The 115343-nt window shown below is 64.7% G+C and carries 104 protein-coding genes and 2 tRNA genes (2 of these 106 running past the window's edge); 67 read left to right on the forward strand and 39 right to left on the reverse strand.

Annotation, left to right across the window (positions count from 1 at the left end):
- From lon to BTHE68_RS06225, 5 genes are all read left to right on the forward strand, one after another.
- Positions 1-1491, forward strand: partial view of an endopeptidase La gene (gene lon / locus BTHE68_RS06205; protein WP_162065591.1) — the 3' portion only. The gene continues 933 nt to the left of window position 1, outside the view; the window shows 1491 of its 2424 coding nt (coding positions 934-2424); its start codon lies off the left edge, out of view; it ends in the stop codon at positions 1489-1491.
- Between the two features lie 217 nt (positions 1492-1708).
- Positions 1709-2035: an HU family DNA-binding protein gene (locus tag BTHE68_RS06210; RefSeq protein WP_225936243.1), complete on the forward strand. Its 327-nt coding sequence runs from the start codon at positions 1709-1711 to the stop codon at positions 2033-2035.
- A gap of 75 nt (positions 2036-2110) precedes the next feature.
- Positions 2111-2186, forward strand: a tRNA-Val gene (locus BTHE68_RS06215).
- Between the two features lie 26 nt (positions 2187-2212).
- Positions 2213-2289 (forward strand) — tRNA-Asp (locus tag BTHE68_RS06220).
- A gap of 295 nt (positions 2290-2584) precedes the next feature.
- Entirely contained in the window at positions 2585-4507 is a 1923-nt protein-coding gene (locus BTHE68_RS06225) for a SurA N-terminal domain-containing protein (RefSeq protein WP_162065592.1), read from the forward strand.
- A gap of 105 nt (positions 4508-4612) precedes the next feature.
- On the opposite strand, the gene BTHE68_RS06230 is transcribed toward BTHE68_RS06225, so the two are convergent.
- Positions 4613-4954: a hypothetical protein gene (locus BTHE68_RS06230; RefSeq protein WP_061176137.1), complete on the reverse strand. Its 342-nt coding sequence runs from the start codon at positions 4952-4954 to the stop codon at positions 4613-4615.
- A 128-nt stretch (positions 4955-5082) separates the two neighbouring features.
- Positions 5083-5754: an arylesterase gene (locus tag BTHE68_RS06235; RefSeq protein ID WP_232077912.1), complete on the reverse strand. Its 672-nt coding sequence runs from the start codon at positions 5752-5754 to the stop codon at positions 5083-5085.
- Between BTHE68_RS06235 and BTHE68_RS06240 the strand changes: the two genes are divergently transcribed.
- On the forward strand, positions 5753-6454 hold the full coding sequence (locus BTHE68_RS06240) for an ABC transporter ATP-binding protein (protein WP_162065594.1): 702 nt from the start codon (positions 5753-5755) through the stop codon (positions 6452-6454). The two genes, BTHE68_RS06235 and BTHE68_RS06240, sit on opposite strands and share 2 nt — an antisense overlap.
- A gap of 53 nt (positions 6455-6507) precedes the next feature.
- Here BTHE68_RS06240 and pgi read toward each other — a convergent pair whose 3' ends face one another.
- The 3 genes from pgi to BTHE68_RS06255 form a co-directional block, all read right to left on the reverse strand.
- Positions 6508-8142, reverse strand: coding sequence for a glucose-6-phosphate isomerase (gene pgi / locus BTHE68_RS06245; RefSeq protein ID WP_162065595.1), 1635 nt, complete (start codon positions 8140-8142; stop codon positions 6508-6510).
- 190 nt (positions 8143-8332) lie between these two features.
- On the reverse strand, positions 8333-9895 hold the full coding sequence (locus BTHE68_RS06250) for an NAD(P)H-hydrate dehydratase (protein ID WP_162065596.1): 1563 nt from the start codon (positions 9893-9895) through the stop codon (positions 8333-8335).
- A gap of 72 nt (positions 9896-9967) precedes the next feature.
- Entirely contained in the window at positions 9968-11260 is a 1293-nt protein-coding gene (locus tag BTHE68_RS06255) for an FAD-dependent oxidoreductase (protein ID WP_162065597.1), read from the reverse strand.
- Between the two features lie 464 nt (positions 11261-11724).
- On the opposite strand from BTHE68_RS06255, the gene purL reads away from it, so the two are divergent.
- Both purL and BTHE68_RS06265 read left to right on the forward strand, forming a co-directional pair.
- Positions 11725-15762: a phosphoribosylformylglycinamidine synthase gene (purL, locus tag BTHE68_RS06260; protein ID WP_162065598.1), complete on the forward strand. Its 4038-nt coding sequence runs from the start codon at positions 11725-11727 to the stop codon at positions 15760-15762.
- Between the two features lie 832 nt (positions 15763-16594).
- On the forward strand, positions 16595-19072 hold the full coding sequence (locus BTHE68_RS06265; protein ID WP_502710572.1) for a family 20 glycosylhydrolase: 2478 nt from the start codon (positions 16595-16597) through the stop codon (positions 19070-19072).
- 81 nt (positions 19073-19153) lie between these two features.
- On the opposite strand, the gene BTHE68_RS06270 is transcribed toward BTHE68_RS06265, so the two are convergent.
- From BTHE68_RS06270 to BTHE68_RS06290, 5 genes are all read right to left on the reverse strand, one after another.
- Entirely contained in the window at positions 19154-19936 is a 783-nt protein-coding gene (locus tag BTHE68_RS06270) for a peptidylprolyl isomerase (RefSeq protein WP_162065600.1), read from the reverse strand.
- A gap of 82 nt (positions 19937-20018) precedes the next feature.
- Positions 20019-20333: a BolA family protein gene (locus tag BTHE68_RS06275; protein ID WP_061176128.1), complete on the reverse strand. Its 315-nt coding sequence runs from the start codon at positions 20331-20333 to the stop codon at positions 20019-20021.
- Positions 20330-20866, reverse strand: a complete 537-nt coding sequence (locus BTHE68_RS06280; RefSeq protein ID WP_061176127.1) for a septation protein A — start codon at positions 20864-20866, stop codon at positions 20330-20332. Before BTHE68_RS06280 ends, BTHE68_RS06275 begins: the two co-directional genes overlap by 4 nt.
- A gap of 131 nt (positions 20867-20997) precedes the next feature.
- Positions 20998-21414 carry a peptide-methionine (R)-S-oxide reductase MsrB gene (gene msrB / locus BTHE68_RS06285; protein WP_162065601.1) on the reverse strand — a complete coding sequence of 139 codons (417 nt, stop codon included), beginning with the start codon at positions 21412-21414 and terminating at the stop codon, positions 20998-21000.
- A 48-nt stretch (positions 21415-21462) separates the two neighbouring features.
- Complete coding sequence (locus BTHE68_RS06290) at positions 21463-23076, reverse strand: protein adenylyltransferase SelO (protein ID WP_162065602.1); 1614 nt, start codon at positions 23074-23076, stop codon at positions 21463-21465.
- Positions 23077-23164: 88 nt separating this feature from the next.
- On the opposite strand from BTHE68_RS06290, the gene BTHE68_RS06295 reads away from it, so the two are divergent.
- From BTHE68_RS06295 to BTHE68_RS06340, 10 genes are all read left to right on the forward strand, one after another.
- Positions 23165-24823 (forward strand): 3-(methylthio)propionyl-CoA ligase, encoded by a 1659-nt coding sequence (locus BTHE68_RS06295; protein WP_162065603.1) that lies wholly within the window; start codon positions 23165-23167, stop codon positions 24821-24823.
- Between the two features lie 171 nt (positions 24824-24994).
- Entirely contained in the window at positions 24995-27079 is a 2085-nt protein-coding gene (locus tag BTHE68_RS06300) for a 3-hydroxyacyl-CoA dehydrogenase NAD-binding domain-containing protein (protein WP_162065604.1), read from the forward strand.
- The gene (gene pncA / locus BTHE68_RS06305; RefSeq protein ID WP_162065605.1) at positions 27072-27722 is read left to right on the forward strand and encodes a bifunctional nicotinamidase/pyrazinamidase; all 651 of its coding nucleotides are present in this window, start codon (positions 27072-27074) and stop codon (positions 27720-27722) included. The genes BTHE68_RS06300 and pncA overlap by 8 nt, the downstream gene beginning before the upstream one ends.
- Positions 27719-28897, forward strand: coding sequence for an acetyl-CoA C-acyltransferase (locus BTHE68_RS06310; protein WP_162065606.1), 1179 nt, complete (start codon positions 27719-27721; stop codon positions 28895-28897). Before pncA ends, BTHE68_RS06310 begins: the two co-directional genes overlap by 4 nt.
- Before the next feature lie 70 nt (positions 28898-28967).
- A complete protein-coding gene (locus tag BTHE68_RS06315) occupies positions 28968-29270 on the forward strand; it encodes a Dabb family protein (protein WP_162065607.1) in 303 nt (100 codons plus the stop codon).
- A 5-nt stretch (positions 29271-29275) separates the two neighbouring features.
- Positions 29276-29755, forward strand: a complete 480-nt coding sequence (locus tag BTHE68_RS06320) for a PaaI family thioesterase (RefSeq protein WP_162065608.1) — start codon at positions 29276-29278, stop codon at positions 29753-29755.
- Between the two features lie 23 nt (positions 29756-29778).
- On the forward strand, positions 29779-30783 hold the full coding sequence (locus BTHE68_RS06325; RefSeq protein ID WP_162065609.1) for an NADP-dependent oxidoreductase: 1005 nt from the start codon (positions 29779-29781) through the stop codon (positions 30781-30783).
- Between the two features lie 17 nt (positions 30784-30800).
- On the forward strand, positions 30801-31661 hold the full coding sequence (locus BTHE68_RS06330; RefSeq protein ID WP_162065610.1) for an SDR family oxidoreductase: 861 nt from the start codon (positions 30801-30803) through the stop codon (positions 31659-31661).
- Positions 31662-31711: 50 nt separating this feature from the next.
- Positions 31712-32671, forward strand: a complete 960-nt coding sequence (locus tag BTHE68_RS06335) for an alpha/beta hydrolase (RefSeq protein ID WP_162066803.1) — start codon at positions 31712-31714, stop codon at positions 32669-32671.
- A gap of 95 nt (positions 32672-32766) precedes the next feature.
- Complete coding sequence (locus tag BTHE68_RS06340) at positions 32767-33003, forward strand: hypothetical protein (RefSeq protein WP_162065611.1); 237 nt, start codon at positions 32767-32769, stop codon at positions 33001-33003.
- Here the strand turns inward: BTHE68_RS06340 and BTHE68_RS06345 are convergent, their stop codons facing one another.
- Positions 33004-33822, reverse strand: a complete 819-nt coding sequence (locus BTHE68_RS06345) for an NRDE family protein (protein ID WP_162065612.1) — start codon at positions 33820-33822, stop codon at positions 33004-33006. It abuts the gene before it with no gap.
- 12 nt (positions 33823-33834) lie between these two features.
- Entirely contained in the window at positions 33835-34833 is a 999-nt protein-coding gene (ygfZ, locus tag BTHE68_RS06350; protein WP_162065613.1) for a CAF17-like 4Fe-4S cluster assembly/insertion protein YgfZ, read from the reverse strand.
- Positions 34834-34937: 104 nt separating this feature from the next.
- Here ygfZ and mltG point away from each other — a divergent pair, with 104 nt between their 5' ends.
- The 9 genes from mltG to BTHE68_RS06395 all read left to right on the forward strand — a co-directional run bounded on the left by mltG (position 34938) and on the right by BTHE68_RS06395 (position 43910).
- On the forward strand, positions 34938-35948 hold the full coding sequence (gene mltG / locus BTHE68_RS06355; RefSeq protein WP_162065614.1) for an endolytic transglycosylase MltG: 1011 nt from the start codon (positions 34938-34940) through the stop codon (positions 35946-35948).
- Complete coding sequence (gene tmk, locus BTHE68_RS06360) at positions 35949-36569, forward strand: dTMP kinase (protein ID WP_162065615.1); 621 nt, start codon at positions 35949-35951, stop codon at positions 36567-36569.
- Positions 36570-36587: 18 nt separating this feature from the next.
- On the forward strand, positions 36588-37625 hold the full coding sequence (locus BTHE68_RS06365) for a DNA polymerase III subunit delta' (RefSeq protein WP_162065616.1): 1038 nt from the start codon (positions 36588-36590) through the stop codon (positions 37623-37625).
- A gap of 48 nt (positions 37626-37673) precedes the next feature.
- Positions 37674-38459 (forward strand): TatD family hydrolase, encoded by a 786-nt coding sequence (locus BTHE68_RS06370; RefSeq protein WP_162065617.1) that lies wholly within the window; start codon positions 37674-37676, stop codon positions 38457-38459.
- Positions 38460-38513: 54 nt separating this feature from the next.
- A complete protein-coding gene (locus BTHE68_RS06375; RefSeq protein ID WP_225936224.1) occupies positions 38514-39290 on the forward strand; it encodes an ankyrin repeat domain-containing protein in 777 nt (258 codons plus the stop codon).
- A 122-nt stretch (positions 39291-39412) separates the two neighbouring features.
- A complete protein-coding gene (locus tag BTHE68_RS06380) occupies positions 39413-39769 on the forward strand; it encodes a Rap1a/Tai family immunity protein (RefSeq protein WP_014191314.1) in 357 nt (118 codons plus the stop codon).
- A gap of 134 nt (positions 39770-39903) precedes the next feature.
- Positions 39904-41127, forward strand: a complete 1224-nt coding sequence (locus BTHE68_RS06385) for a mechanosensitive ion channel family protein (protein WP_162065618.1) — start codon at positions 39904-39906, stop codon at positions 41125-41127.
- Between the two features lie 76 nt (positions 41128-41203).
- Positions 41204-42589, forward strand: coding sequence for an alpha,alpha-trehalose-phosphate synthase (UDP-forming) (otsA, locus tag BTHE68_RS06390; RefSeq protein WP_162065619.1), 1386 nt, complete (start codon positions 41204-41206; stop codon positions 42587-42589).
- A gap of 250 nt (positions 42590-42839) precedes the next feature.
- Entirely contained in the window at positions 42840-43910 is a 1071-nt protein-coding gene (locus BTHE68_RS06395; RefSeq protein ID WP_162065620.1) for a glycosyltransferase family 4 protein, read from the forward strand.
- A 94-nt stretch (positions 43911-44004) separates the two neighbouring features.
- On the opposite strand, the gene BTHE68_RS06400 is transcribed toward BTHE68_RS06395, so the two are convergent.
- From BTHE68_RS06400 to BTHE68_RS06410, 3 genes are all read right to left on the reverse strand, one after another.
- Positions 44005-44595 carry a BPSL1445 family SYLF domain-containing lipoprotein gene (locus BTHE68_RS06400; protein WP_162066805.1) on the reverse strand — a complete coding sequence of 197 codons (591 nt, stop codon included), beginning with the start codon at positions 44593-44595 and terminating at the stop codon, positions 44005-44007.
- Between the two features lie 402 nt (positions 44596-44997).
- Complete coding sequence (locus BTHE68_RS06405; protein ID WP_162065621.1) at positions 44998-45468, reverse strand: hypothetical protein; 471 nt, start codon at positions 45466-45468, stop codon at positions 44998-45000.
- 221 nt (positions 45469-45689) lie between these two features.
- Complete coding sequence (locus BTHE68_RS06410) at positions 45690-45986, reverse strand: PsiF family protein (protein WP_162065622.1); 297 nt, start codon at positions 45984-45986, stop codon at positions 45690-45692.
- Between the two features lie 257 nt (positions 45987-46243).
- Here BTHE68_RS06410 and BTHE68_RS06415 point away from each other — a divergent pair, with 257 nt between their 5' ends.
- The 11 genes from BTHE68_RS06415 (at position 46244) to BTHE68_RS06465 (ending at position 60850) form a co-directional block, all read left to right on the forward strand.
- Positions 46244-46525, forward strand: a complete 282-nt coding sequence (locus BTHE68_RS06415; RefSeq protein ID WP_162065623.1) for a hypothetical protein — start codon at positions 46244-46246, stop codon at positions 46523-46525.
- Positions 46526-46767: 242 nt separating this feature from the next.
- A complete protein-coding gene (locus BTHE68_RS06420; RefSeq protein WP_162065624.1) occupies positions 46768-47730 on the forward strand; it encodes a sugar ABC transporter substrate-binding protein in 963 nt (320 codons plus the stop codon).
- A gap of 98 nt (positions 47731-47828) precedes the next feature.
- On the forward strand, positions 47829-49430 hold the full coding sequence (locus tag BTHE68_RS06425) for a sugar ABC transporter ATP-binding protein (RefSeq protein WP_162065625.1): 1602 nt from the start codon (positions 47829-47831) through the stop codon (positions 49428-49430).
- Positions 49431-50420: an ABC transporter permease gene (locus BTHE68_RS06430; protein ID WP_162065626.1), complete on the forward strand. Its 990-nt coding sequence runs from the start codon at positions 49431-49433 to the stop codon at positions 50418-50420.
- 207 nt (positions 50421-50627) lie between these two features.
- Positions 50628-51653: a LacI family DNA-binding transcriptional regulator gene (locus BTHE68_RS06435; RefSeq protein ID WP_162065627.1), complete on the forward strand. Its 1026-nt coding sequence runs from the start codon at positions 50628-50630 to the stop codon at positions 51651-51653.
- Between the two features lie 24 nt (positions 51654-51677).
- Positions 51678-52610: a ribokinase gene (gene rbsK / locus BTHE68_RS06440; protein ID WP_162065628.1), complete on the forward strand. Its 933-nt coding sequence runs from the start codon at positions 51678-51680 to the stop codon at positions 52608-52610.
- Between the two features lie 260 nt (positions 52611-52870).
- Positions 52871-54595 carry a methyl-accepting chemotaxis protein gene (locus BTHE68_RS06445; RefSeq protein ID WP_162065629.1) on the forward strand — a complete coding sequence of 575 codons (1725 nt, stop codon included), beginning with the start codon at positions 52871-52873 and terminating at the stop codon, positions 54593-54595.
- A gap of 107 nt (positions 54596-54702) precedes the next feature.
- Positions 54703-55464, forward strand: coding sequence for a hydratase (locus BTHE68_RS06450; protein ID WP_162065630.1), 762 nt, complete (start codon positions 54703-54705; stop codon positions 55462-55464).
- 330 nt (positions 55465-55794) lie between these two features.
- Complete coding sequence (locus tag BTHE68_RS06455) at positions 55795-57717, forward strand: PrkA family serine protein kinase (protein WP_162065631.1); 1923 nt, start codon at positions 55795-55797, stop codon at positions 57715-57717.
- 206 nt (positions 57718-57923) lie between these two features.
- A complete protein-coding gene (locus BTHE68_RS06460) occupies positions 57924-59189 on the forward strand; it encodes a YeaH/YhbH family protein (protein ID WP_162065632.1) in 1266 nt (421 codons plus the stop codon).
- 110 nt (positions 59190-59299) lie between these two features.
- Positions 59300-60850 (forward strand): SpoVR family protein, encoded by a 1551-nt coding sequence (locus tag BTHE68_RS06465; RefSeq protein WP_502710581.1) that lies wholly within the window; start codon positions 59300-59302, stop codon positions 60848-60850.
- Between the two features lie 99 nt (positions 60851-60949).
- Here BTHE68_RS06465 and BTHE68_RS06470 read toward each other — a convergent pair whose 3' ends face one another.
- Entirely contained in the window at positions 60950-62002 is a 1053-nt protein-coding gene (locus BTHE68_RS06470) for an AI-2E family transporter (protein WP_162065634.1), read from the reverse strand.
- A 227-nt stretch (positions 62003-62229) separates the two neighbouring features.
- Between BTHE68_RS06470 and rarD the strand changes: the two genes are divergently transcribed.
- Complete coding sequence (gene rarD, locus BTHE68_RS06475) at positions 62230-63105, forward strand: EamA family transporter RarD (protein WP_162065635.1); 876 nt, start codon at positions 62230-62232, stop codon at positions 63103-63105.
- Between the two features lie 8 nt (positions 63106-63113).
- Here rarD and BTHE68_RS06480 read toward each other — a convergent pair whose 3' ends face one another.
- Both BTHE68_RS06480 and BTHE68_RS06485 read right to left on the reverse strand, forming a co-directional pair.
- Positions 63114-64109 carry an aldo/keto reductase gene (locus BTHE68_RS06480; RefSeq protein ID WP_162065636.1) on the reverse strand — a complete coding sequence of 332 codons (996 nt, stop codon included), beginning with the start codon at positions 64107-64109 and terminating at the stop codon, positions 63114-63116.
- Positions 64110-64164: 55 nt separating this feature from the next.
- Entirely contained in the window at positions 64165-65550 is a 1386-nt protein-coding gene (locus BTHE68_RS06485; protein WP_162065637.1) for a DHA2 family efflux MFS transporter permease subunit, read from the reverse strand.
- Between the two features lie 160 nt (positions 65551-65710).
- Between BTHE68_RS06485 and BTHE68_RS06490 the strand changes: the two genes are divergently transcribed.
- Together BTHE68_RS06490 and BTHE68_RS06495 are read left to right on the forward strand one after the other, a co-directional pair.
- Positions 65711-66571 (forward strand): LysR family transcriptional regulator, encoded by an 861-nt coding sequence (locus BTHE68_RS06490; protein ID WP_061176090.1) that lies wholly within the window; start codon positions 65711-65713, stop codon positions 66569-66571.
- A 191-nt stretch (positions 66572-66762) separates the two neighbouring features.
- Complete coding sequence (locus tag BTHE68_RS06495) at positions 66763-68358, forward strand: tannase/feruloyl esterase family alpha/beta hydrolase (protein WP_232077930.1); 1596 nt, start codon at positions 66763-66765, stop codon at positions 68356-68358.
- Positions 68359-68370: 12 nt separating this feature from the next.
- Here BTHE68_RS06495 and BTHE68_RS06500 read toward each other — a convergent pair whose 3' ends face one another.
- A complete protein-coding gene (locus tag BTHE68_RS06500; RefSeq protein WP_162065639.1) occupies positions 68371-68778 on the reverse strand; it encodes a DUF2917 domain-containing protein in 408 nt (135 codons plus the stop codon).
- Between the two features lie 336 nt (positions 68779-69114).
- Between BTHE68_RS06500 and BTHE68_RS06505 the strand changes: the two genes are divergently transcribed.
- The 4 genes from BTHE68_RS06505 (at position 69115) to BTHE68_RS06520 (ending at position 72969) form a co-directional block, all read left to right on the forward strand.
- Positions 69115-69468, forward strand: a complete 354-nt coding sequence (locus BTHE68_RS06505) for a YciI family protein (protein WP_162065640.1) — start codon at positions 69115-69117, stop codon at positions 69466-69468.
- A gap of 97 nt (positions 69469-69565) precedes the next feature.
- Positions 69566-69964, forward strand: coding sequence for a VOC family protein (locus BTHE68_RS06510; RefSeq protein ID WP_162065641.1), 399 nt, complete (start codon positions 69566-69568; stop codon positions 69962-69964).
- The gene (locus BTHE68_RS06515; RefSeq protein WP_162065642.1) at positions 69961-71265 is read left to right on the forward strand and encodes an RNA polymerase sigma factor; all 1305 of its coding nucleotides are present in this window, start codon (positions 69961-69963) and stop codon (positions 71263-71265) included. Before BTHE68_RS06510 ends, BTHE68_RS06515 begins: the two co-directional genes overlap by 4 nt.
- 315 nt (positions 71266-71580) lie before the next feature.
- Positions 71581-72969, forward strand: a complete 1389-nt coding sequence (locus BTHE68_RS06520; RefSeq protein ID WP_162065643.1) for a hypothetical protein — start codon at positions 71581-71583, stop codon at positions 72967-72969.
- Between the two features lie 6 nt (positions 72970-72975).
- Here the strand turns inward: BTHE68_RS06520 and BTHE68_RS06525 are convergent, their stop codons facing one another.
- Positions 72976-73482: a CBS domain-containing protein gene (locus tag BTHE68_RS06525; RefSeq protein ID WP_162065644.1), complete on the reverse strand. Its 507-nt coding sequence runs from the start codon at positions 73480-73482 to the stop codon at positions 72976-72978.
- A 93-nt stretch (positions 73483-73575) separates the two neighbouring features.
- Positions 73576-73887, reverse strand: coding sequence for a TFIIB-type zinc ribbon-containing protein (locus BTHE68_RS06530; RefSeq protein WP_162065645.1), 312 nt, complete (start codon positions 73885-73887; stop codon positions 73576-73578).
- Positions 73888-74130: 243 nt separating this feature from the next.
- On the opposite strand from BTHE68_RS06530, the gene BTHE68_RS06535 reads away from it, so the two are divergent.
- The 3 genes from BTHE68_RS06535 (at position 74131) to BTHE68_RS06545 (ending at position 75562) form a co-directional block, all read left to right on the forward strand.
- Positions 74131-74832, forward strand: a complete 702-nt coding sequence (locus BTHE68_RS06535; protein ID WP_061176228.1) for a carbonic anhydrase — start codon at positions 74131-74133, stop codon at positions 74830-74832.
- Between the two features lie 41 nt (positions 74833-74873).
- On the forward strand, positions 74874-75098 hold the full coding sequence (locus tag BTHE68_RS06540; RefSeq protein WP_162065646.1) for an FmdB family zinc ribbon protein: 225 nt from the start codon (positions 74874-74876) through the stop codon (positions 75096-75098).
- Between the two features lie 188 nt (positions 75099-75286).
- Positions 75287-75562, forward strand: a complete 276-nt coding sequence (locus tag BTHE68_RS06545) for a DUF1488 family protein (protein WP_162065647.1) — start codon at positions 75287-75289, stop codon at positions 75560-75562.
- Positions 75563-75593: 31 nt separating this feature from the next.
- Here BTHE68_RS06545 and BTHE68_RS06550 read toward each other — a convergent pair whose 3' ends face one another.
- Positions 75594-76049, reverse strand: a complete 456-nt coding sequence (locus BTHE68_RS06550) for a response regulator (protein WP_162065648.1) — start codon at positions 76047-76049, stop codon at positions 75594-75596.
- 94 nt (positions 76050-76143) lie between these two features.
- Positions 76144-76608 (reverse strand): ElaB/YgaM/YqjD family protein, encoded by a 465-nt coding sequence (locus tag BTHE68_RS06555; protein WP_162065649.1) that lies wholly within the window; start codon positions 76606-76608, stop codon positions 76144-76146.
- A gap of 332 nt (positions 76609-76940) precedes the next feature.
- Here BTHE68_RS06555 and BTHE68_RS06560 point away from each other — a divergent pair, with 332 nt between their 5' ends.
- A complete protein-coding gene (locus BTHE68_RS06560) occupies positions 76941-77876 on the forward strand; it encodes a DMT family transporter (RefSeq protein WP_162065650.1) in 936 nt (311 codons plus the stop codon).
- A 12-nt stretch (positions 77877-77888) separates the two neighbouring features.
- On the opposite strand, the gene BTHE68_RS06565 is transcribed toward BTHE68_RS06560, so the two are convergent.
- The 3 genes from BTHE68_RS06565 to BTHE68_RS06575 all read right to left on the reverse strand — a co-directional run bounded on the left by BTHE68_RS06565 (position 77889) and on the right by BTHE68_RS06575 (position 79133).
- Complete coding sequence (locus BTHE68_RS06565) at positions 77889-78422, reverse strand: cupin (RefSeq protein ID WP_162065651.1); 534 nt, start codon at positions 78420-78422, stop codon at positions 77889-77891.
- Between the two features lie 69 nt (positions 78423-78491).
- A complete protein-coding gene (locus BTHE68_RS06570; RefSeq protein ID WP_197919671.1) occupies positions 78492-78743 on the reverse strand; it encodes a hypothetical protein in 252 nt (83 codons plus the stop codon).
- 30 nt (positions 78744-78773) lie between these two features.
- A complete protein-coding gene (locus BTHE68_RS06575) occupies positions 78774-79133 on the reverse strand; it encodes a hypothetical protein (RefSeq protein ID WP_162065652.1) in 360 nt (119 codons plus the stop codon).
- A gap of 212 nt (positions 79134-79345) precedes the next feature.
- Here BTHE68_RS06575 and BTHE68_RS06580 point away from each other — a divergent pair, with 212 nt between their 5' ends.
- The 7 genes from BTHE68_RS06580 (at position 79346) to BTHE68_RS06610 (ending at position 90424) form a co-directional block, all read left to right on the forward strand.
- Complete coding sequence (locus tag BTHE68_RS06580; protein ID WP_162065653.1) at positions 79346-80299, forward strand: LysR family transcriptional regulator; 954 nt, start codon at positions 79346-79348, stop codon at positions 80297-80299.
- Positions 80300-80452: 153 nt separating this feature from the next.
- The gene (locus BTHE68_RS06585; protein WP_232077913.1) at positions 80453-82762 is read left to right on the forward strand and encodes a two-partner secretion domain-containing protein; all 2310 of its coding nucleotides are present in this window, start codon (positions 80453-80455) and stop codon (positions 82760-82762) included.
- A complete protein-coding gene (locus tag BTHE68_RS06590) occupies positions 82735-84498 on the forward strand; it encodes a ShlB/FhaC/HecB family hemolysin secretion/activation protein (RefSeq protein WP_232077914.1) in 1764 nt (587 codons plus the stop codon). Before BTHE68_RS06585 ends, BTHE68_RS06590 begins: the two co-directional genes overlap by 28 nt.
- Positions 84499-84506: 8 nt before the next feature.
- Positions 84507-85160 carry a FecR family protein gene (locus BTHE68_RS06595; protein WP_162065654.1) on the forward strand — a complete coding sequence of 218 codons (654 nt, stop codon included), beginning with the start codon at positions 84507-84509 and terminating at the stop codon, positions 85158-85160.
- Between the two features lie 11 nt (positions 85161-85171).
- Positions 85172-87394: a SulP family inorganic anion transporter gene (locus BTHE68_RS06600; protein WP_232077915.1), complete on the forward strand. Its 2223-nt coding sequence runs from the start codon at positions 85172-85174 to the stop codon at positions 87392-87394.
- The gene (locus tag BTHE68_RS06605) at positions 87391-89619 is read left to right on the forward strand and encodes a CHASE2 domain-containing protein (protein WP_162065655.1); all 2229 of its coding nucleotides are present in this window, start codon (positions 87391-87393) and stop codon (positions 89617-89619) included. Before BTHE68_RS06600 ends, BTHE68_RS06605 begins: the two co-directional genes overlap by 4 nt.
- A gap of 19 nt (positions 89620-89638) precedes the next feature.
- Positions 89639-90424 (forward strand): 3',5'-cyclic-nucleotide phosphodiesterase, encoded by a 786-nt coding sequence (locus BTHE68_RS06610; protein ID WP_162065656.1) that lies wholly within the window; start codon positions 89639-89641, stop codon positions 90422-90424.
- A 14-nt stretch (positions 90425-90438) separates the two neighbouring features.
- On the opposite strand, the gene tehA is transcribed toward BTHE68_RS06610, so the two are convergent.
- The 3 genes from tehA to BTHE68_RS06625 all read right to left on the reverse strand — a co-directional run bounded on the left by tehA (position 90439) and on the right by BTHE68_RS06625 (position 93004).
- Positions 90439-91476, reverse strand: coding sequence for a dicarboxylate transporter/tellurite-resistance protein TehA (gene tehA, locus BTHE68_RS06615; protein WP_162065657.1), 1038 nt, complete (start codon positions 91474-91476; stop codon positions 90439-90441).
- A 129-nt stretch (positions 91477-91605) separates the two neighbouring features.
- A complete protein-coding gene (locus tag BTHE68_RS06620) occupies positions 91606-91875 on the reverse strand; it encodes a hypothetical protein (RefSeq protein ID WP_162065658.1) in 270 nt (89 codons plus the stop codon).
- Between the two features lie 154 nt (positions 91876-92029).
- Complete coding sequence (locus BTHE68_RS06625) at positions 92030-93004, reverse strand: alpha/beta fold hydrolase (protein ID WP_162065659.1); 975 nt, start codon at positions 93002-93004, stop codon at positions 92030-92032.
- Between the two features lie 111 nt (positions 93005-93115).
- Here BTHE68_RS06625 and BTHE68_RS06630 point away from each other — a divergent pair, with 111 nt between their 5' ends.
- Complete coding sequence (locus BTHE68_RS06630) at positions 93116-93439, forward strand: hypothetical protein (protein ID WP_162065660.1); 324 nt, start codon at positions 93116-93118, stop codon at positions 93437-93439.
- A gap of 666 nt (positions 93440-94105) precedes the next feature.
- Here the strand turns inward: BTHE68_RS06630 and BTHE68_RS06635 are convergent.
- Positions 94106-95587: an NCS1 family nucleobase:cation symporter-1 gene (locus tag BTHE68_RS06635; RefSeq protein ID WP_174257993.1), complete on the reverse strand. Its 1482-nt coding sequence runs from the start codon at positions 95585-95587 to the stop codon at positions 94106-94108.
- Between the two features lie 122 nt (positions 95588-95709).
- On the opposite strand from BTHE68_RS06635, the gene BTHE68_RS06640 reads away from it, so the two are divergent.
- From BTHE68_RS06640 to BTHE68_RS06660, 5 genes are all read left to right on the forward strand, one after another.
- Positions 95710-95910 carry a hypothetical protein gene (locus BTHE68_RS06640; RefSeq protein ID WP_162065661.1) on the forward strand — a complete coding sequence of 67 codons (201 nt, stop codon included), beginning with the start codon at positions 95710-95712 and terminating at the stop codon, positions 95908-95910.
- Positions 95911-95992: 82 nt separating this feature from the next.
- Entirely contained in the window at positions 95993-96904 is a 912-nt protein-coding gene (locus tag BTHE68_RS06645) for a YihY/virulence factor BrkB family protein (protein WP_162065662.1), read from the forward strand.
- A gap of 67 nt (positions 96905-96971) precedes the next feature.
- A complete protein-coding gene (locus tag BTHE68_RS06650; RefSeq protein WP_162065663.1) occupies positions 96972-97862 on the forward strand; it encodes a DMT family transporter in 891 nt (296 codons plus the stop codon).
- A gap of 444 nt (positions 97863-98306) precedes the next feature.
- Positions 98307-99068 carry a hypothetical protein gene (locus BTHE68_RS06655; RefSeq protein ID WP_162065664.1) on the forward strand — a complete coding sequence of 254 codons (762 nt, stop codon included), beginning with the start codon at positions 98307-98309 and terminating at the stop codon, positions 99066-99068.
- A 46-nt stretch (positions 99069-99114) separates the two neighbouring features.
- Entirely contained in the window at positions 99115-100173 is a 1059-nt protein-coding gene (locus BTHE68_RS06660) for a GGDEF domain-containing protein (RefSeq protein WP_162065665.1), read from the forward strand.
- A gap of 9 nt (positions 100174-100182) precedes the next feature.
- Here BTHE68_RS06660 and BTHE68_RS06665 read toward each other — a convergent pair whose 3' ends face one another.
- Positions 100183-101094 (reverse strand): recombination-associated protein RdgC, encoded by a 912-nt coding sequence (locus BTHE68_RS06665; protein WP_162065666.1) that lies wholly within the window; start codon positions 101092-101094, stop codon positions 100183-100185.
- A gap of 435 nt (positions 101095-101529) precedes the next feature.
- Between BTHE68_RS06665 and BTHE68_RS06675 the strand changes: the two genes are divergently transcribed.
- A complete protein-coding gene (locus BTHE68_RS06675) occupies positions 101530-101817 on the forward strand; it encodes a helix-turn-helix domain-containing protein (RefSeq protein WP_162065667.1) in 288 nt (95 codons plus the stop codon).
- A gap of 12 nt (positions 101818-101829) precedes the next feature.
- On the opposite strand, the gene BTHE68_RS06680 is transcribed toward BTHE68_RS06675, so the two are convergent.
- On the reverse strand, positions 101830-102762 hold the full coding sequence (locus BTHE68_RS06680) for a DMT family transporter (RefSeq protein ID WP_162065668.1): 933 nt from the start codon (positions 102760-102762) through the stop codon (positions 101830-101832).
- A 112-nt stretch (positions 102763-102874) separates the two neighbouring features.
- Here BTHE68_RS06680 and BTHE68_RS06685 point away from each other — a divergent pair, with 112 nt between their 5' ends.
- Together BTHE68_RS06685 and BTHE68_RS06690 are read left to right on the forward strand one after the other, a co-directional pair.
- A complete protein-coding gene (locus tag BTHE68_RS06685; RefSeq protein WP_162065669.1) occupies positions 102875-103345 on the forward strand; it encodes an Lrp/AsnC family transcriptional regulator in 471 nt (156 codons plus the stop codon).
- 63 nt (positions 103346-103408) lie between these two features.
- A complete protein-coding gene (locus BTHE68_RS06690; RefSeq protein ID WP_162065670.1) occupies positions 103409-103729 on the forward strand; it encodes a hypothetical protein in 321 nt (106 codons plus the stop codon).
- A gap of 80 nt (positions 103730-103809) precedes the next feature.
- Here the strand turns inward: BTHE68_RS06690 and BTHE68_RS06695 are convergent, their stop codons facing one another.
- On the reverse strand, positions 103810-103965 hold the full coding sequence (locus tag BTHE68_RS06695) for a hypothetical protein (RefSeq protein WP_160147456.1): 156 nt from the start codon (positions 103963-103965) through the stop codon (positions 103810-103812).
- A 149-nt stretch (positions 103966-104114) separates the two neighbouring features.
- Here BTHE68_RS06695 and BTHE68_RS06700 point away from each other — a divergent pair, with 149 nt between their 5' ends.
- Positions 104115-105509, forward strand: a complete 1395-nt coding sequence (locus tag BTHE68_RS06700) for a selenium-binding family protein (RefSeq protein WP_162065671.1) — start codon at positions 104115-104117, stop codon at positions 105507-105509.
- Positions 105510-105529: 20 nt separating this feature from the next.
- Positions 105530-106153 (forward strand): hypothetical protein, encoded by a 624-nt coding sequence (locus tag BTHE68_RS06705; RefSeq protein ID WP_162065672.1) that lies wholly within the window; start codon positions 105530-105532, stop codon positions 106151-106153.
- 57 nt (positions 106154-106210) lie between these two features.
- Here BTHE68_RS06705 and BTHE68_RS06710 read toward each other — a convergent pair whose 3' ends face one another.
- The 6 genes from BTHE68_RS06710 to pcaF form a co-directional block, all read right to left on the reverse strand.
- Entirely contained in the window at positions 106211-107704 is a 1494-nt protein-coding gene (locus BTHE68_RS06710; protein ID WP_162066811.1) for an efflux transporter outer membrane subunit, read from the reverse strand.
- A complete protein-coding gene (locus tag BTHE68_RS06715) occupies positions 107704-108924 on the reverse strand; it encodes an efflux RND transporter periplasmic adaptor subunit (protein WP_162065673.1) in 1221 nt (406 codons plus the stop codon). Before BTHE68_RS06715 ends, BTHE68_RS06710 begins: the two co-directional genes overlap by 1 nt.
- A gap of 14 nt (positions 108925-108938) precedes the next feature.
- Entirely contained in the window at positions 108939-112139 is a 3201-nt protein-coding gene (locus BTHE68_RS06720; RefSeq protein WP_162065674.1) for an efflux RND transporter permease subunit, read from the reverse strand.
- A gap of 253 nt (positions 112140-112392) precedes the next feature.
- Positions 112393-113733, reverse strand: a complete 1341-nt coding sequence (paaK, locus tag BTHE68_RS06725) for a phenylacetate--CoA ligase PaaK (protein WP_162065675.1) — start codon at positions 113731-113733, stop codon at positions 112393-112395.
- 33 nt (positions 113734-113766) lie between these two features.
- Positions 113767-115281 carry a 3-hydroxyacyl-CoA dehydrogenase gene (locus BTHE68_RS06730; RefSeq protein ID WP_162065676.1) on the reverse strand — a complete coding sequence of 505 codons (1515 nt, stop codon included), beginning with the start codon at positions 115279-115281 and terminating at the stop codon, positions 113767-113769.
- A gap of 11 nt (positions 115282-115292) precedes the next feature.
- On the reverse strand, positions 115293-115343 hold the 3' end of the coding sequence (gene pcaF / locus BTHE68_RS06735) for a 3-oxoadipyl-CoA thiolase (protein ID WP_162065677.1). The gene runs 1152 nt beyond the window's last position; the window shows 51 of its 1203 coding nt (coding positions 1153-1203); the start codon falls outside the window, past its right edge; the stop codon is at positions 115293-115295.

The following is a 115343-nucleotide window of genomic DNA, read 5'->3' on the forward strand; positions in this document are numbered from 1 at the left end:
AACAACGACCTCTCGAACGCCGAACGCGTGCTCGACGAAGACCACTTCGGTCTCGAGAAGGTGAAGGAACGCATTCTCGAGTATCTCGCGGTTCAGCAACGCGTCGAGAAGGTGAAGGCGCCGATTCTGTGCCTCGTCGGGCCTCCGGGCGTCGGCAAGACCTCGCTCGGGCAGTCGATCGCCCGCGCGACGAATCGCAAGTTCGTACGCATGGCGCTGGGCGGCGTGCATGACGAATCGGAGATTCGCGGTCACCGCCGTACGTATATCGGCTCGATGCCCGGCAAGATTCTGCAGAGCCTGTCCAAGGTCGCGGTGCGCAATCCGCTCTTCCTGCTCGACGAAGTCGACAAGATGGGCATGGATTTCCGCGGCGACCCGGCCTCCGCGCTGCTCGAAGTGCTCGACCCGGAACAGAACCACACGTTCGCGGACCACTACATCGAAGTGGACTTCGACCTTTCGGACGTGATGTTCGTGGCGACGTCGAACTCGCTGAACATTCCGCCGCCGCTGCTCGACCGGATGGAAGTCATCCGCCTGTCGGGTTACACGGAAGACGAGAAGGTCAGCATCGCGACGCGTTACCTGTTGCCGAAGCAGAAGCGCAACAACGGCCTGAAGGACGGTGAGATCGACGTCACGGAGCAAGCCATCCGCGACATCATTCGCTACTACACGCGGGAAGCGGGCGTGCGTTCGCTCGAACGTGAAATATCGAAGATCTGCCGCAAGGTCGTGAAGATGCTGCTGTTGAAGAAGGCCGAAGGTGCGGTGAAGGTCGACGGTTCGAACCTCGACACCTTCCTCGGCGTGCGCAAGTACGACTTCGGTCTGGCCGCGAAGGAAAACCAGATCGGTCAGGTGACGGGTCTCGCGTGGACGGAAGTCGGCGGCGATCTGCTGACGATCGAAGCAGCGGTGATGCCCGGCAAGGGCGGCGTGATCCGCACCGGCTCGCTCGGCGACGTGATGAAGGAATCCGTCGAAGCGGCGCGCTCGGTGGTGCGTTCGCGTTCGCGGCGCCTGGGCATCACGGATGAATCCTTCGAGAAGAAGGATATCCACATCCACGTGCCGGAAGGCGCGACGCCGAAGGACGGTCCGTCCGCCGGTATCGCGATGACCACGGCGCTGGTGTCGGTGCTGACGGGCATTCCGGTTCGCGCGGATGTCGCGATGACGGGCGAAATCACGCTGCGCGGCGAAGTGCTGCCGATCGGCGGGTTGAAGGAGAAGCTGCTGGCGGCGCATCGCGGCGGCATCAAGCTCGTGCTGATCCCAGAGGAAAACACGAAGGATCTGGCCGACATTCCCGACAACGTGAAGAACGCCATCGAGATCGTGCCGGTTCGCTGGATCGACCGCGTGCTGGAACTGGCGCTCGAACGCGCACCGGAATCCTTGCCTGAAGAAGAGGCGAAGGCGACGCCGGTCGCAGCCGAGCAGCAAAAGGACGCGGCTGCATCGGGCGAGTTCGTGAAGCACTGACGCGCATCGGGCGGCACGGCTCTATCGCCGTGTTGCGTGATCGACGCTAAAACCCGCGGGCTCATGCTCGCGGGTTTTTCTTTTTGCGCGCGGCTTTTCGAAGATATCTTCTAAAGCACCGCAAACCCGCGCCGAATAAGGCTCAACCCCCGTTGACACGGTTCTTTCGGCTAAGTTAAATGAGCGCCGCATCCAAACTTATCGAGATGCGATTCGCATCGATGCGGGACCAGATCGATTACAACGTGCCAATACTGATTCGGGGATCACAATGAACAAGACGGAACTGATCGACCATATCGCGCAGCATGCCGATATTTCCAAGGCCGCTGCCGGCCGCGCACTCGAAGCGGTGATCGGCGGCGTGCGCGCGACGCTGAAGAAGGGCGGCACGGTGACGCTCGTCGGCTTCGGCACGTTTGCCGTAGGCAAGCGCACCGCGCGCACGGGCCGCAATCCGCGCACCGGCGATGCGATCAAGATCAAGGCCGCGAAGGTCCCGAAATTTCGCCCTGGCAAAGCGCTGAAGGATGCGCTAAACTAGCGGACTCGCTGGATACGGGCTTTGCAAAACGAAGTTCTGAATTCAGCGCTGCGCAAACCGGATGAATTGCGGACCGGGTGCTTAGCTCAGTTGGTAGAGCGGCGCCCTTACAAGGCGTAGGTCGGGAGTTCGAGCCTCTCAGCACCCACCAGGTTTCAATTCATTGCGCGCTACCCAGGAGCGGTAGTTCAGTTGGTTAGAATACCGGCCTGTCACGCCGGGGGTCGCGGGTTCGAGTCCCGTCCGCTCCGCCAGAATCGAACATGAAGTCCCGCAAGCTGCGAAGCGTGCGGGACTTTTTGCTTTTCGCCACGCAGTTGCCGTGCGTTTGCCGCTCGATCAAGAGTGCTAATCATCGCAGCGCCGCGATTGCGCAATTTGACCCAATCGCGGGTTAAATGCCTGATAGATAAAACAATTCACATCATTTCGAGGGTACGACTCCGCGCAGGTCGTCTGTCCGATGGCTCATTCGCGCACCGCCTTTCGCCTTTTCCTCTGCCACTGTTGTAATATCGAGCGTTTTGTTCTGACAACGCAGCGCTACGCATGCTCGACTTCTTCCGTAATCACCAGCGCCTGATGATGGCTCTGCTGATCCTGATCATCGTGCCCGGTCTGGGCATGGTCGGGATCCAGGGATTCAGCAACTATTTCGACGAAAGTTCTTACGTGGCCAGCGTGAACGGTCACAAGATCACGCGCGCCGAATTCGACAGCGCTTTCCGCCAGCAAGTGGACCGCGCCCGCTCGATGCTCGGTTCGCAGTTCGACGCCAAGATGTTCGATTCGCCCGAAACGCGCGCCGCGATGGTCGACAGCCTCGTGCAGCAGCGCGCCATGGCCGACGAAACCCAACGCCTGCATCTGACCGCGTCGGATGACGCCGTGCGTCGCGCGCTGCTCTCCGATCCCGTGATCTCGTCGCTGAAGAATCCTGACGGCACGATCGACCTCGAACGCTACAAGCAACTGCTCGCGATGCAGGGCATGACGCCCGCGCAATACGACGAGCGCATGCGTTATCAGATCGCGACCGACCAGATTCCGGGCAGCATCCAGGCGACATCTTTCACGTCGAAAGCGCTCGCGCAGAGCCTGACGGAACTTGCCGAGCAGAAGCGTTCGGTGCAGGGCCTGTCGCTGCGCGCGGCTGACTACGCCGCGAAAATCCAGCCGACGGACGCGCAACTCACGGCCTACTACGAAGCGCATCGCAACGACTTCGCAACGCCGGAGACAGCCACGATTCAGTACCTCGTGCTGTCGCCGTCGTCGATCGCGGCAGCGTCGAAGGCGACCGACGCCGATCTCAAGAAGTATTACGACGACAACATCCAGCGCTATCGCACGGAAGCGGAAGTGCGCGCGAGCCACATTCTCGTGAACGCACCGAAGGACGCAAGCGCGGCCGACAAGGCGAAGGCAAAACAGAAAGCCGAAGAACTGCTGGCGCAGGTCAAGGCGCATCCGGACCAGTTCGCGCAGATCGCGCAGAAGAGTTCGGACGATCCGGGCTCCGCGAGCAAGGGCGGCGATCTCGGCTACTTCGCGCGCGGGCAGATCGCCGGCGGCAAGGCCTTCGACGACGCCGCCTTCGGTCTCAAGAAGGGCGAAGTGAGCAATGTCGTCGAGTCGGACTTCGGCTATCACATCATCCAGGCGACCGACGTGAAGCCCGCCGTCACGAAGCCGTTCGATGAGGTGAAGGACGCGATCGCGAAGGACTACGCGGCTCAGCAAGGCACCAAGGGTTTCGCTGACAACGCGCAAGGCTTCACCGATCTCGTCTATGAGAAGGCGAAGACGCTGCAACCCGCGGCCGACAAATACAAGCTGACGATCCAGACCGCGACGGTCGGCCCGAAGCCGAATCCGCAACTGCCTCAGGACAATCCGCTCAACAATCCGAAGTTCCTCGCGGCCGTCTTCGCGCCGGACTCGGTGAAGGACCGCAACAACACACAGGCGATGGATGTCGGCAACAGCACGCTGATCGCCGCGCGCGTGACCGACTACAAGGCATCGAGCGTTCCCGCGTTCGACGTGGTGAAGGACGACGTGCGCAAGAAGGTCATCGCGGAAATGGCCGCCGCCATGGCGAAGAAGGAAGGCGAGGCGAAGCTCGCGGACCTGCAGAAGTCGAAGTCCACGGAGGGCTTCACATCGCCGATCACGGTATCGCGTAACGACGCGCAGGGCTTGCCGCCCGCCGCGCTGAGCGCGATCTTCAAGGCGGATGCGTCGAAGCTGCCGTCCTATGTCGGCGTGGACCTCGGCGCGGACGGTTACGCGATCTATCGCGTGAACGGCATCGAGAAGGCGGCGCCGGTCGCGGCCGATCGTCTCGCGGGCGCGCAACAGCAGGTGGCGCAGGTGTATGCACAGGCCGAGATGGAAGCGTATCTCAAGTCGTTGAAAGAGCGCTCGAAGGTCAAGCTGAGCCAGGCGCCGCCGCCGTCATCGAACTGATTGATCTGTGTTGATCATGAAAAAGCCCCGCTTCTGAAAAGATGCGGGGCTTTTGTTTGGCCTATGCCGCCCTGAAAGCGCGGCAAGCGCAAAACCGAGCGTTACTTACAGGCAAGCCTGAATGTCGCCGGTTGCCTGACTGCCGGCCGCACCCGAGGCGCGGAAACCGACCCACGAGCCCGGACCGGACCAAGCCGGATGAATGATGGCCGCCGCGCCATTCGGCGGCTGCTGGCCGGGAACGTACACATCGACGGCCTTGTCGTTCGCGAGCGTATCTTGCGACACGACCTGCTGCTGCGACTTGTCGGCCCACTTCTGGGCGACGCATTGCGCGATGACCTTCGGCTCTTTCTGGCTCGTGCCGACTTGCTGCACGCCGGCGGGCGGTTGCGCGGCGCAGGCCGAGATCGCAACGGTCAGGGCGAGAAGAGGGGCAAGTTTCACGTGACCTCCTTGTAGAGTCGCTCATATGACGAGCGGGGTTATAAGAGTGACGCGAAAGTCTCAGATGTCTGAATCGTGGCCGTGTTTCCGCGTTGTTGAAAAAAGCTGTCGCGGCCGGCGCGTCGTCTTCAATGCGCGGCGCTTGCGCCCAGCAAGGGTTTCAAGATTGGCCAGACGTTATCCAATAGCAATGGCTGGGCCTGCACTGTCGGATGGATCTGATCGGCCTGAAACATGGCGGGTTTGTCAGCAATGCCGGCAAGCAGGAAGGGCACGAGCGGCACTTTCTTTTCCTTCGCGATACGCTCGTAGACCGCGTGGAACTTTTGCGAGTAGTCGGGGCCGTAATTGGGTGGAACGTACATGCCGATGAGTAAAACCTTCGCATGTGCCGCCTGCGACGCATCGACGATACCGCGCAGATTCGTTTCCGTCGTGGCAAGCGGGACGCCGCGCAGCGCATCGTTCGCGCCGAGTTCGACTATCACGATGTCCGGCTTGATGCGTGACAGCACGGCAGTCAGGCGCGCGCGGCCGCCGCTGGTGGTGTCGCCGCTGATGCTCGAATTGGCGACGCTATAATCGAGGCGCTCCTTCGCCAGACGCTCGCGCAAGAGATTCACCCAGCCGGTGTCGCGCGGCAGGCCATATTCGGCCGACAGGCTATCGCCCAGCACGACGATCGCGGGTTTGGGTTGCGTTGCTGCCTGTGCATCGGCGGCATGCGCGGTCCCCGACCATGCCGCCATCAACGCGATTGCGGGAACGAAGCCGCGCAAGTTCTTTTTCAGAGTGTCCATGCAAAACAATATCGAGCCGGTCATCGAAGTACGGGGTTTAAGCAAGCGGGTGAAGGACGCAACGGGCGAGCTCACGATTCTCGATCAGATCGATCTGTCGATCGCGAAGGGCAGCAGTGTGGCGATCGTCGGCGCATCGGGCTCGGGCAAGTCGACACTGCTCGGCCTGCTCGCCGGGTTGGACAGCGCGAGCGAGGGCTCGGTTCGTCTGCTCGGCAAGGAACTGTCCACGTTGAACGAAGACGAGCGCGCCGCGCTGCGCAGCGGCGCCGTCGGTTTCGTGTTCCAGTCGTTCCAGTTGATGCCGCATCTGACCGCGCTCGAAAACGTGATGCTGCCGCTCGAATTGCGCGCGGAGATACCGCACGGCGAGATCGCGGCGCGCGCACGGTCGCTGCTCGAGCAAGTTGGACTGTCCCAGCGCACCGCGCATTATCCGAAGCTGCTTTCCGGCGGCGAACAGCAGCGCGTCGCGCTCGCGCGTGCCTTCGTCACGCATCCTGCCGTGCTTTTTGCCGACGAACCCACCGGCAGCCTCGACGCCACCACCGGCTACGCGATCATCGACCTGATGTTCGAGATGAACCGCCGCAACGGCGCGACGCTCGTGCTCGTCACGCATGATGCCGAGCTGGCCGAGCGTTGCGACGCCACGGTGACGATCGAAGCGGGGCGGCTCGTGAACGGCTTGAGCGTATAAAAAAGCCCGCAACGCCGAAGCACTGCGGGCCACGATCCTATCTACAGCGAGCCTTAACGCTTCAACGCCGCGCGCGCACGCGCGATCAGCGTGGACGTCGACGAGTCATGCTTGGCCGGATCGGCGCTCGCGGCGGTGATATCGGCCTCGACGACCTTGCCGAGAATCTTGCCGAGCTCCACGCCCCATTGATCGAACGAGTTGATGTCCCACACCGTGCCCTGCACGAGCACCTTGTGCTCGTAGAGCGCGATGAGCGCGCCGAGCGTTTGCGGCGTGAGCGCGTCGAGCATGATCGTCGTGGTCGGCCGGTTGCCCGGGAAGCTCAGATGCGTCGCGAGTTCTTCCTTGCCCGGACCCGCCACTTTCTTCGCTTCTTCCAGCGTGCGGCCGAGCATCAGCGCCTCGCTCTGCGCGAAGCAGTTGGCGAGCAGCTTCGCGTGATGATCGACGAGCGGATGTTCCGGCGTCAGCACCGCGATGAAGTCGATCGGAATGATCGTCGGGCCCTGATGCAGCATCTGGAAGAAAGCGTGCTGGCCGTTCGTGCCCGGCTCGCCCCAGATCACGGCGGCGGTCGGATAGTCGACCATCTTGCCGTCGAGCCGCGCGGACTTGCCGTTGCTTTCCATCTCCAGTTGCTGGAGATACGAAGGCAGATAGTGCAGCGCCTGTGAATACGGCGCGACCAGATCGCTTTGCGAGCCGAAGAAGTTGCGATACCAGATGCCGATCATGCCCATCAGCACGGGCAGGTTCTTGTCGAGCGGCGCGGTTCGGAAGTGCTCGTCCATTGCCGCCGCGCCCTGCAGGAGCGCGTCGAAATTCTGCGGACCGACCGACAGCATGATCGAAAGACCGACCGCCGACCACAGCGAGTAACGGCCGCCGACCCAGTCCCACATCTCGAAGACGTTTTCCTTGGCGATGCCGAACTTCACGACCTCGGCCGGATTCGCCGATACCCCGACGAAATGCTTCGACAGTTGATCTTCGGGACAGCCGGATTTCAGGAACCAGTCACGCATCGAGTGCGCATTGGTCATCGTTTCGAGCGTCGTGAAGGTCTTGGAGACGACGATCGCGAGCGTCTCTTCCGCGTCGACTTGCTGAAGGACGTTCCAGAGATCGGCGCCGTCGACGTTCGAGACGAAGTGCGTGTCGAGATCCTTCGATGCGAGATGATGCAGCGCGTGCACGACCATCTTCGGCCCGAGGTCCGAGCCGCCGATGCCGATGTTCACCACGTGCCGGATGCGCTTGCCGGAATAGCCTTTCCAGGAGCCGTCGCGCACGCGATCGGAGAAGGCGGCCATTTTGGCCTTTTCCTTCTGCACCTGTTCGTAAAAGGGCGCGTCGGGCGATTGCGCGCGCAGCGCGGTGTGGAGCACCGCGCGCTGCTCCGTGATGTTGACGATATCGCCACGGAACATCGCGTCGCGGCGTTCGGTGACCTTGGCCTGTTGCGCGACCTCGACGAGCAGCTTCAGCGTTTCGTCCTTGACGCGGTTCTTGGAGAAGTCGATTGCGAGGCCGCCGCCCTGGAAGGTGAGGCGCTCGGCGCGCGTCGGCGCGGTGTCGTTCTGCGGCGCAAACCAGTCGCGCAGGCGCTCGCCGGAAATGGCATCGTAATGCGACTGGAGCGCGGACCAGGCAGGAAGCGAGTTCAGCATCGAGTTTTGGGTCATGAGCGGTCCGTTAGTCTGAGGGTGACAGAGGAATACGTTCGTGCGATTGCGGCTCGGCGCGCCTGTGCGTGTCGTGTATGGTGAACGCAAGTGAACGCGACTAAACGGCCGCGGTTGCCCGAATCAAAAAGAGTATAGCGACGATGCATGAACGGATGCTTGCAGAGCGTCACATCGTCTTCGCAGGTCGTCAGCTTCGCGCGTGTTCGGCGTAAAAACGCCGGTTGATGAGCTTGCGTACCGCCGGCGCCAGTTCACCCGCCGTCAGCCCCGCCGGGCCGATGCCGTCATCCGTGAGCGTCTGCGCGGCGAGACCGTGGAGATACACGCCCGCGAGCGCGGCTTCGTAGGCAGGCAGTCTTTGCGCGAGCAATGCGCCGATCAAACCGCCGAGGACGTCGCCGGTGCCGCCGGTCGCGAGTCCGGCGTTGCCGGTCGGATTCACCGCGACGCGGCCATCGGGCGAGGCGATCACCGTGCCCGAACCCTTCAGCACCGCGATCGCCCCATAGCGCGCGGCCAGCTGACGCGCGGCGGCGATGCGATCGGCCTGAACCGCTTTTGCGTCGGTTTGCAGCAGACGCGCCGCTTCGAGCGGATGCGGCGTCAGGATGCACGGATCGCCCTGTGCGCCGCGCGCCGCGACGGCGGACGCGAGCGCGTCGTCTTTCGCGATGAGATTGAGCGCGTCGGCATCGAGGAGCTTGGGCACGTCGAGCGCCAGCGCGTGTGCGAGGATCTGTTTCGCGCGCTCGCCCGCGCCCATGCCGCAACCGATCGCGAGCGCGTCCATCTTGTCGAGCGCGAAGCCGTCGGCGCGATGCAGCATCAGTTCCGGATGCGGCGGGTCGTAGGGCGGAAAGCCTTCGCCCACGAACGCGACATGCACCTTGCCCGCGCCGCCGTACAGCGCCATGCGCGCCGCGAGAACCGCCGCGCCGCACATGCCTGTGTCGCCGCCGATCACCGCGAGCGAGCCGAATGTGCCCTTGTTGGTCGCGTTGTCGCGCTGCGGCATGCATACGCCGAAAAGCGCGGGCGCATTCAGCACGATCGACGGCGCGGCGCTCGCCTCGACATCCAGCGTCGATACGAAAAGACGTCCCGTCAGATCGCGGCCTTGCGACGTGAAATGCCCCGGCTTCGCGCCGATGAACGTGATGGTGTCCGTCGCGCGGACAGCTTCGCCGCCGTTCACGGGCGCGCCGGTGTCGCTGTTCAGGCCGCTCGGAACGTCGAGCGCGAGCACGCGGCCCGCTGAGCGCGCACGCCGCGTGAGACGCGCGGCCACGTCGGCGAACACGCCTTCGAGCGGGCGACTCAGGCCGATGCCGAACATGCCGTCGACGAGCCAGCCGAAACCGTCGAACGTCGCGGGCGGCTGGGCGTCGATCGGCACGCCCGCCGCGCGCGCCGATTCGAGTGCCCAGCGCGCGTCGTCCGGCTTCACTTCGACCGGCATGCACACGCGCACGGAGACGCCCGCGCGATGCAGGCGCTCGGCCATCACGAGCGCGTCGCCGCCGTTGTTGCCGGGGCCCGCCACGAGCCACACCGACAGCGCGCGGGCGTCCGGAGCATGTTCGGATGCATCGATCAGGTATTGGGCGGCGGCCGCGCCCGCGCGCGCCATCAGCGTGTGAGGCGGCAGCGCGGCGGCAGCGCGCGCTTCGAGGTTGCGCAGCTCCGCGAGCGTCAGGAGCGCGAGCGGTTCGTCGCGCGGAGAGAACCAGGGTGAGCGGGCAGCGGTCATGGCGGCGGGCGGAAGGGCGTTTCGAGATTCGAGTCGTCGGAGCCCCGCGCGCGCAGCAACCGTGCCTGTCCGCTAGAAGCGTTCGACGCTCAGCGCGGCAAGTGTATCGGCGGGGAGATCGGGCGTGACGCCGGAAACGAGGTCCGCGACCACTTTAGCAGACCCGCACGCGAGGCCCCAGCCCGCCGGACCGTGCGCGGCGTTGACGAACAGGCGCGGATGCCGCGTCGCGCCGACGATCGGCAGCCCGTCGGCGGAAATCAGGCGCAGCCCTTCCCACGCGCGCGCGGCGGAAACACGCGCCGCGCCCGGAATCCAGTCGTGCGTGCCTTGACCGAGGATGTCGAGCGCACGGCGCGATAGCGTGGCGTCGAGCGGTTTATCGGCCTTGGATGCGCTCTGGAACACACCCGCGCCCGCGACGCGCAGCCGCTGACTTACGCGCGTCATCGTGATGCGCTTGATCGAATCGACGACTGTCAGATGCGGCGCGCGCTCCTCGTACGCGACGGGCGCGGTGAGCGTGTGCACGCGCAGCGCAAAGAGCGACGACACCGACTTGATGCCGCCGATGAGCCCCGGCGTGCCGACGCCCGCCGCGACGACGATCGCATCGGCCGTGATCAGCTCGACCTCGGCGTGGCGCTTCCTGCCTTCGTTCGGATCGGCGAGTTCGACCGCGGCGCGCGCGCCCTCGAGACGCACCGACGCCACCGCGCGCTGCATGCGGAACTGCACGCCGTCGTCCTCGAGCACCTGCTTCAGTTGCTTGGTGAAGAGCGGACAGTTGGCGGTGCGCTCCTCCGGCAGCAGCACGCCGCCCGCGAATTCGGGGTAATCGGGCACGGAAGGCTCGACCGCGACGCATTCCTCGGGCGTCAATACCCGATACGGCACGCCGCAGCCTTTCAGCAGGTCGATGGCCGTTTGCGCCTCCTCGAGCTCGCGCGGCTGGCGGAACACATGCAGCATGCCGCGGCGCTGTTCGAAATCGAGCTCCAGACGGCTTTCGATGGACGCGAGCACGCGCCGCGATTCGTCGACGAGCGGCTGCAGATGCGCGTACTGCGCGGCGAACGTTTCGGGATCGCGCAGTGTCGCGAGTTGCTTGAGAAAATCGCGCGCGGCCGCGTCGAAGCCGGTCTTGACCGCCATGCCGCTTTGCTTCGAGCGGCTCGACGCCATGAAGGTCGGCCCGAACCAGACATCGAGCGGCGAGGGCAGGAGCGCGCCGCCCTGACCATAGGTGGCGCCTTGCGCGACGGTCGCGTGGCGCTCGATCACGCAGACGCGGTGTCCGGCCGCATGCAGCTGATACGCGGTGGCGATGCCGGCGATTCCTCCGCCGATGACGATGACATCCATGACTTTTTGTGCCCGAAGGCGCGAGATTGCAGTGGTGCGCGGCGTGACGCGCGGGCGGAAGCGCCCGATGCCGCGCGCCTTGACGATGAAACCACGGGTCCGGCGGCGCGACCCGGCGCGCCCCGTACCCGAAGAAAGCGCGCCATGATAGCGCCAAAATCGTTTGCCAGGGACGGGCAAACAGCCCACACATGCGGCCTGCGGGCAGTTGCGTCGCGCACGGCCATGCGGGCGCAGGTCGATTTCGGGATGCGCGGCGCGGCGCCCGGCGTTGCCGGGCCGCTGCCGCGCGGCGCTCGGACGGACCGCCCGGGCCGATTTCGAGACGCATCCGGGGTATAATCGCGGTCTTCCTTTCGCCTCACGCCGTATCGCGTGCTCGAATCCGAATTTGCGAATTTCTGAATTTGCAAACAGCGAGCGTCGCGCGAGCGGCACACAGACGTCATCGACGCACCGTCACAATGGCCCACTTCTCGTGTTTCCCCGGCGCTTCGGCCCTCTCCGATTTCCGTCAGACCCGCCTCCTCGAAACGCTCGCCCGCATCGACGCGAATATCGTCGGCGTGCGCGGCCAGTTCCTGCATTTCGTCAACGCGTCCGAGCCGCTCACGGACGATGACAACAGCCGCATCGAGGCGCTGATGCACTACGGCGCGCCGTTCGAGGAATCGAAGGAACGCGGCCACGTCGAGAGCTTCATGGTGGTGCCGCGCTTCGGCACGGTTTCGCCGTGGGCGAGCAAGGCGACCGACATCGCGCATCATTGCGGGCTCGACAAGGTGCGGCGCATCGAGCGCGGCGTCGAGTACTCGGTCATCATGAAAAGCGGCTTTCTCGGCGGCAAGAAGGCGCTGTCCGACGAAGCCCGCGCGGCCGTCGCGGATGCGCTGCATGACCGCATGACGGAAAGCGTCGCGGCATCGCGCGAACAGGCGCTGCATCTGTTCGACGAACTGCCCGCCAGGCCGCTGCAGACAGTCGATATCATCGGCGCGGGACACAAGGCGCTCGAGGCTGCGAACGCGGAACTCGGCCTCGCGCTCGCCGACGACGAAATCGACTATCTGGTGAACGCGTTCGAAGGCCTGAAGCGCAATCCGACCGACGTCGAGCTGATGATGTTCGCGCAAGCGAACAGCGAGCATTGCCGCCACAAGATCTTCAACGGCGAATGGACCATCGATGGCGACAAGCAGGACATGTCGCTGTTCCAGATGATCCGCAATACGGAAAAGCTGAATCACGAAGGCACGATCGTCGCGTATTCGGACAATTCGGCGATCATGCGTGGCGGCGTCGCCGAGCGCTGGTTCCCGCGCGGCACGGACGAGCAGTATCGGCGTCACGTCGAACTGACGCATACGCTGATGAAGGTCGAGACGCACAATCACCCGACCGCGATTTCCCCGTTCGCGGGCGCGGCGACGGGTTCCGGCGGCGAAATCCGCGACGAAGGCGCGACGGGCCGTGGCGCGCGTCCGAAGGCCGGTCTCGCGGGCTTCACCGTGTCGAACCTCGATCTGCCCGACGCGCGCGAAAAATGGGAGAACGCGCGCGACTCCGCCGTGCCGCTCGCGTCGCGCAATCCGGCCGACCAGCACGAGCCGTATGGCAAGCCCGAGCGCATCGCGTCGCCGTTGCAGATCATGATTGACGGGCCGATCGGCGCCGCCGCGTTCAACAACGAATTCGGCCGGCCGAATCTGGGCGGCTATTTCCGCACCTACGAGCAGAACGTCGCAGGCCGCGTGCGCGGCTATCACAAGCCGATCATGATCGCGGGCGGCATCGGCAATATTTCGGATCAGCACACGCACAAGAACGATCTGCCGGCGGGCACGCTGCTGATCCAGATCGGCGGGCCGGGCATGCGTATCGGCATGGGCGGCGGCGCGGCATCGTCGATGGCGACCGGCGCGAACACCGCCGAACTCGACTTCGACTCGGTCCAGCGCGGCAACCCGGAAATCCAGCGCCGCGCGCAGGAAGTCATCAACACCTGCTGGCAGATGGGCGAGGGCAATCCGATCCTGTCGATCCACGACGTCGGCGCGGGCGGCATCTCGAACGCGTTCCCGGAGCTCGTCGATGGCGCGGGCAAGGGCGCGCGCTTCGATCTGCGCAAGGTGCAACTGGAAGAAAGCGGTCTGTCGCCGCGTGAAATCTGGTCGAACGAAGCGCAGGAGCGCTACGTGCTGGCCATTTCGCCCGCCGATCTGCCCGCGTTCCAGGCCATCTGCGAGCGCGAACGCTGCCCGGTGGCCGTCGTCGGCGTGGCGACGGAAGAGCGTCAACTGAAACTGATCGACGAGGCCAACGACGGCCAGGAACCCGTCGACATGCCGATGGACGTGCTGCTCGGCAAGCCGCCCAAGATGCACCGCGACGTGAAGCGCGAGAGCGCGCAATTCACGCCCGTCGACGTGACGGGGCTGCCGCTGTCCGAAGTCGCCGTCGACGTGCTGAAGCATCCGACGGTCGCGAGCAAGTCGTTTCTCATCACCATCGGCGACCGCTCGGTCGGCGGCACGACCGCGCGCGACCAGTTCGTCGGCCCGTGGCAGGTGCCCGTCGCCGATTGCGCCGTGACGACGATGGATTACGCGGGCTACCGCGGCGAAGCGATGACGATGGCCGAGCGCACGCCGCTCGCCGTCATCGACGCGCCCGCATCGGGCCGCATGGCGGTGGGCGAGGCGGTGACGAACATCGCGTCGGCGCCGATCGAGTCGTTGAACAAGCTGAAGCTGTCGGCGAACTGGATGGCCGCGTGCGGCAGCGAGGGCGAAGATGCCGCGCTTTACGACACCGTGAAGGCCATCGGCATGGAGCTGTGTCCGGCGCTCGGCATCAGCATTCCGGTCGGCAAGGATTCGCTGTCGATGCGCACGAAGTGGCAGGACGCGCGCGGCGGTGCGCGCGAGGTCGTGTCGCCGGTGTCGCTGATCATTTCGGCGTTCGCGCCGGTGGAAGACGTGCGCCGTCATCTGACGCCCCAGCTCGTCAACGACACCAGCACGGTGCTGATCGCGATCGATCTGGGACGCGGCCGCAACCGCATGGGCGGCAGCATTCTCGCGCAAGTGACGCAGCAGGTCGGCGACACGGTGCCCGATGTCGACGATCCCGAAGACCTCAAGCGCTTCTTCACCGCGATCCAGGCGCTCAACGCCGATGGCAAACTGCTCGCCTACCACGACCGCTCCGACGGCGGCCTGTGGGCGACCGTTTGCGAGATGGCGTTCGCGGGTCACGTGGGTGTGTCGCTGAACATCGACATGCTGACGCTCGACGCCGAACACGAATCCGACTACGGCGACGCGAAGGACTGGGCCAAGCAGACCAGCGGCCGCCGCGAAGACCGTACGATCCGCGCGCTGTTCTCCGAAGAACTCGGCGCGGTGGTGCAGGTGCGCGCATCGGAGCGTGACGCGGTGCTGGCCGCGTTGCGCGAACACGGTCTGTCGGCGTGCTCGCATGTGATCGGCAAGCCGAACGAGAGCGGCGCGATCGAGATTTATCGCGATGCGAAGAAGATTTTCGATGCACCGCGTGTCGAGTTGCATCGCGCGTGGAGCGAGGTGAGCTGGCGCATCGCGCGTCTGCGCGACAACCCGGCCTGCGCCGATGCCGAATACGACGCGCTGCTCGATGCGGCCGATCCCGGCATCGCGCCGGTGCTGACCTTCGATCTGGCCGAAGACGTCGCCGCGCCCTTCGTTTCGACGCAGGCGCGGCCACGCGTCGCGATTCTGCGCGAGCAGGGCGTGAACTCGCATCTGGAGACGGCCTATGCATTCGACCGCGCCGGCTTCGACGCGCACGATGTCCACATGAGCGACCTGCTCGAAGGCCGCGCGACGCTCGCCGATTTCGCGGGCGCGGTTGCGTGCGGCGGCTTCTCTTACGGCGATGTGCTGGGCGCGGGCGAGGGCTGGGCCAAGACGATCCGTTTCAACCCGCGTCTTGCCGACATGTTCGCTGCGTTCTTCGGTCGCGCGGACACCTTCGCGCTCGGCATCTGCAACGGCTGCCAGATGATGTCGAGCCTGGCGTCGATCATCCCCGGCGCGGAGAACTGGCCGAAGTTCACGCGCAACAAGTCGGAGCAGTTCGAGGCGCGTTTCTCGCTCGTCGAAGTGCAGAGCTCGCCGTCGATGTTCTTCGCGGGTATGGAAGGTTCGCGCATTCCGGTCGCGGTCGCGCATGGCGAAGGCTTTGCTGACTTCTCGCAGCAGGGTGATCAGGCGAAGGCGCTCGTCGCGATGCGGTACGTCGATCATCGCGGCAATGCGACGGAGCAGTATCCGTTCAACCCGAACGGCTCGCCGCAGGGCATCACCTCGGTGACGACGCCCGATGGGCGCTTTACGGTGCTGATGCCGCATATGGAGCGTGTGCATCGTAATGTGCAGATGAGCTGGACGCCCGATGACTGGACCACTGACGGAAGCCCGTGGTTGCGGGTGTTTCAGAACGCGCGGCGGTTCCTCGGTTGAGGGGGTCGGACTTCGGCGGACCTTGCCGGATTTCGCCGGATCCCGTGATCGTGTCGGTCTATTAGCGTTGCCCCTGTGCGGGGCGGCACCTACTTTCTTTGCAGCAGCAAAGAAAGTAGGCAAAGAAAGCAGCCCGATACGCTCGCGGTCACACGCAATTTGGGTATCCTTCTCCTCGCTCGTGGCCTCTGTAGCGAGTGCCCTCATAGGCCACCTCGGGCTTGGACCGCGCACGGTCTGACACATCGCACCGCTCGCGTGGCTGGTTCAGCACGAAATGGCTCCGGCCCGCTTCGCGGCCAATGGGACCATCGGGTCCGCGTGTGCTTCTGCGTTTCTCGTTGGTTTCCCTTGCATACCCATCGGCAGCGCGTAGCGCTGTGCCGGACCTCTTTCGTGCTGAACCAGCGCACTAGAAAAACTAGCTTGTCAGACCGTGCGCGGTCCGAGCCCGGTTAGGCCTACGAGGGCACTCGCTACAGAGGTCACGAACGATGAGAAGAACACCCAAATTGCGTATGACCGCGGGCGTCTCGAGCTGCTTTCTTTGGTTACTTTCTTTGCAGCAGCAAAGAAAGTGACTGCCGCCCCGCACAGGGGCAGTGCCAATAGACCAACACGCCAACGGGATCCGGCGACAAACCTAGAACTTGCTATGCACTCCGAATCTCAAACCTCGAGTATCCCTCTTCGACATTCCAACTATTGCCTTCCAGCAGTTTTCTCAAAATTACCGACCTGTAAGTTGCGGGTATAGTGCTTCGGCGCGTCGTCATCAGACGCGTTGGACCACGGAGGAGAAATGAGGCAATTTCGAATAAAACGTTCAGGTATGCAAATTTTAATGTCCGCCGCGCTAATTACAACAGCGTGTCTGATGACGACAGCCTGCGGCGACAGCTCTGACTCAAGCGCAACAAATCTGTCACCAACGGCCCGCGCAGCCGCCCTCGGCGAGAACCTGATGGTACGCGTCGAGATCGACGCCAACGATGCCGCAAAATCCGGCACGAACTGCGCCGACCTCGGCGCCGACTGGGCGAGCTGCGCACGCGGCAAGCTGATTCTCGAAAACACCGGCGGTCGCAGCCTCGCGTCAGGCGGCTGGACCCTATACGTACACAGCATCCGCCGCATCCTGATGGTCGAGCATCCCGGATTCGCGTGGAAACACATCACCGGCGACCTCTACGCGCTCACGCCACGCGCAGGCGCGTTCACACTCGGCGCGGGCGAGCGCATCGAGGTGCCGTTCGTCGGCGAATACTGGTATCAGCGCTACAGCGACCTGTTGCCGCGCGCATACGTCGTCGCTGACGGCAATGCGACGCCCGCCATCCTCAAGCACAACGATACCGATGACGAAACGCAGTACGTCGACCGCATCCCGCCGAGCGCGGACGACGCTGCCGGCCTCGCCGCGACGCCCGCGCAAGTGCAGCGCGCCCGCGCGGAAGCCGCGCCGCCCTCTGCGCAGCAAAGCGCCGAGCGCGCCGTGCCCTCCGTGCTGCGCGAAACGGTGGGCGAGGGCGCGGCGCAGGTCGGCGGGATCGATCTGTCGGTATCGGGATTGACGTCGTCGCAAACGGCGGCGCTCAAATCGCGCGTGACGACGCTCGGCCTGAACGGCGCGGCCGTGCGTGTGAACGGGCAGATCGTCGGTGGCGCGCTGCCCGCCGACATCGCACGCTCGGGCGGCTATCGCCTGACGATCGCGCCAGGCGGCGTGAACGTCGATGCATTCGACGCCTCCGGGCTCTTCTACGGCGTGCAGACGCTGCTGTCGCTCACGCCCGCGGGCGGCGGCAGCGTGCCGGCGATGACGATCGAAGACGCGCCGCGCTATGCCTGGCGCGGCATGCACGTGGACGTCGCGCGCAACTTTCGCCAGCCCGCCACGCTGCGCCGCCTGATCGACCAGATGGGCGCGTACAAGCTCAACCGGCTGCATCTGCATCTGTCGGACGACGAAGGCTGGCGCATCGAGATTCCAGGTCTGCCCGAACTCACCGACATCGGCGCGAAGCGTTGCCACGACCTCACCGAAACGAAGTGCCTGTTGCCGCAACTCGGCTCGGGACCGGATAACCGTTCGGGCGGCGGCTATCTGAGCCGCGCCGACTATGTCGCGCTGGTGCGCTACGCGGCGGACCGTTTCGTCGAGATCATTCCCGAGATCGACATGCCCGGGCACTCGCGCGCCGCGGTCGTATCGATGGAAGCGCGATATCAGCGTCTGAGCGCGCTGGGCGACACGGGAAGCGCGAGCGCGTACAGGCTGCTCGATCCGGCGGACACGTCGAACGCGACGACCGTCCAGTTCTACGATCGCCGCAGTTTCATCAATCCGTGCTCGGCCGGCGCGCAGCGTTTCGCGTCGAAGGTGATCGGCGAAATCGCGTCGATGCATCGCGAGGCCGGCGCGCCGCTTTCCGTGTGGCACTTCGGCGGCGACGAGGCGAAGAACATCCTGCTCGGCGCGGGCTTTCAGCCGCTCGACGGCACCGATCCCGGCAAGGGGCACGTGAATCTCGCGGTGCAGGACAAACCGTGGGGACGCTCGCCGCAGTGCGCAGCGCTGATCGCGTCAGGCAAGGTGGCATCCGTTGACGAATTGCCGTCGATGTTCGCGCGCCAGGTGAGCCAGATCGTGCACGCGAACGGTATCGGCACGATGGCCGCGTGGCAGGACGGCATCAAGCATGCGAACGGTCCGCAGGATTTCGCGACGTCGAGCACCATGGTGACGATGTGGGACACGATCTTCTGGGGCGCGTCCGACACCGTGCAGACGCTCAGCAGTCAGGGCTACAAGACGGTGCTCGCGCTGCCGGACTATCTGTACTTCGACTTCCCGTACGCGTTCGATCAGCACGAGCGCGGCTACTACTGGGGGTCGCACGGCACGGACGGCTTCAAGACGTTCTCGCTCGCGCCGGACAATCTGCCGCAGAACGCGGAGATCATGGCCGATCGCGACGGCAATCCGTTCGAGGTGACGAGCGCGGGACCGGCGCCGCGCATCGAAGGCATTCAGGGACAAGCCTGGGCCGAGGTGATGCGTACGGACCAGCAGTTCGAGTACATGGTGTATCCGCGTCTGCTCGCGCTGGCGGAGCGCGCATGGCATCGGGCGGCGTGGGAGCGGCCATACGCGCAGGGCGAGCGCTACAAGCTCGGCGAGACCGATAAGGTCGACAAGGCCGCGCTCGCGCAGGATTGGGCGAGCTTCCTGAGCGTGGTGCAGAACCGCGAGTTGCCGAAGCTGTCGCGCTCGGGTGCTGTCACGAGGGCGAAGCTGGGCGGTTGATGGCGCTGGAAAAGACAAAGCCGCCCGAGGGCGGCTTTGTCGTTGAATCGCATCGCGAAAGATCGCGAAAGGCGAGGGCGCTTACTTCACCACCGCCTTGTTCCGCAGACCTTCTTCGAACGTCTGCAGCTTCTCCTGCTGAATCTGCTGCGCGATCTGCGCCTTCACCTGCTCGAGCGGCGGCGGGGCGACTTCACGCGAATCATCCAGGCGGATGACGTGCCAGCCGAACTGCGTCTTCACCGGCTGCGGCGTCACTTCACCCTTTTTCAGTTTCTCCGCTGCCGCACCGAACTCGGGCACGTAAGCCGAAGGCGACGACCAGTCCAGATCGCCGCCGTTCTTGCCCGATCCCGGGTCCTTCGAATACTGCTTCGCGAGATCCTCGAAGCTTGCGCCGCCCTTGATCTTCGCGATCAGATCCTTCGCCTGCGCTTCGTCCTCGACGAGGATGTGATGCAGATGCAGTTCCTTGCCGCCGCCGTTCTGCTTGACGAGCTGGTCATAGCGCGCCTTGATCTCGGCGTCGGTCGGCGTGTTCTTCTTCACGAAATCTTCGATCAGCGCGCGCAGCACCACGGTCTGCTGCGCGACGGCGATTTGCGCCTTCACATCGGGGCGCGACGCGATGCCTTCGCGCGCCGCTTCCTGCATCAGGATTTCGCGGTTGATGAGTTCCTCGCGCACTGCCTGCTGAAGTTGCGGCGAATCCTGTTGACCCTGCGCCACGAGCTGTTTCACGAGCGCATCGGCGCGCGACGTGGGAATCGGCGTGCCGTTCACGACGGCGATGTTTTGCGCAAACGCGGGAGCGGCCGCGAATACAGCGAGCAACACCCAGACGCGGGTTTTTTTCAAAGTCATCGAAGGTTCCTAACTGAGCAGACTGACGCCTTCAAGGGCGAGATTTAAAGAGGCAAGGCTTGAGGGTGAACCGCGCGTGTGTCTATTGGAATTGTTCGGCGAACTCCTGCGGCGTGTAAGCCCGGATCGCGAGCGCGTGCACGCCGCGCCGCATTTCCTCGGCCAGCGCATCATACACCAGTCGATGTCGCGCCACGCGCGCCCGGCCGGCAAAGCATTCCGCGACGATCGTCACCGTGTAATGGCTGCCCGCTGCAGCACCGGCATGACCCGCGTGCGCGGCGCTGTCGTCGTCGATGTGCACCGAATGCGGTTGCAGTGCGGCGTTCAGGCGCGCTTCGAGATGCGCGATCTTGTCCGCCGCCGATGCGTTGGTGAAATCGAACGAAGCGCTCATTGACCGTCCTCCTTCATGTATTTCGCGAGCCAGAAGCTTTGCGCGACGATGAATACGACGAGACACCCAGTCGCGCCGAAGAGCTTGAAGTTCACCCACTGATCGGTGGTGAAGTTATACGCGACGAACAGGTTCACGATGCCGAGCAACGCAAAGAACACCGCCCACGCGACATTCAACTGTCCCCACACCCGATGCGGCAACACGATCTGCTTGCCCATCATCGCTTCGATCAGATTCTTTCTGAAGCCGATCTGCGCGACGATCAGCGCGAACGCGAAGAGCCAGTACAACGCGGTCGGCTTCCATTTGATGAAGGTATCGTTGTGCAGCACGAGTGTCGCGCCGCCGAACACGACGACGACGCCGAGACTGACCCACAGCATCGCATCGACCTTGCGATGCCGGAACGCAACCCAGGCGATCTGCACGAGCGTCGCGGCAATCGCGACCGCCGTCGCGGTATAGATGCCCCATACCTTGAATGCGACGAAAAAGAGGATGATCGGAAACAGATCGAACAGAAATTTCATTGGCGGCCGGAGATGATGGGCACCGGATGCGGTGCGGGGCGCGCGAGTGGCGAGCGCCCGACCGGAAAAGGTGCGGGCGTCGATGCGACGGAATGCGGAGCGCTACCGGGCGCCCCGTGCCGGACTCGCGCTTACTTGGGTTCGAATTGTAGCGCAGCCGAGTTGATGCAATACCGCAAACCGGTCGGCGCGGGGCCGTCCTCGAATACGTGGCCGAGATGCGCGCCGCAATTCTTGCACAGCACTTCGATGCGCAGCATGCCGTGCGTGCGGTCCGTTTTCTCCTGAATCACTTCGCCGTTGATCGGCTTGAAGTAGCTCGGCCAGCCGCAGCCGGCGTCGAATTTCGTGGCGGACTCGAACAGCGGCGTGCCGCAGCACACGCAGTCATAGACGCCGCGCTCGTCGTGATCCCAGTATTTGCCGGTGAACGGCCGCTCGGTCACCGCGTGGCGCGTGACCTGATACTGCATGTCGTCGAGTTCGCGGCGATAAGTGGCGTCGTCCTTTTGCAGCGGATAGCTCGTCGGGGTGTCTTCTCTGCTCATCTGTCGTTCCTTTGATGTGGCCGCAAGGCCCTGTATATGAGGGCGATCCTAAGAAGAACAACTGACTTCGAGATCGCCCGCCCAGTCCGGCGGCAGGCCGGCATAGGCCTCGTACTGGGGCTGTTCGTCGTACGGATGGCGCAGCACGTCCAAGAGGCGCGCGACTTCCGAAAAGTCCTTCTCGTTCGCCTGACGGATCGCCTGTTCCGCCAGATGATTGCGCAGCACGTATTTCGGATTCACGCGATTCATCGCCTCGGCGCGCGCGGCGTCGTCGCGCGGCTCGTGCGAGAGCCGTTCGCGATACTGCGCGGCCCACGCATCGAACGCGGCGCGGTCGAGGAACAGGTCGCGCACGGGCGCATCGTGACTCGCGTCGGATTTCGAGAGCTTCGACAAGTTCCGGAACGTGAGCGTGAAGTCTGCGCGATTCGCGTGCATGATTTCGAAGAGCCCGTTGGCGAGCTTGTCGTCGCCTTCGCGCTCGATATCGAGGCCGAGCTTCGCGCGCATTTTCGCGACGAGCGCGGGCGCGAAACGTTCCTTGTAGCGCTCCATCACCTTCTGCGCCTCTTCGACCACGCGCTCGGCGCGGCCTTCTTCCGGCAGGTTTTCACCGAAGAGCGGCACGAGCGCCTGCGCGAGACAAAAGAGGTTCCAGTACGCGACCTGCGGCTGGCGGCCATACGCATAGCGTCCCTGCGTATCCGAATGATTGCAGATGTGATGCGCGTTGAACGCGTCCATGAAGCCGAACGGGCCATAGTCGATCGTGAGGCCGAGGATCGACATGTTGTCGGTGTTCATCACGCCGTGGCAGAAGCCTACGCCTTGCCATTGCGGCATCAGATCGGCCGTGGAGCGCACGGCTTCATCGAGCAGCGCGAGGTAGGGATCGTCCTGCTCCCTGCAATGCGGATAGAAACGGTCGATGACGTGATCGGCGAGCTTGCGCAGATCGTCGATGCGATCGTTCGCGTAGAAATGCTCGAAGTGGCCGAAGCGCACGAAGCTCGGCGATACGCGCGTGACGATCGCCGCCGTTTCGATGGTCTCGCGGCGCACCGGCAGATCCGAGCCGATGACGGCAAGCGCGCGCGTCGTCGGGATGCCGAGATGATGCATCGCTTCCGAACACAGGAACTCGCGGATCGACGAGCGCAGCACCGCGCGGCCATCGCCCATGCGCGAATAGGGCGTGCGGCCCGCGCCCTTCAGTTGCACTTCGACGCGCGCGCCGTCGTGCTGGACTTCGCCGAGCGTGAGCGCGCGGCCATCGCCCAACTGGCCGGCCCACACGCCGAACTGATGCCCCGAATAGACGGCGGCATAAGGCAACACATCGGGCAGCGCGTCGCTCGCCCAGTCGCGCGTCGGATTGCCGGCGAAGTACGTTGCGAATTCATCCTTTTCAGGACCGGTGGCGATATCCGGATCGAAACCGAGCGATTCGGCCATCTCCCGCGACAGGCCGATGAGGTAAGGATCGGGCACTGGCGCGGCGGGAAGGCGCGTGAGAAAAGCGCTGCCGAGCGCGGCGAACGAGCCCGGCAAACCGGCCTCGACCGCGCTCGCAATTTCGCGCATGGAACGCGCGGAGCGCGCATCGGCGGGCGTCTCGTCGCGCGCCGCGCGCACGGCATTGCTTGGGGAAAACGACATATTGAGCGCCTCTGAGTTAAACGATATTGTAATTCCGCGTCCGCGGGCCTGCAGGAGCGCGGCCGCCAACCCATCGAGGACATTGCCTATGACGTCGCCGCTCTACGGCCAGATGATGGAAGTACCGTTGCTCGCGTCGTCCCTGCTGTCTTATGCCTCGCGCCACTTTGGCGACAACGAGATCGTGTCGCGCCGCATCGAAGGCGATATCCACCGTTATACCTATCGCGATTGCGAAAAGCGCGCGAAGCAGCTCGCGCAGGCGCTGATCGCGCTCGGCGTCGAACAGGGCGAGCGCATCGGCACGCTCGCGTGGAACGGCTACCGGCATCTGGAGTGCTATTACGGCGTGAGCGGCATGGGCGCGGTCTGCCACACGATCAATCCGCGTCTCTTTCCCGATCAGATCGCGTTCATCATCGATCACGCGGACGATTCGTACGTCTGTTTCGACATGACCTTCGGCCCGCTCGTCGAGCTGATCGCGCCGCAGTGCCCGAACGTGAAAGGCTGGATCGCGCTCGGCGACGCCGCGTGCATCGGCGAGCATCTGTCGAACATGAGCGTGCCGGTGATGAGCTACGAGAGCCTCATCGGCGAGCAGGACGGCGACTACGAATGGCCGGTGCTCGATGAACGGCAGGCTTCGTTTCTCTGCTACACGTCGGGCACGACGGGCAATCCGAAGGGCGCGCTGTATTCGCATCGATCGACGGTGCTGCACGCCTACGGCGCGGCGCTGCCCGACGCGATGGGCGCATCGGCGAGCGATGCGATTCTTCCCGTCGTGCCGATGTTCCATGTCAACGCATGGGGCATTCCGCACGCTGGACCGCTCGTCGGCGCGAAGCTCGTGTTTCCCGGCAAGGACCTCGACGGCAAGTCGCTCTATGAATTGATGGAAGCGGAGGGCGTCACGTATTCGGCCGGCGTGCCGACAGTCTGGATGGGCCTGCTCGCCCACATGAAACAGCAGAACGTGCGCTTCTCGACGCTCAGGCGCACGGTGATCGGCGGCTCGGCGTGCCCGCCCGCGATGCTGCGCACCTTCGAGGAAGACTACGGCGTGCAGGTGATCCACGCGTGGGGCATGACGGAAATGTCGCCGCTCGGCACGCTCTCGCGCCTGAGTTTCAAGCAGAAGCAGCGCCCACTCGAAGCGCAGCGCCAGTCGCTGGAAAAGCAGGGCCACGCGATCTGCGGCGTCGACATGAAAGTGGTCGGCGACGACGGCCGCGAACTCCCGTGGGACGGCCAGTCCTTCGGCGATCTGCATGTGCGCGGACCGTGGGTCATCGACCGCTATTTCCGTCGCGACGACTCGCCGCTCATCGATGGCTGGTTCCCGACCGGCGATGTCGCCACCATTGATCAGGATGGCTTCATGCACATCACCGACCGCAGCAAGGACGTGATCAAGTCCGGCGGCGAATGGATCAGCTCGATCGATCTGGAGAACGTCGCGGTGTCGCATCCGCAGGTGGCGGAAGCGGCGTGCATCGCGTGCTCGCATCCGAAGTGGACGGAGCGGCCGCTGATCGTCGCGGTACTGAAGCCGGGCGCGACCGTGACGCGCGAGGAACTGCTCGCGCATTTCGAGGGCAAGGTCGCGAAGTGGTGGATTCCGGACGATGTCGTGTTCGCGCAGGAATTGCCGCATACCGCAACTGGCAAGCTGCAAAAAGTGCGGCTGCGCGAGCAGTTTCGCGATTACGTGCTGCCGGGCGCGGCAGAGAATCCCGTTTAACGCCAATAGCCTTTTCAACGCCCCGGTCCGCGCGAGCGGAGCCGGGGCTTTCTGCTATTCCAGCACCCACGACGAGCGCGAATTCTTCAATTGAACGATCGTGCTTTTTTGTGTATTCTGCGGCCATCACCGACAATTGAATCTGTATCCAGCCGACAAGGAGACACCTTCATGGCAGTGGATTACGCGATACGCGGCGATGTCGCCGTTCTTACGCTCGACAATCCGCCCGTCAACGGGCTCGGGCATTCGACGCGCCTTGGCATCGTCGAAGGCATCGGGCGCGCAAACGATGATGAGCAGGTGCGCGCCATCGTCATCATCGGCGCGGGCAAGGCGTTTTCGGGCGGTGCGGACATCACCGAATTCAATACGCCGAAAGCCACGCAGGAACCGACGCTCATGACCGTGATCAAGGCGCTCGAAGCGAGCACCAAGCCCGTGATCGCGGCGATCCACGCGGTCGCGATGGGCGGCGGCCTCGAACTCGCGCTCGGCGCGCATTACCGCATCGCCGCGCCCGGCGCGCAGATCGCGCTGCCGGAAGTGAAGCTCGGCTTGCTGCCCGGCGCGGGCGGAACGCAGCGCCTGCCGCGCGTCGTCGGACTGGAAACGGCGCTGAACATGATCGTGTCCGGCACGCCGGTGCTGTCCGAGAAGCTCGCGCAAACCGCGCTCTTCGACGAACTCGCCGAAGGCGATCTGCTGGAGCACGCGCTGTCGTTCGCAAAGCGCGTCGCCGATCGCGGCGGTCCTCATCCGAAGGTGCGTGATCGCAAGATCGAACATCCGAATGCCGAAGGCTTCATCCAGTTCGCGAGGAACGGCGTCGCGGCGGTCGCGAAGCATTTCCCGGCGCCGCACAAGTGCATCGACGCCGTCGAAAAGGGCGTGAAGGAAGGCTTCGAGCGCGGCCTCGCATTCGAGCGCGAGTGCTTTCTCGCGCTCGTGCAGACGCCCGAAAGCCGCGCGCTGCGGCATGCGTTCTTCGGCGAGCGCGCGGCGGCCAAGATCGCCGATGTGCCGTCGAATACGCCCGTCAGGAAGATCGAACGCATCGGCGTGATCGGCGCGGGCACGATGGGCGGCGGCATCGCGATGAACTTCCTCAACGCGGGGCTGCCCGTCACGCTGCTAGAAACGAAGCAGGACGCGCTCGATCGCGGCATCGCCACGATTCGCCGCAACTACGAAGCGCAAGTGAAGAAAGGCAAGCTCACGCAGGAGCAGGTCGAAACGCGCATCGCGCTGATTCAGCCGACGCTTGCCTATGCCGACCTCGCGCACGCGGACCTCATCATCGAAGCCGTGTTCGAAGAACTGAGCGTGAAGGAACAGGTGTTCCGCCAGCTCGATGACGTCGCGAAGCCGGGCGCGATCCTCGCATCGAATACGTCGACGCTCGATCTGAACCGCATCGCTGCCTTCACGAAGCGCCCCGGCGATGTGATCGGCATGCACTTCTTCAGCCCCGCGAACGTGATGAAGCTGCTCGAAGTCGTGCGCGGCGCGAAGACCGAGAAGGACGTGCTCGCGACCGTCATGCAGCTCGCAAAGAAAATCAAAAAGACGGCGGTGGTGTCGGGCGTGTGCGATGGCTTCATCGGCAATCGCATGATCGAGCAGTACATCCGGCAGGCGCTCTTCATGCTCGAAGAGGGCGCGTTGCCCGCGCAGATCGATCGCGCGATCGAAACCTTCGGCTTCGCGATGGGCCCGTTTCGCATGAGCGATCTCGCGGGCAACGACATCGGCTGGGCGATCCGGAAGCGCCGCTATCGCGAGCAGCCGGATCTGCATTACTCGCGCGTCGCGGATCGTCTCTGCGAAACGGGCCGCTTCGGACAGAAGACCGGCGCGGGCTGGTACGACTATCAGCCGGGCAAGCGCGATGCGGCGCCGTCGAAACACGTCGATGAAATGATCGTCGCGTATTCGAAGGAGCAGGGCATCGAGCGGCGCAGGATCGGCGATGAAGAGATCGTCGAGCGTCTCGTGCTCGCGCTCGTCAACGAAGGCGCGAAGATTCTCGACGAAGGTATCGCCGGCAAGGCGTCGGATATCGACATGGTCTATCTGACGGGCTATGGCTTTCCGCTCTGGCGCGGCGGTCCGATGCTCTACGCGGACACCATCGGCCTCTACAACGTGGAGCGCGCGATGCGCAAGTACGCGAAGCAGGCCAACGGCGAAGCGTGGCAGCCTGCCGCGCGCGTGATCGAACTCGCGCAATCGAATGGACGCTTCAATGACTGAGACGAAACCCGTTGAAGATGTATTCCTCGTCGTCGATGTGCAATACGACTTCATGCCGGGCGGCGCGCTCGCCGTCGCACGCGGCGATGAAGTCGTGCCGGTCGTCAACCGGCTCGCGCGCGCGTTCTCGCACGTCGTGCTGACGCAGGACTGGCATCCGCGCTCGCACGTCTCGTTCGCCGCGAATCACGCGGGCCGCCAGCCGTTCGAGATGATGACGCTGCCCTACGGCGAACAGGTCTTGTGGCCGGTGCATTGCGTGCAGGACACGCAAGGCGCGACGCTGCATCGCGATCTGCATGTGCCCCACGCGCGCCTCGTGATTCGCAAGGGACATCACGAGCACGTCGACAGCTACTCGGCGTTCATCGAAGCGGATCGCGCGACGCCGACGGGCCTCGAAGGCTATCTGCGCGATGTCGGTGCGAAGCGCGTGTGGCTCGCGGGACTCGCGACCGACTATTGCGTCGCGTGGTCCGCGCTCGATGCGCGCGCGGCGGGCTTCGAGGTCATCGTGATCGAGGACGCGTGCCGCGCCATCGACCTCAACGGCTCGCTCGACCAGGCGTGGCGCGACATGCGCGCTGCCGGCGTGCAACGCGTGAATTCGGACGACGTATTGAAAGCAAGGGAGACGACATGACCGATGCAGTCATCGTAGCGACGGCGCGCACCGCGCTCGCCAAATCGTGGCGCGGCGCGCTCAACATGACCCACGGCGCGACGCTCGGCGGCCATGTGACGAAGGCCGTCGTCGAGCGCGCGGGCATCGATCCGGCGCGCGTCGAGGACGTCATCATGGGCTGCGCGAATCCCGAAGGCGCGACGGGCATGAACATCGCGCGGCAGATCGCGTTGCGCGCGGGCTTGCCGGTTTCCGTGCCGGGCATGACGGTGAACCGCTTCTGCTCGTCGGGCCTGCAGACGATCGCGCTCGCCGCGCAGCGCGTGATGGCGGGCGAGGGCGATGTGTACGTCGCGGGCGGCGTCGAATCGATCTCGTGCGTGCAGAACGAGATGAACCGCCACATGCTGACCGATGGCTGGCTGAACCAGCACAAGCCCGAAATCTACTGGTCGATGCTGCAGACCGCCGAGAACGTCGCGAAGCGCTACGAGATATCGAAAGCGCGGCAGGACGAATACGGCGTGCGTTCGCAACAGCGCGCGGCGGCGGCGCAGGCGGCGGGCAGATTCGCCGATGAAATCGTGCCGATCACCGTGCTCGCCGGCATCGCGGACAAAGCGACGGGGCGCATGTTCACGAAGGAAGTGACGCTCGCCGCCGACGAAGGCATCCGCGCCGACACGACGCTCGAAGGCGTATCGAACATCCGCACCGCGCTGCCGGGCGGCGTCGTCACGGCGGGCAACGCGAGCCAGTTCTCCGATGGTGCATCGGCGTGCGTCGTGATGAGCGCGGCGCTCGCCGAGAAAGAAGGGCTTGCTCCGCTCGGCATCTTCCGCGGCTTCGCGGTCGCGGGCTGCGAGCCGGACGAAATGGGCATCGGTCCGGTGTTCGCGGTGCCGAAGCTGTTGCAGCGTGCGGGCCTGTCCGTCGACGATATCGGCCTGTGGGAATTGAACGAAGCCTTCGCCGTGCAGGTGCTCCACTGCCGCGACACGCTGGGCATTCCCGACGAGCGCCTGAACGTGAACGGCGGCGCGATCGCGGTCGGGCATCCGTATGGCGTGTCGGGCGCGCGTTTGACGGGGCATGCGCTCATCGAAGGCAAGCGGCGCGGCGCGAAGTTCGTCGTGGTCACGATGTGCATCGGCGGCGGCCAGGGCGCAGCGGGCTTGTTCGAAATCGTGTGACGGTTGCGCGTTCCTCGGCGCACGGCGATTTTTGCTACGCTTCAGTTCTCGTTCGAAAACAGGAGTCGCCGTGCTACGTCACATCGTCATGTGGAAGCTGAAGGAAAACGCCGAGGGCGCGAGCCGCGCCGAGAATGCTCAAAAGCTGAAGGCGAAACTCGAAACCTGCCGCAGCATCGTGAAGGGGCAAGGGCATTTCGAAGTCGGTACCGCGCAGCCGGGTTTCGATTGCACGTATGACGTCGTGCTCGTGTCCGACTTCGACGACAAAGCCGCGCTCGAAGCCTATCAGGTTCATCCGAAGCATCTGGCGCTGAAGGAATTCGTCGCGACGGTGCGCGAAGAGCGTCAATGCGTCGACTACGAAGTGTGAGCGCGATGTCTTCCTCCGATAACCCGGCGAGCAACGTCTCCATCGAAAGTCCGTTCATCGACGCGCTCGGCGTGCAACTCGTCAAGGCCACCGACGGCGAAAGCGAAGTACGCATGCCGCTTCAGGAAACGCACCTGAACACATGGGGCATCGCGCATGGCGGCGTCACGATGACGATGCTCGACGCCGCGCTCGCGCTCGCCGCGCGCAGCGTCGCGGGCGATGGCATCGGCGTCGTCACCGTCGAGATGAAAGTCAACTTCATGCAGCCGGGGCGCGGCGAACTGCGTGGCTACGGCCGCGTGCTGCATCGCTCGACCACGATGGCCTATTGCGAAGGCGAGATCCGCGACAGCGAAGGGCATTTCGTCGCGAAGGCGCTTGGCACGTTCAAGTATATGAAGCGGCTCGCGGTCGGGCGCGACATCGTCCGGCAGAAGATGCGTTCCGATCCGAAGGCGACGCCGGGACCGAGCGACGCCTGAACCTCACGCGAAGGAGAATTCGCATGGCAGATGCACAGATCAATCGCCAGATATGGCTCGTGTCGCGCCCGCAAGGCGAGGCGTCGGTGTCGAACTTCAGGCTGGTCGAAACGCCGCTCGCGCCGCTTCAGGACGGCGAAGTGCGCGTGCGCAATCACTATCTTTCGCTCGATCCGTACATGCGCGGCCGCATGGACGATGCAAAATCGTACGCCGCGCCGCAACCGCTCAACGAGGTGATGATCGGCGGCACGGTGGGCGTCGTGACCGAATCGCGCAATCCGGCGTTCAAGACGGGCGATAGCGTCGTCGGCGTGCTCGGCTGGCAGGAATACGGCACCTCGGATGGCAAGGGGCTGAACAAGGTCGATACGTCGCAAGTGCCGCTGTCCGCGTATCTCGGCGCGCTCGGCATGCCGGGCGTCACGGCGTGGTACGGCCTGAACGGCATCATCGAGCCGAAGGCGGGCGAGACGGTCGTCGTGTCGGCGGCGAGCGGCGCGGTGGGCAGCGTCGTCGGGCAACTGGCGAAGGCGGCGGGCTGCCGCGCGGTGGGCATCGCGGGCGGGGCGGACAAGTGCCGCTATGTCGTCGAGACGCTCGGTTTCGATGCGTGCGTGGACTACAAGGCGGGCAAGCTGTACGAGGATCTGAAGGCCGCGACGCCCCATGGCGTCGATGGCTACTTCGAGAATGTCGGCGGCGAAGTGCTCAATGCGGTGCTCGCCCGCATGAACGCGTTCGGACGCGTCGCGGTGTGCGGCATGATCTCGGGCTACGACGGCAAACCGCTGCCGATGGACGCGCCCCGGCTCATTCTCACGCAGCGGCTCAAGCTGCAGGGCTTCATCGTCTACGAGCATCTGGATATCTGGCCGCAGGCGCTGAAGGAACTAAGCGAGCGCGTCGTCTCGAAGAAGCTGCATTTTCGCGAGAGCATCGCCGAAGGGCTCGAGAATGCGCCCGAGGCGTTCCTCGGCCTCTTGCGCGGGAAGAACTTCGGCAAGCAACTGGTGAAGCTCGTCTGATAACGAAGGAACGCCACGTGGATCGCTTCGAAGGCAAGGTTGCCGTCATCACCGGCGCGGGCAGCGGATTCGGTCGCGAGTTCGCGAAGAAAGGCGCGGCGCTCGGCATGAAACTCGTGCTCGCCGATCTCGACACCGCCGGACTCTCCGCGACCGTCGAAGCGGTGCGCGCGCAGGGCGGCGATGCGATCGGCGTCACCACCGACGTGTCGGACGCCGCGCAGGTCGAAGCGCTCGCGCAAGCATCGCTCGATACCTACGGCGGCGCGCATCTGCTCTTCAACAACGCGGGCGTCGGCGCGGGCGGCTTCGTCTGGGAAAACAGCGCGAACGACTGGCAGTGGGTCTTCGGCGTGAACGTGATGGGCGTCGCCAACGGCTTGCGCGCGTTCGTGCCGATCATGCTGAAACAGAACGAGCCGGCCCATATCGTCAACACGGCGTCGGTGGCGGGCCTGCTCGCCGCGCCCGCGATGGGCGTGTACAACGCGTCGAAGCACGCCGTCGTCGCGTTGACGGAGACGCTGCATCACGACTTGCGGCTCGCGGGCGCTTCGCTGGTCGGCGTGTCGCTGCTATGTCCCGCGTTCGTGCCGACCGGCATCGCGGATGCCGAACGCTCGCGGCCCGAAGCACTCGCCAACGCGGCGCCCCATACCGCGTCGCAAAAGGTCGCGGCGCGGCAACTGACCCGAGCGGTGGAGGGCGGCAGGCTCTCGGCGCGCGATATCGCCGAACTGACCTTCGACGCAGTGCGCGAACGGCGCTTCTATGTCATCACGCATCCGAACATCATGCCGTCAGTGCAATTGCGGCTCGACGATATCGCGCAACTGCGCAATCCGACCGATCCGATGTCGCTGAAGCAGCCGCGCTAGGCGGCCGTGCTTCATGGCATGATCGTGTCCCTTTGACGCTTTTTCCGCCGATGCCGCTCAATCCGAAGATCGCGCAAATCCTGGAGATGGTCGCGCGCGCCAATCGACCGCCGTATCACACGCTCACACCGCAACAGGCGCGCGCAGCCTACGCGATGAGCGCGCAGATTCTCGATATTGCGCCGCTGCCGATGCATAACATCGAAGACCTGCGTGTGCCGACGCGCGATGGCGCGAGCATCGGCGTGCGCGTGTATCAGCCGGTCGAACCGAGCTGGGCCGAGCCTTCAGCGGCGCTGCTGTATCTGCATGGCGGCGGCTTCACGGTCGGCAGCGTGGCGACGCATGACGCGCTGTGCCGCAAGCTCGCGCACGACGCGGGCTGCGCGGTGGTATCGGTGGACTATCGGCTGGCGCCCGAGCACCGGTTTCCCGTCGCGGCGAACGACGCATTCGACGCGCTGCAATGGCTCGCGCGCGAAGCGCCGACGCTCGGCATCGATCCGGCGCGGCTCGCGATCGGCGGCGACAGCGCGGGCGGCACGCTTGCGATCGTGTGCGCGGTGCTCGCGCGCGACGCGGGCATCGACTTGCGGCTGCAACTGCTGATCTATCCGGGCACGAGCGCGTGGCAGAAGAGCGCATCGCATGCGCGGCTCGCGGAAGGATATTTGCTGTCGGGCGAAACGATCCAGTGGTTCTTCGCGCAATATCTGCGCGATGACCGCGACCGCGACGACTGGCGCTTCGCACCGCTCGACGCGGCGGGCGGCGTGCCCGAGTTCAAGGGCGTCGCGCCAGCGTGGATCGCGGCGGCGGATCACGATCCGCTCTATGACGAGGACATCGCGTTCGCCGCCCGGCTGGAAGAAGCGGGCGTGCCGGTCACGCTCGTGCGCTACGAAGGCATGATTCACGAGTTCTTCAAGATGGGCGGCTTCGTGCCGGAAGTCGCCGAGGCGCATGCGGATGCGGTGAGGGCGTTGCGGGCGGCGTTCGACCGGGTGTAGTTGCCGGAAGGCAGACGAAAATCCGAACTCTCCCCTGCACAGAATCCGCGCTGGATCGTTAAATGGCGGCCCTTGCCATTCGATCCGGTTTTCCTGTGCATATCAGAACGTTGCGCTGTTCGATTTACGCCGCCTTGCTCGTGATCGCGGCGCTCGTCGGCGCATTCAACCTGCTCAACCTGAACGAAGCGTACGGCGACGGGCCGCCGTATTACGCGCGCACGACGAACATGGACAAATGGACCGATCCGCTACCCGTGCTCGCGGCGGTCGATGCTTTCGCGCTGCTGGTCATCTTCGCGTCCTTGTGCCTGGCGCTACGAAAACGCTGATCACGCAATCCCGAACGCAAACGCCCGCTCGAACGCTCCCGGCCGCACGATGCGATGCGAACCGTCATCGTCGCTGCGCTCCTTGATGTCCAGCGACAACCCTCGCGCCGACGGACTCACGCGCAGCGCGGTCGTGCTGCGCGTCCCATACTCCGGCGTTTCGATGAACGCCGCCGACAGCACGCGCTCACGCTCGATCGAAATCCCTGTCGACGGCAGATGCTCGTCGTTCGCGATGCGCGGATCGCGCAAGGTCTCGATGAGCACATCGAGCGACGGACGCTCATCGGCATGAATCAGATCGCACAACGCTTCGCGCTGCGCGACGAGCTTCGGCCACGGCGTGTTCAAGAGACTGTTGGATAGACCGTGCACGCCTGCGTCCAGCAGCGCGGGCGGCGCGTCGGCGCGATTGCCGTACCAGCCGAGTTCGCGGCGCGTGAAGTCTCCGCAAAGCAGATTGAAGCCGTTATAGCGATGTCCTTCTTGCGCCACGCCGCGCAGATAGTCGAGCGGCGCGATGCGCTCGCCCGCGAGAAACGCGCTCACGAGCGTGCCGCGCGTCGGTGCGTTCGGCTTCACGTCATCCGGCGCGCGATAGTTCGTCAGCGCGGCGAAGCGGCCATCGCGCGAGACGCCGAGCCAGGTTCCGCCGCCCGTCAGATCGCGGCCGGCGAGCACGCCGGGGGCATCCGTCCACCAGTGCATCGGCTCGGCATCGCGGCGAAAGAATTCGTCGCGGTTGGCCGAGAGCGTGAGCAAGGCGCGGCCATCGTCGTGCGAAGCCGTGGGCTGCCAGTCGAAGACGATCAGACACATGCGCGCGCGGCCTCAGGCATCGACGGGAAACGCGTAGGGCAGCGGCACGAAGGTGAGCGCCGGGCCCTCGGCGGAACCGATGTGCACCGAGCCGTTGTCGAGCGCGGCGAGCTTGATCTCGACCAGACAGTCGACGCCGCCGTTCTCCGCGGGCGCCACGTTGACGACGAGTCCGCACGGCTGGCCGGGATCGTCGGAATGAAAGAGCTCGGCGCCGGGCACGGCTGTATCGATGTGATTGCCGACGTGTGCGAGCGCCGTGCGCCGCTTGATCGTGCCGCGATACTGACTGCGCGCGACGATCTCCTGTCCCGGATAGCAGCCCTTCCTGAAGTTCACCGCGCCGAGCACGTCGAAGTTCACCATCTGCGGGACGAACTGCTCGACCGTCGCGTGCGTGATGCGCGGCTCGCCCGCGTGGATATCGAGCCAGTCCCACATCGTTTCGGGCGCGCGTTGCAGTTTTTCATCGAGTTTCGCGAGTTGCGCCTCGACGTCGGCTTTCGGGCCGACCCACAGAAAGCGCGGACGATGCGCCGCGTCCGGCACGCGGATCAACGAGCCATGCGGGCCTTCCACCTTGACGTGCACGCCGTCGGGAAGCGCATCGAAGATGCCGGAAAGCGCTGCGCGCACATCGCCGGCGAAGCCGACCGCCGCCACTTCGGGCGTCGCGTCGGTGAGTTTCGCCTTCGAGCGCAGCACGAACATCGACAGGCGTTTCTGCACGGCGGCCTGCACATCCCGCGCGATCAAGAGGCGCACCGCGTCCGCCGTGCGCCACATCAGGAACGAGCCGAGCAGGCGGCCCTTCGGCGAGCAGTAGCCCGCGAGGCGCGCGGTGGAGGCATCGAGATGCTGGACATCGTTCGTGACCTGGTTATGCAGGAAAGAGGCGGCGTCCTCGCCCCTGACGTCGATCACGCCGAACTGTGTAAGCGGCATGTAGGCGCCGGCGGTCTTGACGGATTCGTAATCGGAGGCGGCGAGAGCTGTGGTGTGGGAATTCATGAGGTGGTCGGCTGTCAATCCTATCGTTTGGGCTCGGGTCGGCGAAAGCGACTCTGACGCAGGCGGCAAGTTATTATATTGGTCTTATCTCAAGCGTGTTTCGCATGTCCTTTCTGAAGAAATGCGTCGTGGCGGCGGTGCTCGCCGCGATGCTCGCGGCGGCCGTCGCGGGCGGCGTGTACTGGTGGGCGAACCGGCCCATGGAATTGTCGACGCCCGAACTCGACGTCACCATCAAGCCCCACAGCAGCCTGCGCAGCGTGAGCGCCCAGTTGAACCGCGGCGGCGTGCCGGTCGAACCGGAGCTGTTCGTGCTGATGACGCGCGTGCTCGGCCTGTCCTCACAGTTGAAGTCCGGCAATTACGCTTTCAAGAGCGGCATCACGCCCTATGAGGTGCTGGAGAAGATCGCACGCGGCGACGTCAACGAATATGTCGCGACCGTCATCGAAGGCTGGACGCTGCAGAAAATGCGCGGCGAACTCGACGGCAATCCGGCGCTCAAACACGACACGGCGGGCATGACCGACACCGACCTGCTGCGGGCGATCGGCGCGGCCGAGGTCGACAAGGCGTCGGCCGAAGGGCTGTTCTTCCCGGATACCTATCTCTTCGACAAAGACACGAGCGATCTCGCCATCTATAAGCGCGCATACCGGCTGATGCAGTCGCGCCTCACCGAAGCGTGGAACACGCGCGCGCAGAATCTGCCTTACAAGACGCCTTACGAGGCGCTCATCATGGCGTCGATCGTCGAGAAGGAGACGGGGCGCGCGCAGGACCGGCCGCTCGTCGCGGCGGTGTTCGCGAACCGGCTGCGCATCGGCATGCCGCTGCAGACCGATCCGACCGTGATCTACGGCCTCGGTCCGGCCTACGGCGGCAAACTGAAGAAAAAGGATCTGCAGACGGACACTCCGTACAATACCTACACGCGCATGGGCCTGCCGCCGACGCCTATCGCGCTGCCCGGCGTGGCCGCATTGAACGCCACGCTCAATCCCGCCGCGAGCGGCGCGCTGTATTTCGTGTCGCGCGGCGACGGCAGCAGCATCTTTTCCGACAATCTGGGCGACCACAACAAGGCCGTCGACAAATACATCCGGGGTCAATGAATGGCGCGCGGCAAGTTCATCACGTTCGAAGGTATCGACGGCGCGGGCAAGACCACGCATCTCGACTGGTTCCGCCAGCAACTCGCCGCGAAGCTCGAAAAGAGCGGACATCAGGTCGTGATGACACGCGAACCGGGCGGCACGCCGCTCGGCGAAACGCTGCGCGGCATCCTGCTCAATCAGCCGATGGATCTGGAAACCGAAGCGCTGCTGATGTTCGCCGCACGCCGCGAGCATCTGGCGCAGGTGATCGAACCGGCACTTTCGCATGGCGACTGGGTGCTGTCCGACCGTTTCACGGACGCGACCTTCGCGTATCAGGGCGGCGGGCGCGGCCTGCCGCGCGACAAGCTGGAAGCGCTGGAGCGCTGGGTGCAGGGCGGTTTCCAGCCCGATCTGACCGTACTCTTCGACGTGCCGACCGACACCGCGAGCGAGCGCCGCTCCGCGGCCCGCGCGCCGGACAAGTTCGAGAGCGAGTCGGACGCCTTTTTTGAGCGCACGCGCAGCGAGTATCTGCGCCGTGCGGCGGAATCGCCGCAGCGCTTTGTCATCGTCGATTCGACCCGTGCGATCGGCGATATTCGCAAAAGACTTGAAGAAGTAGTCTCAAGCCTCTGATTTTACTTGAGAATATCGATGATTTACCCTTGGCAGACCGATGACTGGCAACGTCTCCAGCACTTGCGCGCGCACTGGCCGCATGCGCTGTTGCTGCACGGAGAGGCCGGCATCGGCAAGCTTCAGTTCGCGCAGCATCTGGCGAAGGGACTTCTTTGCGAAGCGCCCACGACGAACCACGAGCCGTGCGGCGCGTGTCCGGCATGCCTGTGGTTTTCGCAGGGCAACCATCCCGACTACCGTTCCGTGCTGCCTGAAGCGCTCGCCGGGCTCGCGGCCGGAGGCGCCGACGCCACCGACTCAGCCGAGAAAGCCGACGGCGACGAGGGCAAGAAAACCCGCACGCCCAGCAAGGAAATCAAGATCGAGCAGGTGCGCGCGCTGCTGGATTTCTGCGGCGTCGGCTCGCATCGGGGCGGCCTGCGGGTCGTGCTGCTGTATCCGGCCGAGGCGCTCAATGTCGCGGCGGCCAATGCGCTCCTGAAGACGCTCGAGGAACCGCCTTCGGGCGTGGTGTTCCTGCTGGTGTCGGCGCGCGTCGACCGGCTGTTGCCGACCATCATCAGCCGCTGCCGGCAGTGGCCGATGAGCGTGCCGCCGCAGACGGAAGCGAGCGCGTGGCTCGCATCGCAGGGCGTCGACGATCCGGCGGGGCTGCTCGCGCAGGCAGGCGGCGCGCCGCTTGCCGCGCTTGCGCTGGCGAACGACGAGCACCGCGCCTTGCGCGACTTCACGCTCGCGCAACTGGCCGCCGGACCGAATTGCGACGCCTTCGCGTGCGGGGAGAATCTGCAGAAAGTGCCCGTGCCGCTCGTGCTCGGCTGGCTGCAGCGCTGGCTTTACGACTTGCTTGCGGAGCGCACGGCGGGCCGGCCGCGCTATTTTCCCGGCGCCGCGAAAGCGCTCGCCCGCTGCGCGCACAGCGCCGATTCCGCCGCGCTCGCACGTTACATGAAGACCGTCACGCGTCAGCGCGCGGTCGAGAACCATCCGCTCAACGCGCGCCTCGTGTTCGAGGAACTGTTCATCGGGTATCGCGGGATTTATACGGCCTGACGCGTTCGCGCCGCGCCGTAGCGAAAGAATTGCATCAAGGAGCACCGGATGTTCGTCGATTCACACTGTCATATCAACTTCGAAGGGCTCGCCGACCGTCTGCCCGACGTGCTCGACAAGATGCGCGCGCACTCGGTCACGCATGCGCTCTGCGTGTCGGTCGATCTGGAAACGCTGCCTTCGGTGCTCGACATCGCCGAACGGTACGAGAACGTGTATGCCTCCGTCGGCGTGCATCCGGATCACGAGGACGCGAAGGAGCCGAGCGTCGCCGAGCTGGTCGAACTGGCTGCGCACCCGAAGGTATGCGCGATCGGCGAGACGGGGCTCGATTACTATCGGCTGGAAGGGCGCAGCATCGACGAGATGGAATGGCAGCGCGAACGCTTTCGCACGCACATTCGTGCCGCACACCAGACTGGCAAGCCGCTCATCGTCCATACGCGTTCGTCGTCCGAAGACACGCTGCGCATCATGGCCGAAGAGCGCGCCGACGTGCCCGGCGGCGTCATGCATTGTTTCACCGAGCCGTGGGACGTCGCCGAAAAGGCGCTCGCGCAGAACTTCCATGTCTCGCTGTCGGGCATCGTCACGTTCAAGAACGCGAAGGATGTGCAGGAGGTCGCGCGGCGCGTGCCGATCGAGCGGCTGCTGATCGAAACCGACTCGCCGTATCTCGCGCCGGTGCCGTATCGGGGCAAGCCGAATGAACCTGCGTATGTGAGTTATGTCGGACGTTTCATCGCGCAGTTGCGCGAGCAGCCGGAAGAGGCCGTCGCGCAAGCCACCACCGCCAACTTCTTCCGGCTCTTCAAGATCGCGCAGCCAGCCTGAGGGCGGCCGGACCGCGCGCAAAAAAACTGTTTTAAGGCAATCCGAAGGTCACTTATGAACAATTCCCCGATGGTTTCCATCCTGTCCGCGTCGAGCGCGCCTGACGTTTCCCGCGCACGCGCTGCGCGCCGTGCCGTGCGCGGTCTGGTCGCCGGCACGCTGCTCGCGGCGTGCGCGATCGCGCAGCCGGTCTGGGCCGCGTCCGTGGACTCGCTCATCAAGGCGGTCAAGTTCGACGACATCTCGGCCGTCAAGAAACAGCTCGCGCAGGGCGCGGACCCGAATACGGTCGACAACACCGGCACGCCGATCATCGTGATCGCGGCGCGCGAGAAGTCCGACAAGGTCGGCCAGTTGCTCGCCGACAATCCGAAGACCGATCTGGAAAAAACCGACCCCGCCGGCGAAAACGCGATGATGCTCGCCGCGCTCAACGGCGACGCCACCTTCGTGAATCTGCTGATCGCGAAGGATGCCGAAGTGAACAAGAAGGGCTGGACGCCGCTGCACTACGCGGCAACCAACGGTCACGACGACATCGTGAAGATTTTGGTCGATCATTCGGCGTACATCGACGCGGGCTCGCCGAACGGCACGACGCCGCTGATGATGGCGGCGCGCGGCAATCATCTTTCGACCTGCAAGCTGCTGCTCGACGAAGGCGCGGATCTGCGCGTGAAGAACCAGCTCGGCATGACGGCGGTGGACTTCGCGCGCAAGTACGAGGCGCGGGACGTCGCAGAAGGTCTGCAGGCACGCCTGGATTCGATGCCTCAAGGCGCAGGCGGTGGCGGCGGCGCTCCGCAAAGCGGCTCAAACGGTGCAAAATAGCGCAGCGCGAAATTCGAACGGGGCGAGGGCGGTCAGGCGCGGCCGCCGATCGTCCCAATCGCCCCGATTGCCCCGAACCCGTCGCCCCAACACGAGCCGCCGCTCAACATAAAAGGAAGATCATGCTGCGGGAATTCGTCATCGCCTGTGCTCTCGCGACGCCCGTGTGCGCGTTCGCGTTTACCGGCAACGATCTGAACAAGCTCTGCACCAAAACGGATCCCAATTCGCGAACCGCCTGCGCGGCCTACATCGAAGGCGCGGCGGACGGCATCTACAACACGATCGAGGCGATCGGCGGAACCTCCGGGCCGCAGATCGGCCAGTATTTCTGCCTGCCGGCGGACGTGAAGCCGCAGCAGCTCACGGACGCGGTGCGCAAGTACATCGCCAATAATCCCGACAAGGCCGATTTCAACGCGACGACGATGGTCTCGCTCGGTCTGGGCAAGGCGTTTCCCTGCAAGGCGGAACGCTGATCGTCTTTTGACGCCGGGGCGCCATGGGCGTCCTGGCGTCGCGCTGCATTGCGCGGCGATCCGCATCCGTGCGATGCGGCCTTCGTATTCACTTCGCCGCCTCCACTTTCACGAAGCTGATCTTCGCGACGCTCATGCTCCCACTCGATCACTTCCTGAATCTCGCCGAACGGCCGCTCGGCACCTGGCCCGGCGCGCTGGTCGTCGCCGTCATCGCCGTGGCCGTCGCGGTGGGCGTGCATCGTATCGGCGCGCGCATCCTGACGCGCATCGCGCGGCCTTATCCGCTGATGAGCGTCGTGTTGCGCTACATCGACACGCCCGCGCTCATCCTGCTCATCATCCTCGGCATCGGCTTCGTGATCTTCGAGGCGCCCGATGCGCTGCCTTTCATCGGCGTGCTGCGCGATATCGAAACGGTCGCGCTGATCGCCGCGCTCACGTTCCTCGCCGCGCGTTCGGCCAGCGCGGTGGGCGAGGCGATCGTGCAGGCGCATCCGCTCGACACCGACGACAATCTCAACGCGCGCCGCATCCACACGCAGGCGCGCGTGCTCGCGCGCTCGGTGATGGTGGTGATCGTGATCATCGGCTTCGGCGCGGCGCTGATGGCGTTTCCGAGCGTCAGGCAGATCGGCGCGAGCCTGCTGGCTTCGGCGGGCGTCGCGGGGCTCGTCGCCGGGATCGCGGCGCGGCCCGTGCTCGGCAATCTGATCGCGGGCTTGCAGATCGCGCTGTCGCAGCCGATCCGCCTCGACGATGTCGTCGTGATTCAGGGCGAGTGGGGGCGCGTCGAGGAGATCACGGGCACGTATGTTTCGATCCGCATCTGGGACCAGCGGCGGCTCATCGTGCCGTTGCAGTGGTTCATCGAAAATCCGTTCACGAACTGGACGCGCAACAGCTCGCAGATCATCGGCACGGTGTTTCTGTATGTCGATTACCGCATGCCGATCGCGCCGCTGCGCGAAGAACTGGAGCGCATACTCGCGCACGCGCCGGAATGGGACGGACGCGTGCAGGTGCTGCAAGTCACCGACGCCACCGATCGCGCCATGCAGCTGCGCGTGCTCGTCAGTTCCTTCGATTCGGCGCTCAACTGGGATTTGCGCTGCCGCGTGCGCGAAGGGCTCGTGAACTTCGTGCAGGCGGCGTATCCGCAGTATCTGCCGCGTGCGCGCGCGGATCTGTCGACGGACAAGGACCGCCACGTCGATTTCGCGCCGCCGCTGGAGCGCCCGGGCACGGCGCAGGCGGCCAGCACGGCGAACACACCCGCCGATCCGGTCGCGAGCCGCGGCGAGCCGAGTGGACCGGACCCGCGCGCACATTCGATGGCATCAACCGGGAAGACCTGAACCGGCACAGCATTCTCCAGTCGAAAATTTCGGGTTTATCCTGAAAAATAACGTTCGAAGAGGAAAAGGAAAGCATATGAGCCGTCTCGTCGTCGTATCCAACCGGGTCGCCACACCGACCGAAACCAAGGGCTCCGCGGGCGGGCTCGCCGTCGGCGTCTTCGGCGCGCTGAAGGACAGCGGCGGCGTCTGGTTCGGCTGGAGCGGCGATGTGGTGAGCGAAACCGTCGCGAACCAGGGGCCAAAGCTCGAACAGGACGGCGCGGTGACGTTCGCGACCGTCGGCCTGCCGAAGAAGGACTACGACCAGTATTACCGCGGCTTTTCCAACGCGATGCTGTGGCCGGTCTTCCACTATCGCAACGATCTCGCCGTCTATGAGCGCGACGAATACACCGGCTACCGGCGCGTGAACGCGTGGCTCGCGCACAAGCTCATCAAGCTGCTCGAACCCGGCGACATCATCTGGGTTCACGACTATCACCTGATCCCCTTCGCCGAGGCGCTGCGCTCGGCGGGCATCGCCAATCGCATCGGGTTCTTTCTGCACATTCCGTTTCCGTCGCCGCAGATTCTCCTGAACATCCCGCCGCATGAGGAGCTCGTGAAATCGCTGTGCTGCTATGACGTCGTCGGCTTTCAGACCGAGCGCGACCGCATCGCGTTTCATGATTACATCGTGCGGCACGCGCACGGCACCGCGACGCCCGACGGACACGTGGAAGCGTTCGGCAGGAAGCTCAGGACGAACGTCTATCGCATCGGTGTGTTTCCGGACGAGATCGCCGAGCAGGCCGAGCGCGGCGAAGCGCGTCAGGACGTGATGGACCTGAAGCAGAGTCTCGAAGGCCGCAAGCTCATCATGAGCGTGGACCGGCTCGATTACTCGAAGGGGCTCGTCGAGCGCTTTCGCGCGTTCGAGCATTTCCTGGAGAAGTCGCCGGAGTGGCGCGGCAACGTCACGCTCGTGCAGATCGCGCCGCCGACGCGCTCGGACGTCGAAACCTATCAGCAGATCCGCCAGAACCTGGAATATGAAGCGGGGCGCATCAACGGCCGTTACTCCGGGCTCGACTACACGCCGATCCGCTATCTCAACCAGCGCTACGACCGCTGGAAGCTGATGTCGCTGTTTCGCGAATCGCAGATCGGGCTCGTCACGCCGCTGCGCGACGGCATGAACCTCGTCGCGAAGGAATACGTCGCCGCGCAGAATCCCGATGATCCCGGCGTGCTCGTGCTGTCGCAATTCGCGGGCGCGGCCGATGAAATGACCGGCGCGGTGATGGTCAATCCGCACGATATCGTCGGCACCAGCGAGGCGATCGGGCGCGCGCTCGCGATGCCGCTCGTCGAGCGCAAGCAACGCTACGAAACCAACATGACGGCGCTGCGCAAGCACGATCTCGGTGTGTGGCGCGACGACTTTCTCGCGGATCTGCGCGGCGCGCCGAAAGCGTAACCGCCGCGCGAAACGAGTGTTTCGCCCCTGTAACAGAGCGATGAAAATGCAAGAATCGCCCGCGATGTGCACATCGGCCGCCGATAATGCGTTCAACACGACACTCATCGACGGACAGCGCGAGACGGAATAACGCGTAAGGGCAAACCTCGTTGCCCCGCCTTACGGCCCGCTGTCATACTCGATGCGCGTCGCGGCCGGCTCGCGAAACCTGCCGCCGCACGTCGATATCCGCATGGAGACGAGAACGATGAGAATTGCCCAGATTGCTCCGCTGACCGAATCGGTGCCGCCGAAGCTTTATGGCGGGACCGAGCGCGTCGTGTCGTACCTCACCGAGGCGCTCGTCGAGCTCGGGCACGAGGTGACGCTCTTCGCAACCGGCGATTCGCAAACCAGCGCCAACCTGGAAGCCGTGTGGCCGCGCGCGTTGCGGCTCGATCCGGCGATCCGCGACCGCATCGCGCCTCACATGCTGTTGATGGAACTGGTGCGCCGGCGCGCCGAGGAGTTCGACGTCCTGCACTTCCATATGGACTATTACTCTTTTTCGCTCTTCAAGCGTCAGGAGACGCCGTTTCTCACGACCATGCACGGCCGCCTCGATCTGCCCGAGCAGCAGCCGGTATTCGATACCTTCAACACGGCGCCCGTCGTCTCCATTTCAGATTCGCAACGGCATCCGCTGCCGCAGGCGAAGTGGATCACCACGGTCTATCACGGTTTGCCTGAAATGCTCTACACGCCGCAGCCGGTGGAGCAGAAGTATCTCGCGTTCCTCGGGCGCATTTCGCCGGAAAAGCGTGTCGATACCGCGATCCGCATCGCGGGCCGTTGCGGCCTGCCGATCAAAATCGCCGCCAAGGTCGATGCCGCCGATCACGAGTACTTCGAGCGCGAGATCGCGCCGTTGCTGGAGTTGCCGTACGTCGACTACGTCGGCGAGATCAACGACAGCCAGAAGGCCGAATTCCTGTCGGGCGCGCATGCGCTGCTGTTCCCGATCGACTGGCCGGAGCCCTTCGGGCTCGTGATGATCGAAGCGATGGCGTGCGGTACGCCGGTCATCGCGTTCAATCGCGGCTCGGTGCCGGAAGTGCTGGATGAGGGCGTCTCGGGCTTTATCGTCGAGGATGAAATCGGCGCGGTGGCCGCGGTGAACCGGCTGCACACGTTGCCGCGTGAGCGCGTGCGCGCGCGCTTCGAGGAACGTTTCACGTCGCATCGCATGGCGCGGCAATATATCGACGCCTACCAGGCGGTCGTGCGCGCGCAAAAGCGTGCGCGCTTCAAGCTGATCGATCGCGCGACAACGTCCTGACCGGTCGAAAAAAAGCAGAAAAAAACCGCCGTGTGCCGCGACCCGAAGGTCGCGTCACACGGCGGTTTTGCATTCGCCGCGAAACGGCGCGCGCTCAGTACTTGATGCGCGACACCTTCGTGCCTTGCAGCGAGACATCGGCCATCAGACCGGCGTTGGTCAGCACGATGGCTTCGACCGGCTTCGTGGCCGTGGTCGTGTCGATCACGCCGTTCGCGCCCATCTTCACGAGCGCCACGGAGGCATCCGCACCCGCCGACCAGCCGTCGGAATTGCGGAATTTGTCGAGGGCGTCCTGCGTCATGAACAGGAAGATCAGCGCCTTCGATTGCGCACCCGCCTGCAGACCGAACGAGCCGGACGTCGTGCTGTAATAGCCGACGGTGCCGCCGCCCACGCGCAACGCGCCCTTGCCGTACTGCGCGCCGACGATGAAACCCGCCTGCAGCACCGATGGGAACACCAGCACGCCGCGCGCCTTCGCGACCAGTTCGCGCGAGCCGCCTACGGTGGAGTAGAGACGCTGCATGGTGCTGTCGACATCGGCGTCGATGGCACGGCGGTCATCGGAGGCGCCCGCGGCCGCTTCGGCGCCGGTATTCTTATTGGCCGTGCAGCCGGCAAGCGCGAGGCCTCCCAGTGCCAGAACGGCGGTCGACTTGAGCATGAAGTTTCGTCTTTGCATCATTGTTCTCCATCGTGGAATTTAGGAAACCCCATAAGAGCGGGAGGGTGAGGCACGCAAAGTTATAGCACAGCAAAGTGAAACACGAGCCTCGTCCCATGCGCCCACAGCCTTGTCACGCTTGGGTTGTCAGGTTTCGCAACATTTCGGGCTCGATCAATCGAACTTGAAGCTTACTCCGAACCCGGCCTTTAACCGCTGGCCGGGACGGTAAATTACATAAAACTTTCGATTGTTTGATCCGTCTCATATCAGGGTAGACGAAGCTTCGACTAAACCGAAGAGAAACGGCGTTTTCGCCCGAACGCGCCACCTCGAGGCAGGCATAATTTTCGTGCGCCTTGCCCTTTGGCATTGCGAAAACCGCAAAGGCAAGTAGCAACGACCGTACCCGGCCATCGTTCAGGGATGAGTCGTCGTTTTTACTTCGGCGTGCGAGGGGGACGGCGCATGCTGCGGACGCCGCAGCGCGCGCCTGATTCCGCCGATCAACATGCCGAGCACGAGCAGAAACGCGGCGGGCACGACCCAGTAGCCGACAAACGCGTGCCAGAGGTAATCCGCGAGCGTCGCCTTGCGATGCGCGAACTCGTCGAGCGCCTCCTGATGTCTGACCGCGTTGGCCGTGAGGATATCGGCGGGGCAGCCGGCAGCGCGTGCCTCGTCGGGCGAGCCGTGGCAACGCCCGGCAGTGCCGGCGGCGCGCTGCGCGTCGGTCAGCTCCCAGGTCGAAAGCGACTTCTGGAGATCGACGTTGTTGTACGCCATCTCCTCGCGCACTTCATTGACCGCGACGATCAGCACCGGCACGAACCAGAACGTGATCACCACGAGCCACCGCCTGAACCAGCGGTTCTTGTGTCTCCATGCCATCCAATGCCTCCATGCGCGGCGTGTCGCCTCGCTCGAAACGGCGGCGGCCGATGGCGTGTTTCTTGTATTGGTGAGGGGGCCGCCTCCGCACCATCTTATGAGAAAAAGACGACGGTGCGAATCAATTGCTTGGGTGCAGTGCAATAACGGCGGCAAAAACGGGTGAATACGAAAGACGCCGCGCGCGAACGGCGCGGCGGTAAGGCAGTCGCCGCCAGCGATCAGCCCTTGTTGCTGAGGCAGCTCTTCATGAACGCCTTGCGGTCGTCGCCTTTCTTGTCTGCCGCCTGGCTGTTGCATGCGGTCATCTTCTGCTGTTGCGTCATCGGCGCGGAGGCGGCGGCCGGCGCTGCCGACAGACAGCTCTTCATGAACGCCTTGCGGTCGTCGCCTTTTTTGTCGCCCGCCTGTTTGTTGCAGTCCGACATCTTGTTTTGCTGGCTGTTGGCGGCCAAGGCTGCATTCGCACCGAGCGTCAGGCTCAGCACGGCGATGAGGGCGGTGGCTCGAATGGTCATGTGACGCTCCCTGATTTGATAGACGGTTATTTTTCGAGGCGGGTGTCCGTAGCGGCATGCCGCCCGAGGCATTATGGCAAACCCAATATGAACGGTGTGCGGCATAGGGTGAAATCGGGAGGGCGGGAATGAGGCTTGCAGGAAGCTTTCATGATCGGCATCAACGATGCTCTCCCGTGCATCGCAGCCGATCCGCACGAAGCAGGCTGCCGACGTATGATCGTGCGACGCATGTCCAACGCTCAAGGAGACGGTTCATGTCCACGCCGCTGTCCGACCATTACAAAGGCTTCGAAATCAAGGTGCAGGCATTGCGGCGCGCGAAGGAGCGCGACGAACCGGATGACGGTCCGCGTCACTTCGATATCGTCGTGACGATCGCGAGAAGCGCGCACGGCGACAGCGGCCGCTCGGTCATGTTCGGCGTGCCCGAACAGGAACCCTTCGACAGTCCGATCGATGCAACGCGCGCGGGCATCGACTACGCGCGCGACATCATCGACAACAAGGTGGAAGGGCAGTCGGTCGAAGATCTTTGAACGTCTCAAAGGTCTACACGTTAGCCCGATTGACCTCACGCGCCTCTCCAACGAGAATCGACGGCGAGCAAACGTTGAAACCACGCCCACAGGGCGACCGAAGGCAAGCGAAGTGTAATGGAGCGCGCGCGACAGGGCGCGCGCTGATCGCTTGCCCTGGCCGTCCGCGCGGCTCGACGCACGGCTCACGTTCGCTGCATCTCGCATGACCAACAAACCAGAACAAAGCACTGGAGATCCGCATGAACCGAACCATTCGCCGGCGCGTCGTCAAGGCCGCCGTCGCGCTCGCCGCGTGCGCGGCGCTGCCGCTCGCCTCGTCATCCGTTTTCGCGCAAACGCCGGCCAAGCCGAAGGTCGCGCTCGTCATGAAGTCGCTCGCCAACGAGTTCTTCCTGACGATGGAAAACGGCGCGAAGGACTATCAGGCGCACAACGCCAGCCAGTTCGACCTGATCACCAACGGCATCAAGGACGAAACCGACACGGCCGCGCAGATTCGCATCGTCGAGCAGATGATCGTCTCGAAAGTCGACGCGCTCATCATTGCGCCGGCCGATTCGAAGGCGCTCGTGCCGGTGATCAAGAAGGCGGCGGACGCGGGCATCATCGTGGTGAACATCGACAACCGGCTCGATCCGGACGTGCTCAAGTCCAAGGATCTGAACGTGCCGTTCGTCGGCCCGGACAACAAGAAGGGCGCGCGCAAGGTCGGCGACTATCTCGCGCCCAAACTCAAGAAGGGCGATGAAGTCGCGATCATCGAAGGCGTGACCACCACCACCAACTCGCAGGCGCGCAGCGCGGGCTTCAAGGAAGCGATGGACGCGGCCGGCATGAAGGTCGTGGCGCTCCAGTCGGGCGAATGGGAGATCGACAAGGGCAACGCGGTCGCCTCGCAGATCCTGAACGCCAACCCGAACGTGAAGGCGCTCCTGTGCGACAACGACAACATGGCGATCGGCGCGGTGTCGGCGATTCGCGCGGCGGGCAAGGCGGGCAAGGTGCAGGTCGTCGGCTTCGACAACATCGGCGCGATCAAGCCGATGCTCAAGGACGGCCGCGTGCTCGCGACCGCCGACCAGTACGCGGCGAAGCAGGCGGTGTTCGGCATCGACGTGGCGCTGAAGGCGATCGCCGGCCACAAGAAGCAGTCGGAGCTGTCGCAGGTCGTGGAAACGCCTGTCGATCTCATCACCAAGTGAGCCGGCGCGAAAGCCTCAAGTTCGCGGCCATCGTGCCGATAACATGCTGACGTGCCCGTGAACCCAGCGAGGATGCACAGCGAGCCTTGAAGCGCCCCATGACCGGATCGAACGATGCGAACGTGCTGACGGTGACAGGCATCGGCAAGACTTACGTCGAGCCGGTGCTGGCGGACGTGTCGCTCGAACTCGTGCCTGGCGAAGTGCTCGCGCTGACCGGCGAGAACGGCGCGGGCAAGAGCACGCTGTCGAAGATCATCGGCGGGCTCACGGACCCGACCACCGGCACGATGACGCTCGCGGGCCAGCCGTACGCGCCGAAGACCCGCTCGGACGCCGAGGCGCTCGGCGTTCGTATGGTGATGCAGGAGCTGAATCTGCTGCCAACCTTGTCGGTGGCGGAGAACCTGTTCCTGAACCGCCTGCCGCGCCGGGGCGCGCTGGGCCGACTCGGCTGGATCGACCGCAAACGGCTTGCCGAAGACGCGCGCCACGCGATGGCGCAGGTCGGGCTCGACGCGATCGACCCGGACACGCTCGTCGGCAGCCTCGGCATCGGGCATCAGCAGATGGTGGAAATCGCGCGCAATCTGATCGGCGATTGCCGCGTGCTGATTCTCGACGAGCCGACCGCGATGCTCACCGCGCGCGAAGTCGATCTGTTGTTCGAGCAGGTCGAGCGGCTGAAGGCGCGCGGCGTCGCGCTCGTGTACATCTCGCACCGGCTGGAGGAATTGCGGCGCATCGCCGAGCGCGCGGCCGTGCTGCGCGACGGACGCCTCGTGCACCTCGGCCCGATGGACGAACTCACGAGCGATCGCCTCGTCACGCTGATGGTCGGGCGCGAGATCGGCGAGCGCATCGATCTGGGCGAGCGCCGCATCGGCGGCGTTGCATTGAAAGTGGAAGGCATGACGCGCGGCGCCGTGGTCCGCGACGTCTCGTTCGACGTGCGCGCCGGCGAGATTTTCGGCGTGAGCGGGCTGATCGGCGCGGGCCGCACCGAGCTGATGCGGCTCATTTACGGCGCGGATCGCGCGGACGCGGGCACGGTGTCGATCGCGCGCCACGGCGAGGCGCTGCGGCGCGTGTCGGTGCAATCGCCTTCGGATGCGGTCGAGGAAGGCATCGCGCTGATCACGGAGGACCGCAAGGGCGAGGGGCTGTTGCTCAGCCTGCCCATCGCCGCGAACGTTTCACTGGGCAACCTGGGCGCGGTGGCGCGGCGCGGGGTCGTCGACACGCGCCGGGAAGCGGCGCTCGCGCAACGCCAGATCGACGCGATGCGGATCCGCACGTCGGGCCCGGCGCAGGCGGTGTCGGAGCTGTCGGGCGGCAACCAGCAGAAGGTCGTGATCGGCCGCTGGCTCGCGCGCGATTGCTCGGTGTTGCTGTTCGACGAGCCGACGCGCGGGATCGACGTCGGCGCCAAGTTCGATATTTACGGGCTGATGGGCGCGCTGGCCCGCGAAGGGCGCGCGCTCGTCGTGGTGTCGAGCGATCTGCGCGAGCTGATGCTGATCTGCGACCGGATCGGCGTGATGTCCGCCGGACGCATGACAGGCGTGTTCGAGCGCGCGAACTGGACACAGGACGCGCTGCTCGCGGCGGCGTTCTCGGGCTACGCGAAGCGCGAGGCGATCCTGCACGAGCCTATCGCGCCCGACGCGAAAGCGCCCGAAGACAACGTGGAGCATTGAATGAGCGAAGCGAACCTGCCCGCCGACGCGCCGAAGAGCACGAAAGGCGTCGGCACGCGTCTGGGCATTTCGAATTACCTCGGTCTCGCGGGCGCGCTCGCCGCGATGATCGCGCTGTTTTCGGTGCTGAGCCCGCACTTTCTGACGTACGACACGTTCAGCACGATCGCGAACCAGATTCCGGATCTGGTCGTGATGTCGGTGGGCATGACGTTCGTGCTGATCATCGCGAGCATCGATCTGTCGGTGGGTTCGGTGCTCGCGCTGGGCGCGTCGGTGGTGAGCGTGGCCGCGCTCAAGTGGCACTGGCCGGCGTTTCCCGCCGCGCTGATCGGGCTGGCGGCCGCCGCGCTGACGGGCGCGGTGACCGGCCTCGTGACGGTGGCGTGGCGGATTCCGTCGTTCATCGTGTCGCTGGGCGTGCTGGAAGGCGCGCGCGGGCTCGCGTATCAGATGACGAACTCGCGCACGGCGTACATTGGAGATGCGTTCGATTTTCTGTCGAATCCGATCGCGTTCGGCATCTCGCCCGCGTTCCTGATCGCGGTCGCGGTGATGATAGTTGCGCATCTGGTCTTGACCCGGACGGTTTTTGGCCGATATCTCGTAGGGATCGGCACGAACGAGGAAGCGGTGCGGCTCGCGGGCGTCAATCCGCGCCCGTACAAGGTGATCGTGTTCGCGTTGATGGGCGCGCTGTCGGGGCTCGCGGCGCTGTTTCAGATCTCGCGGCTGGAGGCCGCCGATCCGAACGCCGGCGCCGGCGTGGAGCTGCAGGTGATCGCGGCGGTCGTGATCGGCGGCACGAGCCTGATGGGCGGGCGCGGCTCGGTCATCAGCACGTTTTTCGGCGTGTTGATCATCTCCGTGCTGGCGGCGGGGCTCGCGCAGATCGGCGCGAACGAGCCGACCAAGCGCATCATTACCGGCGCGGTGATCGTGGTGGCGGTGGTGCTGGACACATACCGCAGCAGACGCAAACGTGTGTAATTAGCGACTGAGCGGTAACTGAGCGATGACTGGTTGAGGGACGGCGACGGCGCGCGCTCCGCACGGGGTGGAGAAGCGGCCGGCGACGGTAGTGAGCATGAAGCAGGCAGGGCGCGGGGAAAGCAACGCGGCGCACGGAAACTTCGGGCGCCGCACGCCTTACGACCAATAAGAGAGCAGCAGGACCTAAGAAGCGAAGGACGATGTATGGCGACGATCAAAGACGTGGCAGCCATTGCCGGGGTGTCGTTTACGACGGTATCCCACGTAGTGAACAATTCGCGGCCGGTGTCGGCCGACGTGCGGGCGAAAGTCGAGCGGGCGATCCGTGAGCTCGACTACGTGCCGTCGGCGGTCGCGCGCTCGCTGAAGGCGCGTTCGACGGCGACCATCGGCCTTTTGGTGCCGAACGCGACGAATCCGTATTTCGCCGAGCTTGCGCGCGGCGTCGAGGACGGCTGCGCGAAGAACGGCTATTGCGTGTTCTTCTGCAACTCCGACGACGATCCCGCGAAGCAGCGCAGCTATCTGCGCGTGCTGCAGGAAAAGCGCATCGACGGGCTGGTGATCGCGTCGGCGGGCGAGGACGCGGTGCTCGCGCAATGTCTCGCGGGGGCGCGCGAGCCGCTCGTGATCGTCGATCGCAATATCGAGGGGCTGCAATCGGACCTCGTGCAGATCGATCACGAAAAGGGCGCGTATCTCGCCACGCGGCACTTGCTGCAACTCGGGCATTCGCAGATCGGCTGCATCACCGGACCGGTCGCGACGGCCGTCTCCGCGATGCGCCTGCACGGCTTCATCCGCGCGATGGCGGAACGCGGCATCGAGATCGCGCCGAACGCGATCGTGCAGAGCGACTTCTCCGCGACAGGCGGTTACGCCGCGGCCTCGCAATTGCTGGACAACATGAAGCCGACGGCGATCTTCGCGTGCAACGACATGATGGGCATCGGCGCGCTGCGTGCGGCGGCCGAGCGCCACATCAACGTGCCGACGGATTGCTCGATCATCGGCTTCGACGATGTCGAGCTGTCGCGCTACACCTATCCGGCCTTGTCGACGGTCGGACAGTCGGTGCGTGCGCTCGGCGAAATGGCCGCGCAGACGCTGATCGACCGTATCACTGGCAAGCTGACCGGAACGACGCGCCGGCGCGTGGTGCCGCCGCGCCTCGTGCGCCGCGAATCGACCGCGGTGGTGCCGGAAGCGCGGCGCGCCGCGAATGGATAACGAACGCTGTTAAAAGGAAACGAGATGGGCGATGCAGGCAGGACCGGCCGCGTGACCGTGGTCGGCAGTCTCAACATGGATCTCGTCGCGCGCGCGCCGCGGCTGCCGCGGCCGGGCGAGACGCTCGCCGGGCACGCGTTCGCGCAGGTGCCGGGCGGCAAGGGCGGCAATCAGGCGGTCGCGGCGGCACGGCTGGGCGCCCAGGTCACGATGATCGGCTGCGTCGGTAACGACTCGAACGGCGCGACGCTCAAGGCCAGCCTGGAAGCGGAGGGCATCGACTGCACCGCGCTCGCGACCAGCGCACACGCGCCGACGGGCGTCGCGCTCATCGTCGTCGATGACGCGAGCCAGAACGCCATCGTCATCGTCGCGGGCAGCAATGCCGAGGTATCGCCCACGCGCATCGAGGCGCACGAAGCGCTGCTCGCGCAAGCCGACGTCGTCGTCTGTCAGCTCGAAACGCCGCTGGAAACCGTGCGCGCCGCGCTCGCCACCGGCCGGCGGCTCAAACGCGTGACCGTGCTCAATCCCGCGCCCGCCGCGCGCAAGCTGCCGCCGGACTGGTTTCCGCTCATCGACTATCTGATTCCGAACGAACTGGAAGCGGCGACGCTGTCGGGCGTCGCCATCGACACGCCGGACGACGCGCGCCGCGCCGCGCAGGCGCTCAAGGCGAAGGGCGCGCGCAACGTGATCGTGACGCTCGGCGCGCAAGGCGTGCTCGCGCTGCTCGACGGCGCGGGCGATGACGGCGTGCATCTGCCCTCGCCGCAAGTCGACGCCGTCGATACGACCGCCGCCGGCGATACTTTCATCGGGGGCTTCGCGGCGGAACTCGCGCGCGGCGCGGCCGCGATGGATGCGATCGGCTTCGGCCAGCGCGCCGCCGCCATCGCGGTCACACGCGAAGGGGCGCAACCGTCGATTCCGCACCGCAGCGAAATTTCCGCATAACTTTTCAATGTACGTTGAAAAACGGCGCGCCTGACGCGCCGTTTTCTTTTCATACGAAACAATTCCCTCAAGTGCCCAGGCTTTCGCGCCGTTTACGTCGATAGCGGACGCGCGATCCTCGCGCGCACGCCCCATCGACGGAAAGGACGGCGCGCATCGGCCGCGCGGACGTCAGCCGGCGCGTTTTCGGGCAATGTCCCGCGCGCCGGCCGTCAAATCGGCCGGGAGACCCGCTCGCAAGCGGCATCAGGGAAAACTCAATGAAAAAGGCTTTGACGATCAAGGCGCGCCTCGGCATCTCGATGGCGTTTCTGGGTGCGCTGCTCATCGCGATCGGCGCGCTGGGGCTCACCGGCATGAGCCATTCGAACGGCGCGTTCCTCAACACCTACGCCGTGCAGATGCCCGCCGCGATCGCGGTCGGCAACGCGGAAATGTACGCGGCGCGCGAGCGGCTCGTGTTCGACCGCGCGGCGCTGCTCGCCGGCACGCCCGAAGTGGCCGCGACCGTCGAGCGCGCGCGCATGATGCGCGAGCGCGCCGACGGCTTCTGGAAGGAATACACGTCGCTGCCGCAGTCGCCGGAGGAAAGGCGTCTCGCCGAGACGGCGCAGGACCGGCGTCTCGCGCTGCAAGGCGTCGTCGACAAGGGCATCGCGGCGGTGCTGGCGAACGATCACGACGGCATCATCGCGAACGCCAAGTCGATGCAGTCCACCTATAACGAACTCGCCAACGCGAACGACGCGCTGCGCAAGTTTCTGACCGAAGCGTCGAAGAAGAGCTACGAGGAGACGCAAAGCCGCTTCCTGTGGTTCCGCGCGCTGAGCCTTGCCGCCGTCGCGCTCGGCATGGCGGCGGCCGCGTTCGCGTGGGTGTCGCTGCGGCGCGCGATCGCGCGGCCGCTCGAAGCCGCGCTCGGCCACTTCGAGGCGATCGCCGCAGGCGATCTGCGCCGCGAGGTCGTCGTCACGTCGCGCGACGAAATGGGGCAGTTGCTCGAAGGCCTCGCCAGGATGCGCACGAGCCTGCTGACGACGGTGCGCACCGTGCGCTCGGGCAGCGAATCGATCGCTTCGGCGACGCAGCAGATCGCCGCAGGCAATACCGATCTGTCGTCGCGCACCGAAGAACAGGCGTCGGCGCTGCAGGAAACCGCGTCGAGCATGGAAGAGCTGACCGGCACCGTCCGCCAGAACGCCGACAACGCGCGGCAGGCGAGCGCGCTGGCGGCGAACGCGTCGGAGATCGCGGGCAAGGGCAGCGCGGTGGTCACGCAGGTCGTCGATACCATGCGGGAGATCAACGGCAGCTCGTCGAAGATCGCGGACATCATCACGATCATCGAGGGCATCGCGTTCCAGACCAACATTCTCGCGCTCAATGCGGCGGTCGAGGCGGCGCGCGCGGGCGAGGAAGGGCGTGGCTTCGCGGTGGTCGCGGGCGAGGTGCGCAGCCTGGCGCAGCGCTCGTCGGCGGCGGCGAAGGAAATCAAGGAACTGATCGACACCTCGGTGGCGCGCGTGCGGACCGGCACGACGCTCGTCGACGAAGCGGGCCGCACGATGAGCGAGATCATCGGCGCCGTGCAGCGCGTGACCGACATCATGGGCGAAATCGCGGCGGCGTCGGAGGAGCAGTCGAGCGGCATCGATCAGGTGTCGCGCGCCGTCACGCAGATGGACGAAGTGACGCAGCAGAACGCGGCGCTCGTCGAGGAGGCGGCCGCCGCCGCGCAGTCGCTCGAAGATCAGGCCGCGCGGCTGCGGCAGGCAGTGGCGGTGTTCCAGGTCGCGGACAGCGTCACGCCCGCCGTGACGAAATCCGCGCCGGCAGTGAACATTGCATCGCCTGCAACGGTGGCCGCGCGCGTCGTGCGAAAGCCCGTCGCGGCGGCGCCGGCGAAGCGCGCCGCGCCCGTGCCGGCGGGCGCGCCCCGGACGGCGGCGACGGCGGACGCAGGCGGCGACTGGGAGACCTTCTGAGCGGCGCATGATGCGAATGCGCGCGAATCCACACGCGCGCGACCAATGCCGATCCGGTAACCCGTACACTGACGGGTGTGCGTCACCGTTCACTCGAGGATATGAACATGACCGGATCGACACTCGCCGCGAAACTCGCGGACGCCCGCCGCCGGCATCAACTGATCGACGTGCTGGAGCCCGCCGACCTTCCGGCCGACACGCCCACCGCCTACGCGATCCAGCACGAGATGCTGAGAGAGTCGGATGGGCGCATCGGCGCGTGGAAGATCGGCGCCCGCGCGCCCGACGCGCTCGCCACGGGCGCGCCGATCGACGCCGCGCTGGTCCATGTTTCACCGGCGCGGCTGCCCTTCGAATCGTTCTTTCGCGTGCTGGTGGAACTCGAGATTGCGTTTCGCTTCGCGTATGCGCTGCCCGCGCGGCACGACCCTTACACGCGCGACGAAGTGTTCGATGCGATCGGCGGCATCGCGGTCGCGCTCGAAGTGGTCGACAGCCGTTTCGCGCAGTGGCCCAATCTCGACCCGCTCGCCCAGCTCGCGGATTCGCAGAACAACGGCGCGCTCGTCGTATCTGGTATGGAGCCTTATGACGTGATCGCGCCGGGCTTCGACTTCCTCACGCCGCGCCTGGAATTCACGCTCGATGGCGTATCGATCGCGCCGGCCGCGCTCGGCAATCCGGCAGGCGACCCGCGCGAATTGCTGCCGTGGCTCGTCAACCATTGTTCCCGCATGGGTTTGACCGTCGAACCCTTCTGGACGATCACCACAGGCTCCTACACCGGCGCGGTTCGCGTCGACGGACCGGCGATGCTGCATGGCGCGATCGATCGCATCGGCGAACTGGAACTGGTGCTCGCATGAGGACGGAAACACCATACATCGGGAACGGTTATTGATGACCGCGCGCCAGCGTGAGCAAGGTCGCATTGGCGGACAAGACCAGTGGATATGTAGCGGGGAGCGCGCGGCAACGAACAGGCAGGAACGATGTCGAGCAAGAGGATAGAGTCATTGGGATGAGGATTGTAGGTGAACGAAAATAACTCACCAAGCTAGGAATTCTTCGAAGCAAATGAACAACGCAAGTGCGTGAAAAAAAATTCGAAAGGGTTTAGGATGATTTCAAGCGATGTCGTTTCGATTACGCGCGTTGCGCACGGCATAGCTTTCTGACTTCGGCGAGGAGGTAGCATGGATATCTACAGCAGTTTCGCGACCCGCTTCGAAAAAACCCGCGAGGAGGAATTCTCGCTCGAAGAGTATCTCGCGCTCTGCAAAGAAGATCCGGCCACATACGCAACAGCGGGCGAACGCATGTTGACGGCCATCGGGGAACCGGAGATGGTCGACACTCGCCTCGACCCGCGTTTATCGCGTGTGTTTGCAAACAAGAACATCAAGGTGTACCCCGCGTTCCGCGAGTTCTACGGCATGGAGGACGTGATCGAGAACGTGGTGTCGTACTTCCGGCACGCGTCGCAGGGTCTCGAAGAAAAGAAGCAGATTCTTTATCTGCTGGGTCCGGTGGGCGGCGGCAAGTCGTCGATCGCCGAACGGCTGAAGCAGCTCATGGAGCGCGTGCCGTTCTATTCGCTCAAGGGCTCGCCCGTCAACGAATCGCCGCTCGGCCTCTTCGATTACGACGAGGACGGCCCGGTGCTCGAAGAGCAGTACGGCATTCCGCGCCGCTATCTCAAGAGCATCCTCTCGCCGTGGGCCGTGAAGCGCCTGCACGAGTACAACGGCGACATCCGCAAGTTCCGCGTGGTGCGCCGCTATCCGTCGATCCTTCGCCAGATCGGCATTGCCAAGACGGAACCGGGTGACGAGAACAATCAGGACATCTCGTCGCTCGTCGGCAAGGTGGACATCCGCAAGCTCGAAACCTATTCGCAGGACGACGCGGACGCATACAGCTATTCCGGCGGCCTGTGCCTCGCCAACCAGGGCCTGCTCGAATTCGTCGAAATGTTCAAGGCGCCGATCAAGGTGCTGCACCCGCTGCTCACCGCGACCCAGGAAGGCAACTTCAAGGGCACGGAAGGCTTCGGCGCGATTCCGTTCGACGGCGTCATCCTCGCGCACTCGAACGAGTCGGAGTGGAAGGCGTTCCGCAACAACAAGAACAACGAAGCACTGCTCGACCGTATCTTCGTGGTGAAGGTGCCGTACTGCCTGCGCTACGGCGAAGAGATCAAGATCTACGAGAAGCTGCTGCGCAATTCGTCCCTCGCCGAGGCGGTTTGCGCACCGGGCACGCTCAAGATGATGGCGCAGATGGCCGTGCTCACGCGACTGCACGAACCGGAGAACTCGAGCCTGTTTTCGAAGATGCAGGTCTACGATGGCGAGAACCTGAAGGACACGGACCCGAAGGCGAAGTCGTATCAGGAGTATCGCGATTACGCGGGTGTCGACGAAGGCATGACGGGCGTCTCCACGCGCTTCGCGTTCAAGATCCTGTCGCGCGTCTTCAACTTCGATTCGAGCGAGGTCGCCGCGAACCCGGTGCATCTGATGTACGTGCTCGAACAGCAGATCGAGCGCGAGCAGTTCCCGCCGGAAACGGAGCAGAAGTATCTGTCGTTCATCAAGGACGTGCTGGCTTCGCGCTATGCCGAGTTCATCGGCAAGGAGATTCAGACCGCTTATCTGGAGTCGTATTCGGAGTATGGACAAAACATCTTCGACCGCTATGTGACGTACGCCGACTTCTGGATTCAGGATCAGGAGTTCCGCGATCACGACACCGGCGAGAGCTTCGACCGCGCGGCATTGAACGCCGAACTGGAGAAGATCGAGAAGCCCGCAGGCATCAGCAACCCGAAGGATTTCCGCAACGAAATCGTGAACTTCGTGTTGCGCGCACGCGCGGCCAACGGCGGCAAAAACCCCGCGTGGATCAGCTACGAGAAGCTGCGCGTGGTGATCGAGAAGAAGATGTTCTCCAATACGGAAGAACTTCTGCCGGTGATTTCGTTCAACGCAAAGGGATCGGCCGAAGAGCAACGCAAGCACGAGGACTTCGTCAATCGCATGGTCGCGAAGGGCTACACGCCGAAGCAGGTGCGCCTGCTGTGCGACTGGTATCTGCGCGTGCGCAAGTCGTCGTGATGTAGAGTAGGGAATGACGGGAGTGGGCGCGCTTGGCGCTCGGCTCCCGTCCCGCGCAAAAGCGATAGTTAGAATGTCCATACCGCTCAGGCGTGCGGATTGCGTCCAGGCGGTCCAATGGACACTTTGCGAGACGAAAGACGCCGCGCACCGCCGTTGGATCGCGCAGCGCCTCTCAACCTCGCCCATAACGCGGGAGACTGGATGTGCTGCACCAAATCATCGACCGCAGGTTAGCCGGCAAGAACAAGAGCATCGCCAACCGCGAACGCTTCCTGCGACGCGTCAAGAGTTACATTCGCCGCGCGGTTTCCGACGCGGTGCGTGATCGCAGCATCAAAGACATTCAAAGCACGCAAAGCATCACGATCCCCAAGAAGGACATCTCCGAACCGTCGTTCCGTCACGGACCGGGCGGCAAGCGTGAGTTCGTCCATCCGGGCAACGCCGATTACATTCGCGGCGACAAGATTCCGCGTCCGCCGGGCGGTGCGGGAGGCGGCGGCAAGAGCGCCAGCAACGAGGGCGAAGGGCAGGATGATTTCGTCTTTGAACTGTCGCGCGAAGAATTCATGCAGTATTTCTTCGACGATCTCGAACTGCCACGCCTCGTGAAGACCCAGTTGCTGGCCGTGCCGACGTGGAAGAACGTGCGCGCGGGCTGGGCGGCGGAAGGCACGCCGAACAATATCGATGTGGTGAGATCGTTGCGCAGCGCGCTCGGGCGTCGCATCGCGCTGGGCTGGCCGCTCGCGTCGCAGTTGCGCGAGATGGAACGCCAGCTCGAACAGTTGAAGGAAGAGGGCGCCGAGCCGGAAGAGATCGCGCGGCTCGAAGCGGACATCGTCATCATGCAGGGCCGCATCACGCGCATTCCGTTCATCGATCCGTTCGATCTGCGCTATATCAACCGCGTGAAGCAGCCCACGCCATCGAGCAAGGCGGTGATGTTCTGCCTGATGGACGTTTCGGGCTCGATGGACGAGCAGCGCAAGGACTTGTCCAAGCGCTTCTTCATCCTCTTGTATCTGTTCCTGCAACGCAACTACGAGAAGATCGAAGTCGTGTTCATCCGGCACCATACGCGCGCCGAGGAAGTGGACGAGGAGACGTTCTTCCATTCGACGGAAAGCGGCGGCACGGTTGTGTCGAGCGCGCTCGAACTCATGAAGAAGATCATGGACGAGCGTTACTCGCCGACTGAATGGAACATTTACGGCGCGCAGGCATCCGACGGCGACAACTGGACGGACGATTCCCCGAAGTGCCGCAAGCTGCTGGCGGAAGACATCCTGCCGAAGGTCCGGTATTTTGCCTATATTCAAGTAGCGCCGGAAGAGCAGAATCTCTGGCTGGAGTATGCTCAGCTGGCCATGGGCGCGCCCGAACTGGCGATGAAAAAAGTCGATTCGGCCGCGGACATCTACCCGGTGTTCCGCGAGCTGTTCGAAAAGCAGCAGGCGGCCGCATGACGAGCGGGCATTTGCAAAACGAAACGCGGGGGTATCAGCTGGAAAGCACGGACGATCGTCTTGCTTCCCGGCTCGGTCCCGAAGCGGGACAACGCAAGGCGTCCGCAGACATGGAAGAGGCGCACGAGGAAGGCAGAATGAATGTTGCAGAGAAGCGGCGGCCATTGCCGTGCCCGTCGGACTGGACGGTCGAGCTGATCGAGGAATACGACGCCGAAATTTCCCGCGTCGCGAATCGCTATGGTCTCGACACCTATCCCATCCAGCTCGAGATCATCAGCTCCGAGCAGATGATGGATGCCTATGCTTCCGTCGGCATGCCGGTGAATTATCGGCACTGGTCGTTCGGCAAGCACTTTCTTGCGACGGAGAAAGGCTATCGGCGCGGGCAGATGGGCCTCGCGTACGAAATCGTGATCAACTCGAATCCCTGCATCGCGTATCTCATGGAAGAGAACACCATGACGATGCAGGCGCTCGTGATCGCCCACGCGGCGTACGGGCACAACTCGTTTTTCAAGGGCAACTATCTGTTCCGTCTGTGGACGGACGCGCACGCGATCATCGATTACCTCGTCTATGCGAAGAATTACATCGCCGAGTGCGAGGAGCGGTATGGTCTGGATCGCGTGGAGGAACTGCTCGACTCGTGTCACGCGCTGATGAACTACGGCGTCGATCGCTACAAGCGGCCGCAAAAGCTGTCGCTGGCGAAGGAAGCCGCGATGCGGCGCGAGCGTGAAGCGTATCTGCAATCGCAGGTCAACGAACTGTGGCGCACCTTGCCGAAGGGCAAGGAGCCGACCGCGGAAGAAACCGAAAGCCGCTATCCGCCGGAGCCGCAGGAGAATCTGTTGTACTTCGCGGAGAAGAACGCGCCGTTGCTGGAGCCGTGGGAGCGCGAAGTCATTCGCATCGTGCGCAAGATCGGCCAGTATTTTTATCCGCAGCGGCAGACGCAGGTCATGAACGAAGGCTGGGCGACGTTCTGGCATTACACGCTGCTGAATACGCTCTACAACGAAGGCCGTCTCGAAGACAGCTTCATGATGGAGTTTCTGCATTCGCACTCGAACGTCGTGTATCAGCCGCCGGTGACGAAACCGTATTACAGCGGCATCAATCCGTACGCGCTCGGCTTTTCGATGATGAGCGATATCCGCCGCATCTGCGAAAACCCGACGGACGAAGACCGCGAATGGTTCCCGGAGCTCGCGGGCAGCGACTGGCTGGAGTCCCTGCATTACGCGATGCGTAATTTCAAGGATGAGAGTTTCATCGCGCAGTATCTGTCTCCGCACCTGATTCGCGAGATGCGTCTATTCTCGATTCTCGACGACGACATGCGCGACGCGCTGGAAGTGTCGGCGATTCATGACGGCAGCGGGTATCGGTATGTGCGCCAGGCGTTGTCGCGACAGTATGATATTCATCATCGCGAGCCGAATATTCAGGTGTATTCGGTGAATACGCGCGGTGATCGGAGTCTGACGCTGCGTCACTTCATGACCGATAATCGCCATCTCGCGAACGATAGCGACGAAGTGCTCAAGCACATGGCGCGCTTGTGGCAGTTCGATGTTTATCTGGAAAGCGTCGATGAGAATGGCACGGTGAGGAAGCGGTTCGATTGCCGGTATGTGGCGCCGAATGTGCGGTAGGGTTTGTTTCGTTGAAGGCAAGTTGAACCGGCTCCTTGTGGGCCGGTTTTTTAATGGCGTCTGCACTGCATCACGCGCGTCGAGCGCGCCGAACACCCGCTACAAATTCGCCTGATCCTGCGAAAACAGATCCCAGCTCGCCATGAACAGCGCCGCCACCAGCGGCCCGATCACAAACCCGTTGATCCCGAACAGCGCCATCCCGCCGAGCGTCGAAATAAGCACGACCCAATCAGGCATCTTCGTATCCTTGCCGACGAGAATCGGCCGCAGCACGTTATCGACGAGCCCGATCACCACCACGCAGAACACGACGAGAATCAGCCCCTTGAAAATCGCTCCCGTCATGAAGAAATAGAGCGCCGCGGGCACCCAGATGATCGCCGCGCCGACTGCGGGCAGCAGCGAAAGAAACGCCATCAGCACGCCCCACAGCAGCGACCCGCCGATGCCCAGAATCCAGAAAATCATCCCGCCGAGAAACCCCTGCACCGCCGCGACCGCGATATTGCCCTTGACCGTCGCGCGCACCACCGTGGTGAACTTCACGATCAGATGTTGCTTGGGCTCCGCGTCCAGCGGGATCGCGCGCCGGATGCGCCGGCCGATCTCGCCGCCATCGCGCAGCAAGAAGAACACGAGATACAGCATCACGCCGAAACTGACGACGAACTGAAACGTGTTCTGTCCGATCGACAGCGCCTGCGTCGCCGCAAACTGGCTGATCTGCGAAGCGCCTTCCATCAGCTTGCGCTGTATGCCGGGGATGTCGTCGAGCCCGAAACGCCCGAGCAGTTGCTGAACCGATACCGGCAGCGCATGCAGGACATGCTGAAAGTAAAGCCCGAAATTCAGCTCGCCGCTCTTGATGCGCGCATAGACGAGGGCGATTTCCTGCACCAGCGTCACCGCGACCACAGCAAGCGGAATGATGACGATGAGAATCGCGGCGGCCAGCGTCGTCAGCGCGGCGAGATTGCGGCGCTTGCCGAAACGCGCGGCGAGATAGCGCTGCATCGGCTGAAACAGGATCGCGAGAATCGCACCCCAGAAGATCGCGCCGAAAAACGGCAGCAACACCCACGCAAGCGCGAGCGTCACGACGAACAACAGGATGTGAAAGAAATTCTGATGTACGGTGTGGTTATCCATTATCGACCGGTAAGGCGGGCAGAAGGGCGAGAAGCGTTCGCGCGAGGCGAGCCATGCTATCACGGGCCCTCGAACGGTTTTCGCGCTCCGGGTTCGAGCAAGAATCTCTCCCAAGGTTCGCGCGCCGCTGGAGCCTGACCCCGCGCGTCGACTAAAATCCGGCTTCCATTCCTTGCGGATCGCTTTCCGGCTAGCCGGGAGGCCATGTCCGCTCTACGCATCGAACAATGAATCCAGGCGTCGTCTACGCATTCGCGGCTTTTGCCATCTGGGGCCTTTTCCCGATCTACTTCAAGGCCCTGCATTCGATCGGCGCGGTGGAGATGCTCGCGCATCGCATGGCATGGTCGATGGCCTTCCTGCTGATCGTGCTGACCGTGCGTCATCAGTGGAAGTGGCTAGGGCCGGTTCTGCGCGACCGGCGCCTGCTCGCGCGCTTTGCGGCGAGCGCCGTGCTGCTGTCGGCGAACTGGGGCATCTATATCTGGGCGGTGAACGACGGGCGAATCGTCGAGGCGAGTCTCGGCTACTTCATCAATCCGCTCATCAACGTGCTGTTCGGAATGGCGTTCCTGCACGAGCGGCTGCGGCCGCTGCAATGGATCGCAGTGACGATCGCCGCGCTCGGCGTCCTGTGGCTGACATGGGTGAACGGCGCGCCGCCGTGGATCAGCCTCGCGCTCGCGCTGACCTTCGGCGGCTATGGCCTCTTGCGCAAGACCGCGTCGCTCGGCGCGTTGGAAGGGCTCACGCTCGAAACCATGCTGCTGTGTCCCGTCGCGCTGCTTTATCTGTTCTTTCTGAACTCGCACGGCGGCAGCGGCTTCGCGCACGCATCGCTCGGCGTGAAACTGTTGCTCGCGGCAGCCGGGCCCGTGACCGCCGTGCCCTTGCTGCTGTTCGCGGCCGGCGCGCGTCGCATTCCGCTATCGATGCTCGGTCTCATCCAGTACATCACGCCGACGCTGCAACTGCTGATCGGCGTCGTGATCTATCAGGAGTTCTTCGGCCACGATCAACTGATCGGCTACGGCGCGATCTGGACCGCGCTCGCGATCTACTCGCTCGAAGGCTTCTTTCGGGCGCGCGCGGCCCGCCTCTGACGCAAGGATCAGCGCAAGGCGTCGCCGAAACGATATTCGACCGTCGCCTCGTCGAGCTTCGCCTTGATTTCCGGATCGATCGGCTGATCGACGGCCGCGAGCGTCTCGTTCAACTGATCCGGCCGGCTCGCGCCGATGATCGCCGAGGTCACCGCCGGATTCGCCAGCACCCACGCGAGCGCCGTGCTTGCGAGCGAACGTCCCGTCGGCGCGACGATCTTGTTGATCTGCTCGATGGTGTGAAACTCGCGTTCGTGCCAGTAGCGCTCCGTGTACGTCACGCCCGCCTTGCCGACCGCGCCGGTGAAGCGGCCTTCGCTCGGGCCCGCATCGTATTTGTGCTTGCCTGTCAGCAATCCGCCCGCGAGCGGGTTGTACGGAATCACGGCGAGATTTTCCTCGGTCGCGAGCGGCAGCAGTTCGCGTTCGATCTGCCGGAACAGCAGGTTGTAACGCGGCTGCACCGAAACGAAACGCGCGGCGCGCAACACGTCCGAGCGCCCGAGCGCGCGCGCGAGCCGATACGCCAGAAAGTTCGACACGCCGATATAACGCGCCTTGCCCTGCCGCACGATGATATCGAGCGCTTCGAGGGTTTCGTCGAGCGGCGTGTCGCGGTCGTCGGTGTGGAGCTGGTACAGATCGACGTAATCGGTGTCGAGGCGCTTGAGCGAAGCATCGATCGCGTCGAGCAGATGTTTTCTCGATGCGCCCTTGTGCCACGCGAGCGGCCCCATTTCGTGCACGGCCTTGGTCGCGAGGATGTAATCGTCGCGACGCCCCTTGAGCCAGCGCCCGACGATTTCCTCGGTGCGGCCCGCGAGATCGTGCCCGCTGCCGAGCGGATACACGTTTGCCGTATCGATGAAATTGACGCCCGCGTCGGCCGCGCGGTCCATGATGCTGCGCGACACGTCTTCCTCGGTCTGGAGGCCGAACGTCATCGTGCCGAGCGTGAGACGCGAAACGGTGAGACCGGTATTGCCGAATTTGCGGTATTGCACGGTTGCGCTCCAGAAGAAAACGACTTCGTTGGGACCGACAGAATAGCCGCAAGCGTCAGGACGTGCCGACGCGAGCCGGCGCGGCGCTGCGCGGCGCGTCATCGAGATAGCGGAACACGACGCCCGACAGCAGAGTCACCACGCCCATGCACACGAAGCTGAGCCGGAAGCCGGTCGAGGTCGAGAATGGACCCTGAAACACTTGCACGAGCGAGCCGCCGATCGATACTCCGAGGCCGATCGCGAGCATCTGCACCATCGAAAAGAGGCTGTTGCCGCTGCCCGCGTCCTTGATCGAGAGGCCTTTCAGTGTGACGCTGTTCATCGCGGCGAACTGCATCGAATTGCACGCGCCGAACACAACGAGAATCGCGATCTCGACGGCGAGCGGCAATGTGGGCGAGAACAGCGCAAACGCGACGATCGACGCGCCCACGAGCGCCGTGTTCACGAGCAGGAACGTGTCGTAGCCGTACCGCTTCACGAGTTGCGCGATCCAGCGCTTGCTGAGGGTGCCGGCGATGGCGATCGGCAGCATCATCAGCCCCGAATGCAGCGGGCTGTAGCCGAGTTCGAGCTGCATCAGCAGCGGCAAGAGGAACGGCACCGCGCTCGAACCGATGCGGCACAGCAGATTGCCGATCAGCCCGACGCTGAAGTTCGGCTCGTGAAAGAGCGCGAGATGAAAGAGCGGATTGCGCTTGCGCCGCGCATACGGCACATACGCGAACGCCGACACCGCCGCGAGCGCGAAGAGCGCGGCCGACACCGCGCCGCGATGCGTCTCGACCGGCGAATCCAGTGCGAGCGAGAACGACACCATGCACATCGACAGCAATCCGCAGCCGACGAAATCGAACGGCGGCGCGTCGTGCAGCGTGTCGTTCGGCAGGAACCGCTGCACCGCATAGAGTCCGACCGCGCCGATCGGCACGTTGATCAGGAAGATCCAGTGCCACGAAAACGACTCGACGAACCAGCCGCCGAGCGTCGGGCCGAGAATCGGGCCGACCTGGCCGGCGACGGAAATCATCGCGAGCGCGGAGACGTAGGCTTCGCCGGAGACGGCGCGCAACACGGCGAGACGTCCGATCGGCAGCAGCATCGAACCGCCGATACCTTGCAGCACGCGCGCGAGCACGAGCTGGTTGAGCGAATGCGCGTTCGCGCAGGCGAGCGAGCCGAACACGAACAGCGAAATCGAGACCAGATAGACGCGGCGCGTGCCGAAGCGGTCGGCGAGCCAGCCGGACGCGGGCGTGAAGAGCGCCATCGTCAGCGTGTAGGCGACGACGATCGACTGCATCGCGAGCGGCGCGGCGTTCAGACTGCGCGCGATGGACGGCAGCGCCGTGTTGACGATCGTCGTGTCGAGCGCCTGCATGAAAAAACCCACGGCGACGATCCAAAGGAGCGCCGTGTGCGAGGTCTGTCTGGTCATGTGATGGGGCAACGTGCTTGAGGCGCGGATATTGGAAGTCACCGAAAGCCGTTTGAAACCGGTTTCCGCCGCGCATTGTGAAATCTTAGTGTCTTGGCAGGTCATCGGGAAGCCCGCTGGCCACATTGACTGTCATCGTCTTTACCGTTCACAATGGCGCATGCTCAATCCAGTCTGGTTGCACACTTTCGCGACGGTGGCCGCGTCGCACAGCTTCACGGACGCGGGCCGCCAGCTCGGGCTTCGGCAATCGAGCGTGTCCGAGCATATCCGGCGTCTGGAAGAGAGCGTCGGGCGGCGGCTTTTCGTGCGCGACACGCATTCGCTCGCGCTTACCGCCGACGGCGAAGCCATGCTGGTCCACGCCCGCGTGATCCTCGAAGCGATGGCGCACGCGCAATCGCAGTTCAGCTCGCCGCGTCTGCGCGGGCGCGTGCGGCTCGGTTCATCGGACGATATCGCGCTCGGGCCGCTGCCGAGCGTGCTCGCGGCGTTTCGCGACACCCATCCGGACGTCGAACTGGAAATCACCATCGGCATGACGGGGCGTCTGTATCAGATGGTCGATGCCGGAGAACTCGATCTCGCGGTCGGCAAGCGGCGTCTGGGCGACGCGCGTGGCATGCGGCTTTTTTCCGGGCGGCTCGAATGGCTTGCCAAGCCCGGCACCATCGTCGATACGAGCGGGCCGCTGCCGCTCATTCTCGTCTCGGAGCCGAGCGTCACGCGAGGCGTCGTGCTCGATTCGCTGGCGATGTCCGGCGCGAGCTGGCAGATGGTCTGCACCAGCAGCAGCCACGCGGGCTGCATCGCCGCGGCGCGCGGCGGGCTCGGACTGACCGTGCGTTCGCATTTTCTGGCCGCGCGCGGACTGGCGCCGCCCGTGAATCGCGCGGAACTGCCGGAATTGCCCGAAGTGGAATTCATCGCGTTCGGCGCGAAACATCTGAGCCGTCCGGCCGAAACCTTGCTTCAGCTTCTCGAAAACAGCGACCTGCGTGGCGAATGGGACGGGGAATGATGCCCGGAACGCGCGCCCGCGAGGGCAGGGAAGCCGGTTGTGCCGCTGCAACGACCGGTAGACCCGAATGGCTATCGCCAATCTGTTCTTATATATTGTGCGGCGTTTGAAGTAGCCACTTCCACGACGTGTTCCGCTTCTTGTCCCTTTCCTTTTCCGGTCGGTTTCGCTGCGCGGCGTTCTTCGTCGTGATGGCGCTCGCGCCGTTTTCGGGCGCCCACGCGGCCGCCTACGTGACGAAGCACTGCGACGACCTCGAAGGCAAAATCGTGCCTGCGTCGATCATCGGGCTGCCGACGCGCGGCGCGACGATCGTCTCCGCCTGGGTCGTGAAGGCGGCCGCGCCCGGCAACCGCAACGGCGAGTATTGCCGCATCACGGGGTTCATCAAGGCGCTGCAGGATTCGACGCCCGACATCCGCTTCGAAGTGAACCTGCCGAGCCGCTGGAACGGCCGCGCGTTGCAGATGGGCGGTGGCGGTTACAACGGCACGATCGTCTCCGGCACCGACCCGATGCCTTTCGCGCCGGACTCGACGCCGCTCGCGCGCGGCTACGCGACGTTCGGCTCGGATTCGGGCCACGTCGGCAGCGCGGGGCGAGCGGACTTCGCGGGCAACGACGAAGCCATCGTCAATTTCGGCTTCGGGCATCTCAAGAAAACGCGCGATGTCGCGCTTGCGCTGATCCAGATGGGCTACGGGCGCACGCCCGAAAAAACCTACTTCGCCGGCGGCTCGACGGGCGGGCGCGAGGGTTTCACCGTGATCGAGCGCTTTCCGAACGACTACGACGGCGTGATCGCCAACGCGCCCGCGATCAATTTCTCCGGCGTGCGGCTGATGGGCGTGAAGGTCGGGCAGGCGTCGTATGCGAAACCGGGCGGCTTCGTCGGCGTCGCGCAGCAGCGGCGCGTGTTCGAGACCGTCGTGCACGAATGCGACCGGCTCGACGGCGCGGCGGACGGCATCGTCAGCAACGTGGAGGCGTGCAGGAAGCTGGAACCGCAGATCATCGCGTCGCTGCGTTGCGCGAACGGGCAGCGGCCGTCCTTGCGCGACAGTTGTCTGTCGGACGCGCAGATCGACACGCTTCAGACCTTGCGCGACGGCGTCGCGCTGCCGTATCCGCTCGCGTACGGCGTCGATAGCTATCCGGGCTACAACGTCTTTCAGGGCGTCGACTTCTCGGGAACGCTCGGACTCGGCGACTCGCCGGTACTGCTAACTCCGCCGACCTTCGCCGCGAACGGCTATCTGTTCGCGCAAGGCGACGCGTATATCCGCCACTTCGTCACGCGCGATCTCGGCTTCAGCGCGCTCACCTTCGACCTCGACAATCCCGGCCGCTTCAAACAGCGCCTCATCACGCTCGCGTATACCGTCGGCGCGATGAACCCGGATTTCTCCGCGTTCATCGCGCACGGCGGCAAGCTCATCGCGATGCACGGCCTCGCCGACGAAGTCATCAGCCCGAATCAGACGATCGCGTTCTATCGCGGACTCATCGACCGGTACGGCCAGGACACCGTCGACTCGTTCATGCGGCTCTACATGGTGCCGGGCTTCCAGCATGGCAACGGCGTGTTCATTCCCGCATGGGACGAACTCGGCGCGCTCGACGAATGGGTGAGCAACGGCGTCGGACCCGAGACGCTTATCGGCAGCGACATCGCGCCCGCCACCAACGGACGCACGCGGCCGATATGCCGTTATCCGAACTATCCGCGCTACATGGGCAAAGGCAGCATCAGTCTCGCGGCGAGCTTCCGTTGCGTGGAGCCGTGAGCGGCTGCATCGTCAGAGCGCGTTCGCATGCCGGCCCGCGATGCGTGGCCAGTACCGCGCGAGCCAGCGCAGCAGCAAGCCGCGCGGCGCGGTGCGATACGACGTGAGCGACACTTCGATCGCCGCATCGCTCGCGGACGACAGCCACACGCGCTCGCCGCGCGACAGTCTCACGACATCGCCGGGCTTCATCCAGTAGTCGTACGGGTCGCGATGACGCGTGAGCCAGAGCGAACACCCGCGCGCATCGGCCACGCGCAGTTCGGCGTCGCGCGTGAGCCGCCAGGACACCATCTGATGCGGATGCACTTCGACATAGACCACGACGCGCGCGCCCGATGCGCCCGCTGTGCTCAGGCGCCCCGACGCCACGCCGTGGCCGGCGCCATGACCCGCGCAAACTTGCGATACCTCTTCCATCTCTGCTCTCCATGATGTGAGCCGAAGACGGAAACCTTGCACGCAAAAACAAGAAGGCCCCGTCTTGCGGCGGGGCCTTCGGAATCTGTCTGCTTGCCTGTTTCGCTAGCGCACACGCTGTCCCGATGACCCGCCACACATGGCGTTCATACGGTTTTTAATCGCGGCGATGGAGAAAAGGATGGCTGCGTGCATGTGTCGCAGTATCGTGTGGCGCGCTGGCGCTTGTCAATATCGAGATAGAGACGCGATGCAAAAAGGCAGGCAGGGCGGCTCTTGCCGATGCGCCCGCGACGGTTTAACTTGGACGCCATCGATAACTTTCGGAGGCTCGTCGTGGCTTATTTGCTACTCGTCGTGGAACCGGTCGAACAGCGCGGCCAGCGCACGCAGGAAGAGGGACGCGAGGCGTATCGCCAGATGGGCGAGTTCGCCGAAGGACTGAAGGCGCGCGGCGTGTTGCGCGCGGTCGAATCGCTGACCTCGCAAAAGGACGCGGCGCGCGTCACGAACGTCGATGGCGATGCGCGCGTCATCGACGGCCCTTTCGCCGAAGCGAAGGAGATGATCGGCGGCTTCTTTCTGCTCGATTGCGAAACGCATGCGCAAGCCGTCGCGATCGCGGCGCAATGCCCGGCGGCGAAGTGGTGCACCATCGAAGTCCGCAAGGTCGGGCCGTGTTATTTGTGAGGTATTCGCGAAGTTCGTGTCGATTTTCACGCGCGCGGATCGTCGTGCATGTAACGGCTGCGATGCCGCTCAACGATCCAACCCGGAGACCTCCGCCATGCACAAACAGATCTTCCTGAACCTGCCGGTTCGCGACCTCAAGCGTTCGATGACCTTCTTCAAGGCACTGGGCCTGAGCTTCAACCCGAACTTCACGAACGACGACGCCGCGTGCCTCGTCATCGGCGAAAACATTTACACGATGCTGCTCGTCGAAAAGTTTTTCCAGACCTTCACGGAGAAGCCGATCGCCGATGCCCACGCGAGCACCGAGACGCTCGTGTGCCTGTCGTGCGAGAGCAGGGCGGAAGTCGACGATCTGGTCGCGAAGGCCGTCGCCGCGGGCGGACGCGCGCCGCGCGAGCCGCAGGATCACGGCTTCATGTACGGCCACGGCTTCGAGGATCCCGACGGTCATATCTGGGAACTCGTGCACATGAATCCGGAAGCGGCGTGAGCGGGCGCGGGCAGCGGAACGACACGGCGGACGACGCCGCGCGGCGCGCGATCGACGCGGTATGGCGCATCGAGTCCGCGAAGGTGATCGCGAGCGTGGCGCGCGTCGTGCGCGATGTCGCGCTCGCCGAGGAACTGGCGCAGGACGCGTTCGTCGCCGCACTGGAACACTGGAGCCAACCGGGTGTGGGCGTGCCCGAGAAGCCGGGAGCGTGGCTCATGACGACAGCGAAAAACAAGGCGCTCGACCGTCTGCGGCAGCACGCGCTGCACGCGCGCAAGCACGAGGAATACGGCCGCGACCTCGACGCGCAGGAAGCGCACATCACGCCCGATTTCGTCGATGCGCTCGACGCTGCGCGCGAGGACGACATCGGCGACGATCTGCTGCGGCTCATTTTCACGGCGTGCCATCCGGTGCTGTCCGTCGATGCGCGCGCCGCGCTGACGCTGCGCCTGATCGGCGGACTCACGACCGACGAGATCGCGCGCGCGTTTCTCGTGCCGGAGCCTACCATCGCGCAGCGCATCGTGCGGGCGAAGCGCACGCTGTCGGCGGCCCGCGTGCCGTTCGAGGTGCCGAAAGCCGACGCGCGCGCGGCGCGGCTCGGATCGGTGCTCGAAGTCATCTATCTGATCTTCAACGAAGGCTATTCGGCGACGGCCGGCGACGACTGGATGCGTCCGGGCTTGTGTGAAGACGCGTTGCGGCTCGGGCGCATCCTCGCCGAACTGACGCCGGACGAGAGCGAGGTTCACGGGCTCGTCGCGCTGATGGAAATTCAGGCGTCGCGCATGAAAGCGCGCGTCGACCGGGAAGGCCGGCCGGTGCTGCTGCCGGACCAGGACCGCAGCCGCTGGGACCCGCTGCTGATCCGTCGCGGGCTCGCGGCGCTGACACGCTCGGAAGCGCTGGGCGGTGCGCGCGGCGTGTACGCGTTGCAGGCGGCGCTCGCGGCGTGCCATGCGCGCGCGCCGAGCGCCGGCGACACCGACTGGCCGATGATCGTCGCGCTCTACGACGCGCTGATGCAGACCGCGCCGACGCCGGTGGTCGAACTGAATCGCGCGGTCGCGGTGAGCATGGCGTACGGGCCGGAGACTGCGCTGCCGATCGTCGATGCGTTGTCGGATGCGCCCGCGCTCAGGAACTATCACTGGCTGCCGAGCGTGCGAGCTGATCTGCTGGCCAAGCTCGGCCGCAGGCGTGAGGCGCGCGCGGAGTTCGAACGCGCGGCATCGCTGACGAAGAATGCGCGGGAGCGGGCGTTTCTGTTGGATCGGGCTGGGGAGATGGGGTGAATGAGGCTGGGCGCTCGACCTCGGTTCAGCCGTATCTATAATTTTACATAAGATAAATTATCGATGTTTTGGCCGTGACATTGACTATCATCGAAGTTCATACCTCCAACGCCAGCATCGGAACACCGACCTCGGACCACAAAGACGCTGCCACCTATAATCAAACGAGGTCATGCGCGATTATTTCAAAAATTGTCGATTTTTTAAAACATCAATCAACAATTCGAAATTTTTGTGGGAAGTACATGTCGCCGGTCCACCCGTAGCAAAGCCCACGCAATAATGCCGCTCACAGAATAATCGACGCCCATCTCCATGAACACCGACGACTACCAGCAACTTGCCCCGAGACTCTACGCTGGCGAGATTGAAGCGTGTTTCCGGTTTCTCGATGAGCGCATGGCAGCGGATGGACACCTCGCCGATTACTGGCATTGGCGCGCAGTCGCCCACATGCGCGCGGGTGAATTTTCGCGCGCGCTCGACATCTGCTGCCAGATCACTCGTCAGTCGGACGTATTCGGGTTCCAGCTCCACAGCCTGTGCGATGCGTGCGCGTATCTCGGACTGAAAGAACTCGCGCTCGCCATGATCGACTTCGTGGGATTGAAGCCCGATACCGCGCCGATCGCTCACTTCCTGTGGCGCGTCTACGGCTGGCACTACCTCGGCGAGGACCAGCGCGTTCTGGACATGAACGCGGACGGCGTCGACCCGCATTCGGCGTACGTGCTCGGGCATCATCAGGGACGCAGCGCGATGCGACTCAACGGCATCGCAAGTGGCGTCGATCTGATGCATCGCTACTGGTCGTCGCACGATGCGCGGCGCGTACTGTTTCCCCATGTCGACGTCGGGCACTACTGGTGCGGACAGCGCGTCCTGCCGGCGCATATGACGCTGACGTCGATCGCGTCGGGTCACGGCGATCAGGTCAACTGGGTGCGCTACGCCGGCGCGCTTCAGGGACTCGGCGTACAGCTGGCGATCGCCGACGGTTCAGACAAAAACTATCGGCTCTCGATGTCCGAGTCGCAACAGGCCGAAGATGCCGAACGCCTGCGCGCGGCAGGTTTCACCGTCGCGCCCGACGGCGCACTGTGGACCGAGCCCTTCGCGGTCTTCACCTCGCTCTTTCCCGCGCTCGGCTACGCGCCCTCGGCACGCTACCTCGAACCGGCCGATCCCTCCGCCGCCGATGCGATCGTCGATGACATCCGGCAACGCGCGCGCGGCAAACGCTGCGTGGGCATCTTCTGGTCTTCGTGCGAGTCGGCGAACAACTTCGCCAACCGCAGCCTGACCCTGCCCCATCTCAGGCCGCTTCTGGACGGCACGAGCGACATCCACTGGGTGATCATGCAGCGCGGCTTCGAGCGCAAACGCTGGCTGGACGACCCGCGCGCACACGACCCCGAGCGCTTCACGACGCTCCCGCTCGACGTGACGCTCGCGCAAAGCATCGGCATCATCGACCGGCTCGATGCGTTCGTTGGCAACGACGGCGCCCTGTCCCATCTCGCGGGCGCACTCGGCAAGCGCTGCTACCTGTTCCTCAATCAGCTCGCCGAATGGCGTTACGAGCGCGAGCCGCATCACACCCCGTGGTATCCGACGATGCGCCTCGTGCGCGCGCAGCGGCTGGGCGACTGGGACGACGTCGTGCGCCAGCTGGGACAATGCCTCGCAAACGACGCGCCCTGAACCCGCCTACGCAAACCGCGCCGCGAGCGTCTGCGGAATCGGGCTGCGCTTCGTGAGCGCGCAGGTCGGCGTGTCGGCACGCGGGCCGCGCACGTAGCTTTCTAGCTGGTCGATGGCGAACTGCTGCTCGTCGATGACATGCCGCACCAGATCGCCGATCGAAATCATGCCGGCGAGCATGCCGCCCTCGATCACCGGCAGATGACGGATGCGGTGCTGCGTCATCAGCGTCATGCATTCGTCGGCGCTCGTTCTGAGGCTCACGGACATCACGGGCGCGGTCATGATCTCGCATACCGTCGTCGTGCGCGAAGCCTTGTCCCGCAGGATCACCTTGCGCGCGTAGTCGCGCTCCGTGACGATGCCGCACACCGTATCGCCGACCATGACGACCAGCGCGCCCACTTCCGCCCGCGACATCAGCGCGACGGCTTCGTGAACGCTCGCCTCCGCATCGATGGTGTGAACCGTCATGTCGCCCTTAGCCCTCAGGACTTGCTTCACCGTTGCCATTTGCCGTTCTCCCGTTATCCGCGCGTGCGGTGTGCTGCCGTGTTTCAACAAACTCAACAAACTCGTCGATGAGATCAGTGCTCCCTTGTTCGCTCAGTCGAAGTCGAACAGATCGCCGAGAAACGATTTCTTGCGACGCCCGTGCTCATGCTTGCCGCGCGAGTCGCCGTAGTGATACCCCTCCTGGCGATGCGGACGGCGCTCGCGATCGTGATCGCGCTCTTGCCAGTCGTCACGGCGCGCGGCCTGAGCCTCGGCGAGCGAATCCTGCGTGGCGCGGCGGATCATCTGATCGAGCTCGCCGCGATCGAGCCACACGCCGCGGCATTGCGGGCAATAGTCGATTTCGATGCCCTCGCGGATGGTCATCAGCAGGTCTGTCGCGGGACACACGGGGCATTTCATAACGTTTCCTTTCTGTTTGCTTTCAATGAAGACAATCTAGCGGAAGGAATCGTTCCAAAAAATGTGCAATTTCGAGCGCATCAGTTCGGAAAACCCGAAATTAGACGGTTAGTTGCATATGACGAATACCTGTTCCGGCGCAGAGTTCAGCAGCCGACTTGCGATCCATCCCAAAATTCCGCAAGCTTTCGGTTTGACGCGGCGCGCAGCGCGCGAGCCGCCACGCACAAAAAGGCGACGACCATGTCCGACAAATCCACCATGAGCGAAGAACGCGACGGCGCCGAGACGGGCGACCTCCTCTACCTGCTGCAAGGCGCAGACGATTTCAGCCGCTTCGTCTTCCCCGATAGCGAAGCGCTCTTCAAGAGCCTCGCGCGCCAGCAGGCGCCGCACACGCTTTTCATCACCTGCGCGGATTCCCGCGTGTCGCCGGAAATGATCACGCAGACGCGCCCCGGCGAGCTTTTCGTATGCCGCAACATCGGCAATATCGTGCCGGCTTACGGCGAAATGCTCGGCGGCGTGTCGGCGGTCGTCGAGTACGCGGTGCTCGCGCTCAACGTGCGGCAGATCGTGATCTGCGGGCACTCGGACTGCGGCGCGATGAAAGGCCTCGCGTCCGGCGCGACCATCGCCGATGAAATGCCGACCGTCCACGCCTGGCTGCGCAATGCGGAAGCGGCGCGCAGCGTCGTGATGGCGCGCAAGCTGGAACAGGAACGTATCGTCGCCGCGATGGTCGAGGAGAACATCCGGCTGCAGTTGACGCACCTGCGCACGCATCCGGCGGTCGCGGGACGGCTCGCGCTCGGCAAGCTGCAGGTGCAAGGCTGGGTGTACGACATCGGGCGCGGCAAAGTCTCGGTGTACGACGAAGCCGACAGCAAGTTCCAGTCGCTCGAAGAAGCGCGTCTGCGCATGTTGCGCAAGGACGCGTCCTGATTTCGCGGCCAGCGAGCCTACTTTCTCCGAGTTAAAACGTCATGCCTTTCTACGATTACGAATGCGCGACGTGCGGCGCATTCGAAGCCGCCCGCCGCATCGCCGAGCGCGACGAACCGGCGGCATGCCCGCAATGCAGCGCCACGGCCGCGCGCGTAACGATCGGCGCGCCGAGCGTGGGCGGCGCAAGCGCGTCCGGCGCCGGTGCGGAGGATGCCGGCAGCTACGGCATGCAGCATCGCGGCGGATGCCTCTGCTGCCGTTAGCGCTCGGGCACGGCCATTGCAAAGTCACCGTGGCGCCCGCCTCGTGCATGGCGGGCGTATCATGCAAGAGGACCGTGCGTGGCGCGCCAGGCCGCGCGCAGTCTCGCCATCGCGGGGCCGGCGGCTGTTGCCGTTCCTGCGATGATCGCGCTTAGCGTGTTCCGAACGAATAACAGGAGGTGATAAGGATGACGATAGAGTTCAGCGGGCGGCGTCATGTCGTGGCGGCAGCGCGTGTCGCTTTCGAAGCAAAGGTGGACGGGCGCGAAGTCTGGTGCAGCGTCTCCCTCGATGCGCTCAACGATCACTTCGGCAACAGCGGGACGTCGTCGCACGATCTCCTCTCCGCTTTCGAAGGCGGACGCGTGCAAATCGAGGAGGTTGCCCGGCGCACGCTCGAGCGCAACCACGGCCAGTCGGTCGAACTGGAAACCAGCGACTTCAAGGCTTCCCGGGCAGTCTAGAACTTCATGGCGGGCGGCTGCGCGGCCGCCCTCACCCGGCGTAGAAACACTTCAAAAGATCGAACATCCACCAGACCGGACACGGCGTTCTGCAAAAGCCGTCGTAACCTGCGTCGAAGAGCGTATCGCGCGGATCGCGGGCGGCATCGGCGGCGAGCGCGATCATCAGCTGGAGTTCGCCCTCCTTCTGATCGCGAGCCAGCGCAACCCGCAATGCGCGCGCAAGCGCATGATCGTGCGGATCGCCGATGAGCGTATCGACGAACAGCGCCTGCGGCCGCCAGTTGCCGACGAACTGCAGGGCGCTCGTCGCATCGCCCATCTGCACGGCCTCGAAGCCGCGCATCGCGAGCAGGAGCGCGAACGAGTCGCCCACATTCGATTCCGAATGCACGAACAGCACGCGCCGCGGGCCGGTGAACGTCGCGTATAGCGGATTCCAGACTTCGAACCGCTCGGTGCACAGATCGTACGATCGTTCTTCCATGTCGGCCCGATACGGCGATGAGCACCGCACCGGTACCATTGTTACAGCAAGGTTGAGGCCCGCCTTCGTTCAGTCCGGCCGACGCTGTCTTTTTTTAGCGCGCCGCCAGCAAACCGACGATCAATCCGCCGACCGCCGCAAGCGCGATCGATTTCCATGGGTTGTCGTGCACGTAGTCGTCGGTACCCTCCTTCGCCTGACGATAACGCGTCGAAACGGCATTCTGCGCGCCCGCCAGCATGTCACGCGCGCGGCGCGGCGCCGGCGGCGACGGATGGAACTGGCTGCCCTGCCGCTCGGCTCTCGCGGCGGCGGGTTGCGCGAGCACCGACGGACTGTCGCCGCCTTCGAGCACGCTGCCGTGCACGTGATATGGCGCGTACATCGCGGGCTGGTGCGCCGCGCCCGGCGCGAGCGGCGTCACGCTCGCGTTCTGCGCCTGCGTCTTGCCTGGCGCGAGCGCCGCTTCCATCGCGCTCGCTACCGTGCGGCGCGCGAGCGGCGGCTCGTCCGAGGTCATCGTCTGGATCGTGGATGCGCTGCCGTTTGCACTGTCCATGGCTATCTCCAGTTGACTGCGTCCATCGCACTGCAAAAACCCATCATCCGCCTGTCCATCCGCAAGAGTCGCACCGAATACGCGCGCGGGCAAGCCACCCGGCGCTTGGCAATTTTTCTCACATAACGGTGAGAATTGCTCGTTTGCCGCCGACCCCGCGCGCGCCTACGATGCGGGGCATAAAGCGAAGCCGGGCCAGTGTCCCGAAAGAATCGCGAAGCACGCGCCGCGCCGACCGCGCTGCATCTTTCGTTTCACGCCGGACCGAAACGTCGGCCTCGTGCGCGCCGCTACGATGGCTTCGTTACCCGACTCCCCTTGCGAAGCCCGCCATGACCCCTGTCAATCTCGCTCAATTGTTCGTCCTCGCCGCGCTATGGGGCGGCTCGTTCCTGTTCATCCGCGTCGGCGTGACCGATCTCGGCGTAGCGCCGCTGATGGCGTTGCGCGTCGGCATCGGCGCGGCTTTTCTGCTTCTGATGCTCGCGCTGCGCGGCAACGCGCGACAGGCGCTTTCGACGATGCGCGAGCGCGCCTGGCCGCTGCTGGTCGTCGGCATCCTCAACTCGGCCGCGCCGTTCTGTCTATTTGCGTATGCCGAGCTGACGCTGTCGGCGGGCGTCACGTCCGTCATGAATGCGACGACACCGCTCTGGGGCGCGCTCGTCGCTTTCCTGTGGCTCAACGACCGGCTGACGCGCCTGCGCGTCGCGGGCCTCGCGATCGGCTTTGCGGGCGTGCTCGCGCTGGTCTGGGATCAGATGTTCGTGCACGACGCGTCCGCCGTTCCCGTCGCGCCGATGGCGACCGCGCTGGCTGCATTAGCCGCGCTCGCCGCGTCGGCCAGTTACGGCGTCGCGGCGAGCTATACGAAGAAGCACCTGATGGGCGTCGATTCGCTGACGGTCGCGGCCGGCACGATGAGCGCGGCGACCATCGTTTTGCTACCTTTCGCGCTGTTTTTCTGGCCCGCGGGCACGGTGTCGCTCCATGCGTGGGGCGCGGTGCTCGCGCTAGGCGTCGCGTGCACGGGCGTCGCCTACATGATGTTCTTCCATCTCATCGCGGTGGCAGGGCCTGCGCGCGCGATCACCGTCACCTTCCTGATTCCGATCTTCGGCATCCTGTGGGGCGCGCTCTTTCTCGCCGAGCGCGTGTCGGTGGGGATGGGCATCGCGTGCGCGATCGTGCTGGTCGGCACCGCGCTCGCGACGGGCGTCGTCAAGCGTGTGCCGCTAGTCGGCACGCGCCGCACGCAGAAAGCCTGACAATGCTTTCGATCAATGCCACTCGCGTGTCAGCGGCCCGTCTTCACCCGCGACGGGATCGCTGCGCGGAAACGGCAATGCTTCCATCGCGATGCGCTCCGCCTCGCTGAGCGCTGCACGGCGGATATCCCACTGCTGACCCGGCGGATACGCGCCGACCACCTGAAAGCGGCGCCCGCACGTCAGCAGACAATGACCGGTGCCCGCGGGCAGGACGAGCGCATCGCCGGCGCGGACCGAAATCACGCGGCCATGCGGGCCGCCGAGGATCAGTTCCGCGTCGCCCGATGCGATACCGAGCGCCTCGTGCGCAGTCGAATGAAAGTGGTGATAGTCGAAGACGCCATTGCGCCATTGCGGCGGCCAGCCGTTGTGCGCGAACAGGGTTTCGAAACTGGCGGCGGGGTCGGGTGATTTTGGATCGATCGCGCGGTGCCACAGGAGCACCGGCAGGCGGGTGTTGTTCGGCACCCAGCCGTTGGGCGGCAGCATGAAGTGCTCGCAGCGAGCGTCATGCGCCAGCAAGCTTACGGTTTGCTCAGCCATCGTGCGCTTTCTCCGGAAGAGTCGGAGAAAGCGCAGCAACGGGCGTTCCAGTTGCTCATGAGCACATGATCAGTGGCCGTGCCAGTGTCCTCCGCCGCTGCTGAAGCCGACGCCGAGCGACACCGACGGCACCGCGTAATACCCCGGCCCGTACCCGTAGCCATAAGCAGGCGCGTAACCGTAAGCCGGCGCGGGCGCGTAACCATAAGGCGGCGCATAGACACAGCCGCCGAGCCCCACCGCCGCCACCACGAGCGCGACGGGAACGATCAGCGAGCGCGCGAATCGCGCCGTGGTTCGAGTTCGAGAGAATAGGTTCATGATGATGCTCCGCTTCCGGATGCGCTCCGCTTACCAGTGTCGATAGCCGTAGTAGCCGCCATGATGTGCATACCAGTCGCGGCGTCCCCAGTAGCGATAGCCGTCCCAGTAACGGTCGCCATGCCAGCCGACGACGATCGCGGGCGCAGGCGCGACGACGACCGGCGCCGGCTGATAGACCACCTGCGGCGGCGGTGGCGGTGGCGGAGGCGGCGCCATATAGACGGGCGCGGGTTCGGCATACACCGGCGGCGGCGCGGCGTAGACGGGCGCCACCGGCGCCACCGGAATCCCGAGATTGATGCCGACGCTCACGCCCGCCATCGCGGCTTCACAGGCGAGCCCCGCCGACAGCGCGATACCCACTCCGACCATGCCCTTGACGTTCATGTCTTCCTCTTCTGAGAAGGCCGTCACGCAGACCGCGATGCGATCATGAATTCATATGCAGCCATGAATCCATGTTAGCCGCGAGCTTCGGGCGCTGAGTTACAAGCCGTGTAACAGATGTGAATCCTGAAACGAACGTACGGAGGCGTCCGGTTGCATGCCATCGGGCCGCCGTGGGATAGTTCCGGCTTCGTCAAACGGATGGCTGGACGATGGACTTATTGCGGAGCATGAGGATCTTTGCGCGGGTCGCCGAGGCGGCGAGCTTCACGACCGCGGCGCAGCAAATGGATATCACGACGGCGCAGGCATCGCGCGCCGTCACCGAACTCGAAACGCATCTGCGCACGCGTCTGCTCAATCGCACGACGCGCCGTGTCGCGCTCACCGACGCGGGCAACCGCTATCTCACGCGCTGCAAGGAAGTGCTCGAACTCGTCGATCTGTCCGAGGCCGAAGCGAGCAACGCGCAGCTTTCTCCGAGCGGCGTGCTGCGCATGCACGCGCCGATCACGTTCGGCCAGCATTACGTGGTGCCCGCGCTCACGCGATATCTGGAAGAACAACCGCAGGTGCGCGTCGAGCTGACGCTGTCGCAGCACGTCCCCGACATGCTCGACGAAGGTTTCGACGTCTTCCTGCAGGTGACGACATCCACCCTGCCCGACTCCGCGCTCGTCTCCACGAAAATCTGTTCGATGCCGAGCGTGCTCTGCGCGTCGCCCGCGTATCTGAAGCGCGCGGGCGTGCCGCAAGACATCGAAGACCTGACGAAGCACGCGTGCCTTCAACTCGTGACGACCTTCTTCCCGGTCGACCGATGGGTGTTCGAAGGCCCGCGCGGACAGGTCGAAGTGGATCTCGAACCCGGCCGGCTGCGTGTCAATTCCGCCGACGCGCTCGCCGTCGCCCTGTCCAATGGTCTCGGCATCGCGCCGTTGCCGATGCTCGCGGCGCTCCCATGGCTGCAAAGCGGCGCGCTCGTGCGCGTGCTGCCCGAGTGGGAATTGCAGACCATGACCATCTACGCGATGTATGCGTCCCGTCAGTATCTCGACGCGAAGATCCGCACATGGATTACGTTCCTGCGCGATTTCGTCGAAGGAACACTCGCGAACGAGCCGCCGGAAGCGTCTTTCGAGACCTCGCATTCCCAAGACGAATGAAGTAGTCAGTTGCGTCACCGAACGCACACACGCAGCGTGGACGCGCATTCTCTAAACGCGTAGTTGCAAGCATGGTTCGGAACACTAAACTGCTTGATGGTGCGCCTGCATCGCTTCATGACGATGCACCGCAACAGAAAGGAGTCGGCCGACATGATCAGGACTCTGCGCACAAGCAACGCGTCCCCCGCGCTGCGGCTTGGCGCCGCCACGCTTTTGAGCGCGGTCTTCGCGCATGCTTACGCGGAGCCGACTGGCGCGCGCGTCGTCGCGGGCTCCGGTGCGGTCACGAGCGCGGGCGCGAACACCACGATTCAACAGAATAGCGGCCGCCTGGCCATCGACTGGAATTCGTTCAGCACGCGCCCCGGTGAATCGATCACGTTCAATCAGCCGGGCGCGAATGCGATCGCGCTCAATCGCGTGGTGGGTCCGCGCCCGTCCGCGCTGTTCGGCCGGCTCGACGCGAACGGGCAGGTTTTCATCGTCAATCCTAATGGTGTGATCTTCGGGCCGAATGCGCAGGTCAACGTCGGCGGTTTGCTCGCGTCGACGCTCAATCTGTCGACGAATGATTTCATGAGCGGTCACTACACGTTCGCGGGCAGCGGGCGTCGCTGGCACTGGCATGACCGCGACGACGGCGCGCCCGTCGTCAATCTCGGCACGATCAAAAGCGCGCCCGGCGGCTATGTCGCGCTGATCGGCGCGCGCGCGATCAACGCCGGCACGATCGATTCGCCCGGCGGATTCGCCGCGCTCGCGGCGGGCGAACGCATCGCGGTCACGCTCGGCGATCACAGCATGATCGGCTTGTCGGTGGAAAGCGGCGCGCTGCATGCGCTCGCCGCCAATCACGGGCTGATTCAGGCCGATGGCGGTCAGGCATGGCTCGCCGCGAACGCAGAAGGCGCGCTCTTCGCCAACGTCGTGAACAACACGGGCATCATTCGCGCGCGCAGCGCCGTGAACCAGAACGGCGTGATCCGGCTCGTCGCCGACAGCGGCGTCGTGCAAGTCGGCGGCACGCTCGACGCGTCCGCGCCCGGTGGCGGCAACGGCGGCGCGATCGAGACCGCGGGCACGCAGGTGCGCGTCGCGCCCGACGCGCAGATCACGACGGCTGCGGCGTCGGGGCAAACCGGCACGTGGCGCATCGCGAGCGACTTCGCCGCGCTCGTCGGCTCGGACGATCCCTTCGGACAGCGCTTCGGCACGATCCAGAGCGCGACGCTCTCGCGCGTGCTCGAAACGACCAACGTGTCGATCAGCGCCGCAGCGCCAGCGGGCTTCGAGCCGTTCGGTTTCGTGCTGATCGACGGCCCGGTCGCGTGGCGCGGCGTCAATACGCTGTCGCTCGCGGCGCAAAGCGGCATCCGGCTCGACGCGCCCATCAGCGCGCCACGCGGCACGCTGTCGATTTCCATGTCGAGCACAGGCACGGCCACGCAGCGCGCGCCCGTCGAAGCGGCCAATGTCGCGCTGCGAGGCGGCACGTATCGGCTGACGAATGCGGCCAATCGCATCGGCACGCTCGCCGCCGATGCTACGTCGGTCGCGCTCGTCGATGGCGCGCCATTGATCGTCGGAAACGTCGCGGGACTGAGCGGCGTCTCGGCGAGCGGCGCGGTGACGCTCACCGCGCCGTCGCTCACACTTGCCGCGCCCGTCGCGAGCCGCGCGAGCGGCACGGCCATCACGCTCGCCGCCGCGACTTTCGCCAACCACGCCGGCGCGCAGGCGCTCGCCGCGCCCAATGGCCGCTGGCTGGTCTACACCGATTCGCCCGACACCGACGCCTTCGGCGGCCTGCAAAGCGGCAATCTCGCGCTCTGGGGCGACGCTTACACGGGCGGCGTCGATGCGCGCGCCGCGTCGGTCTCGGGCAACCGTTTCGCGTTCAATGCGCGCCAGCAAGTCACCTTGACGGCGATCAACATCGACGTGCCGCTGGACACGCCGCGCACGCTCGGACCGAACGACGTCACGATCGCGCTGCGCTACAACGGCGCGAATTACGGCAACGCGTTCGCCGACAGCCCGACGGTCCACGAGCCTTTCGTCTTCACGGTGACGAGCACGGGCGCGGCGCCGGGCGCGGCGGCCGGCGCCTACGCGATCACCGTCACGGCGACGGGTGGCCCGACCGGCTACACGATCACGACGCAAGGCGGCACGCTGCGCATCGCCGGCACGCCGACGCCGCCCCCGCCACAACCGCCCGCGCCGCCCGCGCAACCCGTGACGCCGGAAGCGCCGGGAACCGTGATCACGACCGCGGCGACGCTGCCCGGCGTTCTCGATTCCGTACGCACCGACGCCGCCAATCCCGCGCATGTCTTCGACGCGACGCCGGGCCTGCAGCCGGAAACCGCGCCGCTCGTGCAGCAGCGCACCGATTCGTCGAGTGACGGCAGCCGCCTGCCGGATGACGCATGGCCCGGCCACGTATGCCGCATGTGAAGCCCAGGCGCGTGCGACGCTTCGGCCCACACGCCCGGCGCAGCCTCGCTTCGACGCGGCTCGCGGTGCTGCTCGCGACGCTCGTCGCGGCGAGCGCGCGCGATATGCGCGATGCGCGCGCGCAGGCGCTGCCGAACGCGGGCAGCATTCTGCGCGAACAGCAGCAGCAATCGCCCGCGCCGCCGCCGCCCTCCGACCTGCGCCTGAACGTGACGCCCGCGCCCGCGCCGCCGGGCGCAACGGGCGCGCCCGGCGGCATCCGCTTCGAGGTGAAGGGTTTCACGTTCACCGGCAACACGCGCTTTGCGGCGGCGCAACTGCTCGACGCCGTGCGCCCGGTCATCGGCCCGGATCGTTCGCTCGACGATCTCGAAAGCGCCGCCGATCGCGTGAGCGCGTTTTATCGCCAGCACGGCTATCTGGTCGCGCGGGCCTACGTGCCGCCGCAGGAGATCGACGGCGGCATCGTACGTATCGCGGTGAGCGAGGGGCGCTATGGGCGCATCGATATCGACAATCAGTCGCGCACGCGCGATGCGGTCATGGCGCGCTTTCTCGGCGCGCTCAAAACCGGCGACGTGATCGACGAACACGCCCTCACCCGCGCGACGCTGCTTGCGCAGGACGCCGCCGGCACGACGGGCGCGAACGCGACGATCGCGCCGGGCGCGCTGCCGGGCACCTCGGACATGACGCTGCTGGTGCCGAAGGCTCGGCCGCTGTCGGGCAGCGTGCAGGCCGACAACTACGGCCAGACGACGACCGGCGCGGCGCGGCTGATCGGCGCGCTGCAATGGAACAATCCGCTCGGCATCGGCGATCAGCTGGGTGCGCGGCTGCTCGGTTCGATCACCGGGCAGTTCTACGGCAACATCGGCTATACGGTGCCGGTGGGCGGCAGCGGGCTCGCGTGGGGCATCGGCTACACGCGCTCGACGTATTCGGTCGGCGGCCAGTTCGACGAACTCGACGCCTACGGCAGCGCCAACGTGTTCTCCACCTTCCTCAGCTATGCGCTGCTGCGCTCGCCGTCCGCGAACGTGTACACGACGCTCGGCTACGATCACAAGCTGCTGTCGGATCATCTCGGCGCGTTCGATTCCGTCAGCGACAAGAGCAGCGATGTCGCGCGTCTGGGCCTGTCGGGCAATCTGACGCTGCAGAAAAGCATCACGACCTTCGATACCAGCATCCAGCAAGGGAACCTGCGCTTCAGGACGCCGCAACCGGAACAGCTCGAGGCGCAGATCGCTGGCTCGTTCACGAAGTTCGTGCTCGCGATGACGCATACGCAGGTGATCGGCGATCAGGCCAACGGCACGCAGTTCTACTTCGCGCTGACGGGCCAGGCGAGCTCGCGCAATCTCGATTCGTCCGAGCAGATCTCGCTCGGCGGCCCGTACGCGGTGCGCGCCTACGCCACCGGCGATGCGCCCGTCGACGAAGCGTACATCGCGACTTTCGAAGTGCGGCAGACGATCCGGCAATCGCTCGTGCCGGTGCTCGTCACGCTGGCGGGCTTCATCGATACCGCCGACGGCAAGATCGTCGCGCATCCGGTCGTGCCGGGCGTCAATCACGTGCGGCTGTCGGGCGTCGGCGTCGGTGCGACGCTCGCCGCGCCGCACGACTTCGTACTGTCGATGTCCTACGCGCACACCCTCGGCTACGTTCCGTCGACCCTCGGCACCGGCCACGCGAACCGCTTCTGGGTCGCGCTCACGAAGTCCTTCTGAGACCCGTCATGATGCGCGCCCGACACGTTCTTCTGCTCCTGCTCGTGCTTCTCGCGATGACCGCGCGCGCCGCCTCGGCCGAGCCGGTCGCGACGATCACCGCGCTCGTCGGCAACGTCGCGATCCAGTCGGCGGGCGGCGCGCAGCGCGTCGCGGCGGTCGGCGGCGGCATCGACAACGGCGACACCGTGCAGACCGGCGTCGCGTCCGAGATCGTGATGATCTTCACCGACAAGCAGCGCGTCTATCTGAAGCCAGGCTCGGTGTTTCGCGTCGACGATTTTCATTACGCCGCGAATGCGCCGCAGGAGGACCGCAGTTTTCTGTCGCTCGTGAAAGGCGGATTGCGCGCGGTGGACGGTCTCGTCGCGAAGGAAGGCAAGCCGGATAACTATCGCGTGAAGACGCCGACCTCGACCATCGGCATACGCGGCACGGAATACTCCGTCACCGATTGCGCCAACCTCGAACCGGGCGGCAACGCGGATTGCAAGGGCGATCAGATCGTCGTCTATGACGGGCAGATCGTCGTGATCAATCAGGTCGACCGGCAGATCGTGCGCGCGGGCGAAGGTGCGATCGTCATCAGCGCGCGGCTGCCGTTCGGCGTGCTGCCGGCGTCGCGGGTGACGCCGGTGGTGCCGTCGGCGGCGTGCCGCTAGCGAGCACCGCGATGAGCGAGAACGCGAGCCACGGCACGGAAATCATGCGCGCATCGCAGTTGAACGCGGCGCTTGCGTCCTTCGCCATCGACACGCTCGCGGGCGTGCTCACGGCGCTGCTCGCGCTCGCGTATGCCGCGGGCTACGGCGCGATGATCTTCTCCGCCGGTCTCACGCCGTGGCTTCCCGCCGGCATGCCGACCGCGCTCCTGAGCTGCGTGATCGTCTCGCTCGTGATCGCGTTGACGAGTTCGGTGCCCTTCATGATCGCCGGCCCCGATTCGAACGCGACGGCGCTGCTCGCCGGACTGGCCGCGTCCGTCGCGCTGTCGGTGCACGCCGCGGGCGGCGACGACAGCGCCGTGCTCTCCACCGTGCTGATGCTGATCGCGGTGTCGTCGCTGACGACCGGCGCGCTGCTGTTCGCGCTCGCGCACTGGAAACGCGGCAACGCGATCCAGTACATCCCGTTTCCGGTGATCGGCGGCTTTCTCGCGGGCACCGGCCTGCTGCTGCTCGAAGGTGCGCTCCGCGTGCTCACCGATGCGCCCGTCGGCGCCGCCACGTTTGGCATCTTCATGGCGCTGCCGTGGCTCGCGAGCGTGCCGGCGCTCGTCGTGGGCATCGGGCTGCTGGTGCTCACGCGCATCACGCCGCTGTCGCGCTATGTGATCGTATTGCCGTCGATGATCGCGCTAGGCATCGCGATCTTCTATGGCGGGCTGCACGGCTCGGGCAAGAGCCTGGAAGACGCACGCCACATGGGCCTGCTCTTTCACTACGAGCCGGTCACCGGCATGCGGCTGCCGTTCCTGCTGCTGCACGACGCGTGGCTGCCGACACTCTTCTCGCGCGCCCCCGAGATTCTCGCCGTCGCGGCCGTCTCGGCAATGACCGTGCTGCTCAACACGACGAGCATCGGCGTGACGGCCTCGCGCGATGTCGACTTCAATCGCGAGATGCGCGCGGCCGGCATCGCGAACGTGCTGACCGGACTGGCGGGCGGGCTCGTCGGCGCGCAATCGATGACGCGCACGATGACCAACTGGCGACTCGGCGTGAGAGGCCGGCGCGCGGGTGTGCTCGCGGCGCTCTTCTGCTTCGTCGTGATCGCGCGCTTTCCGAGCCTGATGGCGCTGTTGCCGAAGCCGGTGCTGGTCGGGCTGCAGATCTTCATCGGCGCGGCGATGCTGATCGAATGGCTCGTCAACGCGTTCCGGCGTCTGCCGTGGCACGACTATCTGCTGATTCCGGCGATCATGGTGATCATCGCGGCGTACGGGATCGTGGCGGGCGTGCTGCTCGGCGTGATCGCCGCGTGTCTGCTGTTCGTGGTGCGCTATGGGCGCGTGAACTGCTTTCGCCTCGAATTCGACGGGCGCGGCCGGCGTTCCAACGTCGAGCGCACCGTCGACGAAAACCGCGTGCTCGATGCCGAGGCGCGCGCGCTCTACGGTGTCGCGCTGCAGGGCTTTCTGTTCTTCGGCACCGCGTATTCGATTCTCACGCATATCCGCGCGCGCATCGAAGGGCCCGACGATACCGTGCGCTACGTGCTCGTCGATTTTGCGCGCGTGCATGGCGTCGATGCGTCGAGCACCGCGAGCTTCGTGCGGCTGCGCCAGGCGTGCGCGCGCGCGAACGCGCAGCTCGTGCTGACCGGGCTGTCGCCGATCCTGAAAGCGTGGTTCGCCAAGGGCATCACCGATACGAGAGGCGCGAGCGGACCGCATGAATTCGCCGATCTCGACGGCGGCCTCGAATGGATCGAAACGCAGATGCTGCGCGCGGCGAAACCGTCGCGCGATGCACGCAAGGGCGCGTTCGCGTCGACGCCGCCCGATACGCTCGACATGCTGCGTCCGCATCTCGACACGCTCACGCTCGCGCCCGGCGAATACGTGTTCCGGCAGGCCGATCCGGGCGATTCGATCTACTTCGTCGAAACGGGACGCGTGACGGTCGCGCTGTCGGTCGGCGACGGACGCACCTTGAGACTGCGCAGTTTCGGCGCGGGCACGATCGTCGGCGAGATGGCCGTGTACACCGGCGCGCGGCGCAGCGCGGACGTCGTCGCCGATGAACCGACGGTCGTGCTGCGCCTCGCCCTCTCGACCCTGCAACGCCTCGAAAACGACGATCCCGCGCTCGCCGCGCGCATGCACAAGTTCGTCGCGCGCGTGCTGGCGGCGCGGCTCGTCGTTGCGAACGAGCAGATCCGGGCCGCGCAATGAGCACGCGCGAGCCGCTCGCGTTCGTGCTGCGACGCTCGGGCGCGCGCTGGGCGCTGGGGCTCGCGATCGTCGTCGCGCTCGCGGGACACGCACTCGGGCGTTACGACATCCGCTTCGTCGATTCACTCGACGCGATGATCTACGACGCCAAAGTGCACCTCTTCATGCCGCGCACGACGGACCCGCGCATCGCGATCCTCGACATCGACGAGAAGAGCCTCGCGGAACTCGGCCGCTGGCCGTGGGATCGCGCGCGCATGGCGGAACTGGTGAGTGCGCTGTTCTCGCGCGAGCGCATCGCCGTGCTCGGCTTCGACATGGTGTTCGCCGAACCCGATGCGAGTTCGGGACTCGCCGTGCTCGACGGCCTCGCGCGCGGCGCGCTCGCGGATAACGCCGCTTACCGTCAGGCGCTCGAACAACTCGCGCCACGCCTCGACTACGACCAGCGCTTCGCCGATGCGCTCGCGGGCCATCCTGTCGTGCTCGGCTATTACTTCTCGAATCAGGATGTGTCGAGCGGCGCGATTCCCGCGCCGCTGTTGCGCGAGGGCGCGTTCGGCGCGCATCCCTTCACGCTGTTCGACTGGACCAGCTACGGCGGCAATCTGCCCGCGCTGCAACAGGCCGCGAAACGCGCGGGCTACTTCAATCCGGTGATCGATTTCGACGGCTCCGTGCGGCGCGTGCCGCTCATCACCGCGCATCAAGATGGCGTCTACGGCGCGCTCTCGCTCGAAGTGATCCGCGCGCTGTTCGGCGACGCGTCCGTCACCCCGCTGTTCGGCAACCCGACCGATCCGGCCGCGCCGCTCGAAGGCCTCGCGCTCGCGACGCCGCGCGGCACGCGCGTCATTCCCGTCGATGAGAACGGCGCCGCACTGGTGCCGTATCGCGGCATCGCCGGCAGCTTCCCCTACTATTCGATCGCCGATGTGCTCGCCCGGCGCATCCCGGCGCGCGCGCTCGCGGGCAAGATCGTGCTCATCGGCACGACGGCACCCGGCCTGATGGATCAGCGCACGACGCCCGTGGGCGAGGTCTATCCGGGCGTCGAAGTGAACGCGAACCTGATCGGCGGCATGCTCGACGGCACGATCCGTTTCGTGCCGCCGTTCGCCGCGAGGTTGCAGGCGCTCGCGCTCGCCGTCGCCGGCGTCGCGATGATTTTTCTGTGGCCGTGGCGCGCGCCCGCTCGCGCGACGCTGTTGGTCGCAATCCTGTTCGGCGCGATCGTCGCGGCGGATCTCTTCGCGTTCGGGCGGCTCGGCTGGTCGCAGCCGTCAGCCTCGCTGCTGCTCGCCGTGCTCGCGCTCTACGTGCTCAACATGTCGTACGGCTATTTCGTCGAGGCGCGCGCGAAGCGTCACTTCGCCGCGCTGTTCGGGCAATACGTGCCGCCCGAACTCGTCGAGGAAATGAGCCGCCATCCCGAGGACTACAGCATGGCGGGCCGCCGCGCGGAACTGACCGTGCTCTTCTGCGACGTGCTAGGCTTCACCGCGATTGCCGAAACGCTCGAACCCGAAGCGCTCGCGCGCCTGATGAACGAGTATCTCGGCACGATGACCGAAGTGATCCGCGCGCATCGCGGCACGCTCGACAAATACATCGGCGATGCGATCATGGGCTTCTGGGGCGCGCCCGTCGACGATCCGGACCATGCGCGCCATGCGGTCGCGGCGGCGCTCGGCATGCGCGCGGCGCTCGTCGAGCTGAACCGCACGCTCACGGCGCGCGGCTGGCCGACCCTGTCGATCGGCATCGGCATCAATACGGGGCCGATGACGGTCGGCGACATGGGCTCGTCGGTGCGCAAGGCCTACACGGTGATGGGCGATGCGGTCAACGTCGCGGCGCGGCTCGAAGGACTCACGCGGCGCTTCGATATCGACATCATCGTCGGCGAGGCGACCCGCGAGCAGGCGCCGGAGATCGTGTTTCGCGAGATCGATCGCGTGCGCGTGAAGGGCCGCGTCGCACCGATCGCGGTGTTCGAGCCGCAACCGCAGCACGAACATGCCGATGCGCTCGCGCGCTGGCATGCGGCGCTCGCCCACTATCGCGCGCGCGAGTGGGACGAGGCGGAAACGCTACTCGCGACGCTCGCCGCGCAGTATCCTGAGCGACAGGTGTATGCGATCTATCGCAGGCGCATCGATGCGCTGCGCGGCGTCGCGTTGCCCGAGGACTGGGATTGCGTAAGCGCATTCGATACGAAATGAACTCACAGGCGGACGCATCATGAAGGTTCGGGTACTCGGCTGTAGCGGCGCGATCGGCAGCGGCGCGGACGCCGCCCATGACCCTGGCGGCACGACGGCGCTGCTCGTCGATGACGACATCATGATCGATGCCGGCACGGGCGTCGCCGTTTTGAGCGATGACGAACTCGCGCGTATCGATCATGTGTTCCTCACGCATTCGCATCTGGATCACATCGCGTATCTGCCGCTCATGATCGACGCCGTGGGCGATGCGCGCGATGCGCCGCTGACCGTCCACACGAGCCGCGCGACGCTCGATATTCTGCGCGCGCATATCTTCAACAATCTGATCTGGCCGGACTTCACGCGCATTCCATCGCCCGATTCGCCAGGGGTGAGGTTCGAAGCGCTGGAAGTCGGCGAGTGTTGGGCGCTGAATGGGCGCGTCGTGACGGCATTGCCTGCGCGGCATACGGTGCCGTCGATGGGCTTTGCGGTTTCGAGCGGACAGGCGTGCCTCGCGTTCAGCGGCGATACGACGACGAATCCCGAGTTCTGGGCGACGGTGTCGGCGTTGCCGGGATTGCGTCATGTGATCGTCGAGACTGCGTTTCCGGATGCGCAGATTGCGTTGGCGCATGCGGCGCAGCACTATTGCCCGAGGCTTATCGCGGATGATGTGAGAGGCGTCGGGATGAAGGCGGAGTTGCTGATTTCGCATCTGAAACCGCCGCACGGCGCGCAGATTCTCGATGAGTTGCGCGCCGCGTTGCCGGGGGTTGAGCTACGGGCCTTGCAGGCGGGAGAAGTGCTGACGTTGTGATGTCGCCAGCCCGTTCAGCGCGAGCCCGCCGCTCCCCGGCGTTCGATGGAGCGAACGTTATCGCTGATCGGCGTGACATTCGACGCCGCAGCCGGCAGCAGATCGCCCTTCACGATCGCCCGCACCGTCCCGACGATCAAGGCTCCGATAAGCACGTTGGCAGCAACGAACGCCACCGGCGCAATCCACACCATCGGCCCGGTTGCGCCGCGCTCGAGCATTCTGATCGCCATCGTAGGCAGCGCGGCCGCCCCGAAGCTGAACGCCCAGTACGAAGGCGTGAACGCGCGTTGACGAATCCACGGCACGAGCCGCGTCAGCATCAACGCCTGATAGAGACCATAGCCGAGCATCATGTAAGCGAACATGTCCGGCACGCCGTGCGTGATCGCGAGATACGACACGCCTCCCACGACCGGCGGCGCAAGCTGAATGCCGAGGGTCGGGCGCAGCGCATCGGGCAGCGCTTCATGCACGGCCGCGCGATGCAGCACGATCGATTCGATCGCGAGCCACGAAAACACGCCCGCGCCGAAGAACAACATGCCGATTTGCGTGAATCCCAGACCCGCCGCTGCCGTTCCCGCGACGAAGCTCGGCGCGACCGTCGGCAGATAGACGGCCGGCGTGGTCAGCTCGGGCTTGCGGCCGCCCTGCCAGAAACGTCCATGCAGATAGGCACCGAGCGCAAGCGAACTCACCGCGCCGAGCGCGAACAGCGCAATGGCCAACTCACGCGAATAGGTCTGCACCGCTTGCGCGGCGAGCATCGTCGATACCGGCACGAGCGCCGCGAAGGAAGACTGCACCGGATGACGCATCTCCGCGATGGCCGCATCCCGCTCGACGAGCCACTTGCGTCCATAGCCGACCAGCATCGCGAGCCACACGACGAGCACCGCCACCGTCAGAAACACGGGCAACGCATCGGGAACCGCCCATACGCGAGCCGCCGCCCGCCACGCCCCCGCGAGCGCGAGAAAACCTACTGGAATGCCGAAGAACGCTACGGGCATCGGTGCGCGATTGTTCGTACCATTGGTGCCATTCATTGCCCTTCTCCCTGGATTTGCGTGGAAAGCGCGGGGCGCGCTCTCATTGCGTCGATGGAGAAAGGTTAATTGCGGCGGCCTTGCGCGCGAATGTCGCAGCGTCTCGTTCGGCTGCTCGAGCGTCTCAAATCATTCGCCGCCGCGCAGTTTCACCGCGATGTCGTGCCAGTCCCGCACCGCGTGCTTCAACTCGCGGCACAGTCGCGGATCGAGTGCGTTCAGACGTGACCACAAGTCGTCGAGCTTCTTGTCGCGCGCCTCGAACACGGCCACGGCCGCAAGCCTGCTCGCGCCCGAAAGCCGCGCCTCGGCGTCGACGCACTCCATGTAGAGTTGCGCGAGATGTGAATCGGCCAGTTCGACCGCGCGCAGATGAACGTCGGTAAAGCGTGACTTCATGATGGTATCCCCGGCACTCTTCTAGTTATCGACGTGAGTGCTTTCGCATCACGATTGCGGGACAGTATGAAGGTCCGCTGAAAGCCAGCACAAGCGGGAACATGCGCGCTGCGTGCGCCAGGAATCAGCAAACGTTGTCGTATCGGCTCATCGATCACTTCGATACGAACGCGTCGATGTGCCGCGCGAGTTCGATCGGATACTGGAACATCAGGGCGTGCCCCGCGTCCGCGACCACGTCGAGCCTTGCGCGCGGAATCATCTGTTCGAGACGGCGCGCGTTGGCGTCCGCGAGGACCTCGTCGTTCGCGCCCGCGATGATCAGTGTGCGCGTCGGCAAGCGGCGCAAGGCAATGGCCGCGGCGGAATCGACGAACCAGCGCGTCATCGCCTGATTCTGCTGGGTGGCGACTGCATCGGGCACGGGCCTGCCCTTGTAGTCGCGCGGCGCGAACATGTCGCCGACGAAGCACTTCGACGCATCCGCGACGGCATCGGCGGGAAACAGCACGCCCATGATCTTGCCGAAGGCATCGGCGCCCGAGCTCGACAGTACTTGCTGCACCTCGGGCGTCAGCGGCACCGCCTGCGGCCCCGGCGGCGCAGTGGCGATCAGCGTCAGCGATGCGACTTTCTCGCGCGCGTCGAGCGCGAGTTGCTGCGCGATCATGCCGCCCATCGACCAGCCGACCACGTCGGCACGTTGCAGCTTCAGGCCCGCGATGACATCGGCGGCGTCGGCGGCCATGTCGCGGATGCCGTAGTCGGGACCGAAGCGCCCTTCCACTGTGGCCGAGCGTCCGACACCGCGATTGTCGAATACGATGACCTCATGATGCTTCGCGAGTTCGCCCAGAAAATACGCGTTCCATTCGCCGAGCGTCGCGCGATAGCCTGTGATGAGCAGAAGCGGCGTTCCGTGCCCGAAACGCGCGTAGCCGATCGGCCCGTTTCTGCCTTGCACGGTTTTCACCTGCACGGCGGCGTTGTGGTCGGGTCGAGCGGTCTGCAAGCCGCAGAGTTGATCCTGGCCGAAGGAGACGTCATCGGCGAATGCGGCCGAAGCGAGCGCCAATGTGACAACAGCGAAGCACGACGACACGACACGGGCGAGCGGTATGGGCTTCATCCAATGCTCCGGGCAGAACAAAAAAATGCGGCGCGCGCAATGACAGCGGGGAATAATAGGCGGCGAATCACGCGCCTTCAACAAGAGCTCAAGAAAAAGGAGTGCAAGCAAATGAATCGATTTTTCCGCTCGTGTCTGGTTTCCGTTGCCGCGCTCGCGCTCGCCGCGTGCAGCACGCCCGTCGAGTTCTCGGCCAGCGCGAATCCGCCTTCATGGAACGACGCTGACGCCAACGCCGATTTCAGCGGAATGGACAACTCGATGTCCGCTTGCAAGGCCACCGCGAAGCAGGCGGGCGTTGGCCGCTGTACACAGGTGCGGGCCTATGAGGCATGTATGAAGGACAAGGGCTATATCACCGTGCTCGGACCGGAAAATCCGCCGAATTGCGGCCAGCCGGAATGGGAGCAGGATGTGCGTAAGTGGCTGAAGTGACGAGGTTTTGGGCCGGGTCGGCGGATTCGTTTGAGGAATGCTTTTGCCGGATCCCGTGATCGCGGGGGTCGATTAGCGTTGCCCCTGTGCGGGGCGGCAGTCACTTTCTTTGCTGCTGCAAAGAAAGTAACCAAAGAAAGCAGCTCGAGACGCCCGCGGTCACACGCAATTTAGGTGTTCTTCTCGTTGTTCGTGGCCTCTGTAGCGAGTGCCTTCGTAGGCCTAACCCGGCTTGGACCGCGCACGGTCTGACAAGCTAGTACCCAAGGGACGCTGGTTCAGCACGAAATAGCATCGGCACAGCGCTACGCGCTGCCGTAGGGTATGCAAGGGAAACCATTGGTATGGATAACTTGGTATGGAAGCACGCGCGCACCCGATAAACCCGTCGGCCGCGAAGCGGGCCGGAGCCGTTTCGTGCTGAACCAGCCACGCGGGCAGCGCGATGTGTCAGACCGTGCGCGGTCCAAGCCCGGCCTGGCCTACGAGGGCACTCGCTAATGCTGCGCCAAGACCGATCGCCTGTGCCGCGGCCGGCATGAAGTACTTTGGATGGGGAAAGCTGCTTTCTTTGGTTACTTTCTTTGCAGCAGCAAAGAAAGTGACTGCCGCCCCGCACAGGGGCAACGCCAATGAACCGACGCGAAAACGGGATCCGGCGAAAACCTACCTTCGATTCGCTATGCGCATAAACAGCACATAAAGCAACGCCCCCACCACCGCTCCAATCAACCAGCCGAGATTATTCGGCGGCAACAGCTTGAGCATCTGCGTAGACAGCTCCCAACCGACCGAAATCACGCCTGACACCAGCAACGCCGCGAGCCCCACCTTGTTCCAGCCGCCGTCGTAGTAAAAGCGCCCGCCCGGCTGCATCGTATAGAGATCGGCGGTCCGCACCTGCTGTCGCTTCACGAGGTAGTAATCGGACATCATCACGCCATACATCGGCGCCAGCACGGCCCCGAACACCGAGACGAAAATCGTGATCGCCTTCGGGCTGTCGACGAAGATCCACGGGCACACGATCACCGCGAGTATCGACGCAATGAGTCCGCCCTTCTTGAAGTCCACATGCTTCGGAAACAGATTGGCGATGTCATACGCCGGCGACACGAAGTTGGCGACGATATTGATGCCCATCGTCGCGATGATGAACGTGATGCTGCCGATCGCCACCCACACCTTGTTCTCGATGCGCGACACGATCTCGACCGGGTCCATGATCATGGTGCCGAACACCTTCTCGCTACCCGCCGTGACGATCACCGTGATGATTGCGAACGCAACGAAATTGAACGGCAGCCCGAGAAAATTGCCGATCTTCATCTGCCGCTCGCTCTTCGCGAAGCGCGAGAAGTCGCCAAAATTCAAAAGCAGCGCCGCGAAGTAGCTCACCACGAGCAGGATCGCGTTGATCATCGCGTGCAGTTGCTCGTCGCCGGACAACACCTTGCCCGAAAGCGTGAGGTTCAGGCTGCCAAGCCCCGCGCGATACAGAATCCAGCCCATCAGCACGAACATCACCACATACACCGCCGGCCCGCAAAAATCGATGAACTTGCGGATGATCTCCATGCCGCGCTGAAAGATGATGAGCTGCAGGAGCCACATGAAGAGAAAGCTCACCCAGCCGAGCATGTCGAGGCGCATGAAGCTCGTATCGCGCCACGCGATGACGGACGGCACGAACAGGAGCAGCAGGGTCGCTACGGCCTTCGACGCGAAATACGTCTGCACGCCGTACCACACGATCCCGACCACACCGCGAATCAGCGCGGCGAGATTCGCGCCCATCACGCCCATCGAGACGCGCGCCATCACCGGAAACGGAATGCCGTGCCTGAGGCTCGGCTTGCCGACCCAGTTCATCAGCACATAGACGACGAGAATGCCGATGGTGAGCGCAAGCAACACCTGCCAGCCCGAGATGCCGAGCAGAAAGAGGCTCGCAGCAAAGGTATAACCGCCGACGCTATGCACATCCGACATCCACATCGCGAAGATGCTGTAGCCGTTCCAGGTGCGTTTCGCGCGCGGCACGGGCGCGAGGTCGTGGTTGTAGAGACGTTCGTCGGCGTCGACGATTTCAGCGTCGGCGCCGAGCGCGGCGGCGTCGGCGGCGGAGGTTGCGTGGGATGCGGCCATGGTGTCCTCCAGTGCCTTCGACGGGCTCGTGTTATGTACTTAGAGTAATCCATCAAATGCCGAAGGTGAAACGGCGTCGCCGCTTATTAAAGTCCAATCGTGCGCCTGCCGTTATGCGGAGCATGAGAAAAAAACGCCTGAACTCCCGCGATATGAACGACGCCTTCGCCGCCGCAGCCGAGGCGCTCGCGCTCTTCTGCCGATTGCGCAACGTCGACGCGGCCGATCTGCCCGCGCCCGAGGTGGACATCATGCTCGACCTCGCGTTCGAGGAAGCCGCGCAGCAGGCCGCAGCGCGCAGTGAGGCGCGCAGGCCGGGCTGACGTGCGCTCGGCCCTCCGCGGGCATGGGTGCGAAACTTGCTGATCCGCACAGGATGGGCAGCGTTCGCGCCGCGGAGGTCCCATGTCGAAGATTCTCGGCCCCGTGCTGGGTCCACAGGTAAGAAGCGTCGCCCGAAATCCGTTCGGCTTCGTGTTACGAACGCTGAAGGCTTTTCGCGCGAACCAGGGTTTGCTGCTGGCGGGCGCGGTGGCGTATTACGCGTTGCTGTCGATCGTGCCGATGCTGATCCTGATCGTCATCGTGCTGTCGAAGTTCGTCGGACAGCAAGCCTTGCTCGATACGCTCGCGCATCTGCTCGAATGGCTCGTGCCGGGACAGGCGCGCGCGATCGTGCGCGAACTCGCCAATTTTCTCGCCCATCGCGCCGTGCTCGGCTGGGTGCTGCTGGTCACGATGGTCTTCTTCAGCTCGCTCGCCTTCACCGTGCTGGAGAACGCGATGTCCGTGATCTTCGTGCATCGCGTCGCGATCCGCCGCCGGCATTTTCTGCTCTCCGCGCTCCTGCCCTACTGCTACATCCTGTTTCTCGGCGTCGGCATGCTGATCGTCACGCTCGTGTCGAACGGCCTGCAGGCGATGGGCACCAACAGCGTCGATCTGCTCGGGGTCGAGGTGTCGCTCAAAGGCGTGTCGCGGCTGTTGCTCTATCTGCTCGGCGTCGCGGGCGAGATTTTCGTGCTCACGTCGATCTATCTCGTGATGCCGGTCGGCCGGCCGTCCGTGCGGCTCGCGCTGCTCGGCAGCATCACGGCGGCCGTGCTCTGGGAAATCACGCGGCATGTGCTCGTCTGGTATTTCGCGACGCTTTCACAAGTGAGCGTCGTGTATGGCTCGCTGACCACGTCGATCGTCGTGCTGTTCAGCCTCGAAGCGCTCGCCACGCTGCTGCTCTTCGGCGCGCAGGTGATCTCCGAATTCGAGCGCTTCGGCATGGAAGGCAATGCGCCGCCGCGGCCCTTCACCACGGACTGAGGCGGCGCAGCATGTCTTTACGGCTGGCACGCGATACAGTGAGCACGCTCCCCTCCGCGCTCAGCCGATGCCCAATCACAGGTCCGACGCCGTCTCCTCCGCGCCTTCGTCCCACGGCGCGCGCATCGCGCTGTTGACCGTCGTCGCGATGCTCGCCTTCGCCGGCAATTCACTGCTGTGCCGGCTCGCGCTCAAAGGCACGCAGATCGACGCGGCGAGTTTCACGCTCGTACGCATCGCGTCGGCGACGCTCGTGCTGGGAGTCATTCTGCTCGCGCGCGGCGGCGATCGACCTAGCGCGCGCCGCGCCGGAAGCTGGCGCTCGGCGCTCGCGCTGATCGTCTACGCGATGGCGTTTTCCTTTGCCTACGTGCGGCTCGCGGCAGGCGCGGGCGCGCTGCTGCTGTTCGGCGCGGTGCAGGCGACGATGATCGGCTACGGCATCGCGACCGGCGAGCGGCTCGCCGTCGTTCAATGGCTCGGCCTGCTGCTGGCGCTCGCCGGGCTCGTCTGGCTCGTGCTGCCGGGGCTCGCCGCGCCCGAGCCGCTGTCATCGGCGCTGATGATCGTGGCGGGCGTCGGCTGGGGCGTGTATTCGCTGCGCGGACGCGGCCAGTCCGATCCGGTCGCGGCGACGGCGGGCAACTTCCTGCGCGCGCTGCCGTTCGCGGTGGCCGTTTCCGCGCTGGCGTTCACGACTGCACGTTTCGATCGCGACGGTTTTGTCTACGCTGCCGCATCGGGCGCGTTGACCTCGGGCCTCGGTTATGTCGTCTGGTACGCGGCACTGAAAGGATTGAAACCCGCCGTGGCCGCCACGGTGCAACTGAGCGTGCCCGTCATCACGGCGGCGGGCGGTGTCCTGCTGCTCGGCGAGGCGCTCACGGCGCGGCTCGCCGCGAGTTCCGTCGCGATACTCGGCGGCATCGCGCTCGTCGTGTTGTCGAAACGCCACTGAGCCAGCGCGCACCGATGCGCGCGGTCACGCCTCGCCATCACCCGTATGTGCGCAAGCTCACATACGCGGGACGACTTCCTCTGAAGAATGATGCATGGCCGATCCATCAAAAAAAGGGGTGGAACGAAGGATGCTAGGGTAGTGGTTCGAACATGCTCCCCGTCGCGAGTGCGTCGGGCGTCGCATGACAGTCGCATCGGCGGTTCGCTGCCGCATCGCTAAGCCGGATTGTCGTGCTGTGTGGTGCGAGTTACATTGTTTAGCAAAATTCAGCCGGTAGGCGCGAGCCGAACCGGCAACGGCTGTTATATCCGACAAAGCCGCATCGCGTTCATCGATTCATATGATGGAATGCGCTGTATTTCGCGCCATTCGCGCTGTACCGGGCCCTGCGCGTGCATCCGACGCCGCGGTCCGATGAATCCGTACTGGGAGAGCGCTGTCATGCCTCACCACGCAAAGCTGCCCGAAGAGACTGTCGCGGACCACGCGAGTCCCGCGAACGATCCCACTGTCATCAACCTGCCCGAGCCTGCAATCGATTACGACGACGACCGTGGACCCGTTCGCGCGCCGCTGCGCTTCGGGCGTCTGGCCCTGTGGATGGCGTCGGCGACGGCGCTCGGCATTGGCGTGCTCGGCACAGTCGCGTACAGCATGTGGTTCAACCACGACCAGCGCGTCTACGCCGAAGCGATGGCAAGCGCACGCAGCACGCTTGGCATCGACCAGCCGGCCATCGCCGCCGCGCAGACGCAGTCGTCGGGCATGGTGGAAGCGCCTGGTACGGCTGCCATCCCCGGCTATACGAGCACGTACGCGACGAACGACGGACCGGCGCCCGTCGATACCGCATCGCTCGCCGACAACGTACCCGCCGACGATAACCCGCCGCTCGCCGATGCGTCGGACAGCGCGGGCGCGGCCGGCGCCGCAGCGCTCGCGACAGTCGCCGCCGCAACCTCCGCGCAGACGCAATCTCAACAGCAGAGCGCCGCCGCGCAGCGCCGTGGCAACCCGTCGGCGACCCAGCAGGCCGCGGCGAACCGCGCGAGTCAGTCCAGCCAGTCCGCACAGGCGCGCAAGCGTCAGGCGCACGCGAAGCCCGAAGGCGGGCTGTTCGCGCGCGTGGGCGCATTCTTTCATCGAGTGAGCTATCGAAACAATGTCCCGAACCGTCAGCGAGAGGAGTATTCCCGCCCCTGAGGGGACACTGGCAACGCGGGTGCGGCGCGCGTTCGAACGCGCGCGCATGCCGGGCCCCGCGCCGCTCGCGGGCGCGGCGTTGCTGTGCCTTCTGATCGGCCTGCTGTTCCTGGCGTTGCAGGTCCGTGCGATCTTTTCCGCGCAGTTGCAGCAGGAATACGTCGGGCTGGTGCTCGAAGCCGTCGAGCGCGCCGACGCCGCCCGCGCCGCTGCACTTTCGCTGCAGAGCGTGCCCGCCGGCGATCCGCAGCATCAGGCCGCATATCGCGACGCGCGCATGGAACTGGCCGCACGGCTCGCCGCGCTGCATGCGCTCGTTTCATCGAGCCCGATGCCGGCGCCGTCCGTGCCTTCGGCCGTGCTCTCGCCAGCCACCGCGCTCGGCGAAGCGAGTTCCGCGCTCGATTCCACCTATGCCTGGTGGCGCACCGCGCGCGATCGTACGAGCGAGGACGTGCGCGAGCGCATCCTGAGCGTGTCGCATACGCTGATCGCGCTGTCGGCGATCGTCTTCGGCGTGCTCATCACCGCGCTCGGCATGTATGCCAAGCGCAACCGGCAGCTTCTCGGCATCTCCAACGAATTCGAGCAGGCGTCGCTGCATGATCCGATGACGGGCCTGCCCAACCGCCGCAAGCTCTTCGCGGCGCTGGAGGAAGCGGCCAACGCGCTCGCGGATAACGCGCGCGGCGCGGCGCGCATCGCCGTGCTGTATATCGATCTCGATGGCTTCAAGCGCGTCAACGATACGCACGGCCACCGCATCGGCGACGAGTTTCTGATCGCGGTGTCGCGCCGTTTTCGCCAGACGGTGCGCGGCGGCGATCTGGTCGCGCGCATCGGCGGCGACGAATTCGCGCTGCTCGTGCGCGAGTTTTCGAGCGATGGCGAGCTCGCAGCGATCGCGCAACGGATCATCGCCTGCGTCGGCGAGACCGACGCGCAGATGGGGCTGTCGATCGTGCGCGCGAGTATCGGCATCGCGAGCTTTCCGGATCGCGTCAACGATTACTGGCGGCTCGTGGCCGCCGCCGACGAGACCATGTACACCGTCAAGCGCAATGGCAAGAACGGCTACGCGTTCGCGTCGGCGCCCGCTGCCTGATACCTGTTTCTACGCGGCGGCGCGCAGATCCTCTTCGCCGCCCAGCGCGTCCGTCAGCGCCGACAGCATGCGCGCAAGCTCGCCCGTCATCAGGATGAAATCGGATTCGAAACGCTCGTCGTCGTTGGTCGCGGTGGGATCGGCGGCTTCCTTGATGACGTCGAGTGCGCTTACGCGCTTCAACGTCAGCGACGGCGTGAGCACGTAGGACACGCGGTCGTTCCATGTCATCGCAAGACGCATGCACTGCTTGCCCGCTTCGATATGGCGGCGCATGTCCTCCGTTTCGAGCGCGTGGCCGACGTAGCGCACCGTGGCGTTGCCCTCGCCGGTCGAGCGCAGTTCGGTATCGCGGTCGAGCGTGAAGCCTGCGGGCGCGTCGCCGGAGAGCAGCCACTCGGTCATCGCGGATACCGGCGCGCGCGCGGTGCGTACGCTCGCGAGCGGCAGATCGGTGACGGATTTCACGAGCATACCGATGATGTCGTCGCACAGCGTCGCCGATGCCGAATCGATCGCCAGCCAGCCGTTCACCGGATCGATCCACACCCGCGTGTCGCGGCGAATGCTGAAGGCGCGCGGCAGGAGTTCATCGGTGACTTGCTCTTTCAGCTCGCGCAACTGTTTTCGGCCGGGTTTTAAGCCCTGCTGCTCCTCGAGCTCGGCCGCGCGCTCCTTCACGAATTGCGTGACGACCGACGCGGGCAACAGCTTTTTCTCCGCCCGATAAGTGATGAGCATCTGACGGTTCGCCGTGTAGACGAGCGCATCGTCGCCGCGCGGGGAGACCCAGCCGCGACGCTCGTTCTCGATGCTCGACGCGGCGCTGAAGGCAAGCGGCGCGAGCCATTGCTGCATTTGATTCGGCGTGACGGACCAGTGTGCGGGAAGACGGTGAAGCTGGAGATTCTTGAACCACATGGCGGGATTTCGATGTAGTCGGAAAGGGGCGCCATTCTATACGAGTGAGCGATTCGCGATGAGTCGGCCTGAAAGTGCGCGGTGTGCGGGGTTTTCGGTACATACGGCAATGCCGTATAATCGATACGATGTACACGATCATCGAAACCGCGGTTTTCCAGCGCTACGCCGACGAAATCTGGCAAGACCCGGAGCGCGAGGCGTTCATCGTATGGCTTGCGAATAATCCGCTGGCGGGCGCCGTGATACCCGGCACGGGAGGATTACGCAAGGTTCGCTGGACCACGCCCGGCAAAGGAAAGCGCGGCGGCGCGCGCGTCATCTACTACAACCTCCTGGACGACGGCGAGATCTGGCTCTTGATCGCATACTCGAAGGCGAAATTCGACAATCTGCCAGCAGCTCTCCTCAACCAGCTTCGTGAGGCAATTCAACATGGATATGGAACTCGAGAAATTTCAGGCCGACCTCCTTCAATCGGTTCGCGATATGAAGAAGGGGCGCGCAGCACGCACGACCCGCGTCGAACCGACCGTTGCAGCGTTGGCGCGCGCGAAGGTCGGCGTGTCTCAGTCGGAGTTCGCCGCATTGCTCGGTGTTTCCATCCGCACGTTTCAGGACTGGGAACAAGGCCGCCGCAATCCGACGGGCGCGGCTCAAACACTCTTGCGCGTTGCCGTGGCGCATCCCGAAGCACTGCGCGATCTTCCGCACGCCGCATAGTGAACGGAGGGATTACCGGGGCGTACGTCCCGGCACGATCCGCCACTGCAGATTCACCCCCGCCGCCGCGAGCAGAATGAGCACGGCGCCAGCCACTTGCAGCCATGCGAGCCTTTGCCCGAACGCGAGCCAGTCGACCACGATCGCGACCACCGGATAGATGAACGACAGCGCGCCCGTCGTCGCGGTCGGCAGCTTCTGGATCGCGCCGTAGAGCAGCACGTACATGAGTCCCGTGTTGACGACGCCGAGCACGACGAGATCCGACCATCCGCCCAGCGACGCGGGCATCTGATCGAAGCGCGCGAACGGCGCGAGCATGACGATGCCGAACAGCACATGCAGCATCGCGATCAGATGCGGCGGCGTGCCCTTCAGACGCTTCGTGACGATCGACGAGATCGCGTAAAGAAAAGCCGCGCCGAGCGCATACGCGATGCCTTCGAGATACTGTCCCGGCATCGCCAGCACGGCGGGCTCGACGCGCACCACCATCACGAGTCCGATGAACGCGATGCCGAGCCACGCGAGTGTCGACGCCGACACGCGCTCGCGCAGCACCAATGCGCCCAGCGCGACGAGCATGAACGGCTGCGTGTTGTAGACAGTGGTCGCCATCGAGATCGACGCGCGCGAGTACGCGGCGAACAGCAACAGCCAGTTGCCGACGATCGCCACACTGCCGAGCGCGACGAGCCCGATCATGCGCCACGAGAAATAACGTTTCTTCAGAAAGCCAAGCGCCGCGCATACGGCGATGAGCGTCGCCCCGCCGAACACGCAGCGAAAAAACACCACGTTCCACGGCGTCTGTCCCGAGGACACGACCAGCCAGCCGATCGTGCCCGACATCAGCATCGCGAGCGACATCTCGATCGCGCCGCGGCGCAGCTCATTTGCGTTCGTTGCGCCGGTAAAGCGCGCATTGATTCTGTCGGTGTTCATTCTGGTTCTGCCATGCAGGTTTCGATGCCTTCAAGTCTATCGATGCGCTTTGCCCAAAACCATGCCTAAAATGAGGCACGCACATCTTTCGACCTTTGAATCGAAGGCCATCATGGGAAAGAACCTAAGCAGCCCGCTACCGACGGGTATCGACGCCATCGATCGCGAACTCATCGGCGTGCTCGCGAGCGACGGACGTATCGCGATCAGCGAGCTTGCGAAGCGCGTTGGCCTGTCGGCGCCGAGCACCGCCGAGCGCGTTCGGCGGCTCGAAACGCAAGGCGTGATACGCGGCTTCACCGTCGATATCGATCCGCGTGCGCTCGGCTACACGCTGCAGGCGATCGTGCGCGTGCAGCCGCTGCCCGGACAACTGCATCTCGTCGAAGAAGCGATCCGGCGTATCCCCGAATTCGTCGAATGCGACAAGGTGACCGGCGACGACTGCTTCGTTTGCCGCCTCTATCTGCGCTCGATCGAACATCTCGACGACATTCTCTCGCGCGTCACCGAGCGCGCCGCGACGAGCACGGCCATCGTGAAGGCGACGCCGATCGAAAGACGCCTGCCTCCGCTCGGCTGACTGGCGCGTTTTTACCTGCAGACGAACGGCGTTACACTAGGGTCATGCGCGACAGGAGCGAACATGAGTGACTTCGACGCCAACCGCACCTTCCGCGGGCTTCCGCTGACTGCTGAGCAGGATGCCGAAGTGCGGCACTACATCAAGAAAAAGAAGCAGCGCGGCGAACCGTGGGATACGCCGGAGCTGGAGGCGATGCTGCACGACATGCTGGAGCCGCCCGCCGACGAGGACGGCATCATCGACGACGACGCCGAAGAGGAAACGCGCTCGGTGGCGGAGCGCGCGTCGGCGTCCATCGACGAGGGCATGGACCCGATCGAAAACAGCGAGGAATGGAACGCCGCGCGGGAAGCCGAGGCGATGAAAGGGCCAAGGCGCTGAAATGTCTTCTCGCGCCGCAACAAAGACAAGGCGCCGGTCCGTGCCGGCGCCTCATTCGGCTACTTCAGGTTGCACTACCTTCAATGCCTGTGCCGCCAGTCGCGCGGTGGATGCGAATCCAGCCAGCGTGCCTTCGGGGTCTGGATATGCGGGTGTCGGTGATGCATCACGAGAACCACCGCGATGCATAGCACCAGGACGATTCCCGCCAACAGGCTGATCATCGGCTCGGCCATCGCGTCCTCCTCTATAGGTCTTGGAGCGATGCCTCTATTGTAGGCGCAGATCGTCGCGCCGGAGTCAGCGTCAGCGTGCCGCCTCCTTGTGTCCTATAGTGCTTCTGCACGTCTGCTTCGCAGTCAAGCAAATCCACTGGGAGACGCACATGGCAACATGGAAACCGGACCCGAGCTTCTATCCTTCCCCGCGCCTCGCGGCCAAGGCGCCGCGTGAAACACTCGCCTACGTGGCGACGTTCGATCCCGAGCGCAAGACGCCGGACAGAATCGCCGTCGTCGATGTCGATCCCGATTCGCCCGACTATACGAAGATCGTCGGCGAACTCGCGATGCCCGATACCGGCGACGAACTGCATCACTTCGGCTGGAACGCGTGCTCGTCCTGTCTGTGCCCGAACGCGCCGCATCCGCACATGGAGCGGCGCTATCTCGTCGTGCCGGGGCTGCGCTCGTCGCGCATCCATATCCTCGACACGAAGCCCGATCCGAAGAAGCCCGTCATCGTGAAGACGATCGAGCCTGAAGAACTCGCGGAAAAAACCGGCTATACGCGCCCGCACACCGTGCACTGCGGACCGGGCGGCATCTACGTCACGGCGCTCGGCAACGCCGAAGGCAAGGCGCCGGGCGGCGTGCTGATCCTCGATCAGCAGAGCTTCGATCCGCTCGGCCGCTGGGAGGTGGATCGCGGCCCGCAGCAACTCGCGTACGACGGCTGGTGGCATCTCGGCTACGACACGATGGTCACGAGCGAATGGGGCACGCCCGACACCTTCGAGGACGGCCTCGTCCCCGAAATACTGCTCGGCGCGAAGTACGGGCGCAAGCTGCATTTCTGGGACTTCACGAAGCGCAAGCACATTCAGGAAATCGACTTCGGCGACGAATATCAGCTCGTGTTCGAGCTGCGTCCCGCGCACGATCCGACCAAGGCATATGGCTTCGTCAACTGCGTGATCAGCCTGAAGGATCTGTCGTCGTCGATCTGGACCTGGTATCGCGACAAGGACAAATGGGCGGTGAAGAAGATCATCGACATACCCGCCGAGCCCGCCGACGCCGATGCGCTGCCGCCGCTGCTCAAGGGCTTCGGCGCGGTGCCGCCGCTCGTCTCGGACATCGATCTGTCGATGGACGACCGCTTTCTCTACGTGTCGTGCTGGGGCACCGGCGACATGCTGCAGTACGACGTCTCCGATCCGTTCGCGCCGAAGCTGACGGGCAAGGTTCGCATAGGCGGCGTGGTCGCGCGCGCAACGCATCCGGGCGCGGCGAACGGTGCGTTGAACGGCGGCCCGCAAATGGTCGAAGTGAGTCGCGACGGCCGCCGTGTCTACTTCACGAATTCGCTGTACGGCGCGGTGGATGCGCAGTTCTATCCCGATGGCATCGAAGGCTGGATGGTGAAGCTCGACGCCGATCCGAACGGCGGCCTCGCCGTCGACGAGAAGTTTTTCATCGACTGGCCGAAAGGACAGCGGCCGCATCAGATCCGGCTGCAGGGCGGCGATTGCTCGTCGGATTCCTACTGTTACCCCTGACACGCCACGAGCCGCCTCGCATGGACGCCGCCTCGCCCGCGCTCCTCTTCACCGCCGCGGGCCTCGGCGCGTTTCACGGTCTCAATCCCGCGATGGGATGGCTCTTCGCCGTCGCGCTCGGGCTCTATGCGCGCAGCCGCCGAGTCGCGCTCGTGTCGCTCGTGCCGATCGCGCTGGGTCACGCGGTGTCGGTCGCGCTCGTGCTGGCGGGCGCGTTGACGCTCGGCGCGTTCATCGGCCACGACATGCTCGCGCGCGCGTGCGGGGCGCTTCTGATCGGCTGGGGCGTGTGGAGCGTGTGGCGCGGGCATCGCGGACGCCCGACCGTCGGCATGCGCACCGGGCTCGCCGGGCTCGCGCTGTGGTCGTTCGTGATGTCGAGCGCGCACGGCGCGGGGCTGATGCTCGTGCCGGCGCTCCTGCCGCTTTGCACGGGCAAGGTAACCGGGCAGGCGTTCGAGGCCAGCGCGCTCGCGCTGACGGTGCATACCGGCGCGATGCTGGCGGTGATCGCCGCGATCTCCATGTTCGCGATGTCGGTACAGGAGCGCGGCGGGCTCGGCTTTCTACGCAGCGGCTGGATCAACATCGACTGGTTGTGGAGCGCCGCGCTGATCGGATGCGGCGTGTTTCTGCTCGCTTAGCCGATCGAATTTTGCATACATCATGCGCGATGGCATTTTGCATGCGTCGTGCGACATTCAATCCCGCCTCGACACCTCTTCCGGTCCCGGCAACGCAGCGGTGGTCCATCCACCGCCCAGCGCCTTCACGAGTGCGACGCTCGCCGCCATGCGCCGCCGCTCGATGCGCAGCGCCGTGCGCTGATCAGACAGCACGATGGCCTGCGTCACGACCACGCTCAGGTACGTGATCGCGCCGTTTTCGTAGCGGTTGCTCACCTTGCCCAGCGCGCGCTGGGCGGCATCGACCGCATCGCGTTGTGCTTCGCCCTCGCGGCGCAACACCTCCAGCGCGTTCAAGTTGTCTTCGACCTGCCCGAATGCCGTCAGCACGGTCTGCCGGTAGTCGGCGACGCTCTCGTCGTAGGCCGCGCGCGCCGCATCGCGGGCCGCCGCCCGGCCGCCGAAATCGAGCACTGTGAACGCGAGTTGCGGCCCGAGCGACCAGAAACGGCTCGGCGCTTCGAGCCACGAACTCAGGCGCGTCGCTTCGAGGCCGCCCGTCGCGGCAAGCAGCAGGTTCGGGAAGAACGCCGCCGTCGCCACGCCGACGCGCGCATTCGCCTCCGCGACGCGCCGCTCCGCCGCGGCGATATCAGGCCGCCGTTCGAGCAACGCGGACGGCACGCTGAGCGGCAGCGCGGCGAGCGCCGCCGACGGGCGCGGAGAATGCGCTTCGTTGAGCGGCGCGACATCGAGCGCGAAACCCGATGGCGACTCGCCGACGAGAATCGCGATCGCATTGACGAGGCTCGTGCGCGTGGTCTCCAGATCGATCAGTTGCGCCTGCGTCGCGCGCAATTGCTCTTCCGCCTGCGCGACATCCGATTCCGCCGCGACGCCGCCCGCGAAACGATCGCGCGTGAGCGCGAGCGCCTTGTCATAGGCTTGCAGCGTCGCCTGCAGCAGCCGCTCCTCTTCGACGACGCCGCGCAGATCGAAGTAATTCGTGGCGAGCTCCGCCTGCATCGAGAGAATCGCGCTTTGCAGATCCGCCGCGCTTGCCTGCGCCTCCGCTCGGCCGCCTTCGACGGCGCGCGCGATGCGCCCCCACAGGTCCGGCTCCCAGGAGATTTGCGCATCGATCAGATAGTCAGGCACGGTGACGCCCGCACTCGATTTGTACAGCACATTCGACGACACGCGCGATTGATTGAACGCCGCGTTCGCGGTAACCGTCGGGAAATAAGCTGAACGCGCCTGCGCGGCCGCCGCGCGCGCCCCGCGAAAACGTGCGGCCGCCGCGGCCACGGTCTGATTCGCCGTCGCGACGCGTTCTTCGAGCGCGTTCAGTTGCGGGTCGCCATAGACTTCCCACCACGGGGCGCGGCGCGTCGTGTCGGCGGGTTGCGCGGGTTTCCAGTCTTGCGACGCCGTCGCGTCAAGCGGTATAGGCGACTTGTACGCGGCCGGCGCGGCCACCTCGGGCCGAACGTAGTCCGGCCCCGCCACGCAGCCGGCCAGTACGGAAATAGTTAGGAATGCAACGAGTCGGATCGGTGCGCGCGTCATCACGATTCGCTTCCGTCCGCCTTCGCTGCGCCGCCGTGCGCGCCTTCGCTCGCGCCCGCGCCGTTATCCGCGTGACCGACGCGCACCGTCGCGCCATCGATGATGGAATCGGGCGGATTCACGATCACGCGTTCATCGCCATTCAATCCCGAGACGATCGACACACGCGTGCCGTAGTCCGTGCCGAGCGTGATCGGCAGCAGCTTCACGCGATTGTTCGCATCGACGCTCGCCGCATGCACGCCGTCGGGACGGAACAGCAGCGCGTTGCCCGGCAGCGTGTAAGACGGGTTCGCGCTCGTGAGACGAAAGCGCACTTGCGCATACGCGCCCGCGAGCAATTCGCCGGTCGGATTCTTCACGTCGACCTCGACGCGCATCGTGCGCGCGACCGGGTCTACTGCGCCCGCCGTGCGTACCGTCACGCCCTCGAACTTGCGGTTGCGATCCTCGTTGAGCAGCAGTTCGGCGGGCAGTCCCACCGCGATCATCCGCGCGTAAGCCTGAGGCACATCGACGAACACCCGCAAGGTGGAAGGATCCTGAATGTGAAAGAGCTCGCGGCCGGCCGCGCCGCTGCCCGCATCGATCAACTGGCCGACATCGGTATTGCGCGCCGTCACGACGCCATCGAAAGGCGCATAGATCTTCTGAAACGATACGAGCTGTTCGAGCCGCGATACGTTCGCCTGAGCGGCATTCAGCGCCGCTTCCTTCGCGAGCATGTCGCCGTTCTTCTCGTCCGTTTCCTGACGCGACACCGAGTTGTTCTTCAGCATCAGCGCCCAGCGTTCGGCCGTGGTCTTCGCGAGCAGATAGTTCGCGCGCGCGGTCTGCGCATCGGCGCGCGCCTGGCGAAGCTGATCGTTGATTTCGGGCGCATCGATTTCCGCGAGCAACTGGCCTTTCTTCACCTTCGTGCCGATATCCACAGTCCAGCGCTTCAGATAACCGTTGGTGCGCGCGAAGATCGGCGCATCGGAGTACGCGCGGATATCGCCCGCGAGCACGAGATCCTGCGACGCCTTCATGCGCGCCGGCTTGATGACCTCGACCGTCTGCGCGCCATGCTCGTTCGCATCGCGTTCGAGTTCCGCATGCGCCGCGCGCCGCGAAAAAATCCCCTGCGCGATGAGCACGACGACCACCACGAGCGCGATCGCGAGCCATAAGCGCCCTCGCCGTCCGTTGCCCGATCGTTGCGACCCCTGCTCTTCCATTCTTGCTCCACCTGCTATTCGATTGTTTTATGCGCCGCTTCGCTGGCCCGCGCGCCCGGGCCCTTGCCGCGCGCTTCCATGTGCCGATAGATGACCGAGAACACTACCGGCACGAAGAACAACGTCGCGATGGTGCCGAACATCAGCCCGCCGATCACGGCGCGTCCGAGCGGCGCGTTCTGCTCGCCGCCTTCGCCGAGGCCGATCGCCATCGGCACCATGCCGATCATCATCGCGGCGGCGGTCATCAACACGGGGCGAAAGCGCGTATAGCCTGCTTCGAGCGCGGAACGCATCGCATCGCCGTGCTCGGCGAGCGCCGTGCGCGCGAAGCTCACCACCAGAATGCTGTTCGCCGTCGCGATGCCGATACACATGATCGCGCCCGTCAATGCGGGAATCGACAGCGTCGTATGCGTGAGAAAGAGCGTCCACACGATGCCCGCGAGCGCGCCCGGCAAAGCCGTGATGATGATGAACGGATCGAGCCACGACTGGAAATTCACGACAATCAGCAAGTACACGAGCACAACCGCGAGAATGAGGCCGAACGCAAGTCCGGAGAACGAACCATTCATCGTCTCGACCTGGCCGCGCATGTCGATGGTCGAGCCTTTGGGCAGTTCGCCGCGCGCTTCGTCGAGGATGCGCTGCACGTCGTCGGAGACCGCGCCGAGATCGCGCCGCTCGGTGGTCGCATAGAGATTGATGGTGGTCTGCGCGTTATAGTGATAGACGACCGCATCGCGCGCGCCGCGCGACAGCGACGCGAGCGCGCCCAGAATATTGGTCTTGCCGCTCGACGACGTGACCGGAATGTTCGCGACCGATTGCAGCGAATTCATGTCGTATTGCGGCGCGGTCGTGATGACGTTGTAGCTCACGCCATTCACGGGATTGAGCCAGAACGTGGGCGTCGTCTGCTGGCTGCCCGACAGCGTGATGAGCAGATTGTTCGCGACATCGCGCTGCGTGAAGCCTGCTTGCAGCGCCTTGGTGCGATCCACTTCGACATTGATCGAAGGCAGATCCGACGGCTGCTGGATGCGCGCATCGACGAGGCCCGGCACACGGCGAATCTTTTCGAGCAGGCGATTCGCGAGCGCACGATTGCCGCGCACGTCACGCCCGGTGATCGCGATATCGATCGGCGCAGGCACGCCGAAGTTGAGGATCTGGCTCACGATATCCGCCGGCAGGAACGAGAACGTCACGCCGGGAAACTCTTGCGGCAGCCGCTTTCTCAGCTCGCGGATATAGCCCTCGGTAGGCGCGTGATCTTCGTTCAGGCTGATGAGCACGTCGGCATCGGCGGAACTGACCGTGCCCGTATTGTTGTACGAGAGATTGATGCCCGATACCGGCAGACCCATGTTATCGATGATCGAGCGAATCTCGCCGCGCGGAATCAGTTGCCTGATGCGTGCGTCGACGCGATCGGTGAGCGCCGCCGTTTCCTCGATGCGCGTGCCGGTTTTTGCGCGCATGTGCAACGCGATCACGCCCGAATCGATCGACGGAAAAAAGTCCCGGCCAAGGAACGGAGCCAGGCCGAGCGACAACAGGCAGCACACCAGGAACAGCGATGCGAAGCGTCCGGGCTTCGCGAGCTGTGCCTCGAGAAAACGCCGATAACGATGACGCACCGACTCGAAATGACGCTCGAACGCGAGATGGATACGCACGAACGGATTGCGCGAGCCCTTCATCGATTCGATGTCGCCGCCCATGTGCTCGTGATGCCGCAACAGATACTTCGCGAGCGTCGGGATCAGCGTGCGCGAGAAGAAGTACGAAGCGAGCATCGCGAACACGACGGCCTCGGCCATCGGCACGAACAGATAGTGCGCGACGCCCGTCAGCAGGAACATCGGAATGAACACGATGCAGATGGAGAGCGTCGATACGAGCGTCGGCACGGCGATCTGCTGCGCGCCATCGAGAATCGCCTGCTCCAGCTCCTTGCCCTGCTCCAGGTTCTGGCTGATATTTTCGATTGCAACTGTCGCATCGTCGACGAGAATACCGACCGCGAGCGCCAGGCCGCCGAGCGTCATGATGTTGATCGTCTGGCCGATCGCCGAGAGCGCGACGATCGATGTCAGCATCGAAAGCGGGATCGAGATCGCGATGATGAGCGTAGCGCGCCAGCTGCCGAGAAAGAGCAGCACCATGAGCGCGGTCAGGCCCGCCGCGATCACCGCTTCACGCAATACGCCCGACACCGATGCGCGCACGAACAGCGATTGATCCGCCACGGGATCGATCTTCAGCGACTCGGGCACCATGCCGCGCAAGGTCGGCAGCAGGTTCTTCACGCGCGCGACGATATCGAGCGTCGAGGCGTTGCCGCTCTTGTTGATCGTCAGTAACGAAGCACGCGTGCCGTCGACACGAACGATGTTGGTCTGCGGCTGAAAGCCGTCGCGCACGTGCGCCACGTCCTTGATGTAGATCGTGCCGCCGGGACCGGTGCGGATCGGGATGTCGTTGAGTCCTTCGATCGAACCGGGGCTCGCGTTCAGACCCACCGAGTATTCGGTCGAACCGATCTTGGCTGTGCCCGTTGGCAGAATGAGGTTCTGCGCGCTGATCGCATTGACGACATCGGTGGGCGCGAGGTTCTTCGCCTGCAGCTTGCGCGAGTCGATATCGACCATGATCTGCCGCTGCTTGCCGCCATACGGCAGCGGGACCGACGCACCCTGCACCGTCGCGAGCTGCGTCTTCAGGAAGCTGTTGCCGAAGTCGTAGAGCTGTTGCTCGGTAAGCTCGGCCGATGACAGCGCGAGCCGCAGAATCGGCACGGTCGACGCATTGAAGCGCAGGATGTTCGGCGGCGTGATGCCCGGCGGCAGCGAACGCAATTGTGTCTGCGAGAGCGCGGTGATCTCGGCGATCGCTTCATCGACATTCGCATTCGGCTGGAAATAGATGCGAATCACCGCGATGCCCGGCAGCGATTCCGACTCGATATGTTCGATGTCGTTCACCGCCACCGAAAGACCGCGCTCGTAATTGAGCGTGATGCGGCGCTCCATCTGGTCCGGCGGCAAGCCGGTGTACGACCAGATGACGCTGACGACCGGAATGTCGATGTTGGGAAAGATATCGGTCGGCGTGCGCAGAATGACGAGCGGACCGATGATCAGCAAAAGCAGCGACAGGACGATGAACGTGTACGGGCGCTTGAGCGCGAGTCTGACGATCCACATCTAAGTTCCGCCTGCCCCGTCTGGTGTTCGTTGTTCGAATGCTGTTCGATTGTCGTGGGTTTCCCGAGCGAAAACCCCCGCTACGATGACACATTTGAAGCTTACAAAACAATTTGCGCAAACGGTTGCGAGGGTTTATGCGGAAGAATTTCTGCAGAAGAATGCGAGACCGCACCGAAAATGGAACGAGCGCTCCAATTGGTGGGAAAGACGTTGCGCCCCGCGGAACGCGAGGCGCTTGACTCGATGAGGCTTAGACGGTTGCGGGTCGCAGGTCGAGCACGCGTTTTGCCTTGCCGGTCGCGGTCGTCGGCAGTTCGCCGGAATCGAGCACGCGCACCTGCGTGGAAACGCCGACTATCGTCTTGACGCGCTGCTGAAGCTCGCGCGAAAGACCGGCGCGATCGCTGTCGTTCAGGCTCGCGCAGATCTCGGCGCGTGCTTCCACCGAAACCGACAGCGAATCCATGTGACCCTCGCGCGACACGCACAGTTGGTACTGACCCGAGAGGCGCGGAATCGCGAGAATCAGTTCCTCGATCTGGCTCGGGAACACGTTCACGCCACGAATGATGAGCATGTCGTCGGAGCGGCCCGTGATCTTCGCGAGGCGGCGCATCGAGCGCGCGCTCGGCGGCAGCAGCGAGGTGAGATCGCGCGTGCGGTAACGGATCATCGGCATCGCTTCCTTCGTGAGCGACGTGAAGACGAGTTCGCCCGTGCTGCCTTCGGGAAGCACTTCGCCCGTTACGGGATCGATGATCTCCGGATAGAAATGGTCTTCCCAGATCGTCGGACCGTCCTTCGTTTCGATGCATTCGCACGCAACGCCCGGACCCATGATTTCCGAGAGCCCGTAAATGTCGAGTGCCTGAATGCCTGCGCGCGTTTCGATCTCGCTGCGCAAACCCTGGCTCCACGGCTCCGCGCCGAAGATGCCGATCTTGAGCGACGTATTCGCCGGGTCCATGCCCTGACGCGCCATCTCGTCGAGCAGATTCAACATGTACGAAGGCGTCACGAGAATGATCTTCGGCTCGAAGTCGCGGATCAGCTGCACCTGCTTCTCGGTCTGGCCGCCCGACATCGGCACGACCATGCAGCCCAGACGTTCCGCGCCGTAGTGAATGCCGAGACCGCCCGTGAAGAGGCCATAGCCGAATGCGTTGTGCAGCGTGTCGCCCTTGCGGCCACCCGCGGCGCGGATCGAGCGCGCGGTCACGTTGGCCCAAGTGTCGATGTCTCTCGCCGTGTAGCCGACCACCGTCGGCTTGCCCGTCGTGCCGCTCGAAGCATGCACGCGCACGACCTGATCGCGCGGCACCGCGAACAACCCGAACGGATAGTTGTCACGCAAGTCGGTTTTCGTCGTGGTCGGAAAACGCGCGAGATCGGAGAGTTCGCGCAGGTCGTCGGGATGCACGCCTGCCGCATCGAAGGCGCGGCGATAGTGCGGCACGTTCTCGTACGCATGACGCAAAGACCATTTGAGGCGCTCGAGTTGCAGCGCCTGAAGCTCGTCCCGGCTCGCGCGCTCGATCGGCTCCAGTTCGTTTTGCTGTGCAATGGATTGGACCACGGTTGTCTCCTGCATGAAGGCTCGATGAATGAATGTTCGGGATTCGCTTCAGTGGAAGCGTTGGCCCGCGTAACGCAAGGCCGAAATGAGTGGCGACGCGCGATAACGGTCTTCGCCGTAGTGCGCAGCGAGATGAAGCAGCACATCGTGAATCTGCCCGATGCCGATACGCTCGCCCCACGCAAGCGGACCGAGCGGATAGTTCACGCCCTTTTCCATCGCGAGGTCGAGATCAGCGCTCGTGCAGACGCCTTGATTCACCGCGTCCGCCGCTTCGTTGACGAGCATGGCGACGGTACGCATCACGGCCATGCCGGCGATATCGTTCAGCGGCACCACGGCATAGCCTGCGTTCGTCAGCGCGCCGGCGACGGCGGCGTAGGCGTCATCGGCGCACTGGCGTGCGCGCGTGAGCGCGACGCTTCGTGCATTCGCGTAGTCGAGCGCGAGATCGATCAGCACGATGTTGTCGATGCCGGTCGCATGCGCGCGTTCAGTCGCGGTGCGTCCATCGGTGAGGAACAGATACGCATCGTCGATCTGCGCGATTAGGCCTGGAAGATCATCGCGGCACAGACTGGTCTCGCCGATACGTGCTTGCAGTTGCGCGTACAACGGTGCGCTTTCACCACGCACGATCTTCGAAGGCGTGCGCGTGTTCGTCTCGATGCGCGCGGCAGGCTTCACGGCATCGGCGGCGTAATCATAGAAACCGCGGCCCGTCTTGCGGCCGAGAAAGCCCGCGTTCACCAGTTCCTGCTGGATCAGCGAAGGCGTGAAGCGCGGATCGTTGAAGTACGCGTTGAACACCGATTGCGTCACGGCGAAGTTCACGTCGTGGCCGATCAGGTCCATCAGTTCGAACGGGCCCATTCTGAAGCCGCCCGAATCGCGCATGATGGTGTCGATGGAAGCCGCGTCCGCAGCCTGTTCGTTCAGAATGCGCAGGCCCTCGGCATAGAACGGCCGCGCCACGCGATTGACGATGAAGCCCGGCGTCGATTTCGTATGGACCGGCTTCTTGCCCCACACGGCCGCCGTGGCGTACACGGTGCGCGCGACCTCATCCGATGTGGCGAGACCGCGCACGACCTCGACGAGCGCCATCAACGGCGCCGGATTGAAGAAGTGCATGCCTACGACGCGCGATGGATGCTGCAACGGCGCGGCGATCGCCGTGATCGAAATGGACGACGTGTTGGTCGCGAGAATGCAGTCCTGCGTCACGATGCTTTCGAGCTCGCCGAAGAGCGCGCGCTTGACGTCCAGACGCTCGGCGACGGCTTCGATGACAAGCGATGCCGTGCGCAAATCCGCGAGATTCGCAACGACGCGCAGGCGGTCGATGGCTTCCTGCCCCGCTGCCTGATCGAGCTTCTTCTTGTCGATCAAACGCTGCACGTTCGTTGCGATGCCGGCATGCGCCTTGTCGAGCGCTTTCGCATCGAGGTCGTAAAGCAGCACGGTGTGTCCGGCGAGCGCCGCGACTTGCGCGATGCCCGCGCCCATCGCGCCTGCGCCGATCACACCGATGATCGCCGATGCCTGAATCGCCTGTGTCATGGTCGTGGCCCTCAGACGCGTTCGATCGCGATCGCGATGCCCTGCCCCACGCCGATGCACAT

Source organism: Burkholderia sp. THE68, assembly GCF_009938265.1.
Taxonomy (GTDB): domain Bacteria; phylum Pseudomonadota; class Gammaproteobacteria; order Burkholderiales; family Burkholderiaceae; genus Caballeronia.

Coding starts and splice junctions, on each gene's coding strand:
- BTHE68_RS06225 (WP_162065592.1), top strand. CDS start 2,585: ATGCTCGACTTCTTCCGTAATCACCAGCGCCTGATGATGGCTCTGCTG.
- BTHE68_RS06240 (WP_162065594.1), top strand. CDS start 5,753: ATGCAAAACAATATCGAGCCGGTCATCGAAGTACGGGGTTTAAGCAAG.
- BTHE68_RS06235 (WP_232077912.1), bottom strand. CDS start 5,754: ATGGACACTCTGAAAAAGAACTTGCGCGGCTTCGTTCCCGCAATCGCG.
- pgi (WP_162065595.1), bottom strand. CDS start 8,142: ATGACCCAAAACTCGATGCTGAACTCGCTTCCTGCCTGGTCCGCGCTC.
- BTHE68_RS06250 (WP_162065596.1), bottom strand. CDS start 9,895: ATGACCGCTGCCCGCTCACCCTGGTTCTCTCCGCGCGACGAACCGCTC.
- BTHE68_RS06255 (WP_162065597.1), bottom strand. CDS start 11,260: ATGGATGTCATCGTCATCGGCGGAGGAATCGCCGGCATCGCCACCGCG.
- purL (WP_162065598.1), top strand. CDS start 11,725: ATGGCCCACTTCTCGTGTTTCCCCGGCGCTTCGGCCCTCTCCGATTTC.
- BTHE68_RS06265 (WP_502710572.1), top strand. CDS start 16,595: ATGCAAATTTTAATGTCCGCCGCGCTAATTACAACAGCGTGTCTGATG.
- BTHE68_RS06270 (WP_162065600.1), bottom strand. CDS start 19,936: ATGACTTTGAAAAAAACCCGCGTCTGGGTGTTGCTCGCTGTATTCGCG.
- BTHE68_RS06275 (WP_061176128.1), bottom strand. CDS start 20,333: ATGAGCGCTTCGTTCGATTTCACCAACGCATCGGCGGCGGACAAGATC.
- BTHE68_RS06280 (WP_061176127.1), bottom strand. CDS start 20,866: ATGAAATTTCTGTTCGATCTGTTTCCGATCATCCTCTTTTTCGTCGCA.
- msrB (WP_162065601.1), bottom strand. CDS start 21,414: ATGAGCAGAGAAGACACCCCGACGAGCTATCCGCTGCAAAAGGACGAC.
- BTHE68_RS06290 (WP_162065602.1), bottom strand. CDS start 23,076: ATGTCGTTTTCCCCAAGCAATGCCGTGCGCGCGGCGCGCGACGAGACG.
- BTHE68_RS06295 (WP_162065603.1), top strand. CDS start 23,165: ATGACGTCGCCGCTCTACGGCCAGATGATGGAAGTACCGTTGCTCGCG.
- BTHE68_RS06300 (WP_162065604.1), top strand. CDS start 24,995: ATGGCAGTGGATTACGCGATACGCGGCGATGTCGCCGTTCTTACGCTC.
- pncA (WP_162065605.1), top strand. CDS start 27,072: ATGACTGAGACGAAACCCGTTGAAGATGTATTCCTCGTCGTCGATGTG.
- BTHE68_RS06310 (WP_162065606.1), top strand. CDS start 27,719: ATGACCGATGCAGTCATCGTAGCGACGGCGCGCACCGCGCTCGCCAAA.
- BTHE68_RS06320 (WP_162065608.1), top strand. CDS start 29,276: ATGTCTTCCTCCGATAACCCGGCGAGCAACGTCTCCATCGAAAGTCCG.
- BTHE68_RS06325 (WP_162065609.1), top strand. CDS start 29,779: ATGGCAGATGCACAGATCAATCGCCAGATATGGCTCGTGTCGCGCCCG.
- BTHE68_RS06335 (WP_162066803.1), top strand. CDS start 31,712: ATGCCGCTCAATCCGAAGATCGCGCAAATCCTGGAGATGGTCGCGCGC.
- BTHE68_RS06345 (WP_162065612.1), bottom strand. CDS start 33,822: ATGTGTCTGATCGTCTTCGACTGGCAGCCCACGGCTTCGCACGACGAT.
- ygfZ (WP_162065613.1), bottom strand. CDS start 34,833: ATGAATTCCCACACCACAGCTCTCGCCGCCTCCGATTACGAATCCGTC.
- mltG (WP_162065614.1), top strand. CDS start 34,938: ATGTCCTTTCTGAAGAAATGCGTCGTGGCGGCGGTGCTCGCCGCGATG.
- tmk (WP_162065615.1), top strand. CDS start 35,949: ATGGCGCGCGGCAAGTTCATCACGTTCGAAGGTATCGACGGCGCGGGC.
- BTHE68_RS06365 (WP_162065616.1), top strand. CDS start 36,588: ATGATTTACCCTTGGCAGACCGATGACTGGCAACGTCTCCAGCACTTG.
- BTHE68_RS06370 (WP_162065617.1), top strand. CDS start 37,674: ATGTTCGTCGATTCACACTGTCATATCAACTTCGAAGGGCTCGCCGAC.
- BTHE68_RS06375 (WP_225936224.1), top strand. CDS start 38,514: ATGAACAATTCCCCGATGGTTTCCATCCTGTCCGCGTCGAGCGCGCCT.
- BTHE68_RS06380 (WP_014191314.1), top strand. CDS start 39,413: ATGCTGCGGGAATTCGTCATCGCCTGTGCTCTCGCGACGCCCGTGTGC.
- BTHE68_RS06385 (WP_162065618.1), top strand. CDS start 39,904: ATGCTCCCACTCGATCACTTCCTGAATCTCGCCGAACGGCCGCTCGGC.
- otsA (WP_162065619.1), top strand. CDS start 41,204: ATGAGCCGTCTCGTCGTCGTATCCAACCGGGTCGCCACACCGACCGAA.
- BTHE68_RS06395 (WP_162065620.1), top strand. CDS start 42,840: ATGAGAATTGCCCAGATTGCTCCGCTGACCGAATCGGTGCCGCCGAAG.
- BTHE68_RS06400 (WP_162066805.1), bottom strand. CDS start 44,595: ATGCAAAGACGAAACTTCATGCTCAAGTCGACCGCCGTTCTGGCACTG.
- BTHE68_RS06405 (WP_162065621.1), bottom strand. CDS start 45,468: ATGGCATGGAGACACAAGAACCGCTGGTTCAGGCGGTGGCTCGTGGTG.
- BTHE68_RS06410 (WP_162065622.1), bottom strand. CDS start 45,986: ATGACCATTCGAGCCACCGCCCTCATCGCCGTGCTGAGCCTGACGCTC.
- BTHE68_RS06415 (WP_162065623.1), top strand. CDS start 46,244: ATGTCCACGCCGCTGTCCGACCATTACAAAGGCTTCGAAATCAAGGTG.
- BTHE68_RS06420 (WP_162065624.1), top strand. CDS start 46,768: ATGAACCGAACCATTCGCCGGCGCGTCGTCAAGGCCGCCGTCGCGCTC.
- BTHE68_RS06425 (WP_162065625.1), top strand. CDS start 47,829: ATGACCGGATCGAACGATGCGAACGTGCTGACGGTGACAGGCATCGGC.
- BTHE68_RS06430 (WP_162065626.1), top strand. CDS start 49,431: ATGAGCGAAGCGAACCTGCCCGCCGACGCGCCGAAGAGCACGAAAGGC.
- BTHE68_RS06435 (WP_162065627.1), top strand. CDS start 50,628: ATGGCGACGATCAAAGACGTGGCAGCCATTGCCGGGGTGTCGTTTACG.
- rbsK (WP_162065628.1), top strand. CDS start 51,678: ATGGGCGATGCAGGCAGGACCGGCCGCGTGACCGTGGTCGGCAGTCTC.
- BTHE68_RS06445 (WP_162065629.1), top strand. CDS start 52,871: ATGAAAAAGGCTTTGACGATCAAGGCGCGCCTCGGCATCTCGATGGCG.
- BTHE68_RS06450 (WP_162065630.1), top strand. CDS start 54,703: ATGACCGGATCGACACTCGCCGCGAAACTCGCGGACGCCCGCCGCCGG.
- BTHE68_RS06455 (WP_162065631.1), top strand. CDS start 55,795: ATGGATATCTACAGCAGTTTCGCGACCCGCTTCGAAAAAACCCGCGAG.
- BTHE68_RS06465 (WP_502710581.1), top strand. CDS start 59,300: ATGGAAGAGGCGCACGAGGAAGGCAGAATGAATGTTGCAGAGAAGCGG.
- BTHE68_RS06470 (WP_162065634.1), bottom strand. CDS start 62,002: ATGGATAACCACACCGTACATCAGAATTTCTTTCACATCCTGTTGTTC.
- rarD (WP_162065635.1), top strand. CDS start 62,230: ATGAATCCAGGCGTCGTCTACGCATTCGCGGCTTTTGCCATCTGGGGC.
- BTHE68_RS06485 (WP_162065637.1), bottom strand. CDS start 65,550: ATGACCAGACAGACCTCGCACACGGCGCTCCTTTGGATCGTCGCCGTG.
- BTHE68_RS06490 (WP_061176090.1), top strand. CDS start 65,711: ATGCTCAATCCAGTCTGGTTGCACACTTTCGCGACGGTGGCCGCGTCG.
- BTHE68_RS06495 (WP_232077930.1), top strand. CDS start 66,763: ATGGCGCTCGCGCCGTTTTCGGGCGCCCACGCGGCCGCCTACGTGACG.
- BTHE68_RS06500 (WP_162065639.1), bottom strand. CDS start 68,778: ATGGAAGAGGTATCGCAAGTTTGCGCGGGTCATGGCGCCGGCCACGGC.
- BTHE68_RS06510 (WP_162065641.1), top strand. CDS start 69,566: ATGCACAAACAGATCTTCCTGAACCTGCCGGTTCGCGACCTCAAGCGT.
- BTHE68_RS06520 (WP_162065643.1), top strand. CDS start 71,581: ATGAACACCGACGACTACCAGCAACTTGCCCCGAGACTCTACGCTGGC.
- BTHE68_RS06525 (WP_162065644.1), bottom strand. CDS start 73,482: ATGGCAACGGTGAAGCAAGTCCTGAGGGCTAAGGGCGACATGACGGTT.
- BTHE68_RS06530 (WP_162065645.1), bottom strand. CDS start 73,887: ATGAAATGCCCCGTGTGTCCCGCGACAGACCTGCTGATGACCATCCGC.
- BTHE68_RS06535 (WP_061176228.1), top strand. CDS start 74,131: ATGTCCGACAAATCCACCATGAGCGAAGAACGCGACGGCGCCGAGACG.
- BTHE68_RS06540 (WP_162065646.1), top strand. CDS start 74,874: ATGCCTTTCTACGATTACGAATGCGCGACGTGCGGCGCATTCGAAGCC.
- BTHE68_RS06545 (WP_162065647.1), top strand. CDS start 75,287: ATGACGATAGAGTTCAGCGGGCGGCGTCATGTCGTGGCGGCAGCGCGT.
- BTHE68_RS06550 (WP_162065648.1), bottom strand. CDS start 76,049: ATGGAAGAACGATCGTACGATCTGTGCACCGAGCGGTTCGAAGTCTGG.
- BTHE68_RS06555 (WP_162065649.1), bottom strand. CDS start 76,608: ATGGACAGTGCAAACGGCAGCGCATCCACGATCCAGACGATGACCTCG.
- BTHE68_RS06560 (WP_162065650.1), top strand. CDS start 76,941: ATGACCCCTGTCAATCTCGCTCAATTGTTCGTCCTCGCCGCGCTATGG.
- BTHE68_RS06565 (WP_162065651.1), bottom strand. CDS start 78,422: ATGGCTGAGCAAACCGTAAGCTTGCTGGCGCATGACGCTCGCTGCGAG.
- BTHE68_RS06570 (WP_197919671.1), bottom strand. CDS start 78,743: ATGAACCTATTCTCTCGAACTCGAACCACGGCGCGATTCGCGCGCTCG.
- BTHE68_RS06575 (WP_162065652.1), bottom strand. CDS start 79,133: ATGAACGTCAAGGGCATGGTCGGAGTGGGTATCGCGCTGTCGGCGGGG.
- BTHE68_RS06580 (WP_162065653.1), top strand. CDS start 79,346: ATGGACTTATTGCGGAGCATGAGGATCTTTGCGCGGGTCGCCGAGGCG.
- BTHE68_RS06585 (WP_232077913.1), top strand. CDS start 80,453: ATGATCAGGACTCTGCGCACAAGCAACGCGTCCCCCGCGCTGCGGCTT.
- BTHE68_RS06590 (WP_232077914.1), top strand. CDS start 82,735: ATGGCCCGGCCACGTATGCCGCATGTGAAGCCCAGGCGCGTGCGACGC.
- BTHE68_RS06595 (WP_162065654.1), top strand. CDS start 84,507: ATGATGCGCGCCCGACACGTTCTTCTGCTCCTGCTCGTGCTTCTCGCG.
- BTHE68_RS06600 (WP_232077915.1), top strand. CDS start 85,172: ATGAGCGAGAACGCGAGCCACGGCACGGAAATCATGCGCGCATCGCAG.
- BTHE68_RS06605 (WP_162065655.1), top strand. CDS start 87,391: ATGAGCACGCGCGAGCCGCTCGCGTTCGTGCTGCGACGCTCGGGCGCG.
- BTHE68_RS06610 (WP_162065656.1), top strand. CDS start 89,639: ATGAAGGTTCGGGTACTCGGCTGTAGCGGCGCGATCGGCAGCGGCGCG.
- tehA (WP_162065657.1), bottom strand. CDS start 91,476: ATGAATGGCACCAATGGTACGAACAATCGCGCACCGATGCCCGTAGCG.
- BTHE68_RS06620 (WP_162065658.1), bottom strand. CDS start 91,875: ATGAAGTCACGCTTTACCGACGTTCATCTGCGCGCGGTCGAACTGGCC.
- BTHE68_RS06625 (WP_162065659.1), bottom strand. CDS start 93,004: ATGAAGCCCATACCGCTCGCCCGTGTCGTGTCGTCGTGCTTCGCTGTT.
- BTHE68_RS06630 (WP_162065660.1), top strand. CDS start 93,116: ATGAATCGATTTTTCCGCTCGTGTCTGGTTTCCGTTGCCGCGCTCGCG.
- BTHE68_RS06635 (WP_174257993.1), bottom strand. CDS start 95,587: ATGGCCGCATCCCACGCAACCTCCGCCGCCGACGCCGCCGCGCTCGGC.
- BTHE68_RS06640 (WP_162065661.1), top strand. CDS start 95,710: ATGAGAAAAAAACGCCTGAACTCCCGCGATATGAACGACGCCTTCGCC.
- BTHE68_RS06645 (WP_162065662.1), top strand. CDS start 95,993: ATGTCGAAGATTCTCGGCCCCGTGCTGGGTCCACAGGTAAGAAGCGTC.
- BTHE68_RS06650 (WP_162065663.1), top strand. CDS start 96,972: ATGCCCAATCACAGGTCCGACGCCGTCTCCTCCGCGCCTTCGTCCCAC.
- BTHE68_RS06655 (WP_162065664.1), top strand. CDS start 98,307: ATGCCTCACCACGCAAAGCTGCCCGAAGAGACTGTCGCGGACCACGCG.
- BTHE68_RS06660 (WP_162065665.1), top strand. CDS start 99,115: ATGCCGGGCCCCGCGCCGCTCGCGGGCGCGGCGTTGCTGTGCCTTCTG.
- BTHE68_RS06665 (WP_162065666.1), bottom strand. CDS start 101,094: ATGTGGTTCAAGAATCTCCAGCTTCACCGTCTTCCCGCACACTGGTCC.
- BTHE68_RS06675 (WP_162065667.1), top strand. CDS start 101,530: ATGGATATGGAACTCGAGAAATTTCAGGCCGACCTCCTTCAATCGGTT.
- BTHE68_RS06680 (WP_162065668.1), bottom strand. CDS start 102,762: ATGAACACCGACAGAATCAATGCGCGCTTTACCGGCGCAACGAACGCA.
- BTHE68_RS06685 (WP_162065669.1), top strand. CDS start 102,875: ATGGGAAAGAACCTAAGCAGCCCGCTACCGACGGGTATCGACGCCATC.
- BTHE68_RS06690 (WP_162065670.1), top strand. CDS start 103,409: ATGAGTGACTTCGACGCCAACCGCACCTTCCGCGGGCTTCCGCTGACT.
- BTHE68_RS06695 (WP_160147456.1), bottom strand. CDS start 103,965: ATGGCCGAGCCGATGATCAGCCTGTTGGCGGGAATCGTCCTGGTGCTA.
- BTHE68_RS06700 (WP_162065671.1), top strand. CDS start 104,115: ATGGCAACATGGAAACCGGACCCGAGCTTCTATCCTTCCCCGCGCCTC.
- BTHE68_RS06705 (WP_162065672.1), top strand. CDS start 105,530: ATGGACGCCGCCTCGCCCGCGCTCCTCTTCACCGCCGCGGGCCTCGGC.
- BTHE68_RS06710 (WP_162066811.1), bottom strand. CDS start 107,704: ATGACGCGCGCACCGATCCGACTCGTTGCATTCCTAACTATTTCCGTA.
- BTHE68_RS06715 (WP_162065673.1), bottom strand. CDS start 108,924: ATGGAAGAGCAGGGGTCGCAACGATCGGGCAACGGACGGCGAGGGCGC.
- BTHE68_RS06720 (WP_162065674.1), bottom strand. CDS start 112,139: ATGTGGATCGTCAGACTCGCGCTCAAGCGCCCGTACACGTTCATCGTC.
- paaK (WP_162065675.1), bottom strand. CDS start 113,733: ATGCAGGAGACAACCGTGGTCCAATCCATTGCACAGCAAAACGAACTG.
- BTHE68_RS06730 (WP_162065676.1), bottom strand. CDS start 115,281: ATGACACAGGCGATTCAGGCATCGGCGATCATCGGTGTGATCGGCGCA.